General features: G+C 64.1%; 123 protein-coding genes, 3 tRNA genes and 2 pseudogenes (1 of these 128 only partly in view). 82 read left to right on the forward strand and 46 right to left on the reverse strand.

The window, feature by feature from the left end:
- Window positions 1-240 precede the first annotated feature (240 nt).
- The 3 genes from NQ034_RS05690 to NQ034_RS05700 form a co-directional block, all read right to left on the reverse strand.
- Window positions 241-1584, reverse strand: a complete 1344-nt coding sequence (locus NQ034_RS05690; RefSeq protein ID WP_257047571.1) for an MFS transporter — start codon at window positions 1582-1584, stop codon at window positions 241-243.
- A gap of 169 nt (window positions 1585-1753) precedes the next feature.
- Window positions 1754-2563, reverse strand: a complete 810-nt coding sequence (locus NQ034_RS05695) for an SDR family NAD(P)-dependent oxidoreductase (RefSeq protein ID WP_257047572.1) — start codon at window positions 2561-2563, stop codon at window positions 1754-1756.
- A 12-nt stretch (window positions 2564-2575) separates the two neighbouring features.
- On the reverse strand, window positions 2576-3292 hold the full coding sequence (locus tag NQ034_RS05700; protein ID WP_257047573.1) for an ATP-binding cassette domain-containing protein: 717 nt from the start codon (window positions 3290-3292) through the stop codon (window positions 2576-2578).
- Window positions 3293-3434: 142 nt separating this feature from the next.
- Here NQ034_RS05700 and NQ034_RS05705 point away from each other — a divergent pair, with 142 nt between their 5' ends.
- Window positions 3435-4430: a substrate-binding domain-containing protein gene (locus tag NQ034_RS05705; RefSeq protein WP_257047574.1), complete on the forward strand. Its 996-nt coding sequence runs from the start codon at window positions 3435-3437 to the stop codon at window positions 4428-4430.
- Window positions 4427-5491 (forward strand): substrate-binding domain-containing protein, encoded by a 1065-nt coding sequence (locus tag NQ034_RS05710; RefSeq protein ID WP_257047575.1) that lies wholly within the window; start codon window positions 4427-4429, stop codon window positions 5489-5491. Before NQ034_RS05705 ends, NQ034_RS05710 begins: the two co-directional genes overlap by 4 nt.
- Window positions 5492-5504: 13 nt before the next feature.
- Here NQ034_RS05710 and NQ034_RS05715 read toward each other — a convergent pair whose 3' ends face one another.
- Window positions 5505-6428 carry a trehalose-phosphatase gene (locus tag NQ034_RS05715; protein ID WP_257047577.1) on the reverse strand — a complete coding sequence of 308 codons (924 nt, stop codon included), beginning with the start codon at window positions 6426-6428 and terminating at the stop codon, window positions 5505-5507.
- Window positions 6412-7950 (reverse strand): alpha,alpha-trehalose-phosphate synthase (UDP-forming), encoded by a 1539-nt coding sequence (locus tag NQ034_RS05720; protein ID WP_257047578.1) that lies wholly within the window; start codon window positions 7948-7950, stop codon window positions 6412-6414. The genes NQ034_RS05715 and NQ034_RS05720 overlap by 17 nt, the downstream gene beginning before the upstream one ends.
- 119 nt (window positions 7951-8069) lie before the next feature.
- Here NQ034_RS05720 and NQ034_RS05725 point away from each other — a divergent pair, with 119 nt between their 5' ends.
- The 7 genes and pseudogenes from NQ034_RS05725 (at window position 8070) to NQ034_RS05755 (ending at window position 16613) form a co-directional block, all read left to right on the forward strand.
- Window positions 8070-9848 carry a serine/threonine-protein kinase gene (locus NQ034_RS05725; protein WP_257047579.1) on the forward strand — a complete coding sequence of 593 codons (1779 nt, stop codon included), beginning with the start codon at window positions 8070-8072 and terminating at the stop codon, window positions 9846-9848.
- Window positions 9849-9986: 138 nt separating this feature from the next.
- On the forward strand, window positions 9987-10847 hold the full coding sequence (locus tag NQ034_RS05730) for a DsbA family protein (RefSeq protein ID WP_257047580.1): 861 nt from the start codon (window positions 9987-9989) through the stop codon (window positions 10845-10847).
- Window positions 10848-10956: 109 nt separating this feature from the next.
- Window positions 10957-11033, forward strand: a tRNA-Thr gene (locus NQ034_RS05735).
- A gap of 107 nt (window positions 11034-11140) precedes the next feature.
- Window positions 11141-12070 (forward strand): annotated as a pseudogene (locus NQ034_RS05740) (SPFH domain-containing protein); the annotation flags it as partial.
- An 88-nt stretch (window positions 12071-12158) separates the two neighbouring features.
- A complete protein-coding gene (locus tag NQ034_RS05745; RefSeq protein ID WP_257047581.1) occupies window positions 12159-13598 on the forward strand; it encodes an NCS2 family permease in 1440 nt (479 codons plus the stop codon).
- Between the two features lie 142 nt (window positions 13599-13740).
- Window positions 13741-15015: an amidohydrolase gene (locus NQ034_RS05750; RefSeq protein WP_257047582.1), complete on the forward strand. Its 1275-nt coding sequence runs from the start codon at window positions 13741-13743 to the stop codon at window positions 15013-15015.
- Entirely contained in the window at window positions 15012-16613 is a 1602-nt protein-coding gene (locus tag NQ034_RS05755) for a threonine/serine exporter family protein (RefSeq protein WP_257047584.1), read from the forward strand. Before NQ034_RS05750 ends, NQ034_RS05755 begins: the two co-directional genes overlap by 4 nt.
- Before the next feature lie 39 nt (window positions 16614-16652).
- On the opposite strand, the gene NQ034_RS05760 is transcribed toward NQ034_RS05755, so the two are convergent.
- Complete coding sequence (locus NQ034_RS05760) at window positions 16653-17336, reverse strand: uracil-DNA glycosylase (protein WP_257047586.1); 684 nt, start codon at window positions 17334-17336, stop codon at window positions 16653-16655.
- A 193-nt stretch (window positions 17337-17529) separates the two neighbouring features.
- Here NQ034_RS05760 and NQ034_RS05765 point away from each other — a divergent pair, with 193 nt between their 5' ends.
- From NQ034_RS05765 to NQ034_RS05800, 8 genes are all read left to right on the forward strand, one after another.
- Window positions 17530-19005: an aldehyde dehydrogenase family protein gene (locus NQ034_RS05765; protein WP_257047587.1), complete on the forward strand. Its 1476-nt coding sequence runs from the start codon at window positions 17530-17532 to the stop codon at window positions 19003-19005.
- A 343-nt stretch (window positions 19006-19348) separates the two neighbouring features.
- Entirely contained in the window at window positions 19349-21265 is a 1917-nt protein-coding gene (locus NQ034_RS05770) for an HNH endonuclease signature motif containing protein (protein WP_257047588.1), read from the forward strand.
- A gap of 270 nt (window positions 21266-21535) precedes the next feature.
- Window positions 21536-21835 carry a DUF3263 domain-containing protein gene (locus NQ034_RS05775; protein WP_257047772.1) on the forward strand — a complete coding sequence of 100 codons (300 nt, stop codon included), beginning with the start codon at window positions 21536-21538 and terminating at the stop codon, window positions 21833-21835.
- Between the two features lie 4 nt (window positions 21836-21839).
- On the forward strand, window positions 21840-22463 hold the full coding sequence (locus NQ034_RS05780; RefSeq protein ID WP_257047590.1) for a LytR C-terminal domain-containing protein: 624 nt from the start codon (window positions 21840-21842) through the stop codon (window positions 22461-22463).
- 165 nt (window positions 22464-22628) lie between these two features.
- Window positions 22629-22832, forward strand: a complete 204-nt coding sequence (locus tag NQ034_RS05785; RefSeq protein WP_257047591.1) for a cold-shock protein — start codon at window positions 22629-22631, stop codon at window positions 22830-22832.
- A 300-nt stretch (window positions 22833-23132) separates the two neighbouring features.
- Window positions 23133-24758: a chaperonin GroEL gene (gene groL, locus NQ034_RS05790; RefSeq protein ID WP_257047592.1), complete on the forward strand. Its 1626-nt coding sequence runs from the start codon at window positions 23133-23135 to the stop codon at window positions 24756-24758.
- 174 nt (window positions 24759-24932) lie between these two features.
- Window positions 24933-25751, forward strand: a complete 819-nt coding sequence (locus tag NQ034_RS05795; protein WP_257047594.1) for a hypothetical protein — start codon at window positions 24933-24935, stop codon at window positions 25749-25751.
- A gap of 76 nt (window positions 25752-25827) precedes the next feature.
- Window positions 25828-26040: an RNA-binding S4 domain-containing protein gene (locus NQ034_RS05800; RefSeq protein ID WP_257047595.1), complete on the forward strand. Its 213-nt coding sequence runs from the start codon at window positions 25828-25830 to the stop codon at window positions 26038-26040.
- A gap of 59 nt (window positions 26041-26099) precedes the next feature.
- On the opposite strand, the gene pspAB is transcribed toward NQ034_RS05800, so the two are convergent.
- From pspAB to NQ034_RS05845, 9 genes are all read right to left on the reverse strand, one after another.
- Window positions 26100-26681 carry a PspA-associated protein PspAB gene (pspAB, locus tag NQ034_RS05805; protein WP_257047597.1) on the reverse strand — a complete coding sequence of 194 codons (582 nt, stop codon included), beginning with the start codon at window positions 26679-26681 and terminating at the stop codon, window positions 26100-26102.
- Between the two features lie 59 nt (window positions 26682-26740).
- Window positions 26741-27652 (reverse strand): zinc metalloprotease HtpX, encoded by a 912-nt coding sequence (gene htpX, locus NQ034_RS05810; protein ID WP_257047598.1) that lies wholly within the window; start codon window positions 27650-27652, stop codon window positions 26741-26743.
- Between the two features lie 86 nt (window positions 27653-27738).
- On the reverse strand, window positions 27739-28023 hold the full coding sequence (pspAA, locus tag NQ034_RS05815) for a PspA-associated protein PspAA (RefSeq protein WP_257047599.1): 285 nt from the start codon (window positions 28021-28023) through the stop codon (window positions 27739-27741).
- A complete protein-coding gene (locus NQ034_RS05820) occupies window positions 28020-28796 on the reverse strand; it encodes a PspA/IM30 family protein (protein WP_257047600.1) in 777 nt (258 codons plus the stop codon). The genes pspAA and NQ034_RS05820 overlap by 4 nt, the downstream gene beginning before the upstream one ends.
- A gap of 110 nt (window positions 28797-28906) precedes the next feature.
- Complete coding sequence (locus NQ034_RS05825) at window positions 28907-29197, reverse strand: WXG100 family type VII secretion target (RefSeq protein ID WP_257047601.1); 291 nt, start codon at window positions 29195-29197, stop codon at window positions 28907-28909.
- Between the two features lie 226 nt (window positions 29198-29423).
- Window positions 29424-30680 carry a S1C family serine protease gene (locus tag NQ034_RS05830; RefSeq protein WP_257047602.1) on the reverse strand — a complete coding sequence of 419 codons (1257 nt, stop codon included), beginning with the start codon at window positions 30678-30680 and terminating at the stop codon, window positions 29424-29426.
- On the reverse strand, window positions 30677-32359 hold the full coding sequence (locus NQ034_RS05835) for a sensor histidine kinase (RefSeq protein ID WP_257047773.1): 1683 nt from the start codon (window positions 32357-32359) through the stop codon (window positions 30677-30679). The genes NQ034_RS05830 and NQ034_RS05835 overlap by 4 nt, the downstream gene beginning before the upstream one ends.
- 105 nt (window positions 32360-32464) lie before the next feature.
- Window positions 32465-33220: a response regulator transcription factor gene (locus NQ034_RS05840; protein WP_257047603.1), complete on the reverse strand. Its 756-nt coding sequence runs from the start codon at window positions 33218-33220 to the stop codon at window positions 32465-32467.
- A 118-nt stretch (window positions 33221-33338) separates the two neighbouring features.
- Window positions 33339-33941 (reverse strand): hypothetical protein, encoded by a 603-nt coding sequence (locus NQ034_RS05845; RefSeq protein ID WP_257047604.1) that lies wholly within the window; start codon window positions 33939-33941, stop codon window positions 33339-33341.
- A gap of 211 nt (window positions 33942-34152) precedes the next feature.
- Between NQ034_RS05845 and NQ034_RS05850 the strand changes: the two genes are divergently transcribed.
- The gene (locus NQ034_RS05850; RefSeq protein WP_257047605.1) at window positions 34153-35139 is read left to right on the forward strand and encodes an EamA family transporter; all 987 of its coding nucleotides are present in this window, start codon (window positions 34153-34155) and stop codon (window positions 35137-35139) included.
- A 49-nt stretch (window positions 35140-35188) separates the two neighbouring features.
- Here NQ034_RS05850 and NQ034_RS05855 read toward each other — a convergent pair whose 3' ends face one another.
- Both NQ034_RS05855 and NQ034_RS05860 read right to left on the reverse strand, forming a co-directional pair.
- The gene (locus tag NQ034_RS05855) at window positions 35189-36826 is read right to left on the reverse strand and encodes a DNA repair helicase XPB (RefSeq protein ID WP_257047607.1); all 1638 of its coding nucleotides are present in this window, start codon (window positions 36824-36826) and stop codon (window positions 35189-35191) included.
- The gene (locus NQ034_RS05860; RefSeq protein ID WP_257047608.1) at window positions 36823-39015 is read right to left on the reverse strand and encodes a helicase-associated domain-containing protein; all 2193 of its coding nucleotides are present in this window, start codon (window positions 39013-39015) and stop codon (window positions 36823-36825) included. Before NQ034_RS05860 ends, NQ034_RS05855 begins: the two co-directional genes overlap by 4 nt.
- 133 nt (window positions 39016-39148) lie before the next feature.
- Here NQ034_RS05860 and NQ034_RS16385 point away from each other — a divergent pair, with 133 nt between their 5' ends.
- From NQ034_RS16385 to NQ034_RS05885, 5 genes are all read left to right on the forward strand, one after another.
- Window positions 39149-39370 (forward strand): hypothetical protein, encoded by a 222-nt coding sequence (locus tag NQ034_RS16385; protein ID WP_257047609.1) that lies wholly within the window; start codon window positions 39149-39151, stop codon window positions 39368-39370.
- Between the two features lie 191 nt (window positions 39371-39561).
- Window positions 39562-39930, forward strand: coding sequence for a cold-shock protein (locus NQ034_RS05870; protein WP_257047610.1), 369 nt, complete (start codon window positions 39562-39564; stop codon window positions 39928-39930).
- Entirely contained in the window at window positions 39930-40817 is an 888-nt protein-coding gene (locus tag NQ034_RS05875) for a DUF3027 domain-containing protein (protein ID WP_257047611.1), read from the forward strand. Before NQ034_RS05870 ends, NQ034_RS05875 begins: the two co-directional genes overlap by 1 nt.
- Before the next feature lie 69 nt (window positions 40818-40886).
- Window positions 40887-42152, forward strand: a complete 1266-nt coding sequence (locus NQ034_RS05880) for an MFS transporter (RefSeq protein ID WP_257047774.1) — start codon at window positions 40887-40889, stop codon at window positions 42150-42152.
- Window positions 42149-42643, forward strand: coding sequence for a DUF456 domain-containing protein (locus NQ034_RS05885; RefSeq protein ID WP_257047612.1), 495 nt, complete (start codon window positions 42149-42151; stop codon window positions 42641-42643). Before NQ034_RS05880 ends, NQ034_RS05885 begins: the two co-directional genes overlap by 4 nt.
- A gap of 117 nt (window positions 42644-42760) precedes the next feature.
- On the opposite strand, the gene serC is transcribed toward NQ034_RS05885, so the two are convergent.
- A complete protein-coding gene (gene serC, locus NQ034_RS05890; protein WP_373456775.1) occupies window positions 42761-43903 on the reverse strand; it encodes a phosphoserine transaminase in 1143 nt (380 codons plus the stop codon).
- 38 nt (window positions 43904-43941) lie between these two features.
- Here serC and pdxH point away from each other — a divergent pair, with 38 nt between their 5' ends.
- The 7 genes from pdxH (at window position 43942) to NQ034_RS05925 (ending at window position 51193) form a co-directional block, all read left to right on the forward strand.
- Entirely contained in the window at window positions 43942-44616 is a 675-nt protein-coding gene (gene pdxH / locus NQ034_RS05895; RefSeq protein WP_257047616.1) for a pyridoxamine 5'-phosphate oxidase, read from the forward strand.
- A gap of 137 nt (window positions 44617-44753) precedes the next feature.
- On the forward strand, window positions 44754-45443 hold the full coding sequence (locus NQ034_RS05900) for a metal-dependent transcriptional regulator (protein ID WP_257047617.1): 690 nt from the start codon (window positions 44754-44756) through the stop codon (window positions 45441-45443).
- A 200-nt stretch (window positions 45444-45643) separates the two neighbouring features.
- On the forward strand, window positions 45644-46501 hold the full coding sequence (locus NQ034_RS05905; protein WP_257047618.1) for a C40 family peptidase: 858 nt from the start codon (window positions 45644-45646) through the stop codon (window positions 46499-46501).
- A gap of 253 nt (window positions 46502-46754) precedes the next feature.
- On the forward strand, window positions 46755-47522 hold the full coding sequence (locus NQ034_RS05910; protein ID WP_257047619.1) for a C40 family peptidase: 768 nt from the start codon (window positions 46755-46757) through the stop codon (window positions 47520-47522).
- A 408-nt stretch (window positions 47523-47930) separates the two neighbouring features.
- Complete coding sequence (locus tag NQ034_RS05915; protein ID WP_444861103.1) at window positions 47931-48455, forward strand: HNH endonuclease; 525 nt, start codon at window positions 47931-47933, stop codon at window positions 48453-48455.
- A 100-nt stretch (window positions 48456-48555) separates the two neighbouring features.
- The gene (locus NQ034_RS05920) at window positions 48556-49587 is read left to right on the forward strand and encodes a universal stress protein (protein ID WP_257047620.1); all 1032 of its coding nucleotides are present in this window, start codon (window positions 48556-48558) and stop codon (window positions 49585-49587) included.
- A gap of 208 nt (window positions 49588-49795) precedes the next feature.
- A complete protein-coding gene (locus NQ034_RS05925) occupies window positions 49796-51193 on the forward strand; it encodes a polysaccharide deacetylase family protein (protein WP_257047621.1) in 1398 nt (465 codons plus the stop codon).
- A gap of 86 nt (window positions 51194-51279) precedes the next feature.
- Here the strand turns inward: NQ034_RS05925 and NQ034_RS05930 are convergent, their stop codons facing one another.
- The gene (locus NQ034_RS05930; RefSeq protein WP_257047622.1) at window positions 51280-52260 is read right to left on the reverse strand and encodes a phosphotriesterase family protein; all 981 of its coding nucleotides are present in this window, start codon (window positions 52258-52260) and stop codon (window positions 51280-51282) included.
- A 576-nt stretch (window positions 52261-52836) separates the two neighbouring features.
- Here NQ034_RS05930 and NQ034_RS05935 point away from each other — a divergent pair.
- The 24 genes and pseudogenes from NQ034_RS05935 (at window position 52837) to NQ034_RS06045 (ending at window position 65936) form a co-directional block, all read left to right on the forward strand.
- Entirely contained in the window at window positions 52837-53259 is a 423-nt protein-coding gene (locus NQ034_RS05935) for a hypothetical protein (protein WP_257047623.1), read from the forward strand.
- A 137-nt stretch (window positions 53260-53396) separates the two neighbouring features.
- The gene (locus NQ034_RS05940; RefSeq protein WP_257047624.1) at window positions 53397-53528 is read left to right on the forward strand and encodes a hypothetical protein; all 132 of its coding nucleotides are present in this window, start codon (window positions 53397-53399) and stop codon (window positions 53526-53528) included.
- Window positions 53515-55332: a PD-(D/E)XK nuclease family protein gene (locus tag NQ034_RS05945; RefSeq protein WP_257047626.1), complete on the forward strand. Its 1818-nt coding sequence runs from the start codon at window positions 53515-53517 to the stop codon at window positions 55330-55332. Before NQ034_RS05940 ends, NQ034_RS05945 begins: the two co-directional genes overlap by 14 nt.
- 73 nt (window positions 55333-55405) lie before the next feature.
- A complete protein-coding gene (locus NQ034_RS05950) occupies window positions 55406-56014 on the forward strand; it encodes a D29-gp49 family protein (protein ID WP_507148551.1) in 609 nt (202 codons plus the stop codon).
- Window positions 56015-56044: 30 nt separating this feature from the next.
- Window positions 56045-56863 (forward strand): DnaB-like helicase C-terminal domain-containing protein, encoded by an 819-nt coding sequence (locus NQ034_RS05955; RefSeq protein WP_257047629.1) that lies wholly within the window; start codon window positions 56045-56047, stop codon window positions 56861-56863.
- A gap of 173 nt (window positions 56864-57036) precedes the next feature.
- Entirely contained in the window at window positions 57037-57531 is a 495-nt protein-coding gene (locus NQ034_RS05960) for an endonuclease VII domain-containing protein (protein ID WP_257047630.1), read from the forward strand.
- On the forward strand, window positions 57528-57872 hold the full coding sequence (locus NQ034_RS05965; RefSeq protein ID WP_257047631.1) for a hypothetical protein: 345 nt from the start codon (window positions 57528-57530) through the stop codon (window positions 57870-57872). Before NQ034_RS05960 ends, NQ034_RS05965 begins: the two co-directional genes overlap by 4 nt.
- Before the next feature lie 380 nt (window positions 57873-58252).
- Window positions 58253-58561, forward strand: a complete 309-nt coding sequence (locus NQ034_RS05970; RefSeq protein ID WP_257047632.1) for a hypothetical protein — start codon at window positions 58253-58255, stop codon at window positions 58559-58561.
- Between the two features lie 331 nt (window positions 58562-58892).
- The gene (locus NQ034_RS05975) at window positions 58893-59174 is read left to right on the forward strand and encodes a glutaredoxin family protein (RefSeq protein WP_257047633.1); all 282 of its coding nucleotides are present in this window, start codon (window positions 58893-58895) and stop codon (window positions 59172-59174) included.
- On the forward strand, window positions 59171-59848 hold the full coding sequence (thyX, locus tag NQ034_RS05980; protein WP_257047635.1) for an FAD-dependent thymidylate synthase: 678 nt from the start codon (window positions 59171-59173) through the stop codon (window positions 59846-59848). Before NQ034_RS05975 ends, thyX begins: the two co-directional genes overlap by 4 nt.
- Window positions 59848-60345: a pyrophosphohydrolase domain-containing protein gene (locus tag NQ034_RS05985; protein WP_257047636.1), complete on the forward strand. Its 498-nt coding sequence runs from the start codon at window positions 59848-59850 to the stop codon at window positions 60343-60345. The genes thyX and NQ034_RS05985 overlap by 1 nt, the downstream gene beginning before the upstream one ends.
- Window positions 60332-60619: a hypothetical protein gene (locus tag NQ034_RS05990; protein WP_257047637.1), complete on the forward strand. Its 288-nt coding sequence runs from the start codon at window positions 60332-60334 to the stop codon at window positions 60617-60619. The genes NQ034_RS05985 and NQ034_RS05990 overlap by 14 nt, the downstream gene beginning before the upstream one ends.
- Window positions 60597-60923, forward strand: a complete 327-nt coding sequence (locus NQ034_RS05995) for a hypothetical protein (RefSeq protein WP_257047639.1) — start codon at window positions 60597-60599, stop codon at window positions 60921-60923. The genes NQ034_RS05990 and NQ034_RS05995 overlap by 23 nt, the downstream gene beginning before the upstream one ends.
- An 11-nt stretch (window positions 60924-60934) precedes the next feature.
- A pseudogene (locus NQ034_RS16390) lies at window positions 60935-61144 on the forward strand (hypothetical protein); the annotation flags it as partial.
- 25 nt (window positions 61145-61169) lie between these two features.
- Complete coding sequence (locus NQ034_RS06000) at window positions 61170-61934, forward strand: toprim domain-containing protein (RefSeq protein WP_257047640.1); 765 nt, start codon at window positions 61170-61172, stop codon at window positions 61932-61934.
- Window positions 61900-62097 carry a hypothetical protein gene (locus NQ034_RS06005; protein WP_257047641.1) on the forward strand — a complete coding sequence of 66 codons (198 nt, stop codon included), beginning with the start codon at window positions 61900-61902 and terminating at the stop codon, window positions 62095-62097. The genes NQ034_RS06000 and NQ034_RS06005 overlap by 35 nt, the downstream gene beginning before the upstream one ends.
- Complete coding sequence (locus NQ034_RS06010) at window positions 62084-62626, forward strand: adenylate kinase family protein (RefSeq protein ID WP_257047642.1); 543 nt, start codon at window positions 62084-62086, stop codon at window positions 62624-62626. Before NQ034_RS06005 ends, NQ034_RS06010 begins: the two co-directional genes overlap by 14 nt.
- Window positions 62616-62855, forward strand: coding sequence for a hypothetical protein (locus NQ034_RS06015; protein ID WP_257047644.1), 240 nt, complete (start codon window positions 62616-62618; stop codon window positions 62853-62855). Before NQ034_RS06010 ends, NQ034_RS06015 begins: the two co-directional genes overlap by 11 nt.
- Window positions 62852-63079, forward strand: coding sequence for a hypothetical protein (locus NQ034_RS06020; protein ID WP_257047645.1), 228 nt, complete (start codon window positions 62852-62854; stop codon window positions 63077-63079). The genes NQ034_RS06015 and NQ034_RS06020 overlap by 4 nt, the downstream gene beginning before the upstream one ends.
- Window positions 63069-64247, forward strand: a complete 1179-nt coding sequence (locus NQ034_RS06025; protein WP_257047646.1) for a hypothetical protein — start codon at window positions 63069-63071, stop codon at window positions 64245-64247. The genes NQ034_RS06020 and NQ034_RS06025 overlap by 11 nt, the downstream gene beginning before the upstream one ends.
- A gap of 8 nt (window positions 64248-64255) precedes the next feature.
- Entirely contained in the window at window positions 64256-64531 is a 276-nt protein-coding gene (locus tag NQ034_RS06030) for a hypothetical protein (RefSeq protein WP_257047647.1), read from the forward strand.
- On the forward strand, window positions 64528-65082 hold the full coding sequence (locus NQ034_RS06035) for a hypothetical protein (RefSeq protein WP_257047648.1): 555 nt from the start codon (window positions 64528-64530) through the stop codon (window positions 65080-65082). The genes NQ034_RS06030 and NQ034_RS06035 overlap by 4 nt, the downstream gene beginning before the upstream one ends.
- A complete protein-coding gene (locus tag NQ034_RS06040; RefSeq protein WP_257047649.1) occupies window positions 65082-65498 on the forward strand; it encodes a hypothetical protein in 417 nt (138 codons plus the stop codon). Before NQ034_RS06035 ends, NQ034_RS06040 begins: the two co-directional genes overlap by 1 nt.
- A gap of 66 nt (window positions 65499-65564) precedes the next feature.
- Window positions 65565-65936, forward strand: a complete 372-nt coding sequence (locus NQ034_RS06045) for a hypothetical protein (protein ID WP_257047650.1) — start codon at window positions 65565-65567, stop codon at window positions 65934-65936.
- Between the two features lie 63 nt (window positions 65937-65999).
- Here NQ034_RS06045 and NQ034_RS06050 read toward each other — a convergent pair whose 3' ends face one another.
- From NQ034_RS06050 to NQ034_RS06175, 26 genes are all read right to left on the reverse strand, one after another.
- On the reverse strand, window positions 66000-66428 hold the full coding sequence (locus NQ034_RS06050; protein WP_257047651.1) for a hypothetical protein: 429 nt from the start codon (window positions 66426-66428) through the stop codon (window positions 66000-66002).
- A 1-nt stretch (window position 66429) separates the two neighbouring features.
- Window positions 66430-67359, reverse strand: coding sequence for a CHAP domain-containing protein (locus NQ034_RS06055; RefSeq protein WP_257047652.1), 930 nt, complete (start codon window positions 67357-67359; stop codon window positions 66430-66432).
- A gap of 8 nt (window positions 67360-67367) precedes the next feature.
- Window positions 67368-67673, reverse strand: coding sequence for a hypothetical protein (locus tag NQ034_RS06060; RefSeq protein ID WP_257047653.1), 306 nt, complete (start codon window positions 67671-67673; stop codon window positions 67368-67370).
- Window positions 67674-68084, reverse strand: a complete 411-nt coding sequence (locus NQ034_RS06065) for a hypothetical protein (RefSeq protein WP_257047654.1) — start codon at window positions 68082-68084, stop codon at window positions 67674-67676.
- A complete protein-coding gene (locus tag NQ034_RS06070) occupies window positions 68081-68245 on the reverse strand; it encodes a hypothetical protein (RefSeq protein WP_257047656.1) in 165 nt (54 codons plus the stop codon). Before NQ034_RS06070 ends, NQ034_RS06065 begins: the two co-directional genes overlap by 4 nt.
- Window positions 68246-68259: 14 nt before the next feature.
- Window positions 68260-72591: a hypothetical protein gene (locus NQ034_RS06075; protein WP_257047657.1), complete on the reverse strand. Its 4332-nt coding sequence runs from the start codon at window positions 72589-72591 to the stop codon at window positions 68260-68262.
- Window positions 72592-74085 (reverse strand): hypothetical protein, encoded by a 1494-nt coding sequence (locus tag NQ034_RS06080; protein ID WP_257047658.1) that lies wholly within the window; start codon window positions 74083-74085, stop codon window positions 72592-72594.
- A gap of 14 nt (window positions 74086-74099) precedes the next feature.
- Window positions 74100-75137, reverse strand: coding sequence for a hypothetical protein (locus tag NQ034_RS06085; protein WP_257047659.1), 1038 nt, complete (start codon window positions 75135-75137; stop codon window positions 74100-74102).
- Between the two features lie 12 nt (window positions 75138-75149).
- Entirely contained in the window at window positions 75150-76088 is a 939-nt protein-coding gene (locus NQ034_RS06090; protein ID WP_257047660.1) for a hypothetical protein, read from the reverse strand.
- A complete protein-coding gene (locus NQ034_RS06095) occupies window positions 76006-82287 on the reverse strand; it encodes a hypothetical protein (RefSeq protein ID WP_257047661.1) in 6282 nt (2093 codons plus the stop codon). Before NQ034_RS06095 ends, NQ034_RS06090 begins: the two co-directional genes overlap by 83 nt.
- 412 nt (window positions 82288-82699) lie before the next feature.
- Window positions 82700-83032, reverse strand: coding sequence for a phage tail assembly protein (locus tag NQ034_RS06100; protein WP_257047662.1), 333 nt, complete (start codon window positions 83030-83032; stop codon window positions 82700-82702).
- A 90-nt stretch (window positions 83033-83122) separates the two neighbouring features.
- Window positions 83123-83680, reverse strand: coding sequence for a phage tail tube protein (locus NQ034_RS06105; RefSeq protein WP_257047663.1), 558 nt, complete (start codon window positions 83678-83680; stop codon window positions 83123-83125).
- 9 nt (window positions 83681-83689) lie between these two features.
- Window positions 83690-84211, reverse strand: coding sequence for a hypothetical protein (locus NQ034_RS06110; protein WP_257047664.1), 522 nt, complete (start codon window positions 84209-84211; stop codon window positions 83690-83692).
- On the reverse strand, window positions 84211-84516 hold the full coding sequence (locus NQ034_RS06115) for a DUF5403 family protein (protein ID WP_257047665.1): 306 nt from the start codon (window positions 84514-84516) through the stop codon (window positions 84211-84213). Before NQ034_RS06115 ends, NQ034_RS06110 begins: the two co-directional genes overlap by 1 nt.
- On the reverse strand, window positions 84503-84874 hold the full coding sequence (locus tag NQ034_RS06120) for a hypothetical protein (protein WP_257047666.1): 372 nt from the start codon (window positions 84872-84874) through the stop codon (window positions 84503-84505). Before NQ034_RS06120 ends, NQ034_RS06115 begins: the two co-directional genes overlap by 14 nt.
- Before the next feature lie 2 nt (window positions 84875-84876).
- Entirely contained in the window at window positions 84877-85410 is a 534-nt protein-coding gene (locus NQ034_RS06125; protein WP_257047667.1) for a hypothetical protein, read from the reverse strand.
- A gap of 3 nt (window positions 85411-85413) precedes the next feature.
- Window positions 85414-86628 (reverse strand): hypothetical protein, encoded by a 1215-nt coding sequence (locus NQ034_RS06130; RefSeq protein ID WP_257047668.1) that lies wholly within the window; start codon window positions 86626-86628, stop codon window positions 85414-85416.
- 19 nt (window positions 86629-86647) lie between these two features.
- On the reverse strand, window positions 86648-87145 hold the full coding sequence (locus NQ034_RS06135; RefSeq protein ID WP_257047669.1) for a hypothetical protein: 498 nt from the start codon (window positions 87143-87145) through the stop codon (window positions 86648-86650).
- A complete protein-coding gene (locus NQ034_RS06140) occupies window positions 87057-88214 on the reverse strand; it encodes a VG15 protein (RefSeq protein WP_257047670.1) in 1158 nt (385 codons plus the stop codon). The genes NQ034_RS06135 and NQ034_RS06140 overlap by 89 nt, the downstream gene beginning before the upstream one ends.
- A complete protein-coding gene (locus NQ034_RS06145) occupies window positions 88195-89679 on the reverse strand; it encodes a phage portal protein (RefSeq protein ID WP_257047672.1) in 1485 nt (494 codons plus the stop codon). The genes NQ034_RS06140 and NQ034_RS06145 overlap by 20 nt, the downstream gene beginning before the upstream one ends.
- 11 nt (window positions 89680-89690) lie before the next feature.
- Window positions 89691-91361 (reverse strand): terminase large subunit domain-containing protein, encoded by a 1671-nt coding sequence (locus NQ034_RS06150; RefSeq protein ID WP_257047674.1) that lies wholly within the window; start codon window positions 91359-91361, stop codon window positions 89691-89693.
- Entirely contained in the window at window positions 91358-91792 is a 435-nt protein-coding gene (locus NQ034_RS06155) for a phage terminase small subunit (RefSeq protein WP_257047675.1), read from the reverse strand. The genes NQ034_RS06150 and NQ034_RS06155 overlap by 4 nt, the downstream gene beginning before the upstream one ends.
- Window positions 91793-92128: 336 nt before the next feature.
- A complete protein-coding gene (locus NQ034_RS06160) occupies window positions 92129-92725 on the reverse strand; it encodes a glycosyltransferase family protein (RefSeq protein WP_257047677.1) in 597 nt (198 codons plus the stop codon).
- 10 nt (window positions 92726-92735) lie between these two features.
- Window positions 92736-94193, reverse strand: a complete 1458-nt coding sequence (locus NQ034_RS06165) for a glycosyltransferase (protein WP_257047678.1) — start codon at window positions 94191-94193, stop codon at window positions 92736-92738.
- 545 nt (window positions 94194-94738) lie between these two features.
- Window positions 94739-94811, reverse strand: a tRNA-Trp gene (locus NQ034_RS06170).
- 375 nt (window positions 94812-95186) lie between these two features.
- Entirely contained in the window at window positions 95187-95462 is a 276-nt protein-coding gene (locus NQ034_RS06175) for a hypothetical protein (protein WP_257047679.1), read from the reverse strand.
- Between the two features lie 30 nt (window positions 95463-95492).
- Here NQ034_RS06175 and NQ034_RS06180 point away from each other — a divergent pair.
- From NQ034_RS06180 to NQ034_RS06310, 26 genes are all read left to right on the forward strand, one after another.
- A tRNA-Arg gene (locus tag NQ034_RS06180) sits at window positions 95493-95565 on the forward strand.
- A 1930-nt stretch (window positions 95566-97495) separates the two neighbouring features.
- Entirely contained in the window at window positions 97496-97690 is a 195-nt protein-coding gene (locus tag NQ034_RS06185) for a hypothetical protein (RefSeq protein ID WP_257047680.1), read from the forward strand.
- 177 nt (window positions 97691-97867) lie between these two features.
- A complete protein-coding gene (locus NQ034_RS06190; RefSeq protein ID WP_257047681.1) occupies window positions 97868-98296 on the forward strand; it encodes a hypothetical protein in 429 nt (142 codons plus the stop codon).
- Between the two features lie 241 nt (window positions 98297-98537).
- Entirely contained in the window at window positions 98538-98864 is a 327-nt protein-coding gene (locus tag NQ034_RS06195; RefSeq protein WP_257047682.1) for a hypothetical protein, read from the forward strand.
- Window positions 98865-98879: 15 nt separating this feature from the next.
- The gene (locus NQ034_RS06200; protein WP_257047683.1) at window positions 98880-99305 is read left to right on the forward strand and encodes a hypothetical protein; all 426 of its coding nucleotides are present in this window, start codon (window positions 98880-98882) and stop codon (window positions 99303-99305) included.
- Between the two features lie 16 nt (window positions 99306-99321).
- Entirely contained in the window at window positions 99322-99768 is a 447-nt protein-coding gene (locus NQ034_RS06205) for a hypothetical protein (protein WP_257047685.1), read from the forward strand.
- An 89-nt stretch (window positions 99769-99857) separates the two neighbouring features.
- Window positions 99858-100058: a hypothetical protein gene (locus NQ034_RS06210; RefSeq protein WP_257047686.1), complete on the forward strand. Its 201-nt coding sequence runs from the start codon at window positions 99858-99860 to the stop codon at window positions 100056-100058.
- On the forward strand, window positions 100051-100497 hold the full coding sequence (locus NQ034_RS06215) for a hypothetical protein (RefSeq protein ID WP_257047687.1): 447 nt from the start codon (window positions 100051-100053) through the stop codon (window positions 100495-100497). Before NQ034_RS06210 ends, NQ034_RS06215 begins: the two co-directional genes overlap by 8 nt.
- A gap of 84 nt (window positions 100498-100581) precedes the next feature.
- The gene (locus NQ034_RS06220) at window positions 100582-101028 is read left to right on the forward strand and encodes a hypothetical protein (protein ID WP_257047688.1); all 447 of its coding nucleotides are present in this window, start codon (window positions 100582-100584) and stop codon (window positions 101026-101028) included.
- A 2-nt stretch (window positions 101029-101030) separates the two neighbouring features.
- The gene (locus NQ034_RS06225; protein ID WP_257047689.1) at window positions 101031-101279 is read left to right on the forward strand and encodes a hypothetical protein; all 249 of its coding nucleotides are present in this window, start codon (window positions 101031-101033) and stop codon (window positions 101277-101279) included.
- Complete coding sequence (locus NQ034_RS06230) at window positions 101276-101629, forward strand: hypothetical protein (protein WP_257047690.1); 354 nt, start codon at window positions 101276-101278, stop codon at window positions 101627-101629. Before NQ034_RS06225 ends, NQ034_RS06230 begins: the two co-directional genes overlap by 4 nt.
- Before the next feature lie 164 nt (window positions 101630-101793).
- The gene (locus NQ034_RS06235) at window positions 101794-102048 is read left to right on the forward strand and encodes a hypothetical protein (protein ID WP_257047694.1); all 255 of its coding nucleotides are present in this window, start codon (window positions 101794-101796) and stop codon (window positions 102046-102048) included.
- Complete coding sequence (locus NQ034_RS06240; RefSeq protein ID WP_257047695.1) at window positions 102048-102185, forward strand: hypothetical protein; 138 nt, start codon at window positions 102048-102050, stop codon at window positions 102183-102185. The genes NQ034_RS06235 and NQ034_RS06240 overlap by 1 nt, the downstream gene beginning before the upstream one ends.
- Window positions 102186-102285: 100 nt before the next feature.
- Window positions 102286-102423: a hypothetical protein gene (locus tag NQ034_RS06245; RefSeq protein WP_257047697.1), complete on the forward strand. Its 138-nt coding sequence runs from the start codon at window positions 102286-102288 to the stop codon at window positions 102421-102423.
- The gene (locus NQ034_RS06250) at window positions 102420-102800 is read left to right on the forward strand and encodes a hypothetical protein (RefSeq protein WP_257047698.1); all 381 of its coding nucleotides are present in this window, start codon (window positions 102420-102422) and stop codon (window positions 102798-102800) included. Before NQ034_RS06245 ends, NQ034_RS06250 begins: the two co-directional genes overlap by 4 nt.
- Window positions 102797-102985: a hypothetical protein gene (locus NQ034_RS06255; protein ID WP_257047699.1), complete on the forward strand. Its 189-nt coding sequence runs from the start codon at window positions 102797-102799 to the stop codon at window positions 102983-102985. Before NQ034_RS06250 ends, NQ034_RS06255 begins: the two co-directional genes overlap by 4 nt.
- 15 nt (window positions 102986-103000) lie before the next feature.
- Window positions 103001-103606: a DUF6551 family protein gene (locus tag NQ034_RS16180; protein WP_373567196.1), complete on the forward strand. Its 606-nt coding sequence runs from the start codon at window positions 103001-103003 to the stop codon at window positions 103604-103606.
- Complete coding sequence (locus tag NQ034_RS06270) at window positions 103603-104244, forward strand: hypothetical protein (protein WP_257047703.1); 642 nt, start codon at window positions 103603-103605, stop codon at window positions 104242-104244. The genes NQ034_RS16180 and NQ034_RS06270 overlap by 4 nt, the downstream gene beginning before the upstream one ends.
- Window positions 104241-104525: a hypothetical protein gene (locus NQ034_RS06275; RefSeq protein WP_257047704.1), complete on the forward strand. Its 285-nt coding sequence runs from the start codon at window positions 104241-104243 to the stop codon at window positions 104523-104525. Before NQ034_RS06270 ends, NQ034_RS06275 begins: the two co-directional genes overlap by 4 nt.
- Before the next feature lie 561 nt (window positions 104526-105086).
- Window positions 105087-105245 (forward strand): hypothetical protein, encoded by a 159-nt coding sequence (locus NQ034_RS06280; protein ID WP_257047706.1) that lies wholly within the window; start codon window positions 105087-105089, stop codon window positions 105243-105245.
- On the forward strand, window positions 105242-105430 hold the full coding sequence (locus NQ034_RS06285) for a hypothetical protein (RefSeq protein ID WP_257047708.1): 189 nt from the start codon (window positions 105242-105244) through the stop codon (window positions 105428-105430). Before NQ034_RS06280 ends, NQ034_RS06285 begins: the two co-directional genes overlap by 4 nt.
- The gene (locus NQ034_RS06290; protein WP_257047709.1) at window positions 105427-105648 is read left to right on the forward strand and encodes a hypothetical protein; all 222 of its coding nucleotides are present in this window, start codon (window positions 105427-105429) and stop codon (window positions 105646-105648) included. The genes NQ034_RS06285 and NQ034_RS06290 overlap by 4 nt, the downstream gene beginning before the upstream one ends.
- A 463-nt stretch (window positions 105649-106111) precedes the next feature.
- Complete coding sequence (locus NQ034_RS06295; RefSeq protein WP_257047710.1) at window positions 106112-106285, forward strand: hypothetical protein; 174 nt, start codon at window positions 106112-106114, stop codon at window positions 106283-106285.
- A 6-nt stretch (window positions 106286-106291) separates the two neighbouring features.
- The gene (locus NQ034_RS06300; RefSeq protein WP_257047711.1) at window positions 106292-106489 is read left to right on the forward strand and encodes a hypothetical protein; all 198 of its coding nucleotides are present in this window, start codon (window positions 106292-106294) and stop codon (window positions 106487-106489) included.
- Window positions 106486-106662, forward strand: a complete 177-nt coding sequence (locus tag NQ034_RS06305; RefSeq protein WP_257047712.1) for a hypothetical protein — start codon at window positions 106486-106488, stop codon at window positions 106660-106662. The genes NQ034_RS06300 and NQ034_RS06305 overlap by 4 nt, the downstream gene beginning before the upstream one ends.
- On the forward strand, window positions 106659-107264 hold the full coding sequence (locus NQ034_RS06310; RefSeq protein WP_257047713.1) for a hypothetical protein: 606 nt from the start codon (window positions 106659-106661) through the stop codon (window positions 107262-107264). The genes NQ034_RS06305 and NQ034_RS06310 overlap by 4 nt, the downstream gene beginning before the upstream one ends.
- Here NQ034_RS06310 and NQ034_RS06315 read toward each other — a convergent pair.
- Window positions 107261-107518: a hypothetical protein gene (locus NQ034_RS06315; protein ID WP_257047715.1), complete on the reverse strand. Its 258-nt coding sequence runs from the start codon at window positions 107516-107518 to the stop codon at window positions 107261-107263. The genes NQ034_RS06310 and NQ034_RS06315 overlap by 4 nt on opposite strands.
- 255 nt (window positions 107519-107773) lie before the next feature.
- Here NQ034_RS06315 and NQ034_RS06320 point away from each other — a divergent pair, with 255 nt between their 5' ends.
- Entirely contained in the window at window positions 107774-108889 is a 1116-nt protein-coding gene (locus tag NQ034_RS06320) for a tyrosine-type recombinase/integrase (RefSeq protein ID WP_257047724.1), read from the forward strand.
- 129 nt (window positions 108890-109018) lie between these two features.
- A protein-coding gene (locus tag NQ034_RS06325; RefSeq protein WP_257047725.1) for a DUF4011 domain-containing protein crosses the window boundary here: on the forward strand, window positions 109019-113085 show its 5' portion. 988 nt of this gene lie beyond the right edge of the window; 4067 of the gene's 5055 nt are visible here — the first part of the coding sequence; the start codon lies at window positions 109019-109021; its stop codon lies off the right edge, out of view.

Consider the following 113085-nt stretch of genomic DNA (forward strand, 5'->3'; position numbering starts at 1 on the left):
GGTTTGTCCTTGACCCACTGGCCTTTCGAACCATAGGGCTGACGCTCGTACTCGCGAACGAACTCACGGACCTCTTCGACGGTGAATCCCACAACGCTGACCATGCGAGATCACTCTCCTTTGCTTGATCGTGACTGACTCACAACCAGCTTGGCAAAGAGGGGGCATGCGCATATATGCGCATGCCCTGCAGGTTTCCGTATGCGATGTGGAGAGGCCTCGGTCGAGGCTGGTCCTCGCTCAGCCCTGTGGTACGTCCAGCCCGTTCTTCTTCTTGGGCAGGGCACCCAGAGCGATGACGATGATCGCAGCCATCAGCATGGCGGCGCCGATCACCCACATGCCGCCGTTGGACGAGCCGGTGGTCGTCTTGACGAAGCCGGTGATGTAGGGGGCGAAGAAGCCGGCGGTGTTGCCGATGGAGTTGACCAGGGCGACGCCGGCGGCGGCTCCGGCCCCGGACAGGAAGGCGGTGGGCAGCGGCCAGAAGGTCGCCAGGCCGCACATCACACCCATTGCGAAGATCGACACGAGCACCATGGTGGTGAACGGCGAATTCATGAACGTGGTGATCGGGATGGCCACCGCCGAGATCAGCGTGGGGATGGCCACGTGCCAGACGCGCTCACCCGTCTTATCGCCGTGCCTGGCCCAGAACCACATGACCAGCGCACCACAGGTGAAGGGGATCGCGTTGATCAGCCCGACCTCGACGATCGAGAAATCGGTGTTGAAGCGGTCTTTGAAGTCCGAGATGATCGAGGGCAGGAAGAAACTGATGGCGTAGAGGCCGTAGACGATGCCGAAGTACACCAGGGCCAGTGCCCAGACCCGACCGCTGGCCAGGGATTTCCAGGCCGGAACGTGGTACTCGGAGGCGGTCAGGGCCTCCTCATCGTCCATCTGGCGCTGCAGCCATGCGCGCTCATCGGCGGCCAGCCATTTGGCCTCGCGCGGCCGATCGGTCAGGAACCACCAGCAGATGATGCCCAGGATGATGGCGGGCACGCCCTCGAGGAGGAACATGAAGCGCCATCCGGCCAGGCCGAAGAAGGCCTCGTGGCCGTGGGCCATGATCAGACCGGAGACGGGCGATCCCAGCGCCGTGGACAGTGGGATGGCCAGCATGAACAGCGCGGTGGCCTTCGCGCGTTCGCGCTTGGGGAACCAGTAGGTCAGGTAGAGGATGATGCCGGGGAAGAATCCCGCCTCGGCGATGCCCAGGACGAACCGGGCGGTGTAGAGCCAGCCGGCCGAGGGGACGAAGGACATGAGGGCGGCGATGATGCCCCAGCTGACCAGAATGCGCGCGATCCAGCGGCGGGCGCCGAACTTGTGCAGCGCCATGTTCGAGGGCACCTCGAGCAGCAGATAGCCGATGAAGAACACGCCGGAGGCGATGCCGAAGGCGGTTGCGCTCAGCTTCAGGTCCTCGGACATGCCCCCGGGCCCGGCGAATCCGATGTTCGTCCGGTCGAGGTAGTTGATGAAGTACAGCAGGCCCAGGAACGGCACGAGCCGCCATGTGACCTTTTTCAGAGTGCGTTTGCGCAGAGCGTCGTCTGTGCTGATCGCCGTCGCCATTGAGAGCTCCAGATCTAGGGGATGTGATCCTGACAATGCGCTTCATTAGATCACAGAAATCCCTGGGCGAAGCTATTCGAGCCCGCAAATCTCACAGTTCGGACTGCTGTGGAACGCCAGAGGCGACCGGCCCACCAGGGGGCCGGTCGCCTCGGGCGGAACCGGGGGCTCAGACGTCCGGGGTGAACCGGCCGTCCTGGGCCATCCAGCCACCGTCGACCAGCAGCGAATGACCGGTGACGTAGCTGGCGGCATCGCTGGAGAGGAAGAGCACGGGGCCGGCGATCTCGTGCAATTCGCCCCAACGGCCCAGGGCCGCCTTGTCGGCATAGGCGTTCCACCATTTGGCATCCTGCTTGATCTGCGCGGTCAGCGGTGTGTCGAAGGGACCGGGCAGGATCGCATTGGCGCGCACTCCGGTGCCGCCCAGCTCGCTGGCCAGCGTCTTGACCAATTGCACGACACCGGCCTTGGCCGCGGCGTAAAGGCCCTGCCCTGGTTCGATCACGAGCGCACGGAAGCTAGCGAAGGCGATGAGCGAGCCCCGTCCGGCTGCGGCCATATGCGCGCCGAAGGCCTTCATCAGGCGGTAGGTGCCCTTGAGGTTGATGTCGATCACCCGGTCGAACTCATCGTCGACGGTGTCGAGCACGCGCTTGCGGACGTTCAGGCCGGGCGTGGTGACCAGGATCTCCGCTTGGGAATAGGTATCGGCCAACTGCTGGACCTCGGCGGTGTCCGTGACGTCGACGCCCGCGTAGTGGGACTTACCGCCGCGGGCGGCGATGATTCCGGCGGTCTCCCTGGCGCCCTCGGCGTTGAGATCGGCGCAGACGACCTCGGCCCCGGCGTCCGCCAGTCCGATCGCGGTCGCCTGACCCAGTCCGGAGGCCGAGCCGACGACGACCGCCAGCTTGCCCGTGAGGTCGAAGAGTCCGTGGATGTTGGGAAGATCTGAGGCCGACTGGCTCATCTGCATGCCTTTCGTTGTCTAGCGTCTTTGCCTGTTCTCCGCCAGCCTAGTGCCCGCAGTTGCGGGCAGGACAGCGGTGTCGTGTCCTGAGACGATCCGGCCGGAGTCCAGGTGCACGATCCGACCGCCCAGGACCAGGGCCTCTTCGGCATCGGTCGTGGCGTAGACGGTGGTCAGGCCCATCCGGCGCAGGATGAGCGCCAGCGTCTTTGCGGTCCGGCTCCGTTCGTCCGGCGCCAGATTGCGCAGCGGATCGTCGGCTATCAGTATCCGGGGGCGGGCGACCAGGGCGCGGGCGGCCGAGACGTGGGGCAGCAGCTCCGGGCCCAGACCCGAGGCCCGCTGGTCGAGGTGCTCGACGATTCCCAGCCGGGTGGTGGCCGCTAGGACCCGTTCCCTGGCCCGTTCCCGGCCGACTCCGTAGAGCAGGAGGGGAAAGGAGAGGTTCTCCGCCAGGGTCATATGCGGATAGAGGCGGTGCCGGTCGAAGACGCGGTTGACCCCGCGGTGTTCGGCGTCGAGGCCGGTGACGTCCTCCCCGTCGATGAGCACCCGGCCGTTGTGCCGGGGTTCGGCCCCGGAGAGGATGCGCAACAGGGTGGTCTTGCCACTGCCCAGCGGGCCCACGACGCATACCGTTTCCCCTTCGGCGATGTCGAGGTCCACCCCGGCGAGGCCGGGTGCTGGCTGATGGGGGTAGCGGTGCTCCAGGGCTCTGGCCAGCAGCGTCGCCATCGACCGACCTCCCATCCAGGCACGTCTTGAAATGTTATCTATATCTCATTTTAGGGGTTCATCCGTCTTGTACGTCAACACCCGCCGGTCGGCCCGCCCTGGCGACCCGCGCGGGTCGCCAGGAGCTCCGTAGACTTAGAGCATGAGGGTCGGATTGGAAGACGTCGCACGCGCCGCCGGGGTGTCGGTGACGACCGTTTCGCGCGTCCTCGGCGGGCGCGGCACCGTCGCGGCCGGCACCCGTGAGCGGGTCATGGCGGCGCTTACGGCGACCGGCTACCACCGCTCGACCCTGCTCGAACCGAGCGTCGCCCGACTCGTGGCGGTTGCAGCCCCTGCAGCCCCCGAACACTGGCAGTCCGAGGTCTGCCGTACTGTCTCAGCCCATCTGCAGGGCGCCGGCGCCGCGGCGGTGCCCGTCTTCCTCGACGCCGAGGACAGGGGGCTGCAGCAGGCGATCGCCGCAGGGGTCGTTGCCGTGGTCACTCCCACCTTCACCAGTCTGGACGTCGACGTGCCCGTCATCCGGCTGAACGAATCGCGTCAACCCCTTCTCCCGCCGGGGCCGGGAGCCGTCGACGCCGATCTGGTGGCCGCCAGGCTGGACCTGACCGGTGGGCTGAGCCTGGCCTTCGAACACTTGGGAGCATTGGGCCACCGGCGGATCGGCCTGATCTGCAATGACGCCGGAGACCTGGCCGAACTGCTGGCCTCCCGCTTCGTGGCCGAACATCCGGTGCGCGGATACAACGCGGATGTGCCCACCTGGATCGCACGCGCGCCCCGGTCGTTCTCCGGCGGGATCGAGGCGGCCACCCGGCTGCACGCACAGCGCTGTACGGCCGTGATCGTGCAGGGGTCCCTCCAGCTGCACGGCACGCTCGAGGCGATGCGGCGCCATCGCCTGCGAGTGCCCAGGGACCTGTCGGTGGTGGGTTTCGGGGACGCACTGACCAATCGCTTCACGGGCCCGGCGACGACGATGCTCGCCTTCGACATCGCGGGGCTGGCGGGGGCGCTGGCCGGCAGCACCGGCCGGCTGCTGGGTCTGCCCGGGCTGTCGGCGGCCACCGTGCCGCCGAACTTTCGGCCCCAGTTGATGGCGCGCGAATCCTCGGCGGCGGTGCTGCGCGGATGAGCCCGGCCCAGACCAATCCGTCGCAGGGGGCCGGGAGAGGGGGCCCCCGCGCAGGCCGACCCACCCTGGCCGCGATCGGCGCAGCCTCGGGACTGTCGCCGGCCACCGTGTCGCGCGTGCTGCGCGGACTGCCCGGTCCCAGCGAGCGGGCCCGGCGGGCCGTGCACGTGGCGCTGGGCGCTCTGGGCGTGGCCGAGGGCGCGCCGGCCGCGGCGACCGGGCCCGGCCCCGTCGCACTCGTCCAGCGGCGCCCGCTGGCAGCCGAGGTCGACGCCTATGAGCGACTGCAGCAGGAGCTCGTGCGGACCCTGTCCGTGGCCGGCCGGATCGCCCTGCAGGTCTACATCGGCACGGATCTTCCCTGGCGGCCTGGGATGTTGCGCGAGGCGGGCGCCACAGGGGCGATCCTGATCGGCGATGCGGTGCCGCCGGAGTACGCCCTGCAGGTGCGAGAGCTGGGAATCCCCACGGTGCGCATCGGTTCGGCCGGCGAGGAGGGGGATACCGAACAGGCGGGGGTGCCCGGCGCCGGGGCGATCGCGCTGGACCGGGCGGCCGGCGTCGCCACCGCGGTCGGTCACCTGATCCAGCTGGGGCACACCCGGATCGGTCTGGCGGTACCGGAGGCGCCCGGGTCGGCGACCCTGGTCGGGGCGTTCAGGCGGGAACTGGCCGCGGGGCTGCACATCATGGCCTCGCGCGATCAGGCGCCCGTCACCCGGGCCCAGCCCATTCTCCTGGCCGGAACCCGGGCGGCCGATGAACTGCTGGGCGGCGGAGTTAGCGCCATCATCAGCTGTGCTCCGGCCCTGAGCTTCGGTGTGCTCGAGGCCGCGCGGCGGCGGGGCCTGCGGGTGCCCGAGCACGTCTCCGTGGTCACTGTGGGGGAGATGCCCGAGGCCGCGGTGCTGGACCCGCCGATGACCCAGCTGGCGTTTCCCTGGAGCATCATCGCCGAGTCCGCGGTGCGCGAGCTCAGCGCAACGACTCACACACGACCGCTGGTCGTCATCCCCGACCTGGTGCTGCGCCGCTCGGAGGCGCCGCTGCGCAGACGCTGAGCCGGTTGTGGGCTCAGCCGACGCGCTGCGCCCTGAGGCGGGCCAGATCGCCCAGGAACCCGGCGACGGCCGGCGGGTCGGCCAGTCGGTGCCCGGCCGCGCTGGGGCCAGGCCCCACCTTGATCGACACCCCGAGGCGCACCGGCAGATCCGGGCCGGCCACGGCCCGTGACAGATGGGCGAAGGCGTCCTCGTCCGTTACGTCGTCTCCCGCGTAGAGTGCGCCGGTGGCACCGGTGGCCGCGATGACCCGGTCGAGCCCGCCGCCCTTCGTGCTGTGGCGGACCGCGTATTCGACGATGTCGTGGCCCGGCACCCGGCGCAGGGGCAGGCCGTCCAGCCGCTCGCTGAGCCCGGTGTGGAGCCAGCGGGTCTGCGCGGGGTCGACACCCCGGGTGTGGAACACCCGGGAGAGGGGTTTGACCTCGACCCGCCAGTCGGCGGACAGACCGGCGCGCAGCCGCATGCCGACGAGCTCGTCCTGTACTTCGTCGAGCTGGGCGAGGAGTTCCGCCTCGCGGTCCTGGGGCAGCTCGCCGGAGTCCTCCGGCCCGCCGGCCCCGGACGCCGTCGCGCCGCCGGTCCCGGACGTTGGGGCATCGGCGGGTTCGCCCAAGCCGCTCAGATCGGTCTGGGCGCCATGGGAACCGATGAGCAGGGCGGCCGGATGCGGATCGGCCACCCTGCGCAGACCTGCCAGGTCACGTCCGGTGATGTAGGCGGTATAGGTGTCGTCGAGTTCGGCCAACCGGGCCAGGGCCCGGTGTGCGCCCGGCAGCGGCCGGCTGTCCAGGGGGTCGTCGACCAGTTCCGCCAGGACCCCGTCGAAATCGAGGGCGACCAGCAGCCGCGGGGTCGCGGCCAGCGCGTTCAGTGTTCGGGACCTGAGCGTCGTTCCCGCGGCGTCGAGCGCGAGGGGTTCAACCTCGGCGGTCATGCAGCCGCTCCGAGAGCTCGTCCTGGGTGTCGGCGACGGTGTCGAGTGCGTCGAGGAATTCGTGGGACCAGGCCTGGACGTTCTCGTGGCCGAGCTTGGCGCGCATCGGCTTCATCCGCTTGCGCTGTTCCTTCAGGGGCATCTCGGTGGCCAGCTGGATCGCGTCCTTGAGCCCTGTGATGTCGTGCGGATTGACCTGCACGGCCTGTCGCAGCTGGTCGGCGGCTCCGGCGAACTCGCTGAGCACCAGCACCCCGTCGTTGTTCGTCCGGCACGCCACGTATTCTTTGGCGACCAGGTTCATGCCGTCGCGCAGAGCGGTGACCAGCATGACATCGGCGGCCAGGTAGAAGGCGGTCATCTCCTCCCGCGGATAGGAATGGTGGAAGTAGTGGACCACCTGATTGTCCAAGGAGGAGTACTCCCCGTTGATCCGGCCGACGGCCAGCTCCACGTCCGTGCGGATCTGCTGGTATTCGTCGAGTCTTTCCCGGCTGGGCGTGGCGATCTGGATGAACGTGATGTCCTCGTTCGAGATCCGTTTATCGCCCAGCAGCTCCTCGAGCGCCTTGAGGCGGTGCCGGATGCCCTTCGTATAGTCCATCCGGTCCACCCCCAGCATCAGGATCCGGGGGTCGCCCAGCTCCTCGCGGATCTGCGCGGCTCTGGCGATGGTCGCGGGGTCGGCGGCCTGGGCCTCGAGGTCGGCGGTGTCGATCGAGATCGGGAAGTGCCTGGCCACGGCATAGCGGATGGGTGTGCCCGGATCGTCCTCATCGGTGCCAGGGACGGCCGGGATCCGGATGACGTCGTCCTTCGTCGTCATACCCAACTTGATGCGCACGGCACGGCGGAAGTTCGCGGCATCGGCCGGGCGCTGGAAGCCCACCAGGTCCGCGCCCAGGATGCCGCGCAGGATCGCCGAACGCCAGGGCAGCTGGGAGAAGATCTCCCAGGGTGGGAACGGGATGTGCAGGAAGAAGCCGATGCGCAGGTCCGGCCGCATGGCGCGCAGCATCTGCGGGACCAGGAAGAGCTGGTAGTCCTGCACCCACACGGTCGCCCCGCGCGCGGCCTCGAGCGCCACCCGGGCGGCGAAGCGGTGGTTGACGCGGACGTAGGAATCCCACCAGGTGCGGTGATATTCCGGGGCGACGATGACATCGTGGCACAGCGGCCACAGAGTGGCGTTGGAGAAGCCCTCGTAGTAGTTGTGGATGTCCTCGGTGCCCAGCCGCACGGGCACCAGGTGCATATCGTCCAAGTCGAAGGGGTCGAATAGTTCGTCGGCGGTGCCCGCCCAGCCGATCCAGGCGCCCTCGCGGGCCCGCATCACGGGCATCACCGCGGTGACCAGGCCGCCGGGGGAGGTGCGCCAGACGGGACCGTCTGCGGGATCGGCATCCGCCGATGTGTCGCGGTCGACCGGGAGCCGGTTGGCCACGACCACGAAGTCGGCGCCCTGGGTGGGCGGGTCGACGCGATGTGGCTCGGTGGTGTAGCTGTCTGTGGGACGGACCATGTGTGCACCTTTCGTCTGTGACCATTATCTCCTGTCGGCGCCCGGAAGTCCCGCGCCGGTCGCAGCCCGGCGGGCCGGGTCTAAGAGTCGTGTCAGACTTCGCCGGTAGCGTATGTGGAATGGTACTGACAGAAATCGGCGGATACCGCCTGGAGCGCGAATTGGGCTCCGGTGGCATGGGCGTGGTGTACCTGGGCTACGACCGGGCCGGGCAGCCGGTGGCGATCAAGGTGCTGCACCCCTATATCGCCGGAGACGTGGCCGCCAGGGCACGTCTGGCCCGCGAGGTGCGCACCCTGCGCCGCATCCGTCATCCCCGTATCGCCGAGGTCTACTATGCCGAACTAGACGCGGAACGGCCCTTCATCGTCACCCAGTACGTCGCCGGCCCGACGCTGTCGGCCGATGTGCGGTCCCACGGACCCTTCGACGAGGCGGAACTCGTCCACTTCGGCCATGCCCTGCTCGACGCCCTGGAGGCCGTGCACGCGGCCGGGGTCGTCCACCGCGACCTCAAACCCGCCAATGTCATGATCGCAGACGGCGAACCGATGGTCATCGATTTCGGCATCGCCCAGGCCGCCGACGACGTCCAGGTCACGGCGACGGGCCTGGTGATGGGCACACCCGGCTATCTCAGTCCGGAACTGGCAGACGGGCACACGGCCACCCCGGCGACGGACTGGTGGGGCTGGGGTGCCACCGTGGCCTTCGCCGCGAGTGGTCGCAATCCCTTCGGATCCGGACCCTTGGAAGCCGTACTGGGGAGAGTGGCGATAGGCCGTGCCCAGCTCGACGGCGTGCCCGCGCGCTTCGTGCCGCTGCTCACCGCATGCCTCGACCCGGATCCGGCCGCCCGCCCGGCCGCCGCCCAGATCCTTTCCGCACTGGTCGACATCGAGGCCGGGCAGATGCCGGTCCTCCCGGTCGCCGCGGATGCGCCCACCACTGTGCTGCCCGGGTCCGGGGCCGGATCCGGGGTGCCGGGGAACACGGCCGCGACCCGTGTCGTCCCCGCCGCCACCCGGGTGATGCCGGCCGAACCGCCCACCCGGGTCGCACAGGCGCCGGTCGGGCCCGCATACCATCCGACCGGCCATGCCGAGCCCGTAGCCCGTGCCGAACCCGGGGGACCCGTCGAACCCGTACGATGGGGCGCGCCGGCACCCGGGATCGAGCCCTACCGGCCGGTTCCGGTGTCCGATCCGAGCCGGCCCTGGCCGGGGGAGTCCGAGCCGTATCGCCGGGGCGAACCCTATGGCGCCGGGCAACAGTACCGGCCGCAACCGCGCCCCTCCAGGGCCGGCGGGGGCTGGATGGTCTTCGCCCTGGCCGTGCTGGCCGTGTGCCTGAGCGCCACGGCGCCCGTCATCGTGCTGCTGGCCGCCTACGCCTGGCAGCTGCTGGCCCGGCCCGCCGCCGGAGTGGTGGCCCGCCGGATCAGGCGCGCATCCTTCTACGGCCCCCCGGGGCGCACCGGGATCGGCGACTTCGTAGGGGTGCCGGGCGGGTTCGTCGTCGCGGTTCTCACCTCGGCGCTCAGTATGACCCTGCCCGTCCTGGCCGCCGGCGCGGTGACCGTACTGGTGAGCTTGGGAATAGTCGACTGGCTGCCCGGCGGCACGGGGGAACACGCAGCACTGCTGGCCGGTGGGGTGACCGGCGGGGTGGTGCTCTGGTTGGGACCCGGTGGCAGGAATCTGCGCAGCGGATCCGCGGGCCTGGCGCGCGGGATGACCGCCGGCAACCCCTGGGCACAGGGGACCGTCACGGTGGTGCTGCTGGTGCTCGCTCTGGTCGCCGCGGTCACCGGGTTCAGCGATGAGACCGTGTACTGGTGGCCCCTGACCGTGGATCCGCTGGAATGGGCGAATCTGGCACAGGGCGGCTTGCGGTAGAGGCACGGGCCACAAAATGATTGCAGGTTCAACAAGTATGAGTATTCGCTGATCCTCGGGCCCACCCGGCCCCCGTATGATGGTGCGCGGACGGTTCCGGCCGTCCACCGATCAAACAACCACTCATCGTGAGGGACAATGGCAAAGAACTCCTCGGCCGACGATCGTCGCAAGGCCGCGCGTGAAAAGGCACGGCAGATCGCCGCGGCCCAGGCGAAGCGGGACAAGACCGCGAAGACACTCCTGTACTCCGGCTTCGCCGTGGTCATCGTCGCGGTGATCGTCGTCGTCACAGTCCTGGTCGTGCGCTCGAACGCCCCGGTCGACTCGCCCAAGGCGATGGCCGGCGGAATGATCGCGGTCGCCCCCGACGGCAAGGACACCTTCAAGGCCGTCGCCCCCAAGGATGCCGACGGCAAGGACGTGCCGGAGGGTCTGACCCCGTTCAAGGACAGTGGCATTCCGGATTCGGCGCCGACGGTCAAGGTCTTCATGGACTTCCAGTGTCCGGCCTGCAACAGCTTCGAGCAGACCAATGGCGCCAACCTCATCAAGTGGGCCGGCGAGAAGAAGATCGCGCTGGAGTACTACCCGCTGGGCCTGCTGGACGACCAGTCGCTGGGCAATAAGTACTCGACCCGCGCCACCAACGCCGCCTACTGCGCCGTGGACTCCGGTCAGGGCGGGAAGTTCCCTGAAATGGCCCAGGCGCTGTTCGCCGAACAGCCGGAGGAGCAGAGCAACGGCAAGACCGATGTTGAGCTGAAGGCCATGGTCAAGAAGGGCGGCATCGACCTGGACGCCAAGCTGGCCACGGACCCGGAGAAGACCGTCTCCCAGTGCATCACCGACCAGACCTTCGGCAAGTACGTCGGCAAGGCCACGCAGGACGCCCTGAACGATGGGCTGACGCAGACCCCGCGGATCCAGGTCAACGGCAATGACATCAGCGACTGGTCCGACCCCTCGAAGTTCGCCGAGGCAGTGGCCCGCGGCTGAACCGCCCCGGTCGCGCGGGCACTGGGCGGGTCGGGCCGAATGGCGTCCGGCCCACCCGGTGCTCTATGATCGTTTAGTCGGTGCGCTTCCGGTTATCCGGCAGCGCCCCGCCTCCATAGCTCAGTTGGCCAGAGCACCTGTCTTGTAAACAGGGGGTCGTCGGTTCGAATCCGACTGGGGGCTCCACCTCGCACCTGTGCACACAGTGGCAGAGTGCGCACCCGCGCAGACATGGGGCGGCCTTTCCCGTAGGGTGGATATACGACAGTCCGCCCAATGCAAAGGAGCCGGTCATGGACCCGTTAGCCCTACTCATCGTCATCCTGGTCGTCATCGTCGTCGTCGTGGTGGTGCTGGCGATCCTGTTGTTCAGCGGCCTGCGCACCAGTATCTTCTTCACGGTGCACACGCAGGAGAATGTCATCGTCGAGCGCTTCGGCAAGTTCCAGAAAGTCGCCAAACCGGGCCTGAACACCAAGATGCCCTTCGTCGAGACGACCACCCGGCCCATCTCCCTGCGGGTCCAGCAGCTGGAGGTCAACATCGAGACGAAGACGAAGGACAATGTCTTCGTCATGGTCCCGGTGGCCGTGCAGTACGTCGTGGCGGAGGAGAGCGTCGTCGACGCCTACTACCGCCTGGCCAACCCGGAGGAACAGATCCGCTCCTATGTCTTCGACACCGTGCGCTCCTCGTTGTCGACGCTGACCCTGGACACCGCATTCGAATCGAAGGACGATATCGCCACCAGCGTCGAACACCGGCTCTCGGAGTCGATGGCCCGCTACGGTTTCCGGATCGTGAACACCCTGGTCACCGACATCTCGCCGGACTCGCGGGTGCGCGATTCGATGAACTCGATCAACGCCGCTCAGCGCGACCGCGTGGCCGCCCAGGCCCTGGCGGAGGCCGATAAGATCAAGCGGGTGACACAGGCCGAGGCCGAGGCGGAATCCAAGCGGCTGCAGGGCGAGGGCGTGGCGGCCCAGCGCAAGGCGATCGCCATGGGCATCGCCGAGCAGTACGAAATGCTCAAGCAGGTGGGTATCGAGGACACCGCCGAACAGCTGTTGCTGATGACCCAGTACTTCGACACGATGCAGGACGTGGCCCGCAATGGGAAGTCGAATGTGCTGTTGCTGCCGTCGAACCCGGGTTCGTTGGGCGAACTGAACAAGGAGATCCGCAACACCCTGCTCACGGCCCAGGCCGCACGCGAATCCTGAGGTGATGGGGCCCCGGAGGGCGAATCCCATCACATCCGGGGACTTGCAGCTGACAGTCAGTCGGCGCACATGGTATTCCTGAGGAATGATTCTCGACCGTTTCTTCGCGATCACCAAGCGCGGATCGACCGTCGGCCAGGAACTCCGGGGTGGTCTGGCGACCTTCCTGGCGATGGCCTATATCGTCGTTCTCAACCCCATCATCATCGGCACAGCCCAGGATTCCACCGGCGCCTACTTAGGCGGTGGGAGTGAGCCGAACACCGTAGCGGTCGCCGCCGCGACATCCCTGGTGTCCGGGGTGCTGACCATCCTCATGGGGCTGCTGGGGAACTTCCCGATGGCGGTCTCGTCCTCGCTGGGGATGAGCGCCTTCATCACCTACGGGGTCGTCACGATCCCCGGGATGACCTGGGCCGATGCCATGGGCCTGGTGGTCATCGAGGGCGTCATCCTGCTCATCCTGGTCCTCACGGGGTTCCGCAAGGCGATCTTCGACGCCGTTCCCGCACAGCTGAAGACCGCGATCAGTGTGGGTATCGGTTTGTTCATCGCGCTCATCGGGATGATCAACGCGGGCTTCATCCACAAGGGCAGCGGAAACGGCCTGGAGCTGGGACAGGGCGGCTTCCTGTCCGGCTGGCCCATCCTGGTCTTCGTCCTCGCACTGCTGGCACTGTTCGTCATGTGGGCCGCCAAGGTCCGCGGTGCGATCCTGTACTCGATCCTCGGCGCCACCGTGCTGGCCATCGTGCTCCAGGCGGTCTTCTCCATCGGGCCCAAGACCGGCGACGACGGTGAAATCGCCAACCCGACCGGATGGGGCCTGACCGTTCCGGCACTGAACCAGAACTGGTTCAGCCTGCCCGACCTGTCCGTCCTGGGGCGGTTCAACCTGCTGGGGTCCTTCGACCACGTGGGTGTTGTGGTGACGATCCTGACCGTGTTCACCCTGCTGCTGACGAACTTCTTCGACCTGTTGGGCACCATGGTGGGCGTGGCCAAGACCGGGAAGATCTACGATGAAGTCGGTGAGATCCCACGCACGAAGCGGATCCTCGTGGCCGATGCGCTCGGCGCGATCGGCGGCGGGCTGGGCGGGACCAGCGCGAACTCCGCCTTCGTGGAGTCGACGGTGGGTGCCGGCGAGGGCGCCCGCACGGGCCTTGCCAATATCATCACAGGCGGCCTGCTGCTGGTGACGATCGTGCTGGCCCCGCTGGCCGGCATCATCCCCTCCGAGGCCGCGGCCCCTACCCTGGTGCTCGTCGGCTTCCTCATGATGCAGCAGGTCACCGACATCGACTGGACCGACGTGGAGATCGCGATCCCCGCGTTCATGACGATCGTGCTCATGCCCTTCAGCTACTCGATCACGAACGGGATCGGGGCGGGCTTCATCAGCTACTCGGTCATCAAACTCCTGCGCGGGCACGGGCGCGAAGTCCACCCGCTGATGTACGTCACCGCCGCGATCTTCGTCGTCTACTTCGTCTCCGGTCCGCTGGAGGCCGTTCTGTCCTGAGCCCGGGGCCGGTCCTGGCAGGGGAAACACCCCGGCCATGCAGGCGCCACCCCGACTGACTCGTTATCGTAGTGCTGGGCGGGACCTCGCTCCCGTCCGGCAGAAGGTCCGTCCGCGGCCGTTCATCTACCAAGGAGTTCACATGTACAACCCGGTTCCGGTTCCTTCCCGCACACCCGTCCTGCTCACCGGCGCGACAGTCCTGCCGATCGCCGACCGCGCCGGCCGGCCTGTCGAGGCGCTGGCAACCGGCGATGTGCTGCTCGTCGACGGCCGCATCGCCGCTTACGGCCCGGTCGGTACCCTGAGCGCACCGGAGGGCACTCAGACGATCGACGCCACCGGCAAGTACGTGACGCCCGGCCTGTTCGAGGCCCACGGGCACATCGGCATCGACGAGGACGGAGTGCCCGACGCCGGTGACGACACCAACGAATCGATGACCCCGGACGGTTCCGGACTGCGCGCGCTCGATGGGATCAACCCCGATGACATCGGCTTCAAGGACGCCCTGCGCGGCGGGGTGACCGCAGCTCTGATCAAGCCGGGTTCGGCCAATCCGATCGGAGGGCGCTCCGCGGCGGTCAAGGTCTGGGGCCGGATCGTCGACGAGATGCTCATCAGCCAGGACCTGTCGGTGAAGTCGGCGCTGGGGGAGAACCCCAAGCGCTTCTTCGGCAACCAGGGTAAGGAACCCTCGAAGCGCACGGGCGTGGCGCGCGAACTGCGCAGGGCGTTCACCGCCGCTCAGGACTACAGGGCCGCAAAGGAGTACGCAGAGGCCGAGGGCAAGCCCTTCACCCGGGACCTGGGCAAGGAAACGCTGGTCCAGGTACTCGACGGCGAACTCGCCTGGGACCAGCACTGCCACCGTGCCGACGACATCGCCACCGCCATCCGGCTGTCCAAGGAATTCGGCTACCGGGTCGTGATCAACCATGCCACGGAGGGCCACCGGATCGCCGACTTCCTGGCCGCCGAGGGCGTCGACTGCATCGTGGGGCCGCTGATGACCAGCCGGTCGAAGGTCGAACTGCGCAATCGGACGCTGTCGACGCCGGCCGCGCTCGCGGCCGCAGGCGTGCGGATCGCGCTGACCACCGACCACCCGGTGATCCCCATCAACTTCCTCATCCACGAGGCGTCCCTGGCGGTCAAGGAGGGACTGCCACGCGACACGGCGCTGCAGGCGCTGACCATCAACCCGGCGCTGATGTTCGGCCTGGAGGGCCGACTGGGTTCCCTGGCACCTGACACCGATGCCGATGTCGTCGTCTGGTCGGGCGATCCGCTGGACGTGCTCTCGCGCGTCGAACGGGTCTTCATCGACGGCCGGCAGGTCTACACGCACAACGACGCCACCGGCGCCGCCGATGTCGCAGATCCCTACGGTCCCACCCTCGTGAACGTGCCGTGACCGACCGGCCGCAGTCAGAAGCCGGTGAGACGGCGGCCGAGCGGGAAGCAGAGCGTCAGGCCAGGGCAGAGCGGGCGCGCAGCAGGAAGCGCGTTCAGCAGCTGCTGCGCGGCTCGGCCCAGGCCCATGCCGCCCCGCAGACCGCCGGTGGCAAACGCCGTGCCGCCGAGCGGATAGCCCGCCGGGCGGTGGACCGGATCGTCACCGATCCGGAACCCACCACCCAGCCGATCCCGCTGGTGGCCCGGCTCAAGGGGACCGCCTATCAGGCTCCGGTGCAGCCACAGGCGAAGAACGAGGACGAGGCCAGGATGATCCTGGACTTCGCCGTCGACACCGGCCGGATGCTGTTGCGCGCGGGTGCGGGCTCCAAGGACGTGGAGATCGCGGTGATCGCGGTGTGCACCGCGCTGGGCCTGCCCAATGTCGAGATCGACCTGACCTCGGGGGCGCTGACGGTCCACTACGCGGACCCGGAGGGCCGACTGCTGACCGTTGTGCGGGTGACCCGCGACGAGTCCCTGCACTATGCGAAGATCTCCTCCCTGCACGCCCTGATCGCCGATATCGTCGATGGCAAGGTCGACTTCGATACGGCGCGCTCCCGCCTCGATGCCATCCGGCGGCAGCCGCGGCCGTATCCGGAATGGTTCATCACCGGTGCCTGGGCGGCCCTGGTCGGGGCGTTCACCATCCTGGTGGGTGGCGGACCGATCTCGATGACCCTGGGCTTCATCATGGCCATCGTGTTCGACGGGGTGGGCAAGCTGTTGGGCCGGACCGGTGTGCCCGGCTTCTTCATCACCGCGGGGCAGTCCCTGTTGGCGACCCTGGTCGCGACGGTCGCCTGGAACTTCGGTCTGGTCTCCAGCCCGCAGTATCTGGTGGCGGCGGGCATCGTCCTGCTGCTGCCCACTCAGAGCCTGCTGGCGGCCGTCGAGGACGCCCTGACGAGTTTCCCGCTGACCGCTGCGGGCAAGTTCGTGGGCGTGTTCATGACCTTCGCGGGAATCGTCTCGGGGATCGCCGCAGGGCTGTCCCTGGCCGCTGCCATGAACCTGCGCGATATCGACGTGCTCATCGACTCGAGTGCGCTCACGGGGCTGGGCACGGTGCTGGCCTCTTTGGCGGCCTCGGGGGTCGTCGCGGCAGCCGGAGCGGTGGGCATGCAGGCCTCCAAGCGGGTGATCCTGCCCGCCGCGGCCATCGGCATGGTCGGATTCCTGTGCAATTGGGGTCTGGGCGGCCTGGGCATCACCGGCGTGGCGAACTCGTTCATCAGCTCGCTGGTCGTCGGTGTGTTGGCCTATCCCGTGGCGATCTGGAGGCGCACCGCTTCGATCGTCTACCTGATCCCCGCGCTCTACCCGCTGCTGGCCGGCCTGTCGATCTTCTCTGCCGCCTACAACATGGTCGGCAGCGATTCGGTCACGGTCGCCTCGGGGTTGTCGGCGCTGTTCCTGGCAGTCGCCACGAATGCGGCACTGGCGGTGGGCGCCGTGCTCGGCGGCTTCATCTGCGCACCGCTGCAGAGTCATCTGCGCAAGCGGATCACCGAATACCGGCAGCAGGCAGCGGAACCGGCCACCTCGGCCTGAACGGCGCATGCGGGCCCGCAGCGGCGTCCGGCACGGGCCTCAGCCCCTGTCCACCCGCCAGTCGATCGGCGCGCTGCCCTGCTGCTCCAGCAGTCCGTTCGCCCGGCTGAAGGGCCGAGAGCCGAAGAATCCGCGGGAGGCCGACAGCGGCGAGGGATGGGGCGAGGTGATGGTCGGGACGCCCGGTAGCTGCGGGGCCAGGGACTGTGCATCGCGTCCCCACAGGATCGCCACGAGTGGGCCCCCGCGCTCCACCAGCGCGGCGATCGCCGCATCGGTGATCGCCTCCCAGCCACGGCCCCGATGAGACGCGGGCTTACCGGGGCGCACGGTCAGGCACCTGTTGAGCAGCATGACGCCCTGCTCGCTCCAGGCGGACAGATCGCCGTGTGCGGCCGGGGCGATGCCCAGATCGTCGTTCAGCTCCCGGTAGATGTTGTTCAGCGACCGGGGGATCGGCCTGACGTGTGGATCGACCGCGAAGGACAGGCCTATCGGATGGCCCGGGGTCGGATAGGGGTCCTGCCCGACGATGAGCACGCGGACGTCCGCCAGGGGAGCGCGGAAGGCGCGGAACACGTTCGCTCCCGCCGGCAGATAGCCCCGGCCGGCGGCGTTCTCGGCGCGCAGGAAGTCGCCCATCGCATGGATCTGCTCGGCGACCGGGGCCAGTGCACGGGCCCAATCGGGGGCCATGATGTTGTCCAAGGGGGCATCGTCCATACGCCCAGCCTACTGGCCGTGTGCACAGGCCGTGTGCGCCGGTGCCGTGTCGTGGACGGGCCCGCGGCGTGGCGCGGGCCACTGTGATCCGGCTAGTCTGAGAGGTGGGTCCCATCCCCGGCCCCGCCGGGTCCGGACGGGCCCGCTCACAGAACATCCGGGCGCACGGGCGCCCGCTGAGAGGAGACGAGTCATGGCCGACTTCCCGGTCAAGCAGGACTGGCAGATGTACATCGGCGGCGAATGGGTCGACGCGGTCGACGGCACCCGGGCCGATGTCATCACCCCGATCGATCGCACCGTCGTCATCGCGACGGTCCCCGAAGGCAAGGATGCCGACGCGGACCGGGCGGTCAAAGCGGCCAGGGCGGCGTTCCCCGCCTGGTCCGCCCTGCATTTCAAGGAACGCCAGAAGCTGTTGGTGCGCGCCGCCGACGCGCTCGAGGCGCACGCCGAGGAGCTGGCACAGCTGACCTCGGTCGACACCGGCAACGCACTGCGCACCCAGGCGCGCCCGGAGACCACCATCCTGGTCGACCTGTTCCGCTATATGGGAGGTGTCGCGGGCGAGGTCAAGGGCGATGTGCTGCCCACGGCGCCGGACCAGCTGCACTTCACTCGCCGGGTGCCCCTGGGCGTCGTCGCGGGCATCCTGCCGTGGAATTCGCCGCTGATGATCGCGGCCTTCAAGACCCCGGCCGCCCTGGCAGCGGGCAATACGCTCGTCCTCAAATGCGCCGAGGACGCACCTCTGACGATCCTCAAGATGGCCAGGATCATCGGCGATATCTTCCCCGCCGGCGTGCTCAACGTCGTCACGGGCAAGGGCTCCGTGATCGGCGAGGCCCTGACCACCCACCCGGATGTCGACAAGGTCTCGTTCACGGGTTCGACCCGTGTGGGCAAGCACGTGGCGGAAGTCGCCGGCGCCCGGCTGGCGCACTCCTCGATGGAGCTCGGCGGCAAGAGCCCGAATATCGTGTTCCCCGATTCGAACGACGACTACACGCTGTCCCAGGTGCTGTTGTCCACCCGCTTCGCCCGCCAGGGACAGTCCTGCACCATGGGCTCGCGGCTGTTCCTGCACGAGGACATCTACGATGACTTCCTGGCAAAGCTGGTCGCCGAGGTCGCGCAGATGAAGGTCGGCGATCCGCGGGAGGAGTCCACGGACATCGGCTGCGTGATCAACCAGAAGCAGTTCGACCAGATCACGAACTACATCGAGATCGGCAAGTCGATGCCCGGCGTCGACATCGCCTATGATGGCGAGGCCGACATGGAGGTCGGCGAACCCGGCTTCTACCATGCGCCGGTCATCTTCTCCAAGGCCAAGAACGACTGGCAGACCAGCCGTGAGGAGATCTTCGGCCCGGTCCTGTCGGTCATCCCCTTCTCCACGGAGGAGGAGGTCGTGGCGATGGCCAACGACTCCGATTACGGCTTGGCGGCCTATGTGTTCACCCACGATGTGGACCGCGCCCTGCGTGTGGCGGATGCGATCGAGTCCGGCTGGGTGCAGGTCAACCAGGGTGGCCCGCAGATCGTCGGTCAGTCCTACGGCGGGATGAAGACCTCGGGCTTCGGCCGCGAGGCATCCCTGGAGGGCATGTTGGAGGGCTTCACACAGATCAAGCAGATCAACGTCCACATCGCACCCCGGGACTGAGCGTAGGGAGTTCGAGCCCCGTCGTTACTGGCAACAGCTGGTAGCGGCGGGGCTCTTTCGTTCCTGATGCCACCCAGCGCATCTGCTACCACTGCTGCCACCGAAACAGAGAAACTCTATTCGGCAAACATCGGAAACCAGTTTCGAATAAACCCTTCCCTTCATGAGTGGCCTGCGCTACACTTGAGGTAGGTCAGGAAACCCGAATCGGACAGCAAAGTCCCGTCAGGTTTTACGGCTCGTCTTCCCCGACACAGTCACAACACGCGTGTGCTGAATACTCAGTGCGGCTTCTGACAGCAGCGTCCGGACCCGGGTCCGGTACAGGAGGAGGGGAGAGATCATGACCATTGATTCCACCCTCCCACGTGCTGGTTCCCCCGATGATGACAAGAACCCTGGGGTCTTCGCCCGCCCGGCGGACCCCTTGCTGACCCCCGACGATTGGGAGCGTTTGCAGGAGATCGCTCCGGAACTCGTTCACGCCAGTGAGTCACTCGCTGGTCTGGGTGCCGGTGTGGGTACGGATCCCAGTCTTGACGCTTCCGACCTGCTCCTGGTGCTCAAGGGAATCGAACACCTGTCCCGCGTGACCGCCTCGACCGAGGCTGTTGTTCTGGCGCGGGCCGAATACGAGGTGCCCACTGTTGATTATGGTGCGAAGACTCTTCCGGCCCTGGTGACTCGCCTGTTGAGGATTGATGGGGCGGCCGCGAGGCGGCGGGTGCGGTTCGCACACGCGATCGGTGCCGGCCGGTCTTTAACGGGTGCGCGTCTGGAACCCGCCTACCCGCATGTTGCCCTCGCCCTGGCGGACGGGGGTGTGTCGGTGGATCAGGCGCAGGCGGTGATCCGGGAGATCGAGAAGATCCCCCACCAGGTCCGGCATGTTCATCACGCCACGGCCGAGAGGCTACTCGTGGACACGGTGCCGAGTGTTGATGTGGACCAGGTTCGTGTGTTGGGTTCTCGGATTCGAGCCTACCTGGATCCCGATGGACGCTTCGCCGAGGTTCCACCGTTGGTTGATGAGTATCACGTGACGGTGACGCCGCGGAGGAATGGTGCGTGGAATCTCACGGGTCTACTGGATCCGGTGACGGGTGGGAAGTTGCATGGGCTCTTGACGAATCGGCAGGAGCCCGGAGTGCTGGTGGAGGACGCGACGGGAGCGGGTGCGGTTACTGAGGTCGGTGGCCTGGATGCGGTTCCTGCCGACACGGTCTGGGGAGAGGGCGCGGGTGTGCCCGGTGGCGGAGCTGAACCCGGGGCTGGGCTCGATGAACCCGGCTGCGATCTGCCACCCGGTGACCTGCCGGCTAGCGCGGTGACGGTTGATGGGCAGCCCACGACGAAAGCGGATCATCCGTTTGGGTATCGGGAGCGGCCCGATGGGGCACGTCGTCATGACATGTTCGCGACCTTGATTGACCGGGCTGCGGGTTCGGGTCCGCAGGGTGCGGGGATGGCCCTGGTGGTCACGGCGACTGCTGAAGAGTATGCGCAGGACAAGGCGGAGGTCGAGTCCACGGCAGGCCCGATCGGGTTGCAGGATCTGGAATCCCTGTCTCCGGGTGCCCTCGTGTACTTCCAAGCCACACAGCCAGGTACCCGGGAAGTCACCGTGCACAGTGCTAGTCGGTTTGCTACGCGGCGGCAGGTTGAGTTGATCGCCGCTCGTGATCGGGGGTGCACGTTCCCGGGGTGTGATATGCCGGTGGGGTGGTGTGATGCCCACCATATGATCCCCTGGTCCTCTGGTGGACCCACGACGGTGGCGAATCTGACCTTGGCGTGCCGGTTCCATCACACGTGGCATGACCAGCATGGGTGGCGGGCCGAACTGATTGGTGGTTTGCCTGCCTGGATTCCTCCCCGGCATGTGGATCTGGAGCAGCGGCCGGTGTTTCATTCCCGGTTCGCGGCTGCTCTGGTGGATGTGAGTGCTGCGTGGAACGCTGCGGGTTTGCCGCCGGTGTGGGTGCCGGAGGATTTCTCCCCACCTGACTGGGACACAGAATCGGACCTGAGCGACCCACCCGATCCACCAGGCCCGCCAGACTCGTCTAAGACTTCGGGTTCACCGGGTTCATCCACGACATCGGGGACCGGCACTCTGCCTGCCACAGGTGCTCTGGGTGCCTGCACATCCGGCACCGGTCCTCCGGGTCCCGGCACGCCGTGGGGCACTCATGGGTCCTACACCGGGGATGCGGGCATCGCCCCCGATGCCGATGACACGGATCTCCCACCCTTCTGAACCGGGTAAGCAGGCTGTCTCAAACGGGCAGCTCGCAGAAATCAACCTGGAATAGACGGCACAGGGGCTGCCCGTCAGCTCCGTGGTCTCTTTATTTCATGACTAGTGATTTCACGACTAGTGCAGGTTACCCCGGCTTCTTCTCCAACCTTTCCCCGGCTGTGGGTACTTTCCCTGATCATTGGCTGATGGACATTCCCAGAACCGTGTGGTTGAGGGGCGGGCAGCCTCGGGCCGGTTAAACTATCGGGGACGAAGGAGGAAGGTGTGATGGTCGAAGCCGAGAACACTCAAGCTGAGAACACCGGCGGCGCGGCCGCGTGCAGTGGGCTGACGGACTTCGAAGCCGCGGTGCTCGAGTTCGAAGCGCAGTGGCCCGTGTACTCCGGAGCTAAGGACAGGGCCATCCGGGAAAGTTTCGACCTGGGTGCGGCCGACTACTTCCAAGCCCTGGGCGCACTGCTCGACGACCCCCGCGCCTACATCGCAGATCCCATTCTGATCAAACGGCTGCGCCGGATCCGTGACACCCGACAGCACGGCCGTGCCGCCCACCGAATCGCAAAGTAGGAACATGACGCATCAGTATCCCGAGGACGAGTTCGACAACCTGCAACCGGTGTCGAAGAAGGGTGCGCACCGCCGCCCCGCAGGCCCCCTGAGCCAGGGCGCGGCGATCACCCTGGTGACCGTCCTGGCCATCGTCGCCCTCCTGCTGGTCGGCGGGACGATCAACATCATCAAGCGCTCCGCCGGTGATCCGGAGACGGTCGCGGAACAGGGCGCCGCCGCCGATGCGACCCAGGGCGATGACGGCAAGGACGGCGACGGTAAGGACGAGAAGTCACAGGGGGGATCGGCATCGAGCGCGCCGACCTCCGGTGAGTCGTCCGAACCCACGGCGACCGGGGACTCGGACGTCGACAAGTCGGATATCGAGGTCGGGGTGTTCAACGCCTCGGGCAAGACCGGGGCTGCCGCCAAGCTCAAGTCGACCCTGGAGAACCGGGGCTGGACGGTCACCTCGACGGGCAACCAGTCCTCGGCGTCGAAGAGCACAACCGTGTACTACAAGGAGTCCTCGAACGAGGAGGCCGCGCAGACCCTGGCCGAGGAGATCGGCGCCACGGAGACCAAACAGTCGACCCGTTTCAGCACTGATCTGGCAGTTCTTCTCTGTACCGATCTGGCTGAGTGACAGGGCGGCTCCCACACGATTTCGCAACAATCCGGCAGTCTCATTGCAGCTTTGTCATAAAAGCCGCCACCGACGGGTAATGGCCCTACGGGTGAACTATGGTGGACACCGTCGTGCGGCCGATCCTGACCGTGCGGCTTGTATCAGAGCAATAATGGAGTCATCATGACGCAAGGCACAGTCAAGTGGTTCAACGCCGAAAAGGGCTACGGTTTCATCACCGTCAACGGCGCTGACGACGACGTTTTCGTCCACCACACCCAGATCCAGATGGACGGATACCGGTCGCTTGCCGAGGGCCAGGCCGTTGAGTTCGAGATCGGTGAGGGCAGCAAGGGTCCGCAGGCGGAGAACGTCACGCCGCTGTGATCGACGGTCGATCACCGGACTTTCGGTCCCGCTGAACCGTGTGGGGCGGAACATCCTGGGGTTGTTCCGCCCCACTGGTCATTCACGCTTTCATCCCGCGGCGAAATCGAGCGCGTTCCGCGGCCAGGATTTTGCACTCTCCCGGTGAGAGTGCTAAATCTATAGGTGGTGAAAGCCATCATCGTGGGTAGTGGCTGCGGGTGTCTGTGGAAGGGAAACAGGCATTCAGTAGTCGGCCGTCGCGGGCGCTGGCGATGAGGGTTCAACAATCCACCCCGTACAGGGAGGACGCTAGCCACCATGGCAAAGCTCATTGCATTCGACGAAGAAGCGCGTCGTGGCCTCGAAACCGGTCTGAACACCTTGGCTGACGCAGTCAAGGTCACGCTCGGACCGCGCGGCCGCAACGTCGTGCTGGAAAAGAAGTGGGGCGCACCGACCATCACCAACGATGGTGTGTCCATCGCCAAGGAGATCGAGCTCGAGGATCCGTACGAGAAGATCGGCGCGGAACTCGTCAAGGAAGTCGCCAAGAAGACCGACGACGTCGCAGGTGACGGCACCACGACCGCCACCGTCCTGGCCCAGGCGCTGGTCCGCGAGGGCCTGCGCAACGTCGCAGCCGGAGCCGATCCGGTCGGCCTGCGCCGGGGCATCGAGAAGGCTGTCGCGGCCGTGACCGCGACCCTGCTCGACTCCGCCAAGGAAATCGAGACCAAGGAACAGATCGCAGCCACCGCGGGCATCTCCGCCGGCGATCCGGCGATCGGTGAGCTGATCGCCGAGGCGATCGACAAGGTCGGCAAGGAAGGCGTCGTCACCGTCGAGGAGTCGAACACCTTCGGCCTGGAGCTGGAGCTCACCGAGGGCATGCGCTTCGACAAGGGCTACATCTCCGGTTACTTCGTCACCGATACGGAACGCCAGGAGACCGTTCTGGAGGATCCCTACATCCTGATCGCCAACTCGAAGATCAGCAATGTGAAGGACCTGCTGCCCGTCCTGGAGAAGGTCCAGCAGTCGGGCAAGCCGCTGCTGATCATCGCCGAAGACGTCGAGGGCGAAGCCCTGGCGGTTCTGGTGGTCAACAAGATCCGTGGCACCTTCAAGTCCGTCGCCGTCAAGGCACCGGGCTTCGGTGACCGCCGCAAGGCGCAGCTGGCCGATATCGCCATCCTCACCGGTGGCCAGGTCATCGCCGAAGAGGTGGGCCTGAAGCTCGAGAACGCCACCGTGGATCTGCTGGGCACCGCCCGCAAGGTCGTCATCACGAAGGACGAGACGACGATCGTCGAAGGTGCCGGCGACTCCGAGGAGATCGCGGGCCGCGTGGCCCAGATCCGTGCGGAGATCGAGAACACCGACTCCGACTACGACCGTGAGAAGCTCCAGGAGCGCCTGGCCAAGCTGGCCGGCGGCGTGGCCGTCATCAAGGCCGGTGCCGCCACCGAGGTCGAGCTCAACGAGCGCAAGCACCGCATCGAGGACGCGGTGCGCAATGCGAAGGCGGCTGTGGAAGAGGGCATCGTCGCCGGCGGCGGCGTTGCCCTGATCCAGGCGGGCGCCTCGGCGTTCGACACGCTCGAACTGACCGGCGACGAGGCCACCGGTGCTGCGATCGTCAAGGTCGCCATTGAGGCCCCGCTCAAGCAGATCGCGACGAATGCGGGCCTGGAGCCCGGCGTCGTGGCCGAAAAGGTCCGCACGCTGCCCATCGGACACGGCCTCAACGCCGCGACCGGCGAGTACGTCGATCTGCTGGGAGCCGGCATCAACGACCCGGTCAAGGTCACCCGTTCCGCGCTGGAGAACGCGGCATCGATCGCAGGCCTGTTCCTGACGACCGAGGCCGTCGTGGCCGATAAGCCGGAACCCGCGGCCCCCGCCGCGGATCCGACCGGCGGCATGGGCGGCATGGACTTCTGAGTCCGGTTCACCCAGTACCGACAACCGGCGGCGCACCCCGATCATAGGGTGCGCCGCCGGTTGTCTTCCAGGGCTCTACCCGGTCCGGGGACAGCAGGGTTTCAGTGCGCGCACAGACTCCCACTCCATAATTGAAGGCGTCGGATCAATCAGCTTGTATCGGGAGTAGTATCCATGGGGTTTGTCTTTCTCCTCATCCTCGCCATCATCGGCGTGGGGTTCTTCTGGTCGTCGCACAAGGAGAAACAGCGCCGGGTGGCCCAGCAGGCCGAAGAACTCGACATGGTCAGGCGGACCGCTGAAGAGGATGTCACCCAGTTCGGCGAACTGGTCGCAGATCTTGACATCGTCACCGCGGGCGTCCAGCTGGACGAAGGTGGCAGGCAGGACTACAAGCGGGCTCTGGAAGCCTATGACACCGCCAAGAACACACTGGAGGCGGTACAACGGCCCGAGGACATCGCGCATGTGACGCAGGCGCTGGAGGACGGCCGCTACGCCGCCAGCTGCGTGCGCGCCAGGGTCGAGGGCAAGCCACTGCCGGTGCGTCGCCCACCCTGTTTCTTCAACCCCCAGCACGGCCCCAGCGTCGAAGACGTCGACTGGGCTCCGGCGGGTGGGCGGTTGCGTCCCGTGCCGGTATGCGCGGCCGATGCCGAACGCCTGGCAGTGGGCGCCGAACCCGCCGTGCGCAAGGTACCGGGGGCGGATGGCTATTCCCGGCGCGCCTACTGGGAGGCGGGCCCCGCCTACGCCCAGTACAACCGCGGCTACTTCAACGGCTATGCCGGTTCGGGCATGCTGCCAGGGGTGCTGATGGGCGCGATGCTCATGGGCGGTATGGGACACGCCTTCGGCCCGATGGGCTGGGACCAGCAGGAGATGATGGCCGACGGTGACTTCGGTCAGGACATCACCGGTGGAGCCGATATGGGCGGAGACCTCGGCGGTGGGGACTTCGGTGGGGATATGGACTTCGGAGACTTGTTCTAGCCCCTCTGCCCGGTCTGGGATCTTCGCCTCGGCCCCTTTGACTTGTTGTGCCGGCGGCGGACTAGACTGGAGGACCATGGAAACCGTAGAGATCCGCGATGACAGTATCCGCCTGGGCCAGCTCCTGAAACTCTCCGGCATTGTCGAGGACGGGGCCATGGCCAAACAGCTCATCGCCGATGGGCAGGTCAGCGTAGATGGTCGCACGGAGACCCGCCGGGGTGCGACGATTCACCCGGGCGCCACTGTGGAACTCATGGGGGAGTCCTTCACCGTGGCCCGCGCCTGACACCGGCCCGGGCGCCGCAGAGGACGCACCGGGCCCCGGTGTGACGGAGATCGGGAACCTTATAGTGAGTCGGTCAGTCCCGGAGCGTCCCACACCGGTGACCACTTGGACAGATCGTCCTCGAATCGCAGATCGGCGCCGATGGCCGAACGGATGTTGAACTCCACTGCCGTATCGCGCCGGTTCGGTCCCACCTGGACGAAGGGGTAGAAGGTACCGCGCTTGTACAGGTAGACCAGTGCGGCATTGACCCCGGCAGAAGACCGGAAGTACAGGGTGGAGCACAGCAGCATGGGTCCGAATCCCTGGGCCTCGAGGCTGGAATTGACCGCGTGCATATTGGTCACCAGTCCTGGTACGTCGATCTCCGAGGAGGACACGACCTGCCACGTGAAACCGTAACCGTCGTTGACCTGGTGGACGGCCGCGGTCGGGTCGGATTCGATCAGTGCCCGACTCTCCGCTTCGACCTGGGCGAAGGCGCCTCCCTCCACTTGGCGGAACGCCACCCCGGCGAAGCCGGTCGGGGAGAAGTCGGTGGCGGCCTGCAGGGTCAGCGCCGCCGGTGGCAGAGCGAAGAGGTCGTCGAGGTTCGACTGCTTGGGCTTGGATCGGCCCAGCAGTGCGTCGAAGAATCCCATGGGGAGGTCTCTCTTTTCCTACGTCTCGTGTGGTCGGTGTCGGTGCGCGGGCGGTCGGCTCAGCCGCGCTGCGAGAGCTGGCCGGCGATCCGCTGCAGCTGATCGAGCCGCTGCTGCAGGGTGGGGTGGGTGGAGAACAGCTGCTTGACCGAGGAACCGTTGATGGCCGGTGCGAAGGCCAGGTGGTTGGCCGCGGAGACATCACGTAGATCCTGCTGGGGCACCCGCCCCATTTCCCCGGTGATCTTGACCAGGGCCGAGGCCAGGGTGGACGGCTGCCCGGTCAACAGGGCACCGGCCCGATCGGCTGCGAGCTCGCGGTAGCGTGAGAGCACGCGGATGAGGAAGAAGGACAGCGCGTAGACGACCGCTCCGACCACGGTCATCGCCAACATGACGATGGCGGCGTTGTTGTTGCGATCGCCGCCGCGCGATGGTGAGAACATCCAGGCGCGCATCATCAGTCCCGCGACCACGCCGGTGACTCCGGCGACGGTCATCACCGTGACATCGCGGTGGGCCACATGGGACAGTTCGTGGGACAGCACGGCCTCGACCTCGGCCGGTTCCAGGGTCTCCAGCAGCCCACGGGTCACACAGACGACCGAGTGGTTGGGGCTGCGGCCCGTGGCGAAGGCGTTGGCGACGGGCGAGTCGGAGTACGCCACCCGGGGTTTGGGCATATCGGCCAGTTGGCACAGGCGGTCGACCATGAGATGGAGTTCAGGTGCCTGCTGCTGGCTGACCTCGTGGGCGCCCATGGAGCGCATCGCGATGGAGTCGGAGAGATACCACTGGAAGAAGAAGGCGCCGCCGCTGATGAGCACGGCGATGATCACCCCACCGGTGCTGCGGCCCAGGATCGCCCAGATCGCCAGGATGAGGATGACGTAGATGAGTCCGTTGAGGAACAGGCTCAGCCCCATGCGGAAGCTCAGTCCGCGGTCCTTGACGAAACGATTGGCGGCCATGGTGGTTGCTCCCTGTGCTGCGAGGTGGTGCGAAATGGGGTGCCGACGGCCCGGCGGGACGAACCCGCTGGGCGGCCGGCCCCGACTCAGACGATGTTGGGGATGAAGCCCTCACCCGTGAGGAGCTCGCGGATCTGCTCCAGGGTGGCGTCCGGGAACGGGATGACGATGTCGGAGGGCGCCAGGTAGTCATCGGGGACCGGCTTGGCGTGCTCCAGAATGAAGGTGCGCAGGGCGTGCAGGGTGTCCGTCACGGCCTGTTCGTCTCCGGAGTCGACTGCGGCCTCGACCCGGTCATCATAGTTCTGCAGGGCGGCCTGTTCGACTTCCGCAACGTCGAACTGTCCTTCGCCCATGATGCGCACGATCATTTCGCATCCCCCTGCGCCGGTGCATCCTGTGCGGCCTCGTCGGTCAGCTGTCCCTGGCCGGTAGAGCCCCCGCCGGGCAGGGATTCGCGCATCCGGGCGAGTTCGGTCTCCACATCCGAGGCCGAGGACATGGCCTCGAGCTGGGATTCGATGTCATCGCGCGGCGCGCCGCCGACCGAATCGTCGAGCACGCCGGAGGCGATGAGTTCGTCCACGGCGCCGGCCCGGGCCTGCAGCTGCTGTGTCTTGTCCTCGGCGCGCTGGATCGCCATGCCCACATCGCCGAATTCCTCGGAGATACCGGAGAAGGCCTCCCCGATCTGCGTCTGTGCCTGGGCCGCGGTGTAGTTGGCCTTGATGGTTTCCTTCTTCGTCCGGAAGGAATCGACCTTGGCCTGCAGGCGCTGGGAGGCCAGCGACAGCTTCTGCTCTTCGCCCACCAGCTGTTCGTGCTGGGCCCCCAGATCCGCGATCTGAGAATCCAGTCCCGACTTGCGGGTCAGGGCTTCGCGGGCCAGATCCTCGCGGCCCATCTCGAGTGCCTTCTGCGCCTGCCCCTGGAGCTTGGACTGCTGTGCCTGCAACTGGTTGATCTGCAGTTCCAGGCGCTTACGGCTGGTGGCCACATCGGCTACGCCACGGCGTACCTTCTGCAGCAGTTCGAGCTGCTTCTTATACGAGTAGTCAAGGGTTTCATTGGGGTTCTCGGCCTTGTCGAGGACCTTGTCTGCCTTGGCCCCGAAGATCGTGCCGATCCGCTTGAAAATGCCCATGGGTGCGAGTCTCCTTTGGCGGGTGGACCGGCCGGGACGCGGAATTCCCGCACCCCGGCCGGAGTGCTTTGCTCAAGCCTACTGGCCCACCCTGGAAATTTCCCGCAGGATCAGCCGGTGAACATCCGGGCGGTGGCCAGTTCGACCTCGGCGTATTGTCGCCCGGCCTGTTGCAGTGCCGCCTGAATGCGCTCGAGCGAACCGTGCACCTGTTTCTGCACCCCCTCCCACTCGTGTGCCAATTGTTGGAAATTCGCCGCCGCGCTGCCCTGCCAACAGTCGCCCAGGGCATTCAACTGCCGCATCAGCGCATCCACCTGGCCGCCGAGGTTACCTGCCGTTGTGGCAGCGATCCCGGCCGCCGCGAGTACTCTGTCCGAATCGACCTGGAATGTCGACATGATCCGCTCCTTCCCCTTTGAGTCGTCCCGTGAAACGGGGCGGGCGGGTATCCCCACCGATTCCATCCTGTGGGCCGGCCGACGGGCGGACAAGACACAGCGGCCCGCCTGTGGACAAGATCTGCCTGTCCACAGGCGGGCCGCTGCACGGTTGTGCCGGCATCCACAGTCTGCGGCTCGGCGGTCGGGGCGGCTGCGGGCCGGCTGTGATCCGTGGCCGGTGTGCCTACTGCATCGCCAGCTTCACGGACACCTGCCGGGTGGAGTCGCCGCGGATCACCGTCAGCTCCATCGGCCGGTCGGTGCCGTGCGCGCGCACCAGGGCCTGCAGGGAGACGTTCGAGTTCACCGGGGTGCCGTCGGCCGCGATGATCGAGTCGCCCTTGCGCAGCCCGGCCTTGGCCGCGGGAGAGCCCCCCTGGACCGATTCGACATTGGCGGCACCTCTGCCGATCCCGCCCTGTTTGACCGTTCCGTTGACGATGGTCACGCCCAGGAAGGGATGTTTGGCAGAACCCGTGGAGATGAGCTGATCGGCGATACTGGTCGCCTGGTTGATCGGCACGGCGAAGCCGATGCCGATCGAACCGCTCTGTCCGGACGATCCCGCCCCGGCGTTCAGCGAGGCCGCCGCGGAATTCACCCCCACCACTCTGCCCGCTCCGTCGACCAGGGGCCCGCCGGAGTTGCCCGGGTTGATTGCGGCATCGGTCTGGATGGCGTTGGAGATGGTGGTCTCCGAATCCTGCGACCGGGACTGCGGGTCGTCGTTCTGGCTCGTGGCCACCGGGCGGTTGAGCGCTGAGACGATGCCGGTGGTCACGGTGTCGGCCAGACCCAGCGGGTTGCCCAGCGCCATCACCGGTTGGCCGACCTTGAGGGAACCGGAATCCCCGACATTCAAGGGCGCGATGTCTTTGGGCTTGTCGGCGATGGCGAGCACGGCGATATCGGTCAATGGATCGCGGCCCACGATCTTGGCTCCGACCGTGTCCCCATTGGTGAAGACGACCTGGACTTCGCCACCGGGGCCGGCCGCGTCTGCGACGACGTGGTTGTTGGTGATGACGTGGCCGCCGTCCTTGTAGACGAAGCCGGAGCCCAGCCCGGAGAGCTGGCCGTTCTTGCCGACCTGGATGGCGACGACGGATTTGGAGGCGTCCTGGGAGATCTTCGTCCAGTTGGGTGTCTCCACGGTTGCCGACTGGCTCTCGGCCGTGTTGTCGGTGGTGAGCTTGTCGATGCCCACTGCACCGGCTCCGCCGACCACGGCGCCCAACACCGCTGCGGCCGCGGCGATTCCCAGGACCGCGCCCCAGCCCGGCCCACGGCGCGGCTTGCGCGGGGACGTCGGCGGCATGCTCGGCGGCGACGAGGGGGGCGGTGGCACCTGTGCGGGCGGCTGCCCGCCGTAGGGCTGGGAGCCGTAGGCGTATCCGCCCTGCCAGTCCTGGCCGTCGCCTCCGAAGTATTGCTGGCTCATGCCTCGTCCTTTCTCATGGTGTCGTGTCCGCCGCCCACCGGCAGGTCGACGCGGAAGGTGGCGCCGCCGCCCGGGGTGTCGAGCACCGAGATCCGGCCCCGGTGGTTCTCCACGATCGCCTTGACGATCGACAGGCCCAATCCCGACCCTCCGGTGTCACGGGTGCGTGAGGCGTCCACCCGGTAGAAGCGCTCGAAGATCTTCTTGGCGTCCTCCCGGCTGATTCCCTCGCCATGGTCGCGGATCTCCAGCCGGGCCCAGCCGGCTGGGATCTGTGCGGCCTGGGCGGCTCCTCCGGCCGGTCGCTGATCGCCGGTGCCCTGCTTGCCCGTATTCTGCCGAGAGCCCCACTTGCCCAAAATGGCGGTGTTCTTCGAGCCCTGCTTGGGGGCCTTCGGCTTGGCGGTGGGCCGGGGCGGAGCCTGGACGGCGGGCGCGCCGGCCCCGCCCTGGGGTCCGGCGGACCCTGGGCGCGGCCCGGATCCACCCGCCGGCCCCCGGTCCGTGGGATCGAGGGTGCCGATGGCGAATTCGATGGCGGTTCCGCCGGGGGTGTGCCGGACGGCGTTGGCGGCCAGATTGACGATGACCTGCCGCAGTTTGGCCTCATCGCCGAGCACCGGCGGGATCGGCTGGGCATCACCGCCGTCGAGGCCGATGAAGCTGATATCGCGGTCCGGCGCCTGGGCCACGGCGTCCGCTGCGGCGTCCTGCATGATCCGACCCACGTCGACGGGGCCGGTCTCCTGCGGCCGGTGTTCGTCCAGCCTGGCCAGTGCGACCAGGTCCTCGACCAGTACGCCCATCCGCTTGGCCTCGGATTCGATGCGCTCCATGGCCATTCCGACCTGTTCGTCCGTGCGCAGTGCACCCTGTCGGTACAGTTCGGCATAGCCGCGGATGGTCACCAGCGGGGTTCGCAGTTCGTGTGAGGCGTCGGAGACGAACTGGCGCATCTTCTTCTCGGACTGGGTTCTGCCGTCGAATGAGGTCTCGATCTGGCCCAGCATCGTGTTCAGCGATTTGGACAGTCGGCCCAGCTCCGTACCGGGTGGATACTCCGTGACGCGCTGGGTGAGGTCTCCTGCGGCGATCCGACCGGCGGTGGTCTCGATGTCCTTGAGTGGCCTGAACGTGTTGGTGATGGCGAAGTACCCCACCCCGGCCACGATCGCCATGGCCAACAGGCCTATGCCCAGACTGGAGTTGCGTGCATAGGTGGTGATCTGGTCGACGTCACGGTCGAAGGGGATCGCCACCGCCACGTTGAAATCGGTTTTGTTCACCCCCAGGGCCACAACGCGCCACTGCCCCCTGCTGCCGTTGACGGTGAAGGGACGCCCGCCCTGCGACTCGACGGTCTTGTCGTCGACGGCCGGCAGGCTGGGCACATTGTCGCTGTCCGGGCCGACCGGTTTGAATGCCCGCTGCCCCCGTGCATCGTAGAACTGCACATAGTAGTTCGCCGGCAGCAGCTTGCGCAGCGAGTCGGCCGTGACCCCGTTCTGCGAATCCGCGGCGGCCAACGGGGGATTGGCGAAGACCTCGTTGGCCGCCTGCTGGGCCAGAGCCTGGGCGGCTGACTGCAGGCGGTCGTCCGTGCGACTGATGAGGCTGCCGCGCAGGTTCTCCAGAACCCATGCGCTGGTGCCAGTGAGCACCAACAGCAGCAGCGCCATCATGATCGTCAGGAGCTTGGCCGTGAGCGACCAGTCCTCCCACACGACGGATCTGCGGCCGCGTGTCTGTCTGACCGGAGAAGAGATGATGGGCCCCGCTCTTCGTTACTTGTCGGTGGTGCGCAGCATGTAACCCACGCCGCGTTTGGTCTGGATCATCGGCGTCCACGTCAGGTCGAGCGGATTGCCCGCCTCATCGGTGGCCGGTGCGGTGTCGACCTTGCGGCGCAGATAGGAGATGTACGATTCGACGATGCCGGTGTCACCGCCGAAGTCGTATTCCCATACGTGGTCGAGGATCTGCGACTTCGACAGCACCCGGTTGGCGTTGAGCATGAGGTAGCGCAGGAGCTTGAATTCGGTGGGGGAGAGGTCGATGAGGATCCCCGCCCGGCGGACCTCGTGCGTGTCGTCGTCGAGTTCCAGTTCGCCCACCGTGATGACGGCCGACTCCTCTTCCTCGATCGAATGGGTTCGGCGCAGCACCGCGCGGATGCGGGCGACGACTTCCTCGAGGCTGAAGGGCTTGGTGACGTAGTCGTCGCCGCCGACGGTCAGGCCGGTGATCTTATCGGAGGTGTCGTCACGGGCGGTCAGGAAGACCACGGGGATGTGGCGGCCGGCCTGGCGCAGGCGGCGGGTGACGGTGAAGCCGTCCATATCGGGCAGCATCACGTCGAGGACCAACAGGTCCGGTTCGGTGGTTTCGGCCAGCCGCAGGGCCTCGGCGCCGTTGGCGGCGGATTCGACTTCGAATCCTGCGAAGCGCAGGCTGGTGGACAGGAGTTCGCGGATATTGGGTTCGTCGTCGACGACCAGCAGGGTCGCCTCGGGTACCTGGGGGTCTGTTGAGGTGCTCATGCCTCCATGGTGCTCCCTTAGTCTGGAAGTCCCCTGAATGTGATTGTGATCTAAATCATATTATCCGGGCGGTGTTTCCGCGGCGAGCGCCGGTCCCGCCGCGGTCACCGGCCGTGGCCTACTTCCAGGCCCAGGTGTTCAGAATCGACTCGGACAGTTCCGCGCGTTGCTCGGCGGAGAAGCCGGTGGGGGTGGAGATCGTGAGGATATGGGCCTTGTCGCCGTGGACCAGGTAGAACTGATCGGCGGCGTACTCGATTCCGGAGACATCCATATTCGCGGAGATGTGGGCGACCTGCTCACCTGCCACGGTGGCGCGCTCGCCGACCTTGACGTCCTTGCCGCCGCCGGCCTGCAGCTGGCCGGGGGCCTGGGACTCGACGTCGTCGGCGGTCAGCTTGGACATTCCGCCGGTGGAGTTGATGTTGAGGTTCGACGCGAAGCCGTCGGTCTTCTTCGAGTCGGCGAAGGCGATATCCGCATTCGCGTTCTTGGCCTTCTTCCAGCCCTTGGGCACGTTGAAGCTGTATTCGGAGCCCTGGTACTTCTCGCCCTCGGCCGTGGCGCCGCCCTGGTCGCCGGCCTGCTGCGAGGCCGCGCCCGCGGGAGCCTGCGAGGCCGCCTGCTCGGCGGGCTTGTCGTCGGTGCCCCCGCATGCGCTGAGCAGGAGGGTGGCCGAGGCCAGCAGTGCCGATACCGTTGTCAGTTTCGAATGTCTCATGACAATCGACGGTAGCAACGGGCGGCGTACGGCGGCAATGCGGGAACCGCGTGATATACGGGCGCGCCGGAGGCGAGAGGTTACTCACACCGCGGGGGATTCCCCGCCCCGGGGATTGCCCGTGCCACGGCGGCGGGACTTCAATGGAGGTGACCCCTCCGGCGCCGGTACGACACCGCGTCCATCCTCCTCGTGAAAAGGCCCGCACTCCATGAAACACGGCTTCGCCACTGGCGTGGTCCTGACCCTGTTGTCGAACCTGTGCTTCGCCTTGGCCGGGCCGATCGCCAAGGCCATGTACGCCACGGGATGGACGCCCGGCCCCGTGGTGTTCCTGCGGTTGGCAGGCTGTGCCGCGGTGCTGGCGGTCCCCACCCTGGTGGCCATGCACTCCCGCTGGCACCTGCTGGGCCGTTACTGGAAGGACGTCGTGTCCTACGGGGTCATCTCGATGGCCGGGGTTCAACTGCTGTTCTTCCTGGCCGTCGAACGCATGCAGGTGTCCATCGCACTGCTGTTGGAGATGACGGCGCCCCTGCTCATCGTGTTCTGGCTGTGGATTCGCACAGGGGTGCGGCCGGCGGTGCCGACCCTGGTCGGCATGGTCTGTGCGGTGGCCGGCCTGCTGGTGGTGCTCGACCCGCGCGGCGCCGATCTGAACCTGGTCGGTGTGCTGTTCGCCCTTGGCGCGGCCTGCTGCCTGGCCAGCTTCTTCATGGTCTCGGCCAAATCCGATAATCCGATCCCGCCGATTCCGCTGCTGGGCCTGGGCATGTTCACCGGTGCTCTGCTGGTCCTGGTGGTGTGCCTGAGCAGGGTGATCGACGTGGACTACACGACGGCGCCCGTGCACGCGGCGGGTTATGCAGTTCCCTGGTGGCTGGCGATGGCGGCGATCGTCGGGCTGACGGTGGGTGCCTACGCCTTCGGCGTGTGGGGCCTGCGCTACGTCGGCGCGAGCCTGGGCGCCTTCATCAACCTCCTCGAGGTCCCGATCTCCGTGCTGGCCTCCTGGTGGCTGCTGCGTGAACTGCCGCACGCCATCCAGGGCCTCGGGGGAGTGCTGATCCTGGCCGGGGTCGTGTTCATCAAGGTCGGCGAGAACCGGCAGGCCCGCCGGGCGCGCATCGTCGACCTCGGCGATGTCGAGGCGCCGGCCGCGGTCCGTGCCCCCGCCGAGCACCCTGCCCACCGCTGAGCAGACCCGCGGACCGGCCACAGCGGCCGGGCCCGCGGACCGGCCGGAGTCAGCGCAGATTGTCGATCGTGTAGAGATAGCCCTGTTCGGTCAAGAACCGGCGGCGGTGTTCGGCGAAGTGCTCGTCCACGGTGTCCGAGGTGACCACCGTGTAGAAGGTCGCCGCCGAGCGGTCGGCTTTGGGGCGCAGGATCCGGCCGAGTCGCTGGGCCTCCTCCTGCCGGGACCCGAAGGATCCGGACACCTGGATGGCGACCGAGGCGCTCGGCAGGTCCACGGAGAAGTTCGCCACCTTGCTGACCACCAGGACGGTCAGCTCGCCCGACCTGAAATCGGCGTACAGCCGCTCGCGTTCGCCCTCCGGGGTCCGCCCGGTGAGCACCGGGGCGTCCAGTGCCCGCCCCAGCTCCTCCAGCTGGTCCAGATACTGCCCGATGACCAGGATCTGACTGCCGGCGTGGCGCTTGACCAGGGAGGTGACCGCTTCGATCTTCGACTCCGAGGTCGCCGCCAGCCGGTAGCGGTCCTCGCCGTCGGCCCTGGCATAGGTCGCGCGCATGTCCCGCGGCAGCCGGACCCGCACCTCGTGGCAGGAGGCGGTGGCGATGAAGCCCGCCGCCTCGATCTCCTTCCACGGGGCCTCGAACTGTTTGGGTCCGATCAGGCTGAAGACCTCGTCCTCGCGACCGTCCTCGCGCACCAGGGTGGCGGTCAGGCCCAGTCGACGGCGCGCCTGCAGGCTGGCCGTGAGCCGGAAGACCGGCGCCGGCAGCAGGTGGACCTCGTCGTAGATGACCAGGCCCCAGTCGCGCGCGTCGAGCAGTTCCAAATGCAGATAGGAGCCGCCCCGCCGGGTCGTGAGCACCTGGTAGGTGGCGATCGTGACCGGACGGATCTCCTTGACCGCGCCGGAGTATTCGCCGATCTCGTCCTCGCTCAGGCTGGTGCGCCGCAACAGTTCGGCCTTCCACTGCTTGGCGGAAACCGAATTCGTCACGAGGATCAGGGTGGTCGTATTGACCCGGGCCATGGTCGCGGCCCCCACGATCGTCTTGCCGGCTCCACAGGGCAGCACCACGACACCGGACTCCCCGGCCAGGAAGGAGGTGACGGCCCGCTCCTGGTAATCGCGCAGGTGCCAGTCGCCGGAGTGGGCGTCATCGGACAGCCCGATGCTGTGGGCCTCACCGTCGACGTAGCCGGCGCGGTCGGCCACCGGATGCCCCAGCTTGAGCAGCCGGTGCTTGAGTTCGCCGCGTTCCGAGGGGAACACCGTCGCGGCGCCCTCGTCGATCCGTTTGCCCAGTACGCCCTGCATATCGGGATGGTCCACCAGGCGTCCCAGCAGTGCCGGGTCGGTGCTGGTCAGGGTCAGGCCGTGCACGGGCGACTGGATGAGCACCAGCACGCCGAAGCGCTCCATCGTCGTGACGATCTCCAGGAGGAGTTCGTGCGGCACCGGGTACTTCGCATAGCGCAGCAGGGTGTCGATGACGGACTCGGCGTCATGGCCCGAGGCCCGCGCATTCCACAGGCCCAGCTGGGTGATCTCGTAGGTGTGCACGTGCTCCGGGGTCTTCGTCAGCTGCGCGAAGGGCGCGATCGAGATCGCAGCCTCCGTGGCCAGCCGGTGGCCGGCCTCCAACAGCAGTGTGCGGTCGGACTGGACGATGAGCGGGCCGTTCACTTCTCGGTTCCCTTCGCAGACGGATTCGGTGTTGTGCCCCCGGGCTCGCCGGCCGGGCGCACCGAGCGGATTCGGGCCAGGGGCAGTGAGACCTCGGAGAGGCCCGCGGCGCCCGCCCGCAGCGGTGCCGGTGCCGCTCCGCGGTGCCCGCGGACCCGCAGGCCGCGCACCCGTCCGGCAGTCACCGCGGTGGGGTACAGGCGCAGCTGGGAGACCTCGCCGGTGTGCGAGACGGTCTCGAGGACGACCTCGGCGCCGGTCGCCGAGACCTCGCGCAGTCGATCGGCCACCGTCACCGGTGCTGCCGGAGTCCCCGGGGTGCCGGTCGCCCGCTCGGTCAGCAGGGCGGCCTCGAAGTCGCTGAGCTCTCGGTCGCCCACGCGCAGGCTGCGGCGCTTGATCGGCGCGACCGCGGTGATCGGTGCGGGCAGCGTCGTTGTGTGTTCGCTCTGCGCGCCCAGGGTGTGGATGTCGGCGGCGGCCAGCAGCTCGGCCAGTCGTTCCTGACTGACCCTGGCGGTGGCCACCGTCGAGGTGAGCTGTTCGATGCCGGCGGTCAACAGGATCGGCTCGTTGACGATCTGCGTCAGGTCGTCCGGATCGTCGACGACGATGACCGAACGAGCCGGAGCCAGGCGCACCCGGTGCATCCGTGCGGCGGTCTCCTCGATCAGGAACTCCAGGGTCGGGACCAACGGGCCATCCGCGGCCCCTGCGATGAGGGCGAGCACGTCCGCGGCGCTCAGCCCGTCCTCCAGCCCCCGCCGCAGGCTGGCCTCGGTGAACCTGAACACGGTGCCCTGTCCGCGGGTCTCGACATCGGCCACCCGCTCCAGTGCGGTCGCCACGGTGGGTTCCAGGGGCCCTGTGGCGACTGCGGTCAGGTCGGACTGCAGGACGACGGTGCGCTCGAGGGGCGGCAGGAGGCCGGCGACCAGGTCGGTCCAGCCCTGCGGCACCGTGAGCCGCTCGAGGTCGAAGGGCAGCGGGTTGCCCGAGCGCGGCATCGCACCGGCCAGGTGCGCGGCCAGCCGCACTCCCACCGGGGTCAGCCCGAAGGAGTCCGGTCGGGCCAGGGGAGTGGTGACCAGGCCCAGGTACTCGGCCTCGGCCAGGATCTCGGTCAGGACCGGTTCGTCGGCGCTGGGCAGCAGTGGATGGTGCCACGTGAAATCCTCGACGATCGCAGCCGCAGCGGCCGCGAAGCCGCCGCGCGCGCCCAGGGCGTCCAAATCCGTCAGCAGCAGGTACCGGGTCAGTGGCATCACCGGCTGCGAGATCGGGAAACCGGAGAAGGGCGAGGTGGGGCTGTGCCCCAGCGACGATAGCGCGTGGACCACTGCACCGGTGCCATCGCGCCCGGCTACCACCTGGCCCACCTCGACGGGCAGGGCCAGCCACGCCTCGACCACCCGGGCGTAGGCGGCTGCCCGGTCGCCGGCTGCGAAGGACTCGAACACGTTCGTCGGCAACCACACGGGGTCGGCATCGGGTCCGCCGACGCCCAGCAGGCCCAGCCGGCCGGCCAGTTCCAACAGGAGCACGCTGCGGTGGGCCCCCGCGCCGGTGCGCGAGGCGTAGGACATGAGGTCGCGTTTGCCGATCCCGCCCTTGACCAGTTGGGAGGCCGGGCGGGCTGCGACCTCGCGGACCAGCGCCACGATATCGCCCACCACCTGGGCTGCGGCACCGGCCTGCGCGTTGCGGGCAATCGCCTGGGAGACCGGCGCCATGACGGGAGCCCTGGGTGGTTCGGCGTGCAGCCAGGCCGGGGGATTGGACTGGTCCCGTGCGCTCGTGGGCAGCAGGGAGACCGCCTCCGACTGGATGCGCCAGCGCATGGAGGCCGGCTCGGCCGAGTCCTGGGATTCCGCCCCGGCGGGCCAGATCAACGCGGTATCGGCCAATGTGTCGAAGGCCCGCGGATCGAGCCCGGCGGGCAGTTCGTCGAAGGAGACGTCGGGCGTCACCCGGGAGCGCGCGGCCAGCGCGCAGGCCAACTGGAGGGCTCCGGTGTCCAAGGACTCCAGCCCCCTGGCAACCCCGGCACGGGTTCCGGCGGCGCCGGCGATCCGCTGCGTGTTCGCGGCATCGCGGCGCAGCAGATCGCGTCGCGTGTTCAGGATCGCGCGGAGTCGGGGTTCGGGGCAGTGGGCCAGCCAGGCATTGAACGATTGGAGCGAGGGCACTCGTGACATTTTAGTGCCGCCCGGCCGGATGCGGGATGTGAGATGGCAGGTACGCTCGTACCCGCGGCGGCGGACACCGGGTTCAACCGGTAGACTCGTCTGCGTTGGGACGATGCTGCCAGAAGGGGCGACGGTGGACAAGACTGAATCGACACGGGTGGACGCGGTGATGCTGGGCATCGGCGTGGTGCTGGCCGTGATCGGCGGCCTGTCGATCGTGGTCGTCCTCATCATGGCGCTGGCCGGGGCCACACCGTCGCGGACGCTGACCTGGATCGGAATGATCACGCTGCCGATCGCGTTCATCCTGTTGATGGTGGAGTTCCTCCGGCTGATCCGGGCCCGTCGGGCCTGAACCGGGGACCGTCCAGCGGCCCACAGCGGGGAGCGCCGTCGGAGTCTCCATATTTCACAGGTCCCTCCATCAACTCATTCTCCTCCGCTCATCGGCGGATCACGCGTTCGCGCGGGTGGTCGCGCGCGGTGCGGAGCACACAGGGGCGGGCGCGCAGCGCCGGTACCCCACCACTACGAGGAAAGGAAGTCATGCCCACCGGTCGAGTCAAATTCTTCAACGCCGACAAGGGTTTTGGTTTCGTCACCACCGATGACGGCGAACGCGTGTTCCTACACGCCTCCGCGCTGCCGGCCGGCGCAGAAGTCCAGCCGGGCACCCGCCTGGACTTCGACGTCGTCGACGGGCGCAAGGGCAAACAGGTGCTCAAAGCGCGGGTCGTCGAACCCACCCGCCGGGTGCGGCGGGATCCCGAGAAGACCGCCGCGATGATCGATGATGTGATTAGATTGCTGGAGGACACTTCCGCCGGCCTTCACCTGGGACGCTTCCCCGAAGTGGGGCATTCCAAGAAGGTCGCAGAGGTCCTGCGGCACATCGCCGACGATTTGGAGGGTTGATGAGCGGGTTATTCGCCGAATGGCAGACCTCGCTGCGCGCCGGAGCCCCTGCCCCGGTCAAGACACCGCGGCGCCGTACAACGGCACCGGACAAGGTGCTGGCCGCGGCCGTCGACGTGGCGCGCGAGGCGATCGTCGAGGTCGCGGGCGCCGCCCACATCGGGGAACACCTGGGGTGCGTGGAGGAATCGCCGCGCCTGGTCACCCACACCTTCGCCTGCACCGACCCCGCATATCGGGGCTGGCACTGGATCGCGGTACTGGCCAGGGCCCCTCGTTCGAAGAAGGTCACGGTCTGCGAGACCGCACTGCTGCCCGGTGACGGCGCCCTGCTGGCGCCGGACTGGGTGCCCTGGCGCGAACGTGTGCGCCCAGGCGATATGGCGCCCAAGGACGTGTTGCCCAAGCTCGACACCGATCCGAACCTGCAGCCGGGCTATCAGCAGGTGCCGGTGCGGCAGGACGAGGACAATACGAGCGGGGACAACGTCGACCAGATCGCGAACTTCGAGTTCGGTCTGGGCCGCGAGCGGGTGCTGTCGAACGAGGGCATTTCGAACGCGGCGGCGCGCTGGGCCGGGGCGGAATCGGGTGCGGACGGCGAATTCGCCCGCAACTCCACGGCACACTGCGGCAGCTGCGGCTATCTGCTGCCGATGGCGGGGGCGGTGCGCACCCAGTTCGGTGTGTGCGCCAACGAGTGGTCGCCCTTCGACGGCCGGGTGGTCGCCCTGGCCGCCGGCTGCGGAGCGCATTCGGAAACCGCGCCGAAGGAACGACCTGTTGAACAAGCCGAACCGGTCGTCGACGACCGGGCCGAGGTGTTCGAGATGATCCCGGCCGGTTCGGACGGCGGTCATGCCCGACCCGAGGACACAACAGTCTGATACGACGCAGCGGTTCGGCGGCGTACCGGCGCTGCGGGTCCGGAAGGAGAGCGCTACACCTTGAGTTCGATGTTCCAGTCTCTCCACGAGCGCAACTACCGCAATTGGTTCTCCGGCGCCCTGGTGTCCAATACCGGCACCTGGATGCAACGCACGGCACAGGACTGGATCGTCCTGACCGAACTGACCGATAACGATGCGACGGCCCTGGGTGTGGGGATGGCCCTGCAGCTGGGGCCGCAGCTCATCATGTTCCCCTTCGCCGGGTCGATCGTCGACCGCTTCGACAAGCGCAAACTGCTTATCATCACCCAGGCGCTGATGGGGATCAACGGCTTCATCCTGTTCGGGCTGATGCTCTCCGGGGTCATCCAGCTGTGGCACGTCTACGTTCTGGCACTGGCCCTGGGGCTGGTTTCCACGGTCGATTCGCCGGCGCGCCAGTCCTTCGTCTCCGAACTGGTCGGCGAGAAGCTGGTGCCCAATGCGGTGTCGCTGAACTCGGCGTCGTTCAACGGGGCGCGCATGGTGGGACCCGGTATCGCCGGTGTGCTCACCGCGCTGATCGGCGCGGGTCCCATCTTCCTGATCGCCGGGCTGGGCTTCGCCGCGACCATCCTGGTGCTGGTTACCCTGGACACCTCGAAGCTGCATCCGGCGGCCCGCCGGCCCAAGGGGCAGGGGCTCAAGTCGATCACCGGCGGATTTTCGTATCTGCGCACCCGGCCCGACATCGTGGTCGTCCTCAGTGTGTTGTTCGTCGTGTCGACCTTCGGATACAACTTCAACATCTTCACCTCCACGATGGCCAAGCTGGAGTTCCACCACGATGCCAGTGGGTTCGGACTGCTGAACTCGGTGATGGCGATCGGTTCGCTGGCCGGAGCCCTGACGGCTGCCAAACGGGAACGTCCCAGACTGCGCTTCATCTTCGCAGCGGCAGGCGGATTCGGCCTGGCCACCGTCAGTGCCGCGCTGATGCCCACCTATTCCGCATTCGCCGTGACGCTGATCTTCGTGGGCTTCGCCTCGATCACGATGTCGACCGCGGCGAACGCCTACGTCCAGACCACCACACCGGGCGCGGTGCGCGGCCGTGTAATGGCAATCTACATGGCGGTCGTGATGGGAGGGGCCCCGATCGGCGCGCCGTTCGCCGGCTTCATCGCCGACTGGCTGGGGCCACGGGCCGCGGTGCTGGTCGGGGGGATCTCGGGAGTCATCGGCATCCTGATCGGCGTGACCTGGATGGTCTTCGCGAAGAACATGCGCGTGCACAGAGCGCGGGTCCATCCGCGGCGGATCATCCACTTCACCTATGACGGGCATCAATGACGCCGGAGCTCATCACCACACTCATCGTCGCCGTGTGCATCCTGGTCGGCTGTCTGGGCATCATCGTGCCGGTCCTGCCCGGCAGCATCCTCATCCTGGTGTCGACCCTGGTGTGGGGATTCGTCCTGAACAGCCCCGGCAGCTGGGCCGCCACCGCGGTGGCCGGGGTGTGCGCGGTGGCCGGGATGACCTCGTCCTGGGTGCTCACCGGGCGCCGGCTCAAGGACCGGGGGATACCCGGTAGGTCACAGCTGGTGGCCGGCCTGCTGGGGATCGTGGGATTCTTCGTCGTCCCCGTCGTTGGGCTGCCCCTGGGCTTCGTCGCGGGCCTGCTGCTGATGGAGTATCTGCGGTTGCGCGACTGGGGCCCGGCCTGGCAGGCGACCCTTGTGGTGCTCAAAGCGCTGGGCATCGGCATCATCATCGAGTTCGGATGTGCCGTGGTGGCCGCAGGGGCGTTCGCCGTCGGGGCGCTGGTGTACTTCCTTTAGTACCCGTGTCGCCGGGTTCCAGGCGGGCGTCCGGGCCCGCCACCGGGCGCAATCGGACGAGGCCGCCCCTCCCGTTACGGGAGGGGCGGCCTCGTGTGTCGGGGGCCTACACTTCGCTCAGAGGCGCTCGAGCACGTAGTCGATGCAGGCCAGCAGTGCTTTGACGTCCGCCGGTTCGACTGAAACGAAGGTGGCGATGCGCAGCTGGTTGCGACCCAGCTTGCGGTAGGGCTCGACGTCGACGATCCCATTGGCGCGCAGAGCCGCTGCGAGGGCCTTGGCATCGACGGTGTCGTCGAAGTCGACGGTGGCGACGACCGCCGAACGGTCGGCCGGCTCGGTCACGAAGGCCTGGGCGTGGGCATTGGTCCGGGCCCAGTCGTAGATCATGCTGGAGGATTCCGCGGTGCGCGCGGTGGCCCAGCCCAGCCCGCCGTTGCCGTTGATCCATTCGAGCTGTTCGGCCAGCAGCAACAGGGTCGCCACGGCCGGGGTGTTGTAGGTCTGGTCCTTCGCGGAGTTGTCGATCGCGGTGACCAGGTCGAGGGAACCGGGGATGTAGCGGCCGGAGTCCTTGATCTCCCTGGCCCTCTCAAGAGCGCGCGGGCTCATGATGGCAACCCACAGGCCGCCGTCGGAGCCCATGTTCTTCTGCGGGGCGAAGTAGTAGACATCGGTCTGGGAGATGTCCACGGGTAGGCCGCCGGCCGCCGAGGTCGCATCGATCACGACGAGGGCGTCCTCGGCTATCCCCGCGGGGCGCACGATGTCCGTGGCCACACCGGTGGAGGTCTCGTTGTGGGGCCAGGCGTAGACGTCGGCACCGTCGACCGCAGTCGGCACGGCCGAGGTCCCGGGTGCGGCATCGACGATGACCGACTCATCGAGCCAGGGCGCGGTCCGGGTGGCCTTGGCGAACTTCGAGCCGAACTCACCGAACTGGGCGTGTACGGCCTTCCGGCGGACCAGGCCGAAGGTCGCGACATCCCAGAACACGGTGGACCCGCCGTTGCCCAGGACGACCTCGTAGCCGGCGGGCAGGGAGAAGAGTTCGGAGACGCCGGCACGGATGCGGGCGACCAGGTCCTTCACCGGCTTCTGCCGGTGGGAGGTGCCCAGCACGGTGCGTCCCGCGGCGCTCAGGGCGTCGACCTGGGATTGACGGATCCTGGCCGGTCCGGAGCCGAAGCGTCCATCGGCCGGCAGGAGGTCGGAGGGGATGGTGATGGTGTCTGCTGTATCAGTGCTCACCCAGACCATTCTACGGCGTGTGAACCGGGGCCGGGTAGGCTGGACATATGGCGGACATTCCCAAGGCGATCCTGGATCTGGCGGCACAGCGTGTCGAATACCATCGTGGCATCACGGACGATCTGGCGGCCGATCCGGCCGCCCAGTTCACCGATTGGTACACCGCCGCGCAGGCGGAACTGGCCGAACCCAATGCGATGCTCGTGGCCACAGCGGATGCGGCGGGCCCGGATGCCAGGATCGTGCTGCTCAAGAGCTTCGATGCCGCCGGCTTCGTGTTCTTCACCAACTACGACTCGGCCAAGGGCCGCCAGATCGCCGGGAATCCCCACGTGGCGCTGGTCTTCCCCTGGCACGAGATGCAGCGCTCTGTGCGGGTGCGCGGAATTGCGGAGAAGATCACCGCGGAGGAATCCGACGCCTACTTCGCCAAGCGCACCCGGGGGTCGCAGCTGGGTGCCTGGGCGTCACGGCAGTCGTGCCCGGTGGCGGACAGGGACGGCCTGGAGGAGCAGTACGAACGGGTTGCCGAGCGCTTCGCGGGGGTGGACGTGCCGCGGCCCGAACACTGGGGCGGTTACCGGGTGCGGCCGGTGGACATCGAGTTCTGGGCGGGACGGGATAACCGGTTCCACGATCGTTTCGTCTACACCACGATCGACGGGGAATTACATCCCTTGGACAGCGGTGCGGACTGGAGTGTCGTGCGTTTGAATCCGTGATTTTATGTAGGCTGACCTAAACGATAGCCGGGGACGGGAATGAATCGGGGAATCCGGTTGCTCTTCCCAGTAGGATTAGGGCAGGGTGGATAGCCGGAGTGGCTATCGAGTCTGCAGACACGACAAAGTAGGGGACTGTGAACGATCTCGTCGACACGACTGAAATGTATTTGAAGGCCATCGTCGAACTGGAGGAACAGGGCATTACGCCGCTGCGCGCCAGGATCGCCGAACGCCTGGACCATTCGGGGCCGACCGTGTCCCAGACCGTGGCGCGAATGGAGCGCGACGGGCTGCTCATCGTCGACCCCGACCGCAGGCTGGAACTGACCGAAGAGGGTCGTGAGCACGCCATGTCGGTGATGCGCAAGCACCGCTTGGCCGAGCGCCTGTTGGCCGATGTCATCGACCTCGACTGGGTGCTCATCCACGATGAGGCCTGCCGGTGGGAGCATGTGATGAGCGATCAGGTGGAGGAGAAGCTGGTCAAGCTGCTGCCCAACCTGCAGACCGGGCCCTATGGGAACCCGATCCCCGGCCTGGACAAGCTGGGTGTCGAAGCCGCGGCACCCGAACCGGTGATCTCCCTGGCGGCGGCCTGTGGCCGCACCGGTGCTGATGTGGAGATCGCCTGGTTCGCCGAACCCCTGCAGGTCGACCACTATCTGTTGGAGAAGTTCAGGCAGACCGGCGTCATGCCCGGAGCCAAGGTCTCCTCTCGGCCGGAGGGCGAATACATCACGCTGAGCGCGCCGGATGTGGAAGATGTGCTGGATCTGCCGGTGGAGACGGCGACGCACGTGTTCGTCCGCCCCATCACCGCCTGAACGGCGTGCTGTACGTTCCACGACGCACTGGACCCCCGGCGGATCATCCGCCGGGGGTCCAGTGCGTCGTGGAACTCGGAGGGCCGAATCTGAGTCCCAGCTGGGAATCGTAACCAAAACGTGACTTACCGTGATCATTTCGTTAGGGTTGATCTCGGTCGCCCGGACCGGGCGCCCCGCATACTTTGGAGGACATTCCCTTGGCGAACAAGACGCACGGTCGCCGCCGCGCAAACACGCGAGCGAAGACCCCGCTGACCGAACTTGCCGACGCGCTCAGCGCCAACACCGGGGTGGTGGGACGCAGGGCCGCTGTTGTCGCGGCCGCAGGCGGCCTGGCAGTGGCTGCCGGCCTACCCACCGCGATGTCGGGAACGGCCAAGGCCGACGATGCCGGAGCCTCCACCGCCGCGCAGAAGGTTTCGGCGGACGCCACCGACTTCCAAAGCCAGGATGCGCTGAAGGTCGCCCCGGCGGCGAAGGCCGCGTCCAAGGCCGATAAGAAGGACTCCGATAAGAAGGACTCGGTGCAGGCCGGAGCCGTGACGCTCAACGTCACCGCCAAGAAGGCGCCCAAGCCCGCACCCGTGGTCACCCCGTCGGCCACCGACAATGGTTCTTCGTCCTCCGGTTCTTCGTCTTCTTCGTCCTCGGGCAACGGTGATTCGGGCAAGAAGTCCTCTTCGGGTTCGAAGCACGTCTCCGTGCCCTCCAACGGCTCGCGCGGTGAGAAGGCCGTGGCGATCGCCAAGGGCTATGTCGGCGCGCCCTACTCCTGGGGCGGCTCCTCGCCCAGCGGCTGGGACTGCTCGGGCTTCGTGTCGTATGTCTACAACAAGGTGGGCGTGAGCCTGCCGCGCACCTCCGGGGCGATCAAGTCCGCCGGTACCGTGATCCCCAAGTCGCAGGCCCAGCCGGGCGACATCATGTGGCATCCGGGCCACGTCGGCATCTACGCCGGCGGCGGCAAGATGGTCGACGCCCGCAACAGCCGGGTGGGCACCGTTTACACCTCCACCGCCTGGATGAGCGACGCGGTCTACGTGCGCGTGGGCTGATAGCCGCTGTCGGCGGACCGGCGGCGACCGGTCCGCCGACAGCGCGTACAGGCGCTTTCGGGGCCACGCGAGCACTGCTCGTGTGGCCCCGAATGTATGTTGATCTGTGATCCTCGTGACCGAAACGTGACAATTCGGTTCGGATTCGTTACGGTAGAGCCTGTCAGTTTTTGTAACGAAACGATTGCGATCGATCCACGGAAACGCGGCGCCGGATCACCGGGCCGGTTGTGATGATCGCGGAGGAACCCCCTTGACTCAGAAGCAGCACGGTCGCCGTCGCGCGGATACCCGCGTGAAGACCCCCCTGACAGAACTCACCGCAGCCCTCAACGCCAACTCGGGCGTGGTCGGACGCCGCGCGGCCGTTGTGGCCGCCGCCGGTGGTCTGGTCGTCGCTGCCGGCCTGCCCAGCGCAGTCGCCAGCACGGACAAGGACAATGCGGACAAGGCGACCAGCTCGCAGCAGACCGAGTCGTTCGAAGCACAGAAGTCGATCAGCGTCGAGCCTGTGGCGAAATCGGCCAAGGATTCCTCCACTGCGGGGGTCGTCAACCTCAGCGTGAAGGCCACCAAGGCGCCGAAGAAGGCTGTTGCAGCCGAAGGCACCGCCGCCGGCGCCACCGGGAAATCCGCGGGGAAGTCGGCCGGGAAGTCCGTTTCGATCCCCGATGGTTCGAAGGCCCAGAAGGTCATCGGCATCGCCAAGCAGTATGTGGGCGTGCCCTACGTCTCCGGCGGCACCAGCCCCTCGGGTTGGGACTGCTCCGGTTACACTCAGTTCGTCTTCGCCAAGGTGGGCGTGAGCCTGCCGCGCACCTCCGGAGAACAGCACAGGGCCGGCCATATCGTCAGCCGTTCCGAGGCCAAGCCCGGTGACATCATCTGGAGCCCCGGCCACGTGGGCATCTACGCCGGTGGCGGCATGATGTACGACGCGGGCAATCCCCGGGTCGACACCAGCTACCGGTCGATCAACTGGATGGTCTCGGCGGGTGCGCAGTTCGTTCGCGTTCTCTGAGCCACCGCGCTCCAACTGACACTGGGCACTGGTGACGACGGGCTTCCTCCTCTTGGTCGTTCACTGAGTGTTCGCTTAATCTTGAATGATGTCCCCTGTGGTTTTCACCACAGGGGACATCATTGTCTGTAGGCTGGAAATGAGTGTGCCGCACAGCCGGTGCGGCACTGGACAGCGACCGCGCTGGGGACCGTCCGCATCCGGCGGACCGGTTCTGCGTGGGGAAGCGGGTGTCATGGCCATGAGAACCAGCGGGATAGACCACATATTCGGTGGCGGTGGGCGAATAGCCCCTGCCACTCACGGCGCGTCTGCGCGCCGGACGAAGGGCGCCGTGCGTGTGCACGGCGCCCTTCGTCGTCCACGGGCACTGGATCGGCAGGAGGCCTCTGCGGTGGGAGTGGGCGCATGAGCCGGGCGCACAGCAGCCTGCGCACACTGGTGCTCAACGCCGGTTACGAGCCCATGTCGGTCGTGCCCTACCGCCGGGCGATCGTGCTGGTGCTGGGGCAGAAGGCCAGTGTGCTGGCCGTAGAGCCTGGGCGCACCATTCACAGCGAGCGGTTGACGGTCGAACAGCCCGCCGTCATCCTGCTGCGCAGGTATGTCCGGCAGCCCACCGGTTCGACCACCGTGGTCTCCCGCCGCGGGGTGCTGCGCCGGGACCGTCACCGGTGCGGCTATTGCGGTCATGCGGCGAATACGGTGGACCACGTCCTGCCGCGCTCCAGAGGCGGGCAGAACAGCTGGCTGAACCTGGTGGCCTGCTGCCGCGCGTGCAATAACCGCAAGGGCGATGCGCTGCCCGAGGAGATTGGCTGGCGGTTGCTGTTCTCCCCGTTCGTTCCGGGAGGGCAGGCCTGGTGGTTACCGGATCTCGACGATCCCGCCCCGGCCTGGCGTCCATTCCTTGAACTTCCGTCAGCCGCATGACGGAACGCGGACTCAACCACTCCTGTAGGCGTTAGGCTGGTCATGTCAGCCCGCAAAGCATTGATGCCAGTGGAGACTGGCCCTAAGTGAGGAGAATCGAATGAGCGATCAGAAGACCCCGGAGGTCGCAGACGCCCAGGCCGTTGTCGTCGGCATCGACGGTTCGGATTCCAGCAACAACGCCCTGTCGTGGGCGATCGAGTACGCGCAGGCGACGGATCGCTCGATTCGCCTCGTCGGCGCCTATACGGTGCCCAGCGTTGCAGCGGCGTCCATCGATGTGTCCTATGTGCCGATCGACGATTCCGCCGTGCGCGCCGCGGTGACCGATACGCTCAAGGAAGCAGCCGGCCGGGTCAAGCAGGCCGGTGTCCAGGTCGAGGCCGTCATCGAGATCGGCGATGCCGCGGGCGTGTTGGTCGAGGAATCGAAGCAGGCCACTCTGGCAGTCGTCGGCACCCGTGGCCGCGGCGGATTCGCCGGCCGTCTGCTCGGTTCGGTGCCCAGCGCGCTGCCGGCCCACGCCAAGTGCCCCACCGTCGTGATTCCCACGGCCTTCAGCACGGATTCCAAGCGGGAGGCCCAGCCCACCGCATCGCGGCCGATCCGCAATGCCGCCGGTGATGACTTCAGCGTCCGCGCCGCCGGTGATATCGACCTGCCCGTCGAAGACGCAGCGGGCCTGGACTTCGGTGGTTCCGTGGTCGTGGGCATCGACGCGCTCGGCAAGGAGTCCCCGGCTCTCTGGGCTGCTGCGGAGTACGCGGTGACCCGTGGCCTGCCCCTGCACATCCTGGGCGTTATCACGACCACCGTGGTCGGCCCCGAATGGCTGCCCAGCACCACCGATCTCAGCGAGTTCGTCGGCAAGGGATCCGACAAGCTGAAGCTGGCCCAGGCCGCGGTCAACGAGAAGTACGCCGACCTCAAGGTCGATTGGACCCTGTTCGACGGGCAGCCCTCGGAGGTCCTGGTGCGCGCATCGGACACCGCCGATCTGCTCGTCCTCGGCTCGCGTGGACGCGGCGGGTTCGCCGGTCTGCTGTTGGGATCGACCTCGCAGTCCGTGTTGCCCTATGCCAAGTGCCCGACCATGGTCGTGCGCGTGGCGGGCGAGAAGCTGTTCAAGTGAGGTAGGACGGCACGCACGGTGTGAGTCAAAGCACCCATCCCTGCGAACTTCGTCAAGCGTGAAGGTATTAGGGTGTTGAGTGGCCCGGGGTTCGGAATGATCCGGCCCCGGGCCATTGGTTTGTTGCGTGGTGGACAAGGAAGCGGGATCAGCAGTGGGAATTTCTAGTGGATCGGGGCCGAGGCGCGGCCTGGGCCGAAATACGAAGGTGGGCGCTGCCCTGACCGCGGTGGCGGGACTGCTGCTGGCCGGCTGCACCTCGGGCGGCGGCGGTGGCATCGGGGGTGACTCGGTGCACTACGACGGCCTGCCCCAGGGGGTGGAGAAGAGCCTGCAGAGCTACGCGATCGTCGACGACGGCGAGTCGACGAAGGTCCCCGTGGACGCCCACTTCTTCGGTCTGCGCGGAACCTCCAGTCTCAATGAGGAAATGGAGAAGGCGATCCTCGCCGACCTGAAGTCCGGTGGGGCCTTCGGGACCCACAAGGGTTTCGACCCGGTGACCACGAAGCCGGGCGAACGCTGGGACGAAGCCGACTTCACCTCGGGCGAGGCCGCCGGGGCCACCGCGATCCCCACGGCATCCGCCCTTGCCTCGGACCAGTCCAAGGGCGTGACGGTGAGCAACCGGGTGATCGCAGCCGGTGGGGACTACATTCTGTCCACCGTGGACGCCACGGTCAAGGGCCAGACCGGCCACACGTCGTTCGTCACGAACGTCAAGGACGATAAGACCCAGCCGGCCTCGGCGCTGTTCTCCGATGCGTCCAAACTGGGCGAGGGCGCGGCGCTGGGAGTCGACGACAAGGCCCTGCCGACCATCGACGGCCAGGCCGTGGACAAGGGCGATCTGTCCGAACTGGGCCAGCAGGTGCGTGAGGCCCTGGGCAGTGGTTCGTTCACCCCGGCCAAGGACTCCAAGACCTGGCTGCCGGACTACACCTGTGGTCTGCTGCCCTGTGTGGGCGTGACCTATGACGACGGCCCTGGGAATGCTGAACTGACCGATGAGATCATGGAGGCGCTCGAGGACAACGATGTGCGCGCGACCTTCTTCATGATCGGGCAGAACGTGGCCAACTTCCCCAAGGAGGCCAAGAAGCTCTACGACCAGGGCAATGAGATCGAGAACCACTCGTGGAGCCATCCGCAGCTGTCGGCCATGTCGGCGGCGGGGGTGAAGGAACAGATCGACAAGACGAACAAGGCGATCGTCAAGGCCGGTATCCCCAAGCCCACTCAGATGCGCCCGCCCTACGGTGCGAAGAACCGGATGGTCGAAAAGGCCTCGGGGATGCGCCTGATGATCTGGGACGTCGACACCCTCGACTGGAAGACCAAGTCGAAGCAGAAGACGATAGATTCCGCGGTGAACACCAGTAAGCCCGGTTCGATGTTCCTCATGCACTCGATTCACAAGTGGACCGTCGACGGAGCCGATGCAACCTTCAAGGGGCTGAAGAAGCGGGGCTTGTACCCGGTTCCCTCCGGCTACCTGTTCAAGGGCCTGCCCTTCAAGAAGGACGCCAGCTACTTCTGCCGCGGCTACCGGGTCGACTTCAGCTGCTCGAATCCCGAACACCCGCAGGTGATCACGAACAGCTGATCGGCGGATTGCCGAAACGGGGGCCGAGGTTCCGCCGCTGTGGCGGGAACCTCGGCCCCCGTTTGTTTCCGGTCGGGCCCGGTCGTTCAGGCGCCCGCCAGCACCCGGCGGGGCACATCGACGAGCATGGTGTCGACGGCGGACTGGTCGACCCCGTGCTCCAGGGCGTAGGGGATGACATCGTCGAAGACGTGGGTGAAGTGCCACTGGGCCATCTGCGCGCGGGCCACGGGATCGATCCAGTCGATGTAGCAGGAGGCGTCCTGGGACAAGACCATCTGTTCGGCATAACCGCGGCTGACCATTTCGACCAGTGTGTCCGCGCGGGCTTCGAAGGTGGTGTCGATGTTGATGCCGAAGCGGTCCATGCCCAGGGTGAAGCCCATATCGGCCAACGACGACAGGTGATCGCAATCGGTGGAATCCCCGCTGTGGCCCAGCACGATGCGGGAGGGGTCCACCCCCTCCTCGTCGACCATCACCCGCTTGACGTGCAGGCCGGTCTGCGAACCGGGGTGGGTGTGGACCGTGATCGGCACGTCGGTGGCCAGGTGGGCCCGTGCCACGGCCCGCATCACCCGCTCGACGCCACGGGTCAGTCCCTGATGGTCGATCGCGCACTTGAGCATGCCGGCCCTGACCCCGGTGCCGTTGATGCCCTCGCGGATATCGCCGATGAACATATCCACCATCGGATCGGGAACCTCTGCGCCGAGCATCGCGTTGAGCGCGGGGCCACGGTGCATGAAGTAGTTCGGGACGGTGGTGTACGTGTACACGCCGGTGGCCACGACGATCTGCAGGGGCACCTGCCGTGCGATCTCCTGGATGCGCGGAATGTAGCGTCCCAGGCCGACCACAGTCGGATCGACGATCGTGCGGACCCCGGCATCATAGGCCCGTTGGAGTTCGGCAACGGCCTCGGCGATCCGCTGGGGTTCCGACCCCCAGTCCGTCTGATAGTTGTTCTGCACTTCATCGGTCAGAACGAATACGTGTTCGTGCATCAGCGTGGTGCCCAGTTCGGCCGGGTCGACCGGCCCCATCACAGTGTGGACTGCGCTCAATGTCCTCGCCCTTCGTCATTGGAGGTTTCGACTGCGCCCGCAGGTCGCCGGTGGTCCCGGTGGAATGCCTACGGATGCTGGGTTCGAGCGTAGCCGGGCCCGCCCTCGCCCGCAATGGTGAGGACGGGCCCGCAGTGTCGAAGGCGGTGTGCGCGGGAAACCGTCCAGAGCGCCAGACCGGCCGCGCTGCGCGAGAGTTTGTGGCGGGCCGGCGCCATGCCCGAGGCGATGTCCACGATCGCCGCTCCGGGGCCGGCGCGCATACGTACAAACACGCCCCGGGAACATCCGGCCGGTTGCGGCCGGAGTGCTGTTCCGCGGAGCGTGCATTACCCGATGATGGGTTGTGCCCCCGATTGGATTCGAACCAACGACACCCGCTTTAGGAGAGCGTAGGCTGGAGCCAGAAGCGCGAGTTCATGCGGTTCTTTGCTCCCTCCAGTTTACCTTTCGCTCAGGCTTTTCGCGAGATGGTGTCACCTCGGTGTCACGGGATCGAAGCCCGCCTTCGTGCGGGCTTGCGTCCAACAGGATACGTACTGTAGGATAGGCGGCATACGGAAAGGAGATAGAGCGATGGCGAAACTGCCGCCAGTAACAACGATCGAGGGCCTCATCCGAGACGGATGGACCTACGACATGATCGCCGAGGAGTATGGCGTCCAGCCCATGACGGTATGGCGCAAGCTATCCCGCGCCGGCAAGACCCCTGAGCCCCGCCATGGAGACGAGGTGCTTCCGTGGGCCGTCGACCCAGAGCATCGCCAGACGAGCATATATTTCAGCGCCCTAGCTATCACGGCCCTCGAAGAGGGGCGGTCGGTTGACGAGAGGCGCGCGGGAATCGTCCGCCGCCTCCAGGAAGACCTCAAGGCGGCCGATGCTGTCATTGGCTACGACCCGAGGATGCCACCGAACCCTGCGTCGAAGACGAAGGGTGGCTTCTTCTACGCCAAGCGCCGGCCGCAAGATACCGGATGGTTCCGAATGCCGGACTAGAGATTAGAACAAAGCTTCGAACATGTGTATCATCAGATACGAAAAGAGGCCGGCCCCGAAGGACCGACCTCTGACCAGCCGCTAAGCAAGTCAAGGCGCTGTTCCACCAGCGCCTCAGTTAGAAAGTGTATCATCTTATGCCCGATTACGACATTCCCTTGTTTATCGACCCCGAAGACGGGGCCGAGTCCCCTGATTTCGAATGGCCGACACTCGAAAACGTCTTGACCGAGAGCCAGATCGAAGAGTTCCTCAATGGTCGCCATTGAGCTGGGCATGCCGCGTCGCAGGAGCGCATCGCAGCTCCTGAGCTACCTGGAATGCGGCGAGAAGTATCGGCTGGGGCGCCGGGCCAAGGCGCCGGCGCGGCCGACGGCCTGGGCTCCGCAAGGGACGGCAGTCCACTACACAATCGAACAGTGGGAGAAGTCGGGACGGGTCGGGACGCTCGACCAGGTCGCAGCGGTGTTCGAATCTGAGTTCGACAAGCTCATCGCCGAGCTCAAGGAAAAGAACACCGAGGGCCTCGACTGGCTGACAGGATCGAAGAAGTCAGGCGAGCAGGATATCGAGGAGCGGCGCGACAAGGGTCGCGACCAGGTCCTGCGCTACGTCGACTGGGCCGTCGACAAGGCCGATGAGTGGCGGGTCATGGCATCGGAGCAGGAGTTCGACATCGAACTTGGTGGAGTCCAGGTCAAGGGGTACATCGACCAGATCGTATGGTCGAACAAGTTTGATTCGTACATCGTCCGGGACCTCAAGGGCCTCCCTCTGACAGAGAAGATCGCAACGCCGTCAGGCTGGACGACGATGGGTGAAGTCGAAGTCGGAGACGAGGTGTTCGGCACCTCAGGGTTGCCTGTCCGCGTGTCGGAGAAGTCGAGGACCAAGACCCTCCAGTCTTATCGTGTTCGATTTGATGATGGAGAGGCGGTTGAGTGCGACTGCGAGCATCTGTGGCAGGTAACGCACGCGAAATACGGCCCCAGTGCAGGACCAATGATTACTGAGGTTATGTCTATACCGGAGATGCTTGCATGGGAGGGGGCGCCTCTCAGTGTGGAGCTTCCGGAGCCAATCAAGCTGCCCGAAGCGGACCTTCCGATCGACCCATACGTTCTTGGCGTCTGGCTCGGCGACGGCAACAGGAATAACGGTTGCTTCACTAAAGGGTCACCGGAGCCCGCGAACGAGATCCGCCGGCGAGGATTCGAGGTTCGAGAGTGGAAGCTACGGCCGAACCGTGCACAGGAGTACAACGTGGTCGGATTGCACTCCGCACTGAGGAAGCATGGCCTGAAGCGCAATAAGCATGTGCCAGATCAGTACCTCAGGGGGTCTCGCGACCAGCGACTAGACCTCCTGCGCGGACTGATGGATTCGGACGGGACCTACAACGAGGCTCGTGATTGCGTCACCTTCGTAAATACGAACAAGGACCTAACGGACGCCGTTGCTGAGCTGGCGAGAATGGAAGGGGAGCGAGTCTATACATATGAGCACAAGTACAGTGGATTCGGGAAGTCGGGCGTCGCATGGGGATGCCGGTGGACCCCAAGGAATGCGAATCCCTTCGCGGCGCCGACAAAGGCGGGGAGGTGTACGCCTCGAACGACTCGACAGAATCATCGTCGAGTAATCAAGGCTATCGATCCGATTGGCGCAACCGAGACCGCGTGCATTGCAGTCGAGTCGAGCGATCACCTTTACCTCGCAGGGCGAGGTATGGTGCCGACGCACAACACCGGGACGAAGCGTCCCGAGACTCCACTCCAGCTCGCCGTCTACGCCGAGGCTTGCCGCCAGAACGGGCTTGACGTATGGTCGGGATCGTTCGCCATGCTCAAGGAGCAGCCGGCCAAGATCGAACACTTCGAAGACCTCCGGGCCTTCGATACCGCGACGCTGTCACAGATGTTCCATGACATGGATGCGATGGAACGGGCTGGCTTCTATATAGCCCAGCCCAGCAATGCTTGCCGGGTCTGCGATCAAGCACAGTGGTGCAAGTTCTCAGGCCGGGCTATCGACGCGGAAAAATATGCGGCTCAAACCGCAGTTTCCGCTTGACATAAACGTCCAGTAACATACATACTGGAAGACATGAGCGGCGCAGCAAGCGTCGTTCAACCGACAGAAGGGAATCAGCTACATGGCTGACGGAAAGATTGTCATTACCCTCAAGGCCGGCAAGGGCTATGAGGCCCCGTGGCTCGTCGTCTCGGGCGACACTCCGATCGAAGCGCAGACGACGCTCCAGGCCGTGATCGAGAACGGCCTGCCCGCTCTCGTCGGCCAGGCGTCCCAGGCCTTCCAGGGAATGGAAGCGGCCGGTGCCAATCTCGGCGCCACGCCGGTTCAGGCGCCGGGCAACCAGCCGCAGCAGGGCTCGCAGTGGGCTCAGACGCCGGCTCCGCAGGTTCAGCAGCAGCAGCAGTCGATGGGCCAGGCCGCATGGCCTCAGCCTCCTCAGCAGCAGGGCAATCCCTTCGGCCAGCAGGTCCAGCAGCAGGGCGGATTCCAGCAGCCGCAGCAGGGCGCCGGAGCTTTTGGCGGAGAGGAGCCGCCGATGACGCCGTTCGGCCCGGCACGGAAGGTGACGGGCACCAGTAAGTATGGCCCTTACGCGGCCTGGGCCGATCCGCGTCCGCGTGAGCAGACGCAGCACCTCGGCCGCGAGGCGTCGACTAAGGACCCGCAGGACCCCGGCCTGTTGAACGGCACTAAGAAGTTCTGGCTCATGATCAAGTAATTGTCCAGTAGCATACGGAAGGAGTGACTAGTGCTTTCACTGGTCCAAGCGGTAAGGATGTCGGCGACAGCCGGCAAGCCCATCTCGGTTCCTTACGGCAACTTCTCTGCTAACGGCGTCTGCTTTCGTCGCGGCGAGTTTACGCTCGTCGCGGCGGGGCCGGGGTCGGGCAAGTCGGCGCTGATGCTCAACATGCTCCAGCGGGGCAACGGGCATGGACACGTCCACCCGACCGTATACTTCTCGGCCGACTCTGGACCGGCTCAGGTGTTCCAGCGATCGGCGACGATCGCATGCAATAACCACGGCTACGCCTACGACATGGCCGGCGTTGAGCAGATCGCCAAGGACGAGGGCGGTCACGCCTGGCTTGAGGATCTGGTCCGGCAGGACGCTAGTCATATCCGGTACAGCTTCGACTCGACCCTGACGACTGACGGAATCATGGATGAGCTCGAATCTTACGGCATGGTCTACGGCGAATGGCCCGAGGTCATCGTCATCGACAACCTGATGAACGTCGATGCCGGTTCGGGCGAGGAGTTCACCGACCTCAACGAGGCAAGCTTCTTCCTCAACGACCTGGCCCGCGACACTAACGCGGCCGTTATCGCTCTTCACCACGTCGGAGGGCAGCACGAGGACGGCGACAAGCCAATTCCTCTAGGCGGCCTGCGAGGCAAGGTGTCGAAGTTGCCGTCGATGATCCTGACTCTTCACCGAGTCGAGGACGAGATGAAGGTGTCGGTCGTCAAGAACCGCGCCGGCCGCGCTCAAGCGGACGGCGGGTGGGGCGTCGAGCTCCAATGCAACCTGGCCTACATGGCCTTTAGATGGGTAGGGGATTGACCTGGACTATCACGATTACGAATTGTTGGTCTACGGCTTTATCGGATTCATGTGCGGCATGATTACCGGAATCGCGGTGATGTCGTAATGACCTGGCCAGAAGTCGCGGCCATTGCCGTCGTCTGGGCGTTTCCGCTCCTGATCCTGGCGTGGATCTCTAGCGGGCGTGATTGATGCCGGCGGCCAAGAGGAAGGTCTGCAAAGACTGTGTCGAAGAGGGCATTACGACCGGGCGCCCGGCGCCCTATGCCGGGCCTCGGTGCGCGAGCCACCATAGAGCCGTCCTTAAGAAGCGCCGCGAGGCAACGCACGACAAATACATTCGAGAGACCTATGGCATTACCCAAGAGGAATACGATGCCATTCTCGAATCGCAAGGCGGCAAGTGCGCCATATGCCAGCGCGCTACCGGCGCGACCAAATGGCTAGCAGTCGACCATGACCACAAAACAGGCTACACGCGTGGTATTTGCTGTTTGACGTGTAACAAGTTCATCCTCGGCCGCAGCCGGGATGACCCCGAGGTCTTTAGGCGAGCCATAGCCTACCTCGAAAACCCTCCGGCTATCGCCGTCATCGGCGAGAGGGTCGCCCCGATATTCGGGCACGAAAAGGAAATCCAAGGCCGCCGCAAGAAGCGGTCGACCAAGCGAAGGAGAAAAGCATGAATCCCGAACAGTCCACCAAGGCAACCGAGGCCTTGACCACTTTCATCCAGGGCCTCATCAAGGATGCCGACGCTTCGACGGCGACCAAGTATGAAGCGACCCGGAAGATCCTGGCCTTCGGCGATGAAGTCAGCGATGCGACGCAGGCAGATATGCTCGAAGCGATCTTCGACCTCCCCGCATTGAAAGGCGATGAGCTCCACGAGGTCCGCACGGCAATCACGGGCGTCTTCACGGAGTACGCCACCAGGGTGAGCGAGGACTCCAAGGAGACGGTTCGCGCCATCGACTTGCTGGAGTCCATGACCAAGATGGCAGAGTTCTTCGCGAAGAATGACTGACATCGATCCGTCGACCGGCCTGCCAGAGGTGCCCGAGGGTTACTTCTGGCGGGTCGTGGAGCGCCCGATCCATGGGTGCAAAGTCCTGCTTATGCGACGCATTCGGGGCCGGTGGTATCGGCCCTGGGTAGGCGCCGAGATAGTCGAGCATGAGCATACCGAGTTCGTAACCAATGGCAGTATCAGGAGCGCAGCCGAGGGCGTGCTTAGCAGGATCGCATATAAACGCCTATGTCGAGAACTGTTCGGCGACTATCCTCCGAAGAAGCTGGGGGATTGATGGGACCGATAGGAACGGCATGCGTCATTACCGGCATCATTGCCGTAATCGCAATCGCGATTGTCTATAGCAGCTTCAAGCTCAGTGAAATGGTGGATTGATGGGTGGTGTCATTGCGTGGTGCTTCGGCGGAATCCTCATTGTTGGCTTTGCCTATGCGGCAGTGCTCGCGATCGTTTGCAGCGCGGTGTCGCTGATCGATGGCTACCGCAAGAAGCATCCACGGAAGCCGAAGGAAGATAGGCTGCAAGATCTGTCGGATGAGCAGCTCGATAAAGCCGCTCGGCGTCAGGCCGAGATGAAGACCGAACATATCGCCGGCATGCACAAAGACCAAGAGGTCTTTATGCGCGTCGACTGCGACTACTGCAAGGCGGTGTGGGATTCAGAGAATCCCCGGAAAAGATGAGGCCTTTCATATGCCTCCGAGGTTCGCCGCAGGAGGCATTACGGCAGGCACCATAAGCGCCGACCAGCTCAAGACGACGTGGGACCTCTCTGTCGATGAGGTCACAAGCTGGGTCACCTACGCCCAAAGGCCGCGTTGAATTACCGGCGGCGAAAGAAGATCGACTACGGCCCGCTGATCGAGCGGCTTAGTCGAGAAGAGACGGAGCGCCTGGCGAGGCGTGTAGCCGAAGAGCTGGACATCTCGCCGGGCCTCCCGTTCGATTCGCTGAAGAAGCGGATCTATCACACCAACAGCGGACAGCTAGAAGACCTCTATGAAAGGGAAATGCTTGAACGACAAGCTGAAGACGAATACTGGGGTTGACGACGACCAGAAGGCGGCGATCACCGTCTTCTCCAAGCCGAACTGCCAGCAGTGTTGGGCGACGAAGAAGAAGCTCGACCTCCTGGGCGCGGCGTACACCTCGGTCGACGTCACCGAGGACGAGGAGGCCATGAGCTTCGTCAAGGAGCTGGGATACCAGCAGTTGCCTGTCGTCTATGCCGACATCGACGGCGTCATTCGCCACTTCGGCGGATATCAGCCCGAGGCATTGGCGGTGCTGGCGTGACGTTGCCCTGGACCGAAGGCCAGATCAGGGCCGACTACGTCAACCACTGGGGCTCGGACGATTCGATCGCCCAGGCAGCGCGGGTGTCAACCAAAGGCATCGACGGCAACGACGCCGGTAAGACGTCGGGGCTGGTCAAGCGACTGTGGAAGGACGGCCATGTCTCGTGCTTCGAGCATTGCGGCATGACGTTCCAGATATCGTGCCCGATCCCGATGGCGGCGCAGATCATGCGCCACCGGTCGTGGAGCTTCAACTCAGTCTCGGGCCGGTACACCGAGCTCAAGCCTGTCTTCCATATCCCTAGCCTTGGCGATCCTATCGTCGAGTCGGGATCGAAGCCCATGGACTACGGGCGCAAGCCCGCGAGCCTCGACCAGTACACGCGGTTCGTCGGCGACCTGGCCGACGTCTATGGCTATGCCTGGGAGAAGTACGAGGCGGCCATCCGCAGCGGCATCTCGCGGGAAGAGGCGCGGTTCCTCTTGCCGCAGGGCATCTTCACGGAGTTCTGGGCGACCGGAAACCTCCGATCGATCTTCCACTTCCTTGACCAGCGCCTTGATCCGCACGCTCAGTTCGAGACGCGGATTGTGGCAAGCGATATCGAATGGGAAGTATCGAAGCATTTCCCCATCGCCCACAGGGCGTGGGCCGAAGCGAAGGAGGAGTAATGACGATGGTCAAGGGTTACGTCGAGGCCGCGCGCAAGTTCGCGCTGGCCTCGGGCCAGGCGTGCGAGACGACGCCGGTCATGCCGACGCCCGCTGATGGCGGGCTGGCTATGGAGCTGGTCGAAGAGGAGTACGACGAGGTCCTGGCTGCGATCGAGAAGATCGACAGCTATGCCTACGAAGAGCGGAAGGGCATGACCTTCTATGAAGGTTGCCCGGCGCCGCATATCCCGGTCGCTCCTCATCTCCATGCCGAGCTGGCGGACGGGATCGCCGATCTGATCTTTGTCCTGATCCGCGCCGCTCAGACGTTCGGCATCGACATCGAGGCTGTGTGCGACACGGTCGCATCGTCAAACCTGTCGAAGATCAATCCGGATACCGGCGAGGTCCCGAAGCGGGACGACGGCAAGGTCCTCAAGGGGCCTCAGTGGATCGACGACAAGCCACTTATTCTCAGCATCATTCAGGAAGGAATCAGGCATGGCAGTAATTGATCGGAGCGCTATCGGCGCCGAGCTCGAAGGCGATCTCTATGGTCTTCAGCTCTACCTGGAGAAGTTCGGCCTGAAGGGGCCGGACTTGAGGGCGTCGATGGCCTCGGGCTGGTGGATCTACGACCAGGCCTATGCCGCTGGTCTATTCGAAGAGACCAGCTTGGAGGATATGAGCGATGGGGAGCTGGCCGATGAGGCCAGGGCCATCAAGATCGAGCAGCAGCGACGCATCGACAAGAAGCAGGATCGGAGTGACATTGCGAACGAGAAGTGAACTGGTAACCGCACGGGATGTCCTCGACGTCATCGCAGAGTATGCGGCTATCGCGTCGGCGGGGGAGACCGAGCTGGCGCAGTACATCTACGGCTTTAGCGCCGGCCTTGACTGGGCTATTGACGGCGACGATGAGCAGACCGTGATCCAGTCGATAAACGGCAAGTTCGTCGAGTCCAAGCCGACCTGCCCGCCCGAGACCAGAGCGGCCAAGCCAGACTGGGGCGCGATCGACAACCGTATAGCCAAGGATGCGTCGAAGCTTGACGGCGACGACATCAACGGCTCGTTCTTCACGGCATAGCCGGACTGGCCGTGGAACACAGTGAGAAGCCGTCGATCATCGACGTCTTGGAGTATTACGGATGCCACGGTCTGGTTGATACATGTGGCGGATGGCGGAAACTGATATGCCCACTACCTGGGCATGAGGAAACGAACCCATCCGCCACGTATAACTCCGATTTCAACGCCGTGCATTGCTTCGGCTGTAATCGGAGTGCCGACTCGTGGGGACTAATCATGATGAGGGAGGGCCTAGATTTCTCTGGTGCCGTCGAGTTCGCGGAAGAAACGTTTGGCTTCAGCCGCGAATCGCTTCCACAGAAACCTGTTCAGGCCGGAAAGCCTGAGCGCATACGAATATTGGACCGGGGAAAGTCGCGGCCTGAGCGACGAAACGATTCGTCGGTTCATGCTGGGCGTCGTCGGGTCCGACGACCGCGAATACGGTGACAAGGCCGGGTGGCTGACGATCCCGTACATCACGGTCACGGGCATCGTCGACATACGCTTCCGGCGCCCGCCGGAAAGCGAGAGCAAGGCCAAGTACAAATCGCTCCCTGGATCTACGCCGCGTCTCTTCAATGCGACGGCGACATTGAATCCGAGCGACACGATCTTCGTGGCCGAGGGTGAAGGCGATGCCATGGTCCTGGCGCAATGCGGGCTAAACGCCGTAGGCGTTCCCGGTGCCAGTAACTGGTCACGGAAATTCGCATTGACCCTGGCCGGGTTCAAGGACGTGTGTATCTGCCGCGATAACGACGCGGCCGGCGAAAAGCTGGCCGGGAATATCGCCAAGGATATTGAGGCGTCACGGACGGTCGTCTTTGACGAGAAAGATGTCACCGATTTTTACCTGGCACATGGCCGCGAGGCTTTGCTCGAAAAGCTTAAGCCCGAAGAAGACGAAGGAGATGATGACTACGACGAATATGGCTATGCCGAAGAAGCCGACACACAAGCTGAAGATTTCGATTGGGAACCTGTCGAAGGGTTTGAAGGGGACGCTGAGGATCAAGGACCTCAATGAGGACGGCGTGGAGCATGAAAGCTTCGGGCCGGTATACGGCGACAAGGCCCTGATCTTCGAGCCCATCCTCGAAGATATCGAGGATGAAGCGACGAGGGAAATGATCGCCGAGTATGGCGGCTTCATGGTAGAGACGAACGAGGTCGTCATTGACAAGCGATAAGGAGACTACGTTCGTCGGAGTCGCCGGGCTCAAGGGCTCGGGCAAGACGACGTTTGGCAAGATCCTCGCCGACAAGATCCACGTCCCTGTCATGCACCTGGCCGATCCGATCAAGAAGATCGTTCGCGATGCCAACCCCGGCTCTAGCCAGGGCCTGCTGCTGTCGTCGTGCGACGACGATCTGGAAGCTAAGCGGCTGCACGACCGCTACCGGCCGAGCCTCATCGCCGTCGGCGAAGGCATCCGGGAATACTGCCCCGACTTCTGGGTCCAATGCCTGATCCATGACGCCGAAGGCGCGGACATCGTCATCGTCCCCGATGTCCGACTGCCGGTCGAGGCCGGACTCATGGACGTCATCGTCTATGTCGAGCGGCCGGGCGTCGTATCCGATGGCTCGGATACAGAGCGGGACATGAGCCGATACGCGTCAATGACCGTCTACAACGACGGAACGCTACGCGACCTTGAGCGCAAAGCCGCTGAGGTCATTAACGAATTAGGACTGAAGGAGCGAGTTGTCTTTTAACCCGGAAGCCTTTGAGAAGGCCCTCAATGATGCGCCGCGTCGCGGTATGCACCCGATCGATGCGCTGCTGCTCGACCTCGACGGTGACGACAGGACATTCGTCGAGATGATCCTGCGAGACAAGACCGTGTATACGGCAGGGGCCGTGGCCGACGCATTGACTGCGGCTGGCGCCAGGGGAATCGGTCGCCAGCAGGTCAAATCATGGAGGGAAAGGGAGTGCCGATGAGCACGTCGGAGACATCATCATCACTAACCGTCGGAGGATTCGGGACGCTGCTCGGCCTAGTCCTGGCGCTGTGCATCCTGCTCGGCGCCCCGGCATGGGCGACGACCATATTCGCGTGGCTCATCGTCGGCCTCTCGGCCGTCGGTCTCCTCATCATCATCGTCGGACTCGGCATCGTGACGACGGTGCTAACGCTTAACGGGAGGAGCAAGCGTGGCAATTGATTTCGACAAGCTTCAGGACAGTCTCGCGGGAGCGGGCGGCGGTTACAGAACGGTGGCAGAAGGTGGTGAAGGGGAAATTGACACCCCGAGGTTCCCATCGCCCGTCACTGACTTCGACGGTATCCTCCGGGAAGCCGGTTTCGATCCAGCTGAGTACGAGCTCGCATCGACACCGAGGGTGTCGACCTGGGATGCTCAGACGCCGGAGGGCCTCAAGCGTCTTTACTCGTACCGCATCTCAGTGCGGAAGATCATCGACGGCATTGCCGAGGATGACATCGAGGCGGCGCGGCTCCGCATCCAGAACCGCGAACTGCCGCCGGTCTTCTTTATGGGCGACACCGACCTCCCCGAGGTCTCGGCCGTGGTCAACATGGCCGACGCCCAGATCGCCAAGAGTGAAGGCGGTGGCATCTCCGGGCTGACAGACCGCATCCTCAACGGCCTGGAGAATATCCAGGCCTGGCTGGACCGTTGCCGGTTGAGCTACAACGTCTCCGAGCTGATCCTCGTCAACAACGGTGACGTCCTGGAGAACATCGCAGGCAACTACGCCTCACAGCAGTTCACGGTCGAAGGGAATCTGCGACAGCAGATGAACTATGCCCTGGACTTCTGGGATCTGTATGCCTCGGAGTTGCTGCCGCAGTTCGAGCGCAAACAGTTCGTCACCGTCCTCTCTAATCACGGGGAGCTTGGCCGGCTAGGCACGGCCAAGAACCAGACGTCCGACTCCGACAACGCCGACGCCTTCTTGGCGGAAGCGTTGAAGCGGATCTACAAGGACAAGCCCGGCCTCGACGATATCCAATGGACGATCCCTCGCGACGAGATGAACGTCTATACAGAGACGGCAACCGGCGTCAAGCTCGCGTTCTGCCATGGCCACAAGATCAAGGGCTCGGACGCTCACGGCTTCGAGACCTGGCTCAACGGCCAACAGCGCGGAGACATCCGCGCCTGGGAGGCCGACATCTGGGTCACGGCTCATCGGCACAATTTCCAGGCATGGGACCTTGGGTCCTGCTCCGTCTTCCAGTGCCCGTCGCTGGACGGCGGCAGCAAGTGGTTCAAGGACTCGACCGGGCGGTATTCGCAATCGGGCATGATCGGCTTCCTTGCCGGCCAGCACACCAAGACAAAATGGAGCGATCTTGCGTTCCTGTAGGAGGACCCATGGATAACACGCATATCGACATCGCGAGCAATGCCGAGATCATGGTCGACAGCCAGCACCTGGCGATCTTCCGCCTGCCCGAGATGCCGAACCTGACGTTTGCAGCAATCAACCTCGACGAGAACGACGACCCCAGGGGCGTCGACCCTGAGGACGTCGGCTTTATCTGCGCTGAGGTCCTGCACGCCGAGGACGGATTCGTCCTCGCGACCGTCGTCGATCTCGGCGAGATCAAGGGCGTCTTGAGCCGCCTGAACTTCGAGGTGACCGAGTGACTGCCGTCGAATACGACGAGGACGACTTTAATGTCGACAAGGCCATCGGCTATGCCTGCCATCTAGCTCATGCCGATCAGTGCGACACGGCCGAAGCTGAAGACATTGGCCAAATGGTCTGGGTCAAGTACCTCGAATCAGGGTGGCATCGCTACCCGGTCGGCAAGCAGATCTACCTCATTCGCCGCGAAGCGCGCGAAGCCATGAGGCGCGAGGCTGATGACTACCGCCGGTTCTCTGGCGGGTACAGCAACACGCCTCGGACGGTCGGGATCGTCTTAGCCTCGGCCGAGTGGGCCGTCATCGATGGCGAGCCTCGACTCTGCGAGTCGGAGCGGTTTGACAAGGCGTTCCTCGACTGCACCAAGCGACAGCGCCGAGCGCTGTTCAAGCGGTACACCGAAGGCTCTGAGGACATGACCCACGCCGAGGAGCTGGCGGCCTCTGCCGGCCGCGAGCATATGTCCTATGTCCTCGACCTACCGTCGTTCGGACGCGTCGAAGACGCGATGGTCTATGAGGTAGTCACGACAATCAAGGAGGCAGCCTAGTGGCAATCGGGCCATACTCATACATCCTCTGGTATCTCAAGCCCGAGGAGCTCGAATGGATCAATGGCATGTTCGAAGATCGCGGCTATGACCTGACGTTCTTCGATGCAAACGACTGGTCGGATGGCGACATTGAGATCATCACCAAAGGCGAGGGCTTGCCCATGATTGTCATGGGCGAAGAGCGCGGACTGGGTGGCTTCAGGAAGAAGCGCTTCCCGATCCGCAAGAAGGCCGACGTCATGGAGGTCATCACCCTCCTCGACGAAGTCGACGTCTGGGCGTCGACCGATGGCATCCGTGAGCTCATGGAGGAACGGCCGCTTGGCAACGATGCAATCAACGCCAAGCGAACCAGCGTAGGGGAGTGGATGTCGGAGTCTAACTACGGAGTTAATCACTCTGATAACAGGTAGAATATGCCTCAGCAGTAGCCCTCGGAGCTTCGGCTCCGGGGGCGTTGTTGTATTCAGAGGGGGATAATGAAGAAGCTAGTGTCCGCCGGGATCGCCCTATCCCTGCTAGTCCTTGGAGGCTGTGGCTCGAAGCATGATGGAATCATCAGGTATCGAGTATCGACGTCGATGTTTGACGCGAACATCTCGTACAGCGTCCCTGACGGGGAGTACAAGAAGACGACCATGAGGTCGTACTTAAAGGACGAGAACGCCCTTGTGATGCAATGGCGTGCGGGCCGCAACGGATACGCAAAGCCGTTCGTCACGGCCGAAGGCGTCGGACGGAACGGATACAAGACCCCGAACGCCGACATGCTGTGCCAGATTCTCGATGGGAACAACAATGTCCTGGTCGAGCATAAGGATAAGGGTATGTGCGCGGTGGTCTTGGAATGACAAAAGCCCCTAGCTAGAAACCCGTCAAGGGAATCCGGCTAGGGGCTTTCTTTGTTTACGGCCTCAGTGGCGCGGCCCGGACTGAAGCATCTGGTCGAGCGCGGCCTGGGCATGGATGCGATCGGCATCCGTCTCGGGCATGTCAGTCTCGCCTCCGACCGTGTTATCGGCTTCGGGTGGCTCGTCGTCACTGACGACGTCGTCGTCCTTATCATCGAAGGTATGGCCCGGCTCATCATCATCGTCATCGACCGGAGCCTGCGGCTCGTTGCCGGTGATCGGCTGATCCGTCGGCGTGTGAGCCGTAGCCTGGACATGGAAGATGCCAGACAGGTATCCGACGACAGCGGTAGCGATAAGGAACCACTGCGGCTGAGCGCCATCGACGGCAAAGACCGTCGAGCATACACCGAGGGCGATTGTCGCGACGGTCAGGATGACGTAGGACCACTGCCGCACGACGGGCGGCAGGCGGGTAATGTCTAGGGTCAAATCAGACTCCAACCTTGTAGGTGGCGTCAATGATCTTGACGCCGGAAACGTGAGCGAGGGCCTGGACGCGGAGACGCATGTCCTTGCCCTTGGCCGGGGCCACTCCGAGGTGGTCCCAGACGGTTGACTTGCCGAATGTCTTGCCGGCTGTTCCGATGATCTCCTCGGACGGGTAGATGTAGCGCGTCTTGGTCTTGACGCCCTTCTTGTATTCGACAAGGATGAACCGGACCGCAATCTCTTTGCCCGCAGGCAGGCCCTCAGCCGTCAGGGTCACATGCCCCATGAGGTCCTGGCCCTTCTTGAGGCCGGAGGCCATCGAGGCGTCGTTCTTGTCGTTGATCGGCAGCGTCGCCCACTTGCTCTTGGGCAGCGGAACGTCCTTAGTCCGCTTGCCGACGTTCTTCAGTGTCAATCCGAGAACCCCTCCCGAGCTCGACGATGAGCTCGCGGTAGATGTCGATGTCTTTGGATACTTGGGGCGACCAAAGCCGCCGCGAGGTCCGGTCGAGGACCTGTGCTTGAGCATGACGCGGCCGCCCGTGCGGCCGCCGGCCTTGTCGGTGTTGCCCTCCCAGGCATCCCACGACCCGTCCTTGTAAACCTTCGACACCCAGCCGACATGGCTGATACGGCCCAGTCCGGCCAAATCGTAATAGACCATGTCGCCCACTTTGGGGGAGTGGTGCCACTGGCCGCGCGCCTTGAACCAGGCCGCGCCCGACGGGGTGTAAGCATGCTTTGGGACGACCGAAGTCGGGACACCTGCCTGGTGCATGACCCAGCTCGCGTAGATGGCGCACCAGGCGACGCCGTTCATCGGATACCACTTGCCATACTTGGTCAGGTTCGATCCGAACGGGGTCTCGTGGTAGCCGTTCTGGCCCTCGTGGACCTTTCTGATTTCTGTGATCGCCGACAGGCGAATCACCTCTCTATCTATTCCTTCCCGGCCTCTCCGGCCGGAGGCCCTGCCGGGAAGCGGGATGCCATGTCGGGGTGAGCCCTGACGACCTCGACCCACAGCGCGACGTAGTGGTCGCGGTACCACGCCTCGGAGCGCTGCGTCTCGCGCAGCTCATCGACGGCCAGCATCCGCAGGTCCTTGTACTGTTCGACGGCGCGGTCTTCCTTGACGAATCCGGCTGAGCGCCAGTCCTTGATGAGGTTCCAGAGGCCTACGACGAGTACGCCGAGGCCACCACCGGCAGCCCATTGCATGACGGCTACCAGATCGATTTGCATCTATCCCCCCTTGACTTCGGGGGCTATCTCCCTGATCGCATCCTCGGCCGGCTTGAGCCTGTGCCATCGCTCAAAAGCCCAGACGGTAAACGCTGTATAGATGGCGACACCACCTCCCCGTGACCACGTCACGGGGTAGTCGAGCATGAGGAAGAGCTGGCTGAGCGACAAGATGATGCCGGCTACGGCGACCATGAAGACGCCGTAGCGTTCGACTTGGACATAGCTTGACAGGACTCCGCCGGCGGAGATGAGGCCGCCTGCCGCAAAGACGATGCCATACAGCAGCGACAGCCAGTCGCCGCCGTAGACGTGAGCTGATGACATCGGCGGGAAGAGGATGTACCAGATGCCTGCCAAGATGAATAGCACCGAGCCGATCATCTTGAACCATTTACTCAGGCTCCTCACTGAGCCACCTCATCACCAGCCTTGGGCTCGGCCTTGAGCTGCTCCAGCTCGGCCTGGACGGCCTCTAGCTGCACTTCGAGCTGAGCCTGCCGTTCGCGGAGCTGAATGTTCTCCTGGAGGTACGAGGCGTACAGCTTCTTGATGATCTCGTTCTGATCCAAAGTCTCTTCTTTCGTCAGGCCGCGAGAGCGGCCACTTTGTCTTCGAGCGCGGCAATCTGGTCGCGCTGCTTGCGGATGATGGGGATGAGGAGCGGTGCGATGCGGTCGTAGGACAGGCCCTCGACGTCGCCGTCCTCGCCGCGCTGGACCAGCAGCTCCAGGCCGGCATCGGCAAAGTCATCGGCAATAGCACCGACATACCGGGGGGGCGGCCCGATGCGCCGGGGGATATCGGTGTGCTTGTCGTCGGTCAAGGTACCGTCAGCCATGCAATGGAGCATGGCTTCGTAGTCCTCTGCTTCGGCCTTGTCGGTCCAAGTCTTCGGCTCGATCGACAGGAGCGCATCCTCGTACGAGTCGAGCTCGATCGACTGCTCGTCGAGCTTGTACTTGCGCGCCGAGGTGCGGCGGCCGAGCGTGCCTGCCGACGTGATACACAGATCTGACTGACCAGAGTAGGTGCGGCTGTAGATACTGGCTGACCAGATGCGCGGCTTGCCGTCGGCACCGACGCAGAACTCGGTACCGGAGGTGCCATTACCCATAAGTCGAAGAGTCCTGTTCGGCCCCTGCGCGCCAATGGCGAAATCGCCGTCAGGGATGCCTGTGGGCGAGCCGATCCACCCTCGATAATCCGACCCCATATAGTAGCGAGTGAAGATCGAGTTGGCATTGCCAGAGTTGCAGATGGCATCGAAGACGGTGGTCGAACGGGATTCGATGCTGACACGATCCTGCGTCATCGTCGTAATTCCATCGGACGCTGAGGTGAAGTCTATGACCGCGCTAAAGCTATCGAGTCGAGAAGCGCCGACCCGAGCCGACGATCTCCCCCAGAGCTCTGCGCTACCATTCCTTACGGTGACCCTGCCCGCCTCGCCCTCGTGTTCGTTATAGGCGACCAGGCTTGCGTACGGGGTGCTTTCATAGACTCCGCGTGCCTGTATGTACAGGGCCGCGCGATCCTTTTCCCGGCAAGACGTAGTGGCCTGTATGCCATCCCCGTCCATCAGGATTCCAGTCGCAGTGGAATCGCCTTCCTTGTCGGTCTGACTGTCCTCGTTATATCCGATGAACTTACCCCAGGAGCGAATGGCGATGTCGCCATCCGGGTTAAAGGTAATGGAGCCCTTCGCCTCTCCTGCCGAGGAGAACGGCCCGAGGATCGTCGCCTCGCATGACTTGGTTGATGACCCGGGGCTCTTCTTGCCCCAGATGCTGTAGATGGACAGGTTGTTCCCGGTCGTCAGGTCGCCCATCCTAATCCCAGCCCCCTCGCCTTGCGTCCACCCCATGTCAAGGCCGTCGAAGAGGTTGTTATCGATGGCAACGGTCCGCGTCTTCGAGCGGGATGAGTAAAGCGTGCCAACCATCTCCACACCACCCGTGGCCTGGTCGATGGAGAAGGTCGTCTTGGCGTCCTTGTCGAAGGCGATAAGACCCTGAGGGTTCAGCTCGATGCGAGGGAAGCCGGAGTTCGTCCGGATCGTCGATCCGGTAATGGTCTTGCCATTGAGCGAGTCGGCCGACAGGACGTTGGCCGTGACAGCACCAGCAGCAAGCTGCTCAGTCGCGATCGTATTGGCCCGGATGCGCTTGCCGTCCATCTGGCCGGCGGTGATCTTGCCGGCGTCGATCGAACCGATAATGCCCGACTCGGCGGTAATGGCTCCGGCCTTGATGTGCTCGGTCGTCACCGACCCTGGGGCGATGAGAGTCGAGCCGACGCCGCGCTCGACGCGATACGAGCCGTAGTACCACACCGCGTCTTGCGGGTCTGTGGCTACGCCGTCCGGGTAGTAGATCGTTAGGCGTGGTGAAATCAGGTGGGTGTCGGCCCTAACCTTGTATAGCCCGCCAACCTCGACCCACTTCTTAAGCGGCATATCCTTGGGGTTGATCCTGCCACCCAAGAGGTTGCTCATCGCGCCCTGATTCCCGATGTATCCGGGGTACTCGTAGACGCGCATGTCGACCATACTGAAGTTTCCGACCGTAGAAGCATCTAGATAGACCCAGACGGAGATCCAATACGTCTCGCCAGGAGTGACTGGGATCATGGCGGAACTACTGGACACGAGTCCATAGATTGACGTGTTTCCCGTTCCTGGGACAGATTTGTGCTTGGCCGAATACTTCTCGCCAGGGGCAGGATTCGACGTCTGCACTGTCATGTAAGAGCTGCCGCGCCAAGGCTCGGGGATGCCTGCGTTATCTTTGCCAACAGTCTCGGGTGTCATTGGCGTGGCGATATTGGTCCCGCCCAACAGTACCTTGTCGGCAGTAATACTGCCGGCCTTGATCCTCGCCGCATCGACATAGCCACTCGTCAATACGCCGGCGTTCAGGCTTTTGACGATGCCCGATTCTGCCGTGATCGCGCCTGCCGCGATCTTCTCCGTCGTGATAGCGCCGGGCTCGATAAGGGTCGAGCCGACTGCCTTGCGGACCATGACGTTACGGACCTTGAGCCCTGCCGCTACGATGTCTTGACGATTCGCGGAGACGATGCCCAGGCGGTACGACTTGTCGTCCCGACTAGACCATGCAGGCGGTACCGTCATCGTCAGCGAGTAGTTCGCTGTCGGTCCGGGCGCAATCGTCATGTAACTGGTCCCCGCCGAGGCATGGCCGGAGGCGGAGCCGTCCGGTCCCTCCGGATAGACCCACATCACGACTCGCAGAGACACCTTAACGTCCACAGTGGCGTCAAAGTTGATGCTGATTTGGTCGCCCGGCTTGAAGGGATTCGACGGTACGCGGTCTACGATGAACAGGTATTGGCTGCCGCCAACTCCGGTGGATGCCAGGTACCGGACTCCCTGGGACTCGGTTACGGTGACCCGTCCGTCCGTGCCGACATATGGAACGGTCGGATCGTAGGTCGCATAGTTCTGGGTGTCGCCCAGCAACACCTTGTCGGCAGTAATACTGCCGGCCTTGATGCGCCCGGCGTCGAGATAGCCGGACTGGATCTTGCCGGCATCGAGGTTCGGGATCGATACCGGATCGAGCTTCTGCTCGGTCCACTTCGACCCGTCGTACTGCCAGAAGCCGATGATCTGCTGGCCGCTCGTCTTATACCAGGTATCGCCCTTGACCTTGCCGGCAGGCTGTGCCGCCTGCCAGTAGATCGTCGTGCCGTCAGGCCGCTTCTCGATCTTGTCGACGGCCTTAGCCAGATCGGCCTGAGCCTTCTCGACCGCATTGACGCGCTCGTCGGCAAAGGTCAGCCAGTTCGATCCGTCCCAGCGGAACGACGCCGTAATGTCGTTGCCCTTGGTCTGATACCAGACATCGCCGGGCTTGCCCTTGTAGTCGGCAGGCGGAGCCGCCGGGTCCCAGGTGATGACGTTGCCGTTGCCGTCGACGACGATGTTCTGGAGGTCCTCCTCTAGCGAGGCCACAGCATCGGCGACATCCTGGATGCGCTCGTCGCGAGCCGAGACGAACTCGCCCTTCGACTCGTCATAGATGTTCGGCATGTTCTCTGGGCCGAACCAGATGTCGCCGTCGTTAAGGACGGCGTCTTCAGGCGGTTCGTCGCCGTAGTAGACGTTGTTCTTGCCGTTGGCCGAGACCATGGCTTCGTCGGCCTTGAGCCATGTGCCCATGAGCTCCGCTGAAATGTCAGCGACGGTAACCGAGACCGTCGCAATCTCAGAGGCCGCAGACTCCTGCTTGTCGTGGCCGACGGCTACAAGCCACACCTCGTAGGTGCCGCGAGAAGAGACCGGGCCTACCGCAAAGGAGCCACCATGCGTCGAAGCCGCCAGGACTCCGACGAAGGTATCGGAGTCAGCGGATGCCGATACCGGTGACTCGTCGTCGCCATCATCCAGATCGTCAACCCAGGTGTCATCCTCGCCATCGATCGGCTCATCGTCGGCTTGACTAGCGGGCAGCTCATTGCCTTCATCGTCGTAGTCAGGCGCTTCGGCCGGAGCTGAAGATCCCGCCACGAGCCGGGCGTGGATCTCTAGGTGGTTGACGTTCTCGGTGGCGTTGACGTCGATCAGCGGCTCGCCCGAATCTTCAGTGCCATCGTCTTCGATGACCGATGCGCCATCGGCGTAGCGCCCATCCCACTGGACGTTGAAGACGCCGACACCTTCGGTCAATACCGGCGCCGTCGGCACCGGGGGAGGGGGCAGTGGTGCTCGCTGCTCGACGGCGATAGCCCCGCCGACGCCTGGGCCGAGTGATCCCAGATCGTTGCCGTCATCATCGACGAACGTCAGGTTTCCGTTGATCTTGCCCGACGTCAACTGCGGCGTATTGGCCATGCCCTTGACCAGTTGTTCTAGGTCGTAGATCTGGCGTGCCAGATCGGCGGTACTTCCCATCTATTCCTCTCCGATGATGGACAGAGTCACAGTGACCAGCTCCGTTGCCGGTTCGACCGCGATGGCCTCGACCAACGCCCACTGGTCGACAGCCAGGCCGCGGCGGTCCCATGACCGATAGCGGACCTCATCGCCGACGTCATAGGTTCCGAACTTGGCGTCGTCGTGGTTGATGATTTTGATTTCCTTGACCTGCGTCCGGGCCGAGTAGACCGAGGCCAGGGTCCGAGCCCGGGCTTGTCGCGCGCTAGACGTGCGCAGCGTTTTGTCGGTGTGCGTAAACGTGCGGTGAAGGCCCATCTTGCGGCCCGTATTAACTGGCTGGTCGTTGGTCCAGTAGACGTCCCCGTCGGGGCCATCACCGGCGCCCTGGACGGTGATGCGGGTAGCTCCACCGAACTCGCGAGTCGTGATAGTCGGGAGAACCATGACGTTCTCGCCGTCGATGAACTCGACCGAGGTATTGCGGCGAACCTTGCCGGCGAAGAAGCGATAGCGGTGATCGGCGTGAGTCGAGCCGATGTTGTAATGCTCGATCTTGTAGAGCGCTCCGGCCTGCTCGCCGAGCGAGGTGATGATCGACCCGAGGTCTAGCGTCTCGCGGCGGTTGAGGATGACCTCGGCGCTCTTCCGCGTCTCCTCGTTCTGCTTGTTCAGGTTCTTGATCGAAGTCTCATTCGACTTCCACTTAGCGTGGGCCTCTTGCCACTTCTTCTTCGGACCCTTGAGCCAGGCCTTATGGCTGGAGTCGTAGGCCTTCTTGTCCTTGTGGTATTTATCGACGGCCTTGTCGTAGCCCTTCTTCCACTTCTGCCACGCGGCGTCCTTCTTCTTGTAGGCCTTGACGGCCTTGTCGAAGGCGGCCTTCGACTTGTAGTCGGACCGTGTCGGGTATCGGAAGTTCCGCTTCTTGTATGTCGGGTACTTGGGCTTGGCCTTAGATTCCTTAGGCTCTTTCGGCTCGGGGTAGTGAGCCGGCACGGCCTTGATCTGACCCGGCTCCGGGTTGCCGACGCGAGGGAACGAGCCATTGAACGCCGGCGCCGCGAGGCCGGCGTTCGGACCCTCCTGCGCATAGATACCGGAGTCCCAGCCAGCCGAGGGAGGCCGGTCCTGAGCGACGGCGCGCATGGCCGTCTCGAACGTAATATTGCGGTAGCGAACAGGGGAGTATTCCCATGGCTGGCCGGCCATATAGCCGCCCCATCCGACGCAGTCGATCGTCACCGAGTAGCCGTCATCCGAGATGTCGGCGATAAGGAAGGCGTCGATGAACGAGCCATCGACGTAGACGTAGATGCCCGTCGCCCATTCCTGAAGGACGGGCAGGCCGTTGTGATTCTTCATGGAGGCGTACTCGGCAGGGAGCTTTCCCGTCAACCGCCCGACGCCCAGCTCACGAATGAACTGAACGTCGGAGATCGGAAGATCGGGATGGAGTAGCTCCTGGTCGCCGGCGCCCTTTTGCCAATAGGCAACGTAGCTGGCTTGCACTCAGGCTTCCTTAGCTATTCAGCATCATTCTGGTCGCTCGTCTCCGGGTCTTCGATGAAGAGGATGCGGGTCGTCAAGCCAGAAACTGCGTCCATGCTGCACACTTTTGACTTGGCGTTGGCACTGTCGTTGATGCCAGCCTTATATGCAAACGTCACTGTCTTGCCCTTGATCTTGGCCGGCACGGCCTTGTCGTCAGCCAGCAACCAATTAGTCCGATAGGCCGCAGACTTCTCGGCCACGTCGTAACCGAAATACTGCGTGGCGAACTCCCACTGCTGGCGGTTGGGCCAAGAATGGTCGCCCTTATATTCCGTGCCGAACTCGATCCAGAACTGCCCCCACGACGACTGACCTCCATTGCAAGAGACCGATAGCCACTTGGACTCGATGATCATGCGAGATGCCCACGAGGGCACATCGACAGTGAACGTGTTGGGCGATCCGTTTCCGCCGGGGAAGTATTCCCCGCCGGACCCCATGCGCGACGTCAGGAAGGACTCGCTACCACTATCGGAGGCGACGCGAGGTCGCGCGTGGACTAGCTCAAGCCTGCGCGGGGATACCATCTCGCGCAGGTCGGTAATCATGGCATTCGTAATCGCCGACGTATTCGCCGGGACCTTAATCGAGGCCAGGATCAGCCTCGGGTGGGCTCCAGTCCTCGACGTCGAGACGCCGAACTTGTTATACGGACCGGCCTTCGGATTCGCCGGCGCCGAGCCGGCGTATTGCGGATCGTTGATCTCGACGTAGACGTACTGCGTCACCGCCGATGACCCGTTGTTGGCCGGGACCGCTACGGTCGTCCGGGCCGCCGACCTGACGGCATACGACTGCTGTGTCGCGCCGGCGTAGGTTGACTCAATGACGCCGCCGCCGGGGTAGACGTAGACGCTGCCCGATGGGGTGCCCAGCGCCTTGACGCTGAAGTCGGTCTTGGCCGAAATGCCGGTGCGGCCTCCAGTAGCATTCCAGAGTAGCTGCCGGGCCGACTCGGCCGAGTGTTCGGCCGGCGACCCAATGAACCACGGCACGGGATCGAGTGCCATAGGCCTCCTTGATTAAAGTGTGTAGTGGGCCGGATTCCACCAGAACTCGCAGCGAGCAAGACCGGTTGAATCGTTAATGCCGAAGGTGATTTCGCATGACTTGGATGCCGGCAGGCGCACGCCCTTGAGGCGTGAGCGCGGGCTCATGCGCGATAGCTGATTGGCGCCGTTGTACGTCGCCGTCCCTAGACGGGAGTCGACGTTGAGGTACTTGCCCCCAGCTAGTGATAGGCCGGGGAAGCTGTACTTGTGGCCGTCGATCGAGAACCATGGATCAGAGCCGGGTCCGTAGACCCGGACGACGAATACGGCCGGAGCTTCTCCGCCGGTGTCTTCGATAACCCCCTGGCGAACGCCCCCGGTTCCGCCGACGGTCAGCGGTTCGAGCAAAGGCTCCTTGAGGCCGACCGACAAAGGGGGCGCCGAGTTGAGCGTCTGCGTCTTTGACGCGCCGCTATAGATGATGGGATCGGCCAGGACGAAATCGGCCTGTGCCGTGGCGTAGCCATTGACGATCGTCCTCGTCGGGTTGCAGGCAAAGCGTCGTGGACGGCCATAGACCGTCCGCTCTTCGCCGGCGAGATTGAACTTCAGCGCGGTCAGCGCGCCGGCCTTCTTGGCTGTCGTTTCGTTGCGCCAGGCGGCCTTGAGGGAGGCCACGTTATTCATGACCTCCCTCTCGGTCGAGCCTAGGCATGCGAAGGTAAACGTCCATGTCGGACCGCGGTAGAAGTCGACACCCATATAGGTGTCGTTGAATACCGGGTTCGGCAGATCGGACGTCTCGACATCGTCAGTGCCAGGATCGAAATCCTGGACGAAGACGTTCGAGGTGTCGCTAGCCGTGAAGCCGTTAATGCTGAGCGCGTCAATGCTGAGCGCCAGTTCGGCCCCCTCGTCGTAGGTGCTTGAGATTGAACATGATGTCGTCCGAGACTTCAGATGCGACATCGGGCTTGAGCGTCTGGACCGTCAGGTTGTAGGTGTCGCCACCGGCCTGACTCGTCTGGACCTGCTCACGATCCCGGGCCTTTGAGTAGCGGCCGCCGAAGCGGGCCGCGACATCGGACAGGATGTCCTCGGACCTGGAGCGCTTAGCCTTGGCCAGCGGGATGTAGGCTTCACCGCCAGTCTCCGCCTCGGCCCATACGCGCATGGCGCCGGCCGGCGCAATCTGCGCGACGTGATTCTCCGCCATGAAGCGATGCCGAGGGTTGATCCCCATCGGCGATGCCGGCAGGCGAATGCCGCCGTCCTTGTAGAAGTCGAGGACGCCGCCGTTAGCCATGGGCTTCTTGCCCGTGGTCCGGTAGTGCGCGGTGATCGTCACCGACTTGCCGTGGACGCTGCTGATCGCTCGCGACAGCGACTGGACATTGCCCGTGCCGCTGACGTGAGCTGAGACATTGACGCTCTTGCCCCTGAGCTTCTTGATGGCCGAGTCGAGCTTTCCGGTCTCGGGCGTACCCTTGACTGTGGCCTTGACATTGACCGACTTGCCCTTGAGCTTCGTGATGGAAGCGTGGAGCTTATCGGCTGGAGTATGGGATGCGATCTTGGCCTGGACCGAAACCGACTTCGACTTGACCCTGCCAATAGCCTTGGTCAAAGCATTGACCGGTCCGGCCGACCCGGCCTTGACGGAGACCTTGACGGCCTTCGACTTGACCTGGGCGATTGCGGCCCTGGCCGCAGTCACGGCACCGGTGCCGCTGACGGCAATCCTGATCGTCGCCACCTGGCCGGCGATGGCGCTCATGGCGCCCTCGACCGAGTGGACGATCGCGGTTGCGTTGTCGACGGCACTCAGCGTTCCGGTGTAGTTGCCCTGAATGCCTTCCATTGCGCCCTTGGCGTTGGCTGCCGGGCCGGATGCTCCGTCATTGGCGAACAGGTTTGCGACCCACGAACCGACGATGCCGCCCAGTGATTGCTGGGCGTTGTTTGCGGCCGGCGTGGCCTGATCGTTGGCCGTGATGTTCGCGGAGTAGTCGCCATTGACCAGGGCCTTGAGGTTGTTCTGGGCGTCCTGGCCAATCTCGGAAGCATTGTCGATGGCATTCAAGACCGCAGTCTTGTCTCCCTGGACGAAGGCCTTCATGATCGCATCGGCATGCTCTGCCGTCGGCGACGCATTATCGATGGCCTTCAGCATGGCTTCGTAGCTCTTGTTGTTGAAGCCGTTGTCAAGCAGGGCGCGAACCCTGTCGACGATACCGGTCGCATCATCCCTGGCGCCCAGGTGGGCCAGGTATTCTTTGGCTGCGAGCTGCTCCAGGTCGGTGTCGATCTTGCCCTTCATCTCGACGACTTGACCGTCATCGAGCGTGACCTTGATCGTGTTGGCCGAAGCGGAAGAAGCCATATTGAGGAGGGCTTCCTGGATGTCAGCCGTCGTCTGGTAGACGGCTGAGCCGTCTACCGCGATCGGGATCGTCTCGGGCGCGTTGGCCAGTGACGAGACCTTGTTGGCGAACGCGTCCAGGTCGGCATCAGCCTTGGCCGAGTCGAGCACGAGGTCGACGGCATCGGGCTTGATGTTCAGCGCGTCGGCGATCTCGCTGGCCTTCGACTTCGAGATGCCAGTCATCTCGGTCAGGTTGTCGACGAAGTCCTTGCGAACGGTTTGCATCTGGGTCTTGGCCGCAGCCATGCCCGCATCCCCGCCGCCGGCGTTATTGAACGCCTTGGCGACCGACTCCATCGCCGGCTGCACCTGCTGGCGCAGGATGCCGTAGAGCTGCCTGGACGATTCCTTGGTCATATCGAACTGACCGTTGGTATCGAGCAAGCCCTTGGCGACCGTTGCCATCGAGGTCTTCTGCGAGCCGGCCCAGGCCTTGAGCTGGCCCTGCGCCTGCGACAGTGACACCTGGTAGTTGTATGCCGCGTCCTGGGCGGACAGGGTATGACCGCTCAGCGTATCGAGCATGCCGATCATCTGATCGCCACTCAATGTCGCGCTAGACCACGACTCCTTGAATGCGGTCCACTGGCCCGAGGCGTTGGCCGCAGCGGTATCACTAATGTGCAGCGCGTCTGCAACAGCGGAGATCTGACTCGATGCCTGCTCGTGATTCTCGCCGGCCTTCTTGACGTCACGGCCGACAGCCTCAAGGGCTGCGCCGTACTCGTCTAGCTTGCCGCCGCCTTCGCGATTGATCGTCTGGTAGTAGTCGTTGGTCTTCTGCTGGACTTCCTTGATGGCGTCGGCATTACCTTCGTATGCCTTGGTCATCGTGTCCTGAGAAACTCCGACCAGCTTGGCCACGTCGTAAGCATTCTTGCCGGTCTTGGCTATACCAATCGCATGCTTATCTTCGGTGGCCGTCTGAACGGCTAGCGCCCGCGTCTGGTCGGTCGTAGCACCGGTGACCTGATTCAGCGTGCCCTTGTATGCCTCGAACTTCTCCTTGGCATCAGCGACATGCTGAGCGTAGATGCCGATGCCTGCTGCCGCAGCTCCGATGGCGATGCCTGCCGGCCCGCCAAGAGCTCCAACAAGAGCGCCGCCGGCAATCTTGGCCAGACCACCGACTGCGGTAGTCGCAGTCTTAGCGCCGGAAGCAATACCCTTCAGTCCACCGGCGAACTTCGACGGAATCTTCAGCGACGAGAACGACTTCGACACCTGAGTGCCGACCGTCTTGAATGGCTTGGCTGCGGTCGTGCCGACTTTGCTGACCTGGCGCTGAGTCGTCGTGACCCACGATCCGATCGTCGCCGAAGCACGATCGAGGCCGGGCTTGATCTTCTCGGAGATCTTGCTGGTCGCGCCGGAGATGCCTGAGGCGATTGACGCCCCGAATCCCTTGGCCTTCGAGCCGATGCCGCTCGTGAACGAGATCGAGTTCGACAGGGTCGACGAGATACTCTGGCCCCACCGCTGGAAGTCGCGGCGAGCCCGAGGTAGTGACCGATCGAGGTCGGCGGCAATGTCAGGCGCTAGGCGCCTGAAGGCCTTGCGTGATCCGTCGACGGCGACCTTCAGGTCGTCCCTGAGGTATCGGCCGAGCTGGCGGAAGCCAGTTCGGGAATCCGCAACAGCGCGGCCCATCTCACCGGCACCATGGCCGATCCTGGTAAACCCGTCGTAGACCTTGCTCAGGTTTCCGCCCAGGTTCATCTGGCGATCGAGGTACTCGAACGCTGCGCCCGTCTTCGTCAGGCTCCCGCCGAGCCCCTTGGCTAGGCGCTGCGTGTCGTTGATGGCTTGACCGAAGGTCAGCATGCCGGCACGGTAGAGTCCGACTCGCTTACCCTGCTCGCGGAGGATCTTCTGATTCTCGCGAGTGGCCTTGCCGAAGGCCGTGGTCTCAGGGATCAGCTTGCTCTTCAGCGTCTCGTGCATGGCACGCAGATGCGGCATGGCAACAGCAAAGCCGGTCAGGCCTAGGACTGCGGCCTTGATCGGATCGGGCAGCTTGTTGTAGGTCGACAGCATTCCCGAGCCGGCGTCGACGACCTTGTCGAGCGCCGACAGGCCGATGTCGGAGACGCCCTGGACGACGTCACCGAAGTCCTGGAAGAAGTCGATCAGCGGATCGCGGAGCTTGCCCAGCGAGTCGTCGACGAACTTCGTCAGGCGGTTGAATGTCGGAGCCAGCGACTCTAGATCGGCGGCGGCGATCTGCGCGACATCGCCAATGACGTTGCCGATGTGACCGAAGCTAGGCTCCATCTTCTGCGTCGCCCGCTCGATGTCGCCGAGGGCCGTCAGGATTCCTGACTGGAAGCGCGGCGCCGTGAAGGCGACCGCGAAGTCACGAGCCAGATGCGATGCGATCTTGCCGGTCGAAATGGCCGCGGCCTTAATGTTGGCCCCGGAGTCGACGATGACATTGCCCAGGATCGCCAGGCCCTTCGACGCCTCCTTGGCTCCTTCGATGGCGCCAGAGAAGATGTCGGTCATAAAGGTCTGCGCGCGGGCCGACTTCATTGCCTGCCCGACGCGCTCGGTCGCATCGGCGAACTGCGTCAGCGTCGGTCCGCCGGCGGCGAGGGCTGCATCGGCGACAGCACTGAACGATGTCGCAACACCGCCGACGACCCGCCCGAGATCCTTGAACCCCTGGCCGGCCGACTCGATCCAGCGATCGAGCTCGCCGCTCTTGGCGGCCTGGTCGACCCAAGACTCAAAGCGCTGGGCGACCCCGTCGATCTCGTGGGCGAGCTTCGGCAGATACTTGCTACCGACCTGACCCATCTTCAGGAAGCCGCGCAGGGCCGGCTTGATAGCCTGCCCCAGAATGCCGACGGCCTCGGCGGAATGGTCCATGATCTCGCCGAACTGGCCGCTCTTCGAAGAGTCGTTCAGCGTATCCCAGAAGCCCTTCCAGGCCTTGCCCAGGGACTTGGCCATAGGCACAAGGGTCTTGGTCTTCTGGAGCTGATCGACGAAGCCCGACATTGACTGGCCGGCTTCGTCCCAGAAGGTGTTATTGATCTGCTTCGACAGGCCTTCCCAGGCCTTGGTCAGAGCTTCGGCTTCCTTCTTCATGGAGCCCGTCAGGGCTGCCATCTTGTCCTTGTCGCCAAGGGCGTCGAAGAGGCCGGAGACAGCTGACTGGAATACAGTCATGGCGCCGGCGCCGGCGAGGATGACGGCAGGTGCCATGGCGGCACTGCCCCTCGCGATGTCGGCGATACCTCGCCCGACGGAGAAGACCGAAGCTGCGGCCGCGCCGGCAGCATTGCCGATGGCGCCGATGGCGCCGGCAACGACCGTGCCGCGAATAGCGACGGTGTCGATCGACCTGGCCAGGTTCTCTAGTCCGGTGACGAACTGGGTCATAGCGTCATAGCCATTGAAGGACTTGACTAGGTCCTTGATGATCGTGCCCGACTTGCCAGCGATGGCCAGGTGAATCGGCTTCTCGGCCGGCTTAGTCAGCCAGGCAAGCTGAAGCTTGGCCGCCGTGTCGTCGAGCTTGACCTTGACGTGCGCAGTCTTGCGCTCGATGTAGCTGACGGTCTTATCGGCCTTGGCCTTGATCGCTTCAAGCTCGCGGGCGATGCGAGCGTTGTCCTCGGCCTGGAGGGTCTGGAAGTCGACCTCGCCACGGAGGCCCTCCCAACCAGACTTGACGCGCTTGAGGCGCTGGAGTCTAGTCTCGTATTCCTTGAGGGCGACGTTGTACTTCTCGGTCCCTTCGACGAGGCCGTCTAGCGTCCGCTTTAGCTCGGGCGCATTCATGTCGCCCAGCGACCGGGAGAACTCGTCGACGTCATCCTTGAGCTTTTCGAGGCGCTCATTGTCGTCGATCTGTAGCTGGATCGCCAGGGTCTTGCGGTCCTGGTCGGGGATCTTCTCCCACTCGCGCCGGAAGCGCTCGGCCTCGATGTAGGCCCGAGCCCAGTGGTCGGCGTTATCGCCGAGTGCATTCTTGAAGTCGTTGCGACCAACCTCTGCGAGAGTGTCGCGCATATGCTCCATGAGGCCGGTTGCGTTCTCGGTCTCGTATCCGATCTCCCGCATGGCCCGAACGACGGGCTTGAAGTTCGTCTTGGAGATATAGGCGTTGGTCGCCCTGACCTGCTTGCCCCAGTTAATGTAGTCGCGCAGGTACTTCGACCGCGCCGACTGTCGTCGGCCATTGTAGAGAAGCTGGAGCTGATCCAGGTTCTCCTTGAGGCGGCGGTCGCTCGACTCCATCTCGTCGACCATCTTGGCGATCGACTTCATGTTGGCCAGCCACACGCCATTGCGACCCTTGAGGCCGGACGTCAGGCCGGCCTCGCCGGGATTCTTGTTGAACTTCTTGAAGGCCTTCTCGGAGTCCTTGACGAAGTTGTCGAGCATCTGCTTGTTCATCCGCTCCATGGCATTTACTTCCTTGCCATAGTCGGAGCGCATCTTGCGCGCCGATGCGGTGAACTGCTTGATGCCACGGCCTCCGTTGAAGCCGTAGTCGAAGGTTGAATTGAAGGTGCCGGCGAGATCTTCCATCTCGCGCTGCATCTGCTTCTTGTGAGCCTTGAGCTGTCGCGCGAACTGGTCGTTATCGACCTCGGGCGACAGCTTGACCGGATAGCCCTTGTCGTCGGCGCCGGCCATCTGCCGGCGGATCTGACGCTCGGCCTCTGGCCTAAACCCCTTGGCTTCAGGGCGGACCCTGACGCCGACGGCGCCAATGATACGTAGTGCCAAATTACCTACCCTGCTTGTGCGAAGAACGCCGCCACTTCGTACAGCGAAGGCGGGTGCTTCTTTGGCTCTGACCGGGTGCCAGGGTCAGTGATCGCGGTAAACTCGGGCTCCTTTCCCTTCTCCCAATTGAGGCCGCCGATAGCATGGAGCTGAGTCCAGTTGTAAAGGCCGGCGAGCATTTGGTTCGTAAAGGACGTCGACGCCCATAGCGGCCAGTCACCTGTCCCTTCCGGGTCAGGTCTGTTGGCCGAGATAAACCGCGAATCTGGTCCTAGCTCGGAGACCAGAGACAACAGAAGCCGGGGGCTGTAGGTCGACCCCATCGGAGTACCCCACTCGCGGAAGATGTCCGCGAGGTTCAGGTGGTACTCACTTAGGAAATCGGCGAACAGCTCCCCGGCGTAGTCGTCAATCAGTTCTCCGAGCTTGCAGCTTCCCCCAGCTGCGTCTGCTCGCTGTAGTCATTGAACAGCTCCTGCGCGACAGCCAGATCGTTATCGAGCGCCGCGATCAGCGCGTCGGCATCGGCCTTGTCGGCGATGACGATCCGGAAGACTTCGGTGTAGATATCGAAGGCGTCCTTGTCGTCCTTGTCTTCGACATCGAACGCAGCCGTCACGGCCTTGCGCTCCTTCTTGTCGAGGCGAATCGGCACGCGGAGTTCGACCTGCCGGTCGTCATCGAGTTCGACCAGGAACGGCGCGAACTTGGTGTCGGCGGCATTGCGAATATCAGACAGCTTCATGGGGGTCTCCAATCAGAATGAAAGTGATCGGGTCTCTAGAAGGGGAACCTCAGCCCCGGGAGAGACCCAAGCCCGGGGCTGAGGGGGTAATCAGGAGCCGCTCTTGGGCATGTCCTTGACGCCCGAGGCGTACCAGGCAGCCTTCTTGCCGGCCATGCGCAGCGGCGAAACCGACAGGGGCAGGGCCGAGAGCGACTCGGTGTCGCTCAGGTCCAGGTCGTCGGCGCCGATGATGTCGGCCTTCGGAGCGTAGAAGTCGAGGCAGTGCTCGCCGTCCTCGATGAGGACGTACCATGCGAGCTGCGACGGCTGGGGGTTGTCGGCCTGGCCGATGCGGCCATCCTCGATGACAGCATTCGAACCGAGGTACAGCTTGAGGCCGGCCTCATCGAACTGGTGGATCGAGAAGTTGAAGGCGACGTTGCGCGCGGCATACGAGGTCTTCAGGTTCCGGTTCTGAAGCGTGCCCAGGACGGTCTTGTCGCCGCCGTCGGTCGACATCGACAGAATGTCTTCCAAGGTCGTATGGCCGACGTCTTCCCAGGGGGTGTCAACCTTGTTAGGGTTGGTCGGCGCAGGGGTACCCGGAGGTGCCGTGTAGAAGTGGGCGGTCGAGATAGCAATGACGGCGTCGTCATTGAATGCCATGTACTCTCCTTAGAGTGTGGGCAGGTATTGGTTTTCCGGGCCGCCCTTTGCGGGGCGGACGCGGATGCGGAAGTTCTGCTCGATGCGCGCCGCGCCTTTGGGCAGTGACGCGTACTGAACGACTCCGGTCGAGGTCGCGTAGTCAGAGACGCGGCGGATGTCGCCGGAGCCGGTGATCTTCGAGATCGAGCCGGCGCCGGGCACGACGTACTGCGTCTCGTGCGCCCAGAGGACGGCCTGGCGGATCGACTCCTGGAGCCGGAAGCCTTCGGCTTCGGCGTTGAGGCCCTCGGTAAAGGTCTGGAACTCGATCATGGTCTGGCGCGTAAAGCGAGGGTCGTTGGTAAACGTGCCCTCGACGCCGGACGTGTGAGCGGTTCGGACCATGATGTATGGCAAGACCTTGGAGAAGTCGGCAGGGATCTTCGTTCCGATATGGACCTCGGCATCGACATGCGAGAACCACTCGTCGAGGATGCCCTTGCCCAATGCCATGGGCTGGCCCATGGTCGGATAGAGGCCTTTGGCCATCAGATACCACCTGCCCCGGTGACGCGGGCCAGGATGTGGAATCGCTTCTCGATTCCGCCGGCCGCGCCGACACCATTCGGGTCGGTCAGCGTGACGTACCAGTCCAGCTCGCCATGGTCGAGCTTGATCTGAGACTGGCCGGTACGACGCTTCGGTTCGGTATCGAGCAGGACCGCGGCCTCGCCGGCGAAGGTTGCTGCGCGACTGCGCAGGTCGGCCTGAACGCCTCCGAGGTGGGAGACGATGTCGGCGACAGAGCCCGGCCCGACGGCCGGGTAGTACCACTGGATGTCAACCGTCGGCACCACCTCCGTAGGGAATCGAGTTGCGCGAGCGGATCAGGAGCTCGACATGCTTAACCGTCCGCGAGACTCCGTTACTGAAGTGCGGAGGATTGACTAGCTCCCACGGCTCGCCACGGAAGTAGAGCGCGGCATACGAATCGACGCCCGGAATCTCCCGGGCGACGAGGCGCGCGACCTTGACTGCAACCTGGCCGGGAAGCTCGGCGTCCGACTGTCGATCTTCGGCGACCGTGACGCGAACGCGCACGGCGTCATCGCCAGGAACTCGCACGGCCATGCCGTCTTCGTCGATGGCATCGACAGCGGGGTAGACCGTCAGGTATTCATTGCCGCGGTCTACGAGTCGACTGCGGGCCATGGTTATCGCCTCCGGCGCCGGCGGGAATGCCGCACGAAGAACGGGAACGGCGTCGTCGTTCGATCGTCCATGGCGACGGCCTCGCCGGGATCTCGGCGCAGGTACATGAAGCCCGGTGCTATTGACCTTGGCCGCCAGCGGTCCTCGCCCTGCGAGATCGAGATCGAGTGGATCACGGTCTCGCCGGCAAGATCCTCTAGCTGCTTGATCTCGCGAGGAGTCAGCTCTGTATCAGCCGCATATGCTTCTGCGCGCTTGAGTGTGACAGAGTCCGACCGCTCGTCGATGAAGCCGGACGGGTTCAGATACCCGCGGGCCGCAGCCGCCGTTGCGATCGTTCGCGCCATTGCCGGCGCCCCGGCCCGAATGGGCCAGGGCTTACCGTAGTGGCGGACGTTGGCCGAAGCGGCCTCGATCATAGACTCGGCTAGCTTGATGTCATCCGGAGATTCGATCGGCTCGCCAGTCCGGGCTGCGACCTCGTCGACAGTCGATAGCGGTTCTTCGACCGCTACTGCTACAGGGTCGTCAGCCATGTATCAGGACCCGATAGGCATGACACCAGGGACTTCGAGGACGCCCGGGAAGAGCTGAGTCTTGTCGGTGTAGTGCGTCAGCTCGGTCAGCTTGTTGTGGAAGGCCAGGTCCAGGAAGGAACCTTCCTTCGAACCGGCAGTCGGGTTGCCCTTCTCGTTCAAGGCCTTGCCGTCGCCAGGCTCGAATGCCTCGACGACATTGCCGGAGGCATCCTTGCCCTCGTTATCGTCAGTCTTCAGGAACAGCTTGATGCCGCGGGTGAAGTACGGCGCATCCTCAAACATGCCCGAGTGGAACGACTGGCCCTGCGCGTTCTGCACCTGGATGTAATCCTTGGTGTAGTCGTAGCCGACGTAGGTGTCGTAGACGGACCGGTCGGTCAGGAACGACGTGTCGTAGTCCATGATCCAGCGCAGCGCGAAGCCGCCGGCAGAAGCCGAAGCGGTGTACGGTGCCGAAGTCGGCGCCGGGGGAGCGGCGTTGTACAGGACGAAGCCGGACTTGGCGAAGATGTACGCCTCGTCCTCGGGAATGATGTTCGACTCGACGAAGGTGACGCCGGCAATAGAGCCGAGCGTCGCGGTCGACAGCGCAGAACCGTCGCCCTCGGCAAAGACCAGACGGTTGCTCTTAATGAGCTCGGCCGCGAAGTTCGACCCGCACAGGCAGGTGAAGGATGCTTCGGGGGTGCGCATCTTCTTGATCGCGGCCTTGGCGTCGACGATCGCGTTGAAGATCGGATCGCGATGCTTCTCCGTCTCTTCCTTGATGGAGGCGGCGGTGACGTCAACGATGCCCAGGTATTCAACCGGGGCGTTGTGGATCTGGTTGATGACCTTGAACTCGTTGTAGTTCGTCAGCGCTTCGATCTGGCGGGCGAACAGGTCGCCCCAGGAGCCGTCGAAATCGAAGAGCTTATCTTCGTCGATCAGCTTCAGGGCCGAGTAGTTGTGGGTCAGGTCGATCTTGACGTTGACGACCGTGTCCTTGATCGTGTCGGTCACGATCGGCTGAGAGCGGTCATTGCGGAAGCCATACTCCCGCACGGGCAGGGTGCCCTTGACTCGCATAGAAATGGTGTCACCTTCGACACCGAGGAACTTCTCGAATCCCTGCTTGGTGACAAGGTTCGACGCCACGGCGGTGTCGCCCAGTGCGTCGACGGCTGCGTCGACGAGCACCTTCGGCTTGACCGTGGTATTCGGCAGATAGACCAAATGTTCTCCTGTTAGTTACTTACCGGCGCTTGAGTGCGCGCCGAGCCTTGGCGAGGTAGTCTTCGTCGCTGGGAGCCTCGTTCCCCTTGCGCCCGCCCTGAGGCGGCGTCTTGGTTTCAGGAGGAGCCGGCGGCGTCTTATCGCCACGGAGCTTTTCGATGAGTGCGGCAGACGCTTCCCATTCCTCGGGGGTGTCGCCAGTGACGAGGACGTGATATTCCTCGGGGATCTGATGCTGGGCAATGACCAGCTCGCGATCCTTGACCTTGAGCTGCTCGGCAAACTCCGCAGAAAGCGCCTGGATCTCCTCGGGCGTCTTAGCGTCCTTGAGCTTCTCCTGCGTTTCGCGAAGCTGCGTGCGGTAGCTCGCGGCTTCCTTGTTGGCCTTCTCGATGCGCTTGCGCGCCCATTCGGGCAGGTCGTCGTCCTTATCGGGTTCGACGTTCTCCTGATCGTTCGGCTGTTCGTTTTCCTCGGGCTCGACCTCCGGGGTCTTGCCCTGCTCGTCCTCGTCCATTACCCCTCCTGGGAGTAGTAGTCTTTGAGTTTGCCGAGGCGCTCTTGCGCCGCTCGGCGTTGATCCAGTTGCGCCAGGCCTTGCGGGCGTCTCGCCCGCTCTTGCCCCGCGTGACGTCTGTCCACATGTCGGAGTAGTAGGCGTTGCGCTCTGGAAGTTCGTTGGTCTGCCACCGCACGATGGGGAAGCAGTGGCAGTTGGGATGTGCCTTGAATGCGGCTGACTGCTCGTTGAAGAAGTCGAAGCCGCGGCTGGCTAGCATGGCGCAGAAGTGACAGCAGCCGGCGCGCACGCCGCGCGCATATGCTTTGCGCCGCGAGTCCTTGCGGGCCGACTGGAGGATAATGTCGCGGCCGGCATCGAGGGATGCCTTATCGGCAATGCCTGCGATGCGGTTGGCGTGCTTGCGGAACTCCTCGTCGATGAGGTCCTTGATCTTCTGCGCAGCTTGATTGCGCTTGATGATCCGGTCGACCTTGTCCTCAAGGCTGGTCACGCCAGCTTCGTCGAGATACTTCTCGAACTCTTGCGCGGCCTTCTCGATCGAGTCGATGCGGTCCTGCGGCCAGCCCAGCTCTTTGAAGCGGACTGATCCATCCTTGTGCTTGGCGCCGAGCCAGTCCGCCAGGGAGTGCTCTAGCGCGGTACGCGGGAATTCGTCGTCTTCGCTTGAGCGATCGAGGTCGTTGACCGTGTCATCGAGCCAGCGGACATCTTCGTCAGAGTCGTCGATCGACGTGAAGTCCATGTCGAGGATGGCCTGAGCCATGTCGGTAAACTCGTCGCGCAGCTCCTTCAGGGTCGCTTCATCGCGACCGTCCGGATGCTTGAAGCTGACGCCGGTCTGAAGGGCCGACGTATACCGGTAGTAGGAGATGGCGAGCTGAACCGATAGCTTGCGGCCGGCCAGGGCTAGGCGATAGATCTGGCGCTGCCAGTCACCACCCTTGGGCTTGGTCGGGTTGACCGTGCGGTATGAATCGCGGGCCGCAGCGCCGACAGCCAAGCCGAGGCGCGTCGACGCCTCGGAGTAGAGGAGTTCCAGGAGGTCAACTTCTTGCCCGGACATCGACCACCTCAGGCGTCGGCTGAGGGTTCCGGCTCAAGTCGAGCTGTCGCTCGAACTCGTCATCCCCCTCTGCATCGAAGGCGTAGTCATCGGCGCGAGCCTTGAGGCTGCGCCAGTATTCGATCGTCGACGACGAGACGTCGGGGACCATGTGCCACAGCCCCTCGGCGGGGATCTGAAGAGAGTCCGCAACCTTGGCCAGACCGTCGGCGTAGGCCGAGAAGGTCTTGATCGAGTAGTCCTCCCAGCGAACTTCGACGTCCCACGCCGTGGCGCCCTCCTGGTCGCCATTGGCTTCAGCGAAGAGGCGGAAGATCGAGGCCCAGGATTCGCCCCACTGGCGGTGCAGGAACTCGATCAGACGGAAGAACTGGGAGTCAAGAGCCGCGATCGTCTCGGCCGCCAGGTTCGAGATGTTGCCGTTGTAGAGGTACGGCGACTGTTGGCCGGCGATGGCGAACATCTGAAGCGATGAGCCCAGAGCTGCCAGGAGATCTTCCAGGCTGCCGGCCTGGATGCGATCGAACTTAGTGTCGGGCTGCTCCGATGTCAGGACCCTGCGGGCCGACATGCGGAACGGCTTATAGACCGGATTGCCGTCGGAGTCGACCTTGGGCTGGCCATCGTAATCGATGACCTGCTCGCCGCGGACGCCGGCGATCGTGTAGATCTGATTGCCGGTATAAGCCTGGCCGGTCAGCAAGTCCAGGACCGTCTGATTGATCCGGTCCTGCGGCTCGATCAGGTTCTCGACCAGCCCAGAGACCCGGCCCTCGGAATCGAGGAAGCACGGGAATCTCGTGACTGGCGTATCGGAGAAGCCGTGCGGCCCCGAGGCCGCGACAACCCATCGCCCTTCGTCGTCGGTGACGAGGCGGTACTTAGTCGTCCGATCCCATCCGTAGGCCAGGCCGTGGATAACCTTCTTGCCGTTTCCGTCGCTTGGCCGGCGGATGACCGTCAGCGCCGATCGCGGGTGCTCATCGGAGACGGCGTTATCCCAGAGGGCTGTCGTGTTCAGCGACGACAGGACGTTGGCGCCCGGCTTCGAGCCGTCCTTGTAGACTTCGACAAACGCCTGGCCATAGGTGGCCGAGGCGTGGTGAACGACGTTCTGAAGATTGCTCAGGCGCAGCCGGCGGAAGTCCTTGAACTCCTGCGGGAACCGCTCTGAGATCTCGTTGCCGTCTTCGTCATAGTCCTTGACTCGGCGGTAGCCGGCGACGCTCGATACCTCGGATGCGACAAGCGGCGGTAGCCGGATGACATTGACCTTGGCTCGTTCCTTGAGCTCGGCATACTCCTGGTCGAGCTCGTCGGGCGACCAGGGATCTTCCTGGTCGCCGTTGATGTAGTCGTCACATACGGTTGTAATCTCACGCTCCCGTAGGAGCGAGGTAAAGAGATCGTCGAGATCTTCGACGAGGCTCGACTCGACCTCTTCTTCTAGCGCAGTATCTGCCAATTCGTTCCTTGTCAGTAAGCGATGAGGGTTCCGGGCGTGCGCCGGTTTGCGGTCTTGTTCGACTCAAGAAGGTCGCGATAGGCCATCTCGGCGAGGATCGTCGCGGCGTAGCCGTCGACCTTGAGGGGGGATTCGCGTGACTCCTTGCCGAACGTCACACCCCACCGGTTCTCTCGGCGCCGCGCATTGAGTGCGTGCTTGCGCAGGACGCGGTTGCCGTTGTGCTGGAACGACCCGTCGAAGACGCGAGTCATTAGCGACTCGTTGGCGCGCGTGATCTTCTCGCCGCCGCCACGCATGTCCCACCCGATCGGAGACTTGGGGGATGCCTTGATGACGAGCTCGCTGCGGTAGGTGTCCGACCACTTGTCGATATACGATTCCCACAGCTTGACGTCGGCATAGAAGGCCAAGACCTTGTAGGTCTTGAATGCCCAGTGGACATAGGAGTCGACCTGGGACCGGTCGATCTCCCAGCCCTTCTCGACATAGGACGGAGGCTTCTCCCAAATCATGAGAGGGAAGACGACACCGTCGCTGACGCGCTTGGCGATGAGCGCCGTCGCGTCATCGGTCTTGCCGCCATCGAAGCCGAGCACGATCTCCGCGCCAGGCTTGAGCTCGATGTCATCTCCGCTGTAGCGGCACTGATCCCATTCGTCCTCATTGAAGAGGGCGTCCTCCTTGGCGACGATCTGGTTGTAGAACATTCGCAGGTTGTGCGAGATCGAGATCGATCGGTTGAGGAACGAGCCGACGATCTGCTCAGGGTCTAGCCAGATTGAGTCGCCGCGAATTTCAGAGACGACTTCGACGATCGCATCGGGATCGTCTGCCGGAGCCGACGGATCAGCTTCAAGTGAGTCGTAGTAGATGCCGGGGCCGCGGCGCTTGCCGGGGAAGCGAGAATCCATCTCGACCTGGTCGAGGTACGCCGCACGCGTATCTTCAGCGACAGAGTCCTCGCCGGGCTGGTAGGCATTGGTAATCGCCAGGGCGCGTGCACCGGCGATCTTCGTCAGGTTGCCCGACAGCGTCTCGTACATCTTCTTGCCGGCGTTGCCCAAGACCCAGTGCTGGGTCTCGTTAAGGATCGAGAACGTCGGACGCTTACCCTCGATCGAGCGGTAGCTCGATGCCGAAAACAACAACTCATTGCGGCCGCCATTGGCCAGCACCTTCTCGGCGCCGATCTTGAGGCCGTACTCCTTGCTCATGGCCGGCGAGACCATCCACTTAAGGACGTCGCCGGTGTTCCTGGTCTGGCCTTCAGAGACGGCCGAGACGGTGACGTAGGCGTTCGGGTTAGGGACGGCGACCGGGTTGCCGACCGAGTCGAAGTGAGAGAACCGACAGGGGCCGACCAGCTCGACGAGAGCTAGCGCCGCGCACAAAGGGTCCTTACCCCAGCCCTTGAGCCGCTGGAGAACTCCCTGTTGCCACGGGTGCTTGCCCCGCTCGTCTACGGCATACCACCAGAGGATGAAGCGTGACTGCTCCGGCGTAAACCGCCAGGGTTCGCCCTGGTCATTCAGGAGCCATACGGAGCACCAAGCAAGGATCTGCCAGCCGAGCGTCCGCTCGGGCAGATACCAGTTGCCATCGTCCGTGACCTTCCAGCTATTACCCAACGCCTTGTGGTGCCACCCACTCTTGAAGGGGTAGTCAAGGATCTGAGTCATTTCGTCGCGGGGCCGCCCAGCATGTCCTTGTAGCCCCGGAGGGCTACGACCTGGGCGTCTTCTTTCGAGGTGTCGACCTTGGAGAGCTCGATGCGAGCTCGCCGGCGATCGCCTTCGGAGAACATGAGGTTCGACATCTCCGACTGGAGATTGGCCAGCATCATTGCCGACCGGATTCCCTGTCGCTCATAGAACGTGACGTTGTCGCAGAGGAACCGCAGGCGAGCGATATCGCTCTGCTGCATGTATTCGGCATCGCCTGAGGCCTTCTTGCCTCGGTAGAGCTCCTTGGCCGTGTCGGTCCATTCCTTCTTGACCTGAGGCCACTTGACCGGCTGAAGGGTTCCGGATGTAATGCCGGCGGATTGACCGCCGGCGCCATGGGCGTGCCCTGTTCGTTCATCGCTTCTCAGCGGGATTGGGCCAGGCATCATTGCCTCCTAACTGGAGGCTCCTGGCCTCCGGCTATTCGGCGTCTCCCCAGCGCCTCGCCGGGGGGCGTCGAAGGGGATGCGCCAGTTTCTTATGGACTTTGCCGCCGCCTTCGGCTCCGCTCTTCTGGCGGTGATGGGCGGCGCAAAGCGAACGTAGGTTTGTCATCGAGTCATCTCCGCCAGGGATGATGTGGTCGCAGTCGGTAGCCATGCGCCGGCAGCGAGTGCCGTCGTCGAGGATCTCGACACACTGGTAGCCGTCGCGCTTAAAGACGGCGCGGCGGAGCTCCTCCCAGTTAGCCGGCAGAGGCTCGGTTCTCCAGGAGCCTTTACTCATGCCTTGCAGAAGCTCCATGCCACGCGACCTTGAGGTCGCGGCTGATAGGCAGTGCGGGGGAGTGTCGTCGGTAGATCGAGGTGATCGATGTGCGATGGCACCGAGTAGCGGACGCGCAGATCGCGCGCCTTGACCCAGGACTCGACGATCTCGTCCCACGGGCCGGCCATGGGCTCGGTGTATTCGAGCATGTCGTCGATCAGGGCGAAGGGGATACCAAGGCCCAGAGCGTTAAAGACATGCGGAGTCGAGAGTGGAGCTCCCGTATAAGCCGCAGTCCGGAAAAGCAGTTGAGCTTGATCGCGGGTCGGCGACCTGCGCCCCATATAGAGGGAAAGGATCTCGTCTCGACCAAGGGCGTCGATCTCCTCCTGAATATGCTGGTCAAAGTCTGAGCAAAGCCTGACGTCGTCCTCAAGGACGACGAGGGCGCCGTCGGTCTCTCGATCGAGATGCCGGCCCCAGGCCTCTCTGTGCGTCCATACATGGCCGCGATGCTCGTGGTCGACGATCAGGTCGGCGGCCAGGCGATCAGCCAGCGAGACGGCATTGTCGTGCCGCTCGGGCACACTGGCGATGGCATACTGAATCATCTGCGCCTCCTTACTTGTGTGCCCAAAAGCTCGCCCCGTTGTCGCGCTCCTCGGCCTTGAAGATCGTCGCGACCTCGGTCCCCGTGCGGAACCGATCGCCGAACTGCTCATAGACGACGGCACCGAAGTCGAGCATGTCTCCGACGCCATGAATGCCGTCGGTCCACCCGTCGTGGCGGAACTGTTCACGATCGAGGTAGCGGCGCCACATCGCGTTCGCGAACTCCAGGACCGTCTTGTAGTCGCCGCCGACGAGGCCGGCATTGACGACCTGGTCGGACTCATGGTCGGTCAAGAACTTCTTGGCATCGGCACCCTTGTGGTTCTTGGCGAACCACGGGACCGAGCCGTATACCTGGGGCTCCCAGCCGACGTAGATCGTCGACGTCTTGAGCGCCTGGAATGGGTTGCGAAGTTGCCGGACGTCGGTGCCATCGACGCACCAGACGCGCGCCCACTCAGGGTGGTCGCGGAGGTATTGCCAGATATGAAGCCACCGGGCGAAATAGGGATTGCCGACCGACGAGTCGACCTTGATGAACTGGACGTCGTGGTTGTTTCCCGTCTTCAGCGACGGGTTCGACAGGTCGTCGTGGAGGACGACGAGGTCTCCAGCCTTGATCGACAGGGCCAGGTCACTCAGCTCGCTGGTCGACGCTCGCATGGCTGACCCGCGCTGCGGGTCGGGATGCTTAGTCAGTAGCGTCGTAATGACGACGTCGGAGTCGGACCTATATTCCAGTGAGTAGGCGTCGTCGCGGGACGCGATCCACAGCGGCCGACCGGCATCCTGGTTGTACTTGACGGCAGCCGGGGACGCTGCCGTCTTGTGATTGCGATTAGTGTAGTCCTCGCCCGAGACGTACTTATCGCCATCGGTGATGTCCTGGTATCGAGCCGTCGTCCAACCGCGGTTGTAGATGCGGTCGGACAGGCCGACGTGCTCTGCGCCATACAGGCCGTACTTGGGGTCCATGCCTCCGACGTCTTCAATGACGTCACGCCGATAGTAGAGAAAGACTCCGCCCGATAGATTCCAGGCGCGAAGTCCATCCTGGCGGTGGACCTCGATGAGTCCAGACGAGTAGGCGTAGTGCGGCTCGGGCGCCGCGACGTAGGCATCCCAGACGCCGCCGTCTTTGATAATGGCATCGTCGTCGAGGAGGAATAGGTGCGCGACGCCTTTGTCGCGCATGAGTTCTTCGATGCATTTGTTCTTCGCCTGGGCCACCCCGACATTATCGGAATACCTGATAAGCGTATTAACTCGGCCGGGAACGACCGCAGGCTTTGTCGAAGAATCGTCGACGACGACAATTCTTGCGTCGGCCGGAGCTGAACTAATTACCTGGTCGAGCAGTCTCTTGAGGAGCTCGGGCCTATTTCTTGTCGTAATTCCAATTCCGATTCGGCCGGTATTCTCATCGGCGGGTACATATGTTTTACCGTCGACAATTACCTGCGCCATATATATCCTTGAATTGAAATTGATAGTGAATTGTCGAGCCTTCGGAATCGAACCGAGGTTTCCGTCATCTCATCGATGACGTCGCATTTCCATTTATGCTATAGCCCGTTAGTGAGAGGGGAGTTATGAGCTCCCGACGGTAGGATCGCTTCATATCCGCATGTCTACCGTGCATTACAAGGCCGCTAAGCGTGACAATTTCATCGACCGCTAAGCCGAATCCCTTTCCGAAAACTAGCGTCAGCATTTGCCATCTTCTAGTCGTACTCGGATCTTGCGCACCATCCGCATGTAACCGCATTACCTCGGCGACGACCCACGATCTGTGTCGCCGCTCCGACACTCTGCCACTCTCTATCGAGCCACCCTGGCCGGGGTGGGCATCGACGCCGGATAACCAAGAGTCGAACTTGATTCCAGGGCGCGACCCTGTGCATCACCAAAATGCTTTTATCCGAAATCACCGCGCGGCTCAACATGAATTACGCGGTGATAAATCAAGGGCCCCGCCAGTGAGCCTCGATGAGGCCGGCGGGGGACTGTCGCATGAACGGCAGGAATCGAACCTGCAACCAACGGGTTTGGAATCCGCTGCTCTGCCAATTGAGCTACGTCCATAGGAGATCCCCGCCGCGTACGATCTACGAAAGCGGCGGGGACATAGAGCGACCACCGGGTTTCGATCCCGGACTCCTCGGCCCCGGAGGGTGAGGGGGTACTGCCACGCACCTCAGTCGCTTCCAGCCTGACGACCACGGGCTGGCGCGTGAAGACGGCGATCGGAGTCGAACCTGATCGTTCGAGGCTGCCAGGCCCCGAGCGCCCGCCGGAGCGCCGTCTACGGCAGCAGATACCATTCGCGCCATGGCGGGGCGCTATGGGATTTCAGGTCCCACTGGTCGTTCACTGCCGGTCAAATTCCATGAGAAGCCGCAGAAGGCGCTGTAAGCGCCTAACGGCTATAGAGATGAGCGTGTGCTCATCTTTCGCATTCTAGGCCGCTCTAGGGGCCTTGGCGTTCGTCTGAGGGTATGTCTCGTCCGCCAGCTCTTCCGGTTCCGCTGGCCAGATTACGATCGACTCAAGACTGCTGGAGGGAATGGCGGCCAGGTGAGGCTGGCCGATGTGCTGCTCCAGGCCCTCGTAGACCAGGCCGATGATGCCGGGGTGGATGCTCGTGACACTGACGTCCTTGGCGACGACCTCGTAGTAGTCGCCGTTGCGCAGCGTAATGCGGAACAGGTGCGTGTCGGTGTCGATTCGAGTCATGGTTCCCTTCCTGGTATGGTCGATGGGGTCGCCCCTGTAGCTCAGCGGATAGAGCAGCCGCCTCCTAAGCGAAAGGTCGCCGGTTCGATTCCGGCCAGGGGCACATCGAAGTAGTGGGTGACGTCTGGTTGGGCTTCCTGCTGAGTCACCAGCATATGCAGGTTCAAAACACCCGGAGACCGTCGTCGGAGGCTGCGACGACGGAAGGAGGTGAAAGATCGTCGCGGACAACGATGTCCGCTCGAACGACGACGGTCAATCCGGGCAAAACTAGATGGGCGCTCCTCGCGCGCCCGTAGGTAAGCGTCGATCCTGAGGATCGACATTGCAGTGACGGTTGCATTACCAGGAGCGACCCCTGGTCGCGCCTGCGTAACTAGTGACCGACGACAGGTCGGTCACACTACAACTAGATGGCCGTGGCCGGCCATCATTCCAATGACGGTGTGTAGCCGAGATTCCATCGAGGCTACGCTGAAGCTTCGCCTCAGACTGTAGCTACGACCGTAAGGGAGTAGCTACGCTTAACTAGTAGCTAGCCGGGAGGCTAGCTACACTTAGTTACTTCTTAGCTACATCAGCCAGCCCAAAGGCTGGCTGTAACTTAACTACCTCTTAGTAGCAGCCCCAAAGGGCTGCTTAGTTGTAACTACCTCTTAGCTATAACCGCCGCCCTGGAGGGCGGCTATAGCTTAGCTATAGCGCGGCTTCGCCGCAGTTGCCCCTCAACCCCCTTACCCCCTTCTCCCCAGGAGCCCTGGTCCTATCTGGAGGTGGTCTTAATATCCCCAGAGTCGATTGAGGAATCGTCTCTGAAGCCCTGACTCACAGGCTCCTCACAGTTAACTCTCAAACCTGAGAGCGATCTGGTGCTATGACCAGCGGTCCTGCGCGCGCGCCCGCGCGCGGGTACCTCCCCCCACCCACTCACGTCAAAACGACACGCCGGGCACGGCTGAATCGTCACCGAGCCGTGACCGGGGCCTCGCAGGCGCGCCCGTAGGCGCACCTCCGGTCCGCGCGCGTATGCGCGCGCAGTGACACGCGCGTATGCGCGCGGCATCCGCACGTCTACGACCCGTCCTCGCTGCGCAACCTGCGCTCACCGGCCCGTGAGCGGGCCTAGGACGGCCCAGCGTGGCCACGGCGGCATCACGGCGCACCTGCGCGATCCTGGGACCGCTCACGGGCCGTGAAGCGCACCCGCCACAATGTGACGCGGCTCACCGGATGCCGGTTTGCAAATGTCCACTGACATGCGTATAGTTAGACATGTCAGCACGACAGGGCAGGACACAGAAACCACCCCGTCACCGGCGCTTAGGCCCCGGCGCTGGCAGTTCGGTCTAGCCGAGCGGCGGGCTTGCAAAGGTCCGCCGGGACGTGTTAGAGTGGACAACGTCAAGCAAACGACGGGCATGAACGGCCCCGGCGGTTATGGGCATAGAACTACCCCGCACGGATTAGCGCTTAGTAAGTCCTGCCAGAGCAGAACGGTTAGGCCGCTAGTGAATCTGGTTTCCAGTCGGATTGACAATGTCCAGTCCAGTACGTTAGACTAGACAACGTAACACCGATTCACTTTTAAAAGAATAGGCCCGACTCGCACGATTCTGCCCCGGCTGATAGGCGATGATCGGTTGGCCGGGTAATGTTTTTCAGTTGCCCTATTGATAACTCTTTCACCTTCGGGTGACTGAATATAGATAGTTTCCAATACCATTCTTGGACCCCAATCTTCAAGGGCCGGGATAGGGGTTAGGGACACCTAAGTAATTAGGCGGGGGGATGCGCTAGCGCGTATTCCTTCGGGGGTAATAGCGTCCGGAGGGCGAGATATGCCGTTTATGCTCTAACAACTATTCCGGCTTGAGATAACCGGTTAGCACTTTATGGGTTGGCATTGACTAACAATGACATGAAATATTTGGAAGCGGCCCAATTATTCTTACACGGTTTTGTTCAAGCTAACGCTTGAACAATTCCGGGGGCTTCCGATAATAGATCGGCGGCAACTAGAATAAGGGGTAAGAATGGATACGGTAACCATTTCCAAGGGGCTTTTGATCGAACTTCTCGATATCGCCGAGCGTGAGCTTGAGACGATTGAGCTGGGTATGATCGGAGCTCAGGACTCGGCCGAGGCTGAGCGTGAGGTGTTAGACATGCAGCGCCAGACAAAGCAGGCGCTAATCGTCGGACATGACATGCTGATGGGTGATGATTAATGATGACACCTAAGCACCGGCGCGAAATAGTTTCGGATGAATTGTTGTAGTCCGATAGGCCATTATCCCTGCGGGGTAGTGGTCTATGAGATAACAACATCTCACGATATTTCATCTTGACAATGTCCAGTAGGACATGAAATGATGGACATATCAACAACAACAAGGGGTAAGACAATGAGCAACGAAAAGGTCTGGCGCGGTAGCCGCGCAGCGGCGCAGGACATCATGGCCGATTTGGCCGCTGGCGAAAAGGGCGGCACCTTCTGGGAGAAGGAGACGATGATCGGGGCGTTCCCGTACATCGTCGGCGGTATCGTCAATCCGACGGTGGCGCGACCGGCCTGGGACACCGGCGACTTCACCCAGTCGAGAGTCCACTGCGGCATCATGGCATTGTTGCGAGACATGGGTAAGGCCACCTGGACCGGTAACGCTATCGGCTGGTGGATCGATCCGGATACCGGGGCCATGTGCCTGGACGCATCGATGGGTGTCTCCGACCGTGAGACCGCGATCAAGCTGGGCATCGAACGGGGCGAGAAGGCGATTTACGACGTCGAAGCCGATGACGACATCCGCTGCGACGGGGATATCGCGGCCTGAGAAGTCCAACGCGATACGTTGGCAGGGGTAGTGGCATACACCAGAGTTCAAGTCTCTGGACCCCGCGAGGCGCAAGTCTGCGCCCGACACCACCACAATTTCTAGGGGTAGAAACATGGCTGTAGCACGATTGACCGAACGGCTCACGTCATCCAACGCTTTGGAGTGGCAGGGGTCGATCCCTAAGCGAAAGCTGGGGCATAACACATATACATATCCGACGGCTCATTCCAAGGGGTCGATGCTCATCACAGACGGCGTCCTGGTGGAATACCACAACAACGTCATTGCCCATATCTTGAACCGCTCACGGTTCCAAGACGTCCTCGGATTCGGGCTGGTCCCGGTCCACACGACACTTTCGACAGCAGGGTGGAACTCTGTCACGACGGCAGGCCGGCTCGATCAATTGTTGAGCGCGTCTGGTGCGCCGGGGCGCATCGGGATTACTAAGGGCCGGACGGTCTATCGCACTCATGGCCGCGAACTGCCGTTCGATCAACTGTACATCGGACCGGATGAGATCTACGCCCGCAATGGCAATGCAACGACACGGGTCGACTACTGAGAAGGGGATAGAAAAATGCCTACATTCAACGAGTGCTTGCGCAAGCTGTACCGGCGTGAGTTCAACGGGGTCACCTACGACTTGATCCTGTCTGCGCCGCTGGAGGAGAAGCTGCGCCGGAACGTCTCGTTCATGCGCTGGTCTGATACGACGCGGCAACTGGTGCGAGAGACGGCAGAAAATCTCATCGATGCCGCCGATGATGCTCAGGACTGGCGCGACTTCGAAATGACGATCGAAGAAGACGGTGCCGGAGCGTATGCGACGTCGCTGGGCGCAGGGGAGGGCCGTGAGTTTGCGGCAGACCTCTGGGACTCTGAGTATCGCGGCTACATGTCTCAGACCGTCAATGAGATCGCGGCCTGCGCCCTGGATGACATGGCGCAGGAAGTGTTCCATGCGCTGATCGAACTATTCAAAGAGTGGGAAGAGGAGAACTGACGTGAAGAAGAAGTCTGTGTATGAATGGGTTACCGCGACGCTGGGCATGCTCCTTGTCGCTGCGCTGTTAGGCGCCGGTGCTGCAATGTACCCGGCGCCGGCTGAGGCCAAGGCCAAGCTGTCGGGGCATGCCGTCGACCTGTCCGTCGACTACTGCGCCGGTGCCGTTGCCACGCTCTGGGACTACGGCCGCGATGGCCGTGTGACGCAACGGGAGCGCAACAACCAGCGCTCTATGACGCGTGAGTGTGAGCGCCAGACCGGCGGGTTCATGGTCGAGTCCAAGCGGTCTGTGACCAGCACTGGCAAGAAGGTCCCGCAGACGTTCCCGAAGAAGCGAGTCGACAAGTGCCGCCTGTCATCGGCCTATGCCTACTCGATGAGTAAGCGTAAGCACATCACATCCAAGCAACGAAAGATCATGCGCAAGTATGCCAAGGCGTGCATGGTCGCCACCGCCTAGTGATTAATGGTCCCTGGTCCAACCCTTGGTTGGATCGCGGGCCATGGGTTACTAGACCCAATTCCAACATGATTCATCAAGGGGTAACGATGAAAGACAATAAGCGCCAGCTCAAGCTGGATGCCATGGCCCGCATGGCTGCGGCCTATAGGTTGGGCGGTTCAAGGCTGGCACTGGATAACCTGCGCCAGTGCCTGGCCCTGGGATGCGACGCCCGCGACCTAGCCAAGATCGGCGGAGGTCGACAGACGACGATCCGCGCCCTGGTCGAGGAGGTCCGCCATGGCTGAGATGACGATTGAGATCACCAACTCTTGCCTATGCCGCTACTGCGAGGACTGCAACGCAGGGTATATCGGTTTACCCGATGACGACGCATGCCCCGAGTGCGACGCGGTCGGCGTGTGGGACGGCTGCATGGGCTGCTGGGAAGACATGCACGAGTGCGTCGAGGGTATGGTCGACCGCTACCAGATGGAACACCCGTCTCCGGCGGGCTACTACATGATCGAAGGATCGAACATGGGTTGGCTGCACCGGTCGGGGTACAGGCTGGTCGACGAGAACGACGACTGGTCCGATGCGCTGGCCGTCCGCTCCGAGTGGACGCAGGTGTGGACGCTGTCGGATGACGGCAAGCTGACAGCCAAGCAATACCACCATGATGCACCTATGGGTGAGAGCTTCACGTTCCGCCCTGCGACGCAGGATGAAGCCGATCTAGCTTGACCGTAAACGTCCAGTACGATACACTGGATCTAGACAAACACGGCGGGGCCGACAAGGCCCCGCCACTGAGAAGGGGTAACCGAAATGATGCTCTCGACCACGATCAAATACCTGCAAGACCTGTACGAAAAGCACGGCGATCTGCGCGTCTACATCAGAGACGAAGACGACGGTCGCCACTACGACACCGAGCTGGACGACTGCGGTTTCCACATCGATGTGTCGGGCCGGTACACCGACGGCATGCTCTGGCTCAAGGGTGAGACGTCGCTGTGCGACAAGGCCGTCGTAGATCGATACGACGGTATCCGTGAGCGGGTCGAGGATGCGATCACCGATGCTGCGGCGTACATGGACCTGGACGCCGACCGCATGGCTTCCATGGCCGACTACGGCGACTATGACGAGGCCGATCTGCGCAATGCGCAGGTCTGCTACGACGCATCGGTCACGTCGTTCAACTCGCTGGCGGATGAGATCGGCGGAATCGCCCACGTCGAAGCGCCGGTACTGGTAGAGAAGGAGGACTGAACATGATGGTGACAGTAGCGCAGGACATGCGCGTGTACACGACGTACGACGTGCCGGACGAGGTCCTGACGGCCGACATGAAAGAGGTGCTGGAGGCGTCGGCGATCGATGGTGGGTTCGTGTACTCGGGTGAAGACTCGGCGGTCGATGAGATCATCGACGCGATCCCCGGGAATGCGGTCCTCATATCGCAGGATATGGAGCTCGACCTCCTCCCCGACAATGCTGTACTGAAGGCGGATGAAGAATGAGCGCCGCCACGGAGGCCCTGACTGTGCGGGGCTATGAACTAGTCGCCGACGAGCAACACCCGGATGGCCGGTGGATGCGCCGCCTATCGCGGCGGCATGCCGCAGTCCTGACGCGGGCGTGCGACATCGAGCCGGGTCAATTCTTCGACGTCGACGAGCTGATCGAACAGCTCGAAGCCAACGCGCCGGAGTCGCTGTGCGTATCAGATCGCGTCCGCGACTACGCCATCGACTTCAACGAACAGGCTGGCGAGGTCGAGGCCGATTACATCGAGCTCCTCATGACAGAGGAGACGATCCGAGGAGACATGACGCTGGTCGAGGTCGGCGTCATTACCAAGGTCCGCTGAGGTCCCAGTCGTTCCACCTCAGGGTGGAGCGGCGAGGATCTTCGCCGGCCTGGAAGCCCTGCGGAGATGTAGCTACAGCGTGGTAGCCCGGTCGGCGACAGCGCAGCTTACCCCTAGCGCTGTCGCTCTCCGAGTTGACACGACACCCAAATGTCCAATACGATATGAAAGACAAGACGATGAAGACGCTTTACAAGGTCGAGCTGTTCGGCCCCGAGAATATGGTCGGCTACTACAACCTGGACCGCGACGACATGCGCGAGGTCGTCAACGAGCGGGCCTCATGGCCCGAAGGGCAGACGGCCTTGCTCGATGAACAGTTGCGCCGGGTCACGCCGAAGGTCGGGGTGACGTTGCCAATGGCCGAAGGCGGCCGCCTCGAAGTCCACGCCATGGATCTATCACTGGCGGAGGCGTGATGCACGAGAGGGTCAAGGCCCGTTTCCTGACGGGCCGCGTCGCCGGCACTGACAAGCCATTCGACGACCGCAAGGTCAACGACAAGATCCCCGACTGGTCCGAGATTAACTGGCGCCTGAACTACGGAACCAAATGATGCGACGGACATGGTCGCTGGCCCTGGTCGCGACATGGATCAATCTGGCCATGGCCTGCGGCCTGGCCGCCGCGGGCATTGTCCTGGTCGAGGTCGGCTGATGCTCGATCCGCAAAGAATAGCCGAGCTCAACCAAGAATGCGCCGATGACGAGGCGCATGAATTGGCCGACGAATTAGAACCGATAGATGAATGGGCCGACCAGTACGGGTCGGCCGAGAAGGAGTGGAGACAATGAAGAAGCCGCAGACGCATTGCTCGAAGTATGTGGTCGACAATATGGGCCGACGGTCGGTGTATCTGGCCGATGAGATGGACAAGTACATCGCCGAGCTGCGCCGGTCCGATCAGGTCCGCGCGCTCAAGGTCGAAGAGGGCCTATGCAAGATGATCGACGAGCTCAAGTCGGAGCTCAAGGCAGCCAAGACGCGGGTGGCTCAGGCCGAGGATCAGGTGGATTACTGGCGCACTGCAGAGCGCGACAAGCGAGACAAGCTGGCCGAGCTCGACGACATGATGAACAGCCCGGTCGAGCTGGCGCGAGCCCTGCGCCGCGCACTCAAAGCCGGGTGGGGCGATGTCGATGTCCGTATCCAGATCAAGCCGCGTTGGTGACCCGGCAGATGATCGCCGGTGATTCGCGGCCGGTAGCTCCGTCGATCAAAGATCGAAGGACCGAGCGAGGCGAAAGCCTCAGCATCACCGGTTACTGGTGCCGCGCATGCGGCCTGCCGATGATCTTGCTCGACGGCTCGGATATCCATCCGACGTGCGAGTTCTTTATGGAAGGAATGGAATGAACGTCGACATCGTATATCCTCGATGGACAGCACCGCGTCCAGGGGGCGAAGGTCAAAGGCTATGTCGGCAAGCTCCCGGCGATCATCTACGACGACCTGTCACTAGAAGAAGAGGCGCAACTATTCCTAGCACTGAATAGCTCGAAGCCGGTCCAGGCCCTCGACAAGTTCAAGGTCGAGGTCACCGCCGGCGAAGCCGCGTCGGTCGCAATCAACAGCATTGTCGAAGACGAAGGGTTCTTCGTCGGCCAGAAGGCGCAGGGCGCACGCGCTATCGGCGCGGTCGGCGCGCTGCGTGATGTCTACCGAATCCATGGAGCCAAAGCGCTGCGGCTGACGTTGCGAATCATCCTTGCAGCATGGGACGACACTCCGACCTCTGCTACGGGGCCGCGAATGATTAAAGCGCTCGGCTCTGTCGTCGCCATGCCTAAGAGCGAGGTCACGGGCTTGATTGACACGCTCAAGAACACCTCGGCGGCGAGCATCCTCGGCGAGGCCGACTTCATCCACGACATGTACCCGAACGTCACGAAGGCTCGGGCTGATGTCGAGCACATCTGCAAGCTCTACAACAAGGGCCTCAAGAAGGCCGACAAGATTGGAATGGTGGCAGCATGATCGAACTGACCGAGAACGCCCTCGTTAGAGGGATGGGGCATGCCAATTCGGGAGTCAATGGATACTACCTCGGCCTCATCTCCCGGTGGCTCATCGACACCTACGGCGTCGAGCCGCAACAGCAGGCGTCTATCGACGCGGGCGCCAACAAGGTTCTGCGCATTGCCGAAGACGGCACGCGAGCCAACGGCGAGTACGAGCGGATCAAGATCCACGTCAAGGGCCTGGAGGCCACGCTCTCCGAGCGCAACCGGCAGATCGAAGAGCTAAAGAAGAAGGTCGAGAATAACAAGCCAGCCCATGGCGAGCTTGGTGGCTTGCGGCACCGGAATGCGGCGCTGTATACCACAAACAAGGAGCTGAGCGAGGCGAAGGGTGCCCTGCAAGCCGACAACGCTCGCCTGCGCGCGGCAAATACCAACCTGTCATCGGATAACGAGACATTACGTGCCGACCTCCGTCAGGCTCGTATTAACCGCGACTTCTTCTTCGACCGCAACAAGGAGAAGGCGAAGAGGATCAATGAGCTGACCGACAAGGTCAACCGCCTGACCTCGGGCATGATAAAAATCCGCGACCTGGCCGACGCGCATGCCGTTGTCGAGGTCAAAGGTCCCACTGCTAGGGGCAACGCATGAGCTGGCGGCACCGATACATCAAGCAAGAGGCTCGCATGCTGCGCCGGGGGGCATCGGATGAGGAGCTGGCGAGGTGGTCGGACCTGATCGTCTTCGGCGACTCGCTCCCCGGATTTGTCGCAACGTTCAACCTGACCGACGGCTGCTACTCCGGCATCGGCCTTGAGCCTGGCGATGAGCACGATATCATCCGTTACATGCGGTCGAAGGGGTCGATTGTCGGCGAGACCGATGGGCACGGCCATGTAACGGCGCCGGGTCACCCGTGGTACATGCTGTGAACCGGTCGGAATTGCGTGAACGGAACGCCGAGGACTACGCAAGGTGGGTGCGAGCCAACCCTGAGCGCGAAACCGAGCGGCAGCGGCGACTCCACGCTCGCCGAGCGGCTGAGACTAGGCCGTTTGCTACTCGCGCTGGCGAGCCGTGGACCGAGGATGAGCTAGCGCGAGTCATGGAGCCGAGGCCCTTGATCGAGATCGCCAAAGAGCTGGGTCGGTCCTATGCGGCGTGCACAATGGCACGCCAGCGTCAAGCCAAGGCGCTAGGAATCGTTTACTCCGGCATTAAGAGCGAGGACGAGCCTCTTGACGGGAAGGTCAAGCCATGGCCAGTCAAGTAGAGGCGACGGGATGGTCGGACATCGATGCACTCGACCTGCTCAACTACACGCCACGGTCGCGGTATGTCGAACCTGACGGGTTCGAGTACGGGTCGTGCCTGAGGTGCGGCATCAATGTCAAGTGGGTCGAGAACAGTCGCGGATCTTATTGTCGCGACTGCCGACACCCGGACTTCTCCGGGGCGATGGAAATGAAGAACTACTGGGAAGGAGTAGCGGCATGAAGAGGTTCAGGGTCACGTCCGACATGTCCACTAGCTATCGCTGCTGGGAAGGCGAAGCCGAGGATGCCGAGGCGGCCGAGGAGTTGTTCTGGGACAACTACGAGATCGTCGAGAAGGGCTCCGACTACGGAGCCGAAGTCGAGGAGCTGGCGTGAAGAAGGAAGTCGTGTACACATCGAAGGCCGACTTGAGCGGCCTCAGGGAAGCTGTCGCATCGGCAATCGACGAGTGCGGGGCGGACGCAGAGATCTCAGACATCGAGGCGGACATCTGGAGAACGGGCGGGAGCGTCGCTTCGGCGTCGAGGATCGGCTTAAGGGTAGTAAAGGTGGAGGCATGAAATTCCGCAAGAGCTTCGGTGTCTTGTTGGCCGGCCTGGCTGCGGCCGGTGTTGCACTGACGGGGTGCTACCCCAAGGCTAATGGCCAGGAGTCAAGGAACACCATGTTCAAGGTCTCGACGATCAGGGATTCGGATGGCACCGAATACGCATGCGTTCGCGCCGATTCTGGCGGCGTCGACTGCAACTGGGACAACCCGAAGGGGCTGGGAAGATGAGCGACCTGATCGCGGAGACGATGGCCAAGCATCCGTATCTAGTGCCGTTGGGTGGCCCTGCCGTATGCGGCAGGTGTACCGATAGGGATTCGCATGGGTCGTTTACTGAGCATCAGGCGGACATGCTGCGCGAGGCATTGGTCAAAGCATTGACCAGATCCATCACGTCATCCCTAAGGGTGAGGATATGGACGACGAGGCGACTGGGGCCTTCCATGATGGCTGGGTCGACGGCATCGTCGATGCCCGGCGCCAGATCTACAAGACAATCGGTGCCGGCATTGAAAGAGGCTGACGCCTGTGCCGGGTGGTATGACCCGGACCCTGGGGTGACGGCGGCGACCATGTCGTTCGAGTGCGCCACTAGGCGCCACCACGAATGCTTCGGCCGAGCCGAAGTGAAGATGTACGGGCACTACGGCTCGTTCCCGTGCCAGTGCTACTGCCATGACGGAGGTGACGAATGAGAGCGGCAATCGACATCGAAGAAACGGCGCGGAGCCTGGCTTACGACGCTATCGATGCGCTGGCCAATGACGATGAGGGAATGCGCGACCAGCTCGACGATTGGGATCTGGCCGACATTGACCGAGTCAAGGGCGTCATGCTCGACGCCCGTGTAGTAACGGAGTGGTGATGACAAATGATTGAGGCATGGGCCGTGGTTGAGACTGGCCGATTTGCGGGTAGTAAGTTCCAGGCGATCAGGAGGCTATATACGTCCGAGCGGCAGGCGAAAGGCTACGTGACGTGGGTCAAGAACCACGAAAACCCGGACGCCGACCTGCGCATCGTCCATTTGCTCGAAGGGGCAGTGCCTGAGATCGAGGATCGCCGATGATTGAGCTTCAGCGGCAGGAAGCCGCACTCGATTACGCGCAGATGAGGATCGAGCAGACCGATCGCACAGACCTGGCCGACTACCTTTACGAAGAGGGTTACGACCTGGCAGATGACGACGAGCTGGACGATATTTTCCACAAGATCCGGTCGCTGCGATTGGATACGCCGTGAACATCCATCCGAAGCGGCTGACGATGATGCTCGATAACGCCGTAGCGGTATCGTCCGAAGGCAATAAGCCGTTCCCGTATGTCGCAGTCCTCGCTGCGCCCCGAGGGGTTCGTGTCGCCGCATGCGGGCAGCACGTCCTGGCATTCGAAGGGCACGGAGCCGCCTCGGGAGGACCTGCTGTCGTCATCGAGGCGGGGGAGGCTAAAGCTATCGCCAAGGCCTTGCGCGCCATCGACGGCTACGCCCGGAAGGAGCGCGAGGTCGAAGTGTCGAACATCCAGGGCGTCTTGCGCGTCGTAGACGGTGAGCCTTTGGCCGAGGTGGCGAGCCTTGATTCGGAGGATGTCGATGATCTGCTCGATCTACTCGACAAGGCCGAATCGATCAAGCCCGACCCGGAGGCCGCCGGCGACTTCGTCGTCGATGCTGCGATCTGGGCGACGCTGGGCAAGCTCAAGAGCGACGACACGCGTCTCCATGTCATCCCGCGCTACGCGGGGGACACGTCGTGGTTCAAGCTAGGCTCGGACATTACTGGGTTCATCGAGGGCAATCGAACACGGCCCGAGATGATCGGTGTCGCGGTCGAAGACGACAACTAGCCCTTGAGGTAGTCGTCGGGGTCGATCGTAATGATCGCAGCGTCGCTCCGACGAGCGCGCTTGCGGGGCGAGTTTCCGTCCGAAGCCTTGGGTGCGACGTTACGAAGGGCCGCCTCCTTCGAGTCGGTGCGGAGCCGGGAGTAGATCTCCTTGAGCTCTGCACCGTGCTCGTAGCACAGCCGGCCGACGGCAAGTCCGTCCGGCCCCTGGATCGTCCATCGATCCGCATCTTTTTCACAGTACATACACTTCATGCCTCGATCATACCGAGCTGGCAATGGCGCCGCTTAGAATGTATGCTAGTGGACATGCAAGATACGTTAATGACGACCGCAGAGGTATGCCAAGCTCTGCGTGTATCCAAATCAACCCTCAGCCGCTGGCGGCTGGATGGGACCGGGCCTGTCGAGGTCCGCAAAGCCTTGGTCTGGCTTGACCAGACACACATGACCATGCCGCGCTACCGGCGCGGCCTTATCGATGAATTCATACATGGAAGGAGGTAGCCAATGGCTATCGACAAGCTGCCTAGCGGCCGCTATCGCGTCCGCATCAAGGCCGGAGGCCAAGTCGTCGACACCAAGACGTTCGACACCAAGCGACTGGCATCGAGGTACGAATCAGCTCGTAAGCTAGAGCTCGAAGGCGGATTTGATCCGCGCCTCGGCAAGTCGACCTCGATGTCGACTGCGCTAGGCATTTTCCTGGACGCACGAGAGGGGTCTGTAGCGGCCTCGACGGTCTCGACCGACAGGCGCTTCATCTCGGCTCTTCCTAGCTCGCTAATGGGCCGTTCCGTGGCCGATGTCAGCACCCAGGAGCTTGAGCGTTTCGTCAAGAAGTACAAGACATCAGGGTCGAGGCTCCGAGCTAAGACGACGCTGTCGGCGTTCTTTACCTGGGCCAAGAAGCGTGGCTACCGCCAGGATCAGCCAGTCAAGGAGATCAAGATCGCTTCAGGCCAGGCCCGCTCAATGAATCCGTGGACGTGGGATCAGATGGAGCAGTTCGCCGCCCTGGTCGATCCGTACCGACGGGTCGTGAGGGCGCTAGCCTACGAGGGCCTGCGCTGGGGTGAAGCCCGCGCGACCAAGGTCTCCGACATCAAGGGCGACATGCTCCATATCACTCGGTCGTGGACCGAGGGGTACGACGAGAAGGATGTCAAGCAGCACCAGGAACGATGGGTGCCGATCCTCGGCGCCGTCGAGCTCGACCTGGCGATGCTAGCCAAGGGCAAGGCTCCAGGCGATCGGCTCTTTACATCGCCTCGCGGCCGGCCGATCAACTCGCGCAATCTTAGGCGCGACGTCGACTGGGCCTCGAAGGCTGGCGGGCGAACGATCCATGACCTGAGGCATACGGCTATCACCGAGTGGATTCGTCACGGCCTACCGCCATCGACGGCTAAAGAGTGGGCTGGCCATGAGTCGCTCAAGACAACTGACCGGTATGTTCACGCCGCCGGAATGTCCAGTGCCTACGGCCGAGCGATTCTCGACCGTGTCACGGTCGGTGTCACCTCGGTGTCACGCCTCGCCGGTGATGAGGCCGAGATCGGCGAGTTGCCGCGGATCTCCGGAGATTTGACTTTGGCCTTAGGAGAGCGGTGCTCTATCCCCTGAGCTACGGGGGCGACAGTGATCCACCGGCTTCCCGGTGAAGTACCGAATCTACTCTATCAGCTTCTGAAACACACCTTCATCCGGTGTGCCTTTGGAGCGTGAGGAGGTAATGCAAGTACCCTGGACTACGTGTCTAGACTTACTGAGCCGAACTCCGTCGAAGCCGCGTTCGCCAATTGGCAGGAACAGGCCGCCAAGCTGGGTGGTCGCGACACGATGCTGCACTTCCGCGATTCGCGGGATGGCCTCATCGAGCTCACCGGCGCGCACCCCTCCGGCATGGCGCAACTGTTGGCCGGTCGGCCAACGCGCCTGTCCAGCCTGATTCGCGATGCCGAGCAGCTCGCCGATGCCAGGCGCCGGGCGCGCTCGATCCGGCAGAAGGACGAACAACTGGGGTATGAGCGCGGAATCGCGGTCGCCCAACTGGCCATCGGATTCGCCTCCTGGACCAAACGCGAGGGCAGCCTGCGCCACGAGTTCAACGCCCCGATCCTGTTGCGCCATGTGCAGTTGGTCCCGCGTGGATCCAAAATCGAGGACTACGAGATCGTGCTGTCCGACGACATCACGATCAACCCCGCCCTGCGCGCGATCCTGGAGGTCGAGCACGGGGTGTTCATCGACGCCGATTCGTGGATCGACGCGACCCGCGAACGCGGTCACGGATTCGATCCACAGCCGGTGATCGACCGCCTGCGGACCGCGACCAAGGCCGTGCCCGGTCTGCTGGTCAACCATCGCCTGGTCATCTCGACATTCGCGAATATCGCCGCCACCTTCACGGGCGACGCCGGTGCAGAGGGCAATCCGCTGTTGCGCGCCCTGGCCGGCGACGTCGATGCCAGGGAGGCGCTGGTACAGCACGCCCAGCAGGCGGATCCGGGAGCGCCAGGCCCCCACGAGTCCGCGGCCGTCACGCTCAGCGCCGGGGTCTCCGACGGTTATGACGAGGTCATCCCGGAAGATGATCCGGTCAATGATTTCGGGCCGGCGGGGCTTGTGGCGATCGACTTCAGCGATGACGACGACGATTTCTTCGACGATGACGAGGACTACTACGACGAGGACTTCTTCGCCTCCCAGGCCGACTGGGGCGAGGACTCCGAGGACTCGGAGGCGCGGGAATCGGCCGAGGGGGATGCCGGTGCCGCAGAAACCGACGCGGCCGGTGCGCCGGGGCGGACTCCGGCGGAATCGGCGGCGGCCCCTCCTGTGCAGGAACAGGCAGCGCAGGAACAGGCAGCGCAGGAGCCGGCGGGACAGGATTCTGCTGCGCAGGCACAGTCCGGCGCCGCCGAGTCCCCGGCAACCGCGGCCCCGGCAAGTGACTCCCCGGCCATCGACGCCGCGAGGTCCGAAACTCCGGCGCAGGACTCCGCGGACACGACTGCCGAATCCGACCGGGCCGCGGCCTCGGATACCGACAATGGCGCCAAGCCCCAGCCGTGGCAGAGTGCGGCGGCCAGCCAGGCGACCGGCAAAGTGGAGCCCGCGGCAGGCGATGCCGAAGCCATGGAGCCAGCCGGTTCCCAGGCCCCGAAACGGACTGCGCGCGGTGCGGACGGGTCCGGGCGGGCGCACAAGCGCCGCCTGACGGTGGAGAACCCACGCGGCAGGCGCAGGCGCAAGGGTCCCATCCGGCGCACCCGCCACGTCGCCAAGGCGCCCACGCCCCTGCCCGACCGCGATCCGGCCGATGAGTTCCTCGTGCTCGACGTCGACGGTGATCAGCAGGCGGTGGTCGATGCGGCACTGGGCGGCGGAAGCTTCGTCGTCCACACCCCCGCCGGCTCGGGTGCCACCCAGGTGGCGGTGGCGACCGCGACCTCGCTGGCCCACCAGGGCAAGAACGTCTTGTACGTCGCGGCCAGCTCTGATGCGCTCGATGCCTTCGCCGGGCGGCTGGCGGCGGCGGGCCTGCCCGATCTGCTGGTCGACGGGCGCGCCGGCGACAGTGGGATGCGCAAGCGGCTGGTCTCCCTTATCGTCGATGCGGAACGCGCACAGAAGCCGGACCTGGCGAAGCTGGTCGAAGAACTCACCGAACTGCGCGGCCGCCTGCGCGACCACACCCAGGCGCTGCACCGGGAGCGCAAGCCGTGGCGGACCTCGGTCCATTCGACCATGGAGCATCTGGCGCGGCTGACCGGACGCGATCCCGGTCCCCAGACCGCGGTCCGTTTCGGACCCGAGGTGATGGATGCGACGCCCGCGGCCCGCGAGGTCCTGCGGGAGACCCTGCTGGAGTTCTCGAACCTGGGCGCCTTCACCCTCGACGTGGAGGACACCGTGTGGTTCGGGGCGAAACTCGATACCAATGAACAGGCCGAGGACGCGCGCCAGGTTGCGGAATCCGCTGCTGGCAGGCTGCCGAAGCTGATCGCGGAGGCCGAACCGGTGCTGCGCGCAGCCCATCTCAACCCGCCGCGTACGGTGGGGGACTGGGGCCAGTGCCTGCGCCTGCTGGGCGATATCGAGAAGACCTTGGAGCGCTTCGCCCCCGATATCTACGAAGCTGATCTGGACCTGTTCATCGGGGCAACAGGAAGCTCCGAGTACCGTAGGGAACGCGGTCTGAATCTGGGGATGTTCGAACGCGGGCGGATCAAGCGGGAGGCCCGCGAGTTCGTCCGCTCCGGTCTGACCGTCGAGGACTTGCATGCGGCCCTGCTCGAGGTCCGCGATGAGCGTGAGCGGTTCAACGAGTTCTCCTACTTCCGCAAGGACCATCAGGGAGCGAAACTGCCGGTCGTTCCGCCGGGCCTGGATTCGGCCAAGGCGGTGTACGAGGAACTCGCCGCCGATCTGGACCGCCTGATGCCGGTGCTGGTCGATACCCCGGATGGCGGTGACCTGGCCGGGATGCTGGTCGAGGAACTGCAGGCCCGGCTCGAGGCGATGGCCGATGACCGCGAATCGCTGGCGGAGCTGCCGGCGCGCACCGAGCTCGAGGTGCGGCTGCGCGCCGGCGGGCTGGGCGATCTATTGGACGATTTGCGCGGACGCCGGGTGCGCCACGCGATGGTCGGCGACGAGTTCGACCTGGCCTATTGGGCGACGGTGCTCCAGCAGATGGCCACCGAAGACGCACAGATCACCGGCTTGTCCGCAGCCGAGCTCGACCGGATCGTGGCGGACTACCGGCGGTGCGATTCCGCGTTCGTGGCGGCCGGTGCCCAGCGGCTACGGTACGCCCACGCACAGGCGTGGAAGCGGGCCATCCAGACTCACAAGGACCAGGCGGAGGTGGTCCGCTCCGAACTGCGCGGGGACTACCTGCACCTGGACCGGATGACGGAGAAGGCCCCCGACGTCGTCGGCGCACTGGCCCCGATCTGGATGATGAGCCCCTATCAGGTGCCGCAGAACTTCGGCGATGTGCCGCTGTTCGACACCGTGATTCTGGCCGACGCCGCGATGTTGTCGGTTGTGGAGGCGGCTCCGGCGATCACTCGGGCCAAGCAGGTCATCGCGCTCGGTGATGAGCGCCTGCTGGGTCCGCGTGAGTTCAGCGTGTCCGTGGACCGGCGCACACCCGGCCCCGAGGACCAGGTCGACAGTGTGTTCTCCGCCCTGGCGGACTTCCTGCCGCAGTACCAGCTGCACACGACGCACCGCGAATCGCCCCTGGGGCTGTCGAGGATGCTCTCAGGGCTGTTCTACGATGGGATGCTGCGCGCCCTGCCGAGCGCCAGGACGAACGACGGACCCGGCCTGGAACTGGCCTATGTGCCCGACGGACTGGGCAGCCCGGACACCGCGACCGGTCAGGTGGAGAGCCTGGAAGTCGAAGTCCAGCGCGTCGTCGACCTGGTGCTGCGCCACGCCCGGACCCGTTCGCGGGAGTCCCTTGCGGTGGTTGCGCTGACGCCGTGGCACGCCCAGCGGGTGGCCACCGCGATCCAACAGGCAATTCGCACCTATCCGTATGTGGCGTCCTTCTTCTCCTCCAGCGGGGATTCGTCGACGGGGGCCAAGGAGCCGTTCGTCGTCACGGATGCCGCACGGGTGCAGGGGATCGTCCGCGATGCCGTCATCTTCTCGCTGGGTTACGGCCGGACCCTGCAGGGCCGAGTCATCTACAACTTCGGTGCCCTGGGCGAACCCGGTGGGGAGCGCCTGCTGGCGGCCGTGGCGACCAGGGCCAGGCGTCGGCTCAGCGTCGTCAGCTGCTTCGATCCGGCGGACTTCGA

The sequence above is a fragment of the Brevibacterium moorei genome (genome assembly GCF_024580735.1).
Lineage (GTDB): Bacteria > Actinomycetota > Actinomycetes > Actinomycetales > Brevibacteriaceae > Brevibacterium > Brevibacterium moorei.

Coding starts and splice junctions, on each gene's coding strand:
- NQ034_RS05690 (WP_257047571.1), bottom strand. CDS start 1,584: ATGGCGACGGCGATCAGCACAGACGACGCTCTGCGCAAACGCACTCTG.
- NQ034_RS05695 (WP_257047572.1), bottom strand. CDS start 2,563: ATGCAGATGAGCCAGTCGGCCTCAGATCTTCCCAACATCCACGGACTC.
- NQ034_RS05700 (WP_257047573.1), bottom strand. CDS start 3,292: ATGGCGACGCTGCTGGCCAGAGCCCTGGAGCACCGCTACCCCCATCAG.
- NQ034_RS05705 (WP_257047574.1), top strand. CDS start 3,435: ATGAGGGTCGGATTGGAAGACGTCGCACGCGCCGCCGGGGTGTCGGTG.
- NQ034_RS05710 (WP_257047575.1), top strand. CDS start 4,427: ATGAGCCCGGCCCAGACCAATCCGTCGCAGGGGGCCGGGAGAGGGGGC.
- NQ034_RS05715 (WP_257047577.1), bottom strand. CDS start 6,428: ATGACCGCCGAGGTTGAACCCCTCGCGCTCGACGCCGCGGGAACGACG.
- NQ034_RS05720 (WP_257047578.1), bottom strand. CDS start 7,950: ATGGTCCGTCCCACAGACAGCTACACCACCGAGCCACATCGCGTCGAC.
- NQ034_RS05725 (WP_257047579.1), top strand. CDS start 8,070: ATGGTACTGACAGAAATCGGCGGATACCGCCTGGAGCGCGAATTGGGC.
- NQ034_RS05730 (WP_257047580.1), top strand. CDS start 9,987: ATGGCAAAGAACTCCTCGGCCGACGATCGTCGCAAGGCCGCGCGTGAA.
- NQ034_RS05745 (WP_257047581.1), top strand. CDS start 12,159: ATGATTCTCGACCGTTTCTTCGCGATCACCAAGCGCGGATCGACCGTC.
- NQ034_RS05750 (WP_257047582.1), top strand. CDS start 13,741: ATGTACAACCCGGTTCCGGTTCCTTCCCGCACACCCGTCCTGCTCACC.
- NQ034_RS05760 (WP_257047586.1), bottom strand. CDS start 17,336: ATGGACGATGCCCCCTTGGACAACATCATGGCCCCCGATTGGGCCCGT.
- NQ034_RS05765 (WP_257047587.1), top strand. CDS start 17,530: ATGGCCGACTTCCCGGTCAAGCAGGACTGGCAGATGTACATCGGCGGC.
- NQ034_RS05770 (WP_257047588.1), top strand. CDS start 19,349: ATGACCATTGATTCCACCCTCCCACGTGCTGGTTCCCCCGATGATGAC.
- NQ034_RS05775 (WP_257047772.1), top strand. CDS start 21,536: ATGGTCGAAGCCGAGAACACTCAAGCTGAGAACACCGGCGGCGCGGCC.
- NQ034_RS05780 (WP_257047590.1), top strand. CDS start 21,840: ATGACGCATCAGTATCCCGAGGACGAGTTCGACAACCTGCAACCGGTG.
- NQ034_RS05785 (WP_257047591.1), top strand. CDS start 22,629: ATGACGCAAGGCACAGTCAAGTGGTTCAACGCCGAAAAGGGCTACGGT.
- groL (WP_257047592.1), top strand. CDS start 23,133: ATGGCAAAGCTCATTGCATTCGACGAAGAAGCGCGTCGTGGCCTCGAA.
- NQ034_RS05795 (WP_257047594.1), top strand. CDS start 24,933: ATGGGGTTTGTCTTTCTCCTCATCCTCGCCATCATCGGCGTGGGGTTC.
- NQ034_RS05800 (WP_257047595.1), top strand. CDS start 25,828: ATGGAAACCGTAGAGATCCGCGATGACAGTATCCGCCTGGGCCAGCTC.
- pspAB (WP_257047597.1), bottom strand. CDS start 26,681: ATGGGATTCTTCGACGCACTGCTGGGCCGATCCAAGCCCAAGCAGTCG.
- htpX (WP_257047598.1), bottom strand. CDS start 27,652: ATGGCCGCCAATCGTTTCGTCAAGGACCGCGGACTGAGCTTCCGCATG.
- pspAA (WP_257047599.1), bottom strand. CDS start 28,023: ATGATCGTGCGCATCATGGGCGAAGGACAGTTCGACGTTGCGGAAGTC.
- NQ034_RS05820 (WP_257047600.1), bottom strand. CDS start 28,796: ATGGGCATTTTCAAGCGGATCGGCACGATCTTCGGGGCCAAGGCAGAC.
- NQ034_RS05825 (WP_257047601.1), bottom strand. CDS start 29,197: ATGTCGACATTCCAGGTCGATTCGGACAGAGTACTCGCGGCGGCCGGG.
- NQ034_RS05830 (WP_257047602.1), bottom strand. CDS start 30,680: ATGAGCCAGCAATACTTCGGAGGCGACGGCCAGGACTGGCAGGGCGGA.
- NQ034_RS05835 (WP_257047773.1), bottom strand. CDS start 32,359: ATGGCGCTGCTGCTGTTGGTGCTCACTGGCACCAGCGCATGGGTTCTG.
- NQ034_RS05840 (WP_257047603.1), bottom strand. CDS start 33,220: ATGAGCACCTCAACAGACCCCCAGGTACCCGAGGCGACCCTGCTGGTC.
- NQ034_RS05845 (WP_257047604.1), bottom strand. CDS start 33,941: ATGAGACATTCGAAACTGACAACGGTATCGGCACTGCTGGCCTCGGCC.
- NQ034_RS05850 (WP_257047605.1), top strand. CDS start 34,153: ATGAAACACGGCTTCGCCACTGGCGTGGTCCTGACCCTGTTGTCGAAC.
- NQ034_RS05870 (WP_257047610.1), top strand. CDS start 39,562: ATGCCCACCGGTCGAGTCAAATTCTTCAACGCCGACAAGGGTTTTGGT.
- NQ034_RS05875 (WP_257047611.1), top strand. CDS start 39,930: ATGAGCGGGTTATTCGCCGAATGGCAGACCTCGCTGCGCGCCGGAGCC.
- NQ034_RS05880 (WP_257047774.1), top strand. CDS start 40,887: ATGTTCCAGTCTCTCCACGAGCGCAACTACCGCAATTGGTTCTCCGGC.
- NQ034_RS05885 (WP_257047612.1), top strand. CDS start 42,149: ATGACGCCGGAGCTCATCACCACACTCATCGTCGCCGTGTGCATCCTG.
- serC (WP_373456775.1), bottom strand. CDS start 43,903: ATGGTCTGGGTGAGCACTGATACAGCAGACACCATCACCATCCCCTCC.
- pdxH (WP_257047616.1), top strand. CDS start 43,942: ATGGCGGACATTCCCAAGGCGATCCTGGATCTGGCGGCACAGCGTGTC.
- NQ034_RS05915 (WP_444861103.1), top strand. CDS start 47,931: ATGAGCCGGGCGCACAGCAGCCTGCGCACACTGGTGCTCAACGCCGGT.
- NQ034_RS05920 (WP_257047620.1), top strand. CDS start 48,556: ATGAGCGATCAGAAGACCCCGGAGGTCGCAGACGCCCAGGCCGTTGTC.
- NQ034_RS05935 (WP_257047623.1), top strand. CDS start 52,837: ATGGCGAAACTGCCGCCAGTAACAACGATCGAGGGCCTCATCCGAGAC.
- NQ034_RS05940 (WP_257047624.1), top strand. CDS start 53,397: ATGCCCGATTACGACATTCCCTTGTTTATCGACCCCGAAGACGGGGCC.
- NQ034_RS05945 (WP_257047626.1), top strand. CDS start 53,515: ATGGTCGCCATTGAGCTGGGCATGCCGCGTCGCAGGAGCGCATCGCAG.
- NQ034_RS05960 (WP_257047630.1), top strand. CDS start 57,037: ATGCCGGCGGCCAAGAGGAAGGTCTGCAAAGACTGTGTCGAAGAGGGC.
- NQ034_RS05965 (WP_257047631.1), top strand. CDS start 57,528: ATGAATCCCGAACAGTCCACCAAGGCAACCGAGGCCTTGACCACTTTC.
- NQ034_RS05970 (WP_257047632.1), top strand. CDS start 58,253: ATGGGTGGTGTCATTGCGTGGTGCTTCGGCGGAATCCTCATTGTTGGC.
- NQ034_RS05985 (WP_257047636.1), top strand. CDS start 59,848: ATGACGATGGTCAAGGGTTACGTCGAGGCCGCGCGCAAGTTCGCGCTG.
- NQ034_RS05990 (WP_257047637.1), top strand. CDS start 60,332: ATGGCAGTAATTGATCGGAGCGCTATCGGCGCCGAGCTCGAAGGCGAT.
- NQ034_RS06020 (WP_257047645.1), top strand. CDS start 62,852: ATGAGCACGTCGGAGACATCATCATCACTAACCGTCGGAGGATTCGGG.
- NQ034_RS06030 (WP_257047647.1), top strand. CDS start 64,256: ATGGATAACACGCATATCGACATCGCGAGCAATGCCGAGATCATGGTC.
- NQ034_RS06045 (WP_257047650.1), top strand. CDS start 65,565: ATGAAGAAGCTAGTGTCCGCCGGGATCGCCCTATCCCTGCTAGTCCTT.
- NQ034_RS06060 (WP_257047653.1), bottom strand. CDS start 67,673: ATGCAAATCGATCTGGTAGCCGTCATGCAATGGGCTGCCGGTGGTGGC.
- NQ034_RS06075 (WP_257047657.1), bottom strand. CDS start 72,591: ATGGGAAGTACCGCCGATCTGGCACGCCAGATCTACGACCTAGAACAA.
- NQ034_RS06085 (WP_257047659.1), bottom strand. CDS start 75,137: ATGGCACTCGATCCCGTGCCGTGGTTCATTGGGTCGCCGGCCGAACAC.
- NQ034_RS06090 (WP_257047660.1), bottom strand. CDS start 76,088: ATGTCGCATCTGAAGTCTCGGACGACATCATGTTCAATCTCAAGCACC.
- NQ034_RS06100 (WP_257047662.1), bottom strand. CDS start 83,032: ATGAAGCTGTCTGATATTCGCAATGCCGCCGACACCAAGTTCGCGCCG.
- NQ034_RS06105 (WP_257047663.1), bottom strand. CDS start 83,680: ATGGCATTCAATGACGACGCCGTCATTGCTATCTCGACCGCCCACTTC.
- NQ034_RS06110 (WP_257047664.1), bottom strand. CDS start 84,211: ATGGCCAAAGGCCTCTATCCGACCATGGGCCAGCCCATGGCATTGGGC.
- NQ034_RS06120 (WP_257047666.1), bottom strand. CDS start 84,874: ATGGCCCGCAGTCGACTCGTAGACCGCGGCAATGAATACCTGACGGTC.
- NQ034_RS06125 (WP_257047667.1), bottom strand. CDS start 85,410: ATGGCTGACGACCCTGTAGCAGTAGCGGTCGAAGAACCGCTATCGACT.
- NQ034_RS06135 (WP_257047669.1), bottom strand. CDS start 87,145: ATGGACGAGGACGAGCAGGGCAAGACCCCGGAGGTCGAGCCCGAGGAA.
- NQ034_RS06140 (WP_257047670.1), bottom strand. CDS start 88,214: ATGTCCGGGCAAGAAGTTGACCTCCTGGAACTCCTCTACTCCGAGGCG.
- NQ034_RS06150 (WP_257047674.1), bottom strand. CDS start 91,361: ATGACTCAGATCCTTGACTACCCCTTCAAGAGTGGGTGGCACCACAAG.
- NQ034_RS06155 (WP_257047675.1), bottom strand. CDS start 91,792: ATGCCTGGCCCAATCCCGCTGAGAAGCGATGAACGAACAGGGCACGCC.
- NQ034_RS06160 (WP_257047677.1), bottom strand. CDS start 92,725: ATGATTCAGTATGCCATCGCCAGTGTGCCCGAGCGGCACGACAATGCC.
- NQ034_RS06165 (WP_257047678.1), bottom strand. CDS start 94,193: ATGGCGCAGGTAATTGTCGACGGTAAAACATATGTACCCGCCGATGAG.
- NQ034_RS06175 (WP_257047679.1), bottom strand. CDS start 95,462: ATGACTCGAATCGACACCGACACGCACCTGTTCCGCATTACGCTGCGC.
- NQ034_RS06185 (WP_257047680.1), top strand. CDS start 97,496: ATGGATACGGTAACCATTTCCAAGGGGCTTTTGATCGAACTTCTCGAT.
- NQ034_RS06190 (WP_257047681.1), top strand. CDS start 97,868: ATGAGCAACGAAAAGGTCTGGCGCGGTAGCCGCGCAGCGGCGCAGGAC.
- NQ034_RS06195 (WP_257047682.1), top strand. CDS start 98,538: ATGCTCATCACAGACGGCGTCCTGGTGGAATACCACAACAACGTCATT.
- NQ034_RS06200 (WP_257047683.1), top strand. CDS start 98,880: ATGCCTACATTCAACGAGTGCTTGCGCAAGCTGTACCGGCGTGAGTTC.
- NQ034_RS06210 (WP_257047686.1), top strand. CDS start 99,858: ATGAAAGACAATAAGCGCCAGCTCAAGCTGGATGCCATGGCCCGCATG.
- NQ034_RS06215 (WP_257047687.1), top strand. CDS start 100,051: ATGGCTGAGATGACGATTGAGATCACCAACTCTTGCCTATGCCGCTAC.
- NQ034_RS06220 (WP_257047688.1), top strand. CDS start 100,582: ATGATGCTCTCGACCACGATCAAATACCTGCAAGACCTGTACGAAAAG.
- NQ034_RS06225 (WP_257047689.1), top strand. CDS start 101,031: ATGATGGTGACAGTAGCGCAGGACATGCGCGTGTACACGACGTACGAC.
- NQ034_RS06230 (WP_257047690.1), top strand. CDS start 101,276: ATGAGCGCCGCCACGGAGGCCCTGACTGTGCGGGGCTATGAACTAGTC.
- NQ034_RS06235 (WP_257047694.1), top strand. CDS start 101,794: ATGAAAGACAAGACGATGAAGACGCTTTACAAGGTCGAGCTGTTCGGC.
- NQ034_RS06240 (WP_257047695.1), top strand. CDS start 102,048: ATGCACGAGAGGGTCAAGGCCCGTTTCCTGACGGGCCGCGTCGCCGGC.
- NQ034_RS06245 (WP_257047697.1), top strand. CDS start 102,286: ATGCTCGATCCGCAAAGAATAGCCGAGCTCAACCAAGAATGCGCCGAT.
- NQ034_RS06250 (WP_257047698.1), top strand. CDS start 102,420: ATGAAGAAGCCGCAGACGCATTGCTCGAAGTATGTGGTCGACAATATG.
- NQ034_RS06270 (WP_257047703.1), top strand. CDS start 103,603: ATGATCGAACTGACCGAGAACGCCCTCGTTAGAGGGATGGGGCATGCC.
- NQ034_RS06275 (WP_257047704.1), top strand. CDS start 104,241: ATGAGCTGGCGGCACCGATACATCAAGCAAGAGGCTCGCATGCTGCGC.
- NQ034_RS06280 (WP_257047706.1), top strand. CDS start 105,087: ATGAAGAGGTTCAGGGTCACGTCCGACATGTCCACTAGCTATCGCTGC.
- NQ034_RS06290 (WP_257047709.1), top strand. CDS start 105,427: ATGAAATTCCGCAAGAGCTTCGGTGTCTTGTTGGCCGGCCTGGCTGCG.
- NQ034_RS06295 (WP_257047710.1), top strand. CDS start 106,112: ATGAGAGCGGCAATCGACATCGAAGAAACGGCGCGGAGCCTGGCTTAC.
- NQ034_RS06300 (WP_257047711.1), top strand. CDS start 106,292: ATGATTGAGGCATGGGCCGTGGTTGAGACTGGCCGATTTGCGGGTAGT.
- NQ034_RS06305 (WP_257047712.1), top strand. CDS start 106,486: ATGATTGAGCTTCAGCGGCAGGAAGCCGCACTCGATTACGCGCAGATG.
- NQ034_RS06315 (WP_257047715.1), bottom strand. CDS start 107,518: ATGAAGTGTATGTACTGTGAAAAAGATGCGGATCGATGGACGATCCAG.
- NQ034_RS06320 (WP_257047724.1), top strand. CDS start 107,774: ATGGCTATCGACAAGCTGCCTAGCGGCCGCTATCGCGTCCGCATCAAG.